Below are 111,627 nucleotides of genomic sequence, written 5' to 3'. Positions count from 1 at the left end.
GCGCACGATCACCGGCAATGCCGGCTCCAGTTCCTGCACGTGGTGCAGCACTTTGAGCGCCGAGGGCGTGTTGGCATAGGTGACGACGATGGCCGCCGCGCGGTGGATGCCCGCGGCAATCAGCGCCTCGCGCCGCCCGGCGTCACCGTACACCACGGTATCGCCGGCGCCGGCGGCCTCGCGCACGCGGTCGGGGTCGAGATCGAGCGCCACGTAGGTAATGCCCTCGCGCTCCAGCATATGCGCCAGGTTCTGGCCGCTGCGGCCAAAGCCGCAGATGATGGCGTGCTTCTCGGTCTGCAGGCTCTGCGCGGCAATGCGCGTCATATTGAGCGACTGCATCAGCCATTCGTTGGCGGCGAAGCGCAGCACGATGGCATCGCTGTACTGGATCAGGAACGGGGCCGCCAGCATCGACAGCAGCATGGATGCCAGGATCACCTGGATCAGCACCGGATCGACCAGGTTCAGCCCGTCGATCTGGTTGAGCAGCACGAAGCCGAACTCGCCGGCCTGCGCCAGCCCCAGCCCGGTGCGGATCGCCACCCCCTGGCGCGAGCCGAAGGCGCGTGCCAGGCCGGCGATCAGCACCAGCTTGAACACGATCGGCACGATCAGCAGCGCCAGCACCAGCCACAGGTGGTCGAGCACCACATGGATATTGAGCAGCATGCCGATGGTGACGAAGAACAGCCCGAGCAGCACATCGCGGAAGGGCTTGATGTCTTCCTCCACCTGGTGCCGGTAGGGCGTCTCGGAGATCAGCATGCCGGCCATGAAGGCGCCCAGCGCCATCGACAGGCCAAGCCGCTCGGTCAGGGCCGCCATGCCCAGCGTGACCAGCAGCAGGTTGAGCATGAACAGCTCCTGCGAGCGGCGCGCCGCCACCACGTGGAACCAGCGGCTCATCACCTTCTGCCCGACAAAGAAGATCAGGCTCAGCGCCACCACGATCTTGACCGTGGCCAGGCCCAGCGCCATCGCCATGTCGGAGGGATCGCGCGACAGGGCCGGGATCACGATCAGCAGCGGCACCACCGCCAGGTCCTGGAACAGCAGGATGCTGATGATGTTGCGCCCGTGCTCGCTTTCCAGTTCCAGCCGCTCGGAGAGCATCTTGGACACGATCGCCGTGGACGACATCGCCAGCGCGCCGCCGAGGGCTATCGAAGCCTGCCAGGACAGCGGGAACAGCCAGTTGAAGGCCCAGCTGGCCGGCACCACGGCCAGCATCGACAGCGCCACCTGCGAGCCGCCCATGCCGAACACCAGCCGTTTCATCGCCTTGAGCTTGCCCAGGCTGAATTCCAGTCCGATCGAGAACATCAGGAAGACCACCCCGAACTCGGCCAGGTACTTGGTCTGCGCGGTATCGCTGGCAAGGCCCAGCGCATGCGGCCCGATCAGGGTACCGACGGCCAGGTACCCCAGCATCGGCGGCAATTGCAGCATGCGGAAAGCGACCACGCCGAATACGGCGGCGGCCAGCAGGACGAGGGTCAGGTCCAGCGGAGAGTGCATCGGATGGGGTCAGGGTACGCCGGCCCGGGGCCGCGGCAGCCCGGCGCGGGCGGCCCTGCCGGCGGATAACGGCAAGCGCGGCAGCCACCTTGACCGCCCGATCGTCGGAACAGCCCAAGCGCCATCGCATTCGTTGGTATACTTCGTCGCCATGATAGCTAATTTCAATGCGGATCGAGCACTTCGGCTCGCTCGCGAAACCCTCCAGATCGAAGCCGACGCGGTCGCGGCCCTTGGCAGCCGCCTGGACGGCGCGTTCGCACAGGCCGTGCAACTGATTCTCCATTGCAGCGGACGCGTGGTGGTGTCGGGCATCGGCAAATCGGGGCACATAGGCCGCAAAGTGGCAGCCACCCTGGCGTCGACCGGCACGCCCGCCTTTTTCGTGCATCCCGCCGAGGCAAGCCATGGCGACCTGGGCATGGTGACGCGCGACGACGTGCTGATCGCCTTTTCCAATTCCGGGGAGACCTCCGAGCTGCTGTCGATCGTGCCGATCGTCAAGCGCATCGGCGCCAAACTGATCTCGGTGACCGGCAACGCCGCCTCCACCTTGGCCAAGCTGGCCGACGCCCACCTTGACGCGGGCGTGGAAAAAGAAGCCTGCCCGCTGAACCTGGCCCCCACCGCCAGCACCACCGCGGCGCTGGCACTGGGCGACGCGCTGGCGGTGGCGGTGCTGGACGCGCGCGGCTTCGGCGAGGAGGACTTTGCCCGCTCGCACCCGGGCGGGGCGCTCGGGCGCAAACTCCTGACCCACGTGCGCGACGTCATGCGCAGCGGCAACGCGGTGCCCAAGGTGCGCGAAAGCACGCCCCTGGCGCAGGCTTTGATGGAAATCACCCGCAAGGGCATGGCCATGACCGCCGTGGTGGACCCGGACGACCGCCTGATCGGCGTGTTCACCGACGGCGACCTGCGCCGCCTGCTGGAAACCCCGCGCGACTGGAAGACCGTGCCCATCAGCGAGGTGATGCACCGCTCGCCGCACACGGTGGGCCCGGACCAGCTCGCGGTCGAGGCCGTTCAGGTCATGGAGGCGAACCGTATCAACCAGATGCTGGTGGTCGATGCGGACCAGCGCCTGGTCGGCGCCCTGCACATCCACGACCTGACCCGCGCCAAGGTCATCTGATATCCGAGGCTAGCCACGACCTATGCGGGATTTCCTGTCCTCCCTGAGCCGGCTTGCGATGCGCATCCTGCCCCTGCTGCTGATGGCGCTGGTGGCCGGCAGCACTTTCTGGCTGGTGCAGGTCAATTCGCCGCGCGAAAGCACCGCGGGGCCGGTGGGCAAGAAGCACGAGCCCGATTACTACATGATCCGCTTCTCCGCCACCGAGCTTGCCGAGGACGGGAACACCAAGATGCGGTTCACCGGCGACAAGATGATCCACTTCGAGGACGACCAGACCTACGCGGTGACGCGCCCGGCCATGCGCGCCTACGAGATCGGCCGCCCGCCCGTCACCGGCCACTCCGACCGCGGCACGATGAACGCGGAAGGCTCGGTGATAGACCTGTTCGGCAACGCCTTCATCGTGCGCGCGCAGGGTCCCGAAGCCGCCAAGGATCCTCAGATGACCGCCGCCTCGGAATATTTCCAGGTGCTGATCAACGATGACATCGTCAAGACCGACAAGGCTGTCAGACTGACCCGCGGTCCGTCGGTGATGACCGCCAACGGCCTGATCTTCAACAATGTCACCCGGGAAGTACAATTGCTGGGTAATGTACGCGGCACCATCATTACGGTGCCACCGCCGGCGAGCCCAGCGAAGAACCCCTGACAAGACCAAGATCCGAGAGGCTGTTGCCAGATGAAGCAAAGCATGGCCAGGCGTGCGGGCGCAGACAATACCGATTCCGGTACCGTCTGCGCAGCCCCGCCGGCTTCATCAGGGAACGGTCGCCAGGAAACAAAGCCGCCCGCGGGCCAGAGCCGTCCGCGCAAACCGCCATCACGCCAACATGAATCCATTCCTGACGACATCGTCCTGTCGCCGCCGCAGCACTGCTGCATTGCTGACGCTGGCAGCCGTCCTCGGCCTCACGCTGGCCACACCCGCCAGCGCCGAAAAAGCCGACCGCGATAAGCCGCTGGTGCTGGAGGCCGACAACGCCAGCTACGACGACGTCAAGCAGGTCTATGTACTGACCGGCAACGTGGTGCTGACCAAGGGCACCATGGTGCTGAAATCCGACGCGGCCGAAGTCCGCACCGACCCCGAGGGCTACCAGTACGCGGTGGCGACCTCCAAGGGCGCCAAGCAGGCCTATATCCGCCAGAAACGCGACAATGTCGACGAATACATCGACGGCTGGGGCGACCGCATCGAATACGACGGCAAGCAGGAACTGTCCAAGCTGATCGGCCGCGCCCGCATGGCGCGCCTGGCCGGCGCCAAACTGGTGGATGAAATCCGCGGCGCGTTGATCACCTACGACAGCCGCAACGAGTTCTACACCGCCACCGGCGGCGCCGAGAATGCAACGGCGGGCAGCCCGTCCGGACGCGTGCGCGCGGTGTTGTCGCCACGCCAGGAACAGCCCGCCAGCGGCGCCGCCGGCAGCCCGGTGCAACTCAAGCCAGCACCCGCTCCCGTCAATCCCTGACCCCGACGCCGAAGCGTCGCCCCGATCCACGGATTCCGCCTTCATGACCGCTACCCAAACCGCACCGTCCCAGCCCGCCACCCTGAAGGACAGCAGCACGCTGGTCGTGCGCCACCTGAAGAAGCGCTACGGCTCGCGCACGGTGGTCAAGGACGTGTCCCTCGACGTGAAGAGCGGCGAGGTGGTGGGCCTGCTCGGCCCCAACGGCGCGGGCAAGACCACTTCGTTCTACATGATCGTTGGACTGGTGGCGCTGGACGAGGGCGACATCGTGCTCGACGACAAGCACATCAGCGGCCTCGCCATCCACGAGCGGGCACGCATGGGCCTGTCCTACCTGCCGCAGGAAGCGTCGGTGTTCCGCAAGCTCAACGTGCAGGAAAACATCCGCGCGGTGCTGGAACTGCAGCTCGACAACGGCAAGCCGCTTGGCAAGGCCGAGATCGAGCGCCGGCTGGACACCCTGCTGGACGACCTGCAGATTGCCCACCTGCGCGACAACCCGGCGCTGTCGCTGTCCGGCGGCGAGCGCCGCCGCGTGGAGATCGCCCGCGCCCTTGCCTCTGCCCCGCGTTTCATCCTGCTCGACGAACCCTTCGCCGGCGTCGACCCGATCGCGGTTGGCGAAATCCAGCGCATCGTCAGCTTCCTCAAGGCGCGCAATATCGGCGTGCTGATCACCGACCACAATGTGCGCGAAACGCTGGGCATCTGCGACCACGCCTACATCATCAGCGAAGGCGCGGTGCTGGCCGCTGGCCAGCCCGAGGACATCATTGCCAACGAATCGGTGCGCAAGGTCTACCTGGGCGAGAATTTCCGCATGTAGGGATGCCGCGCGGCACCGGCCGCGCACCTGTGCATGCGTGGCTCCACTGTCGCCTTTTAGCGTGCAATCGATCACGGCGACACCAGCGATAGCAATTTCCGTTCCACCAGTCCGGGAGTTGGGCATAAAATAGGCCGCATGAAACCGTCGCTACAGCTCCGCCTCTCGCAGCATCTCGCTCTCACGCCGCAACTCCAGCAGTCGATCCGGCTGCTGCAACTGTCCACGCTCGAGCTGCAGCAGGAAGTGGAACAGGCACTGACCGAGAATCCGCTGCTCGAACGCGAAAACGACTGGATCGAAAGCCCGTTGCGCGTGTCCTCGGATGGCTCCGTCAACCTGCAAAGCGCGCCGGCGCCGGCGCCGGCCGACGGCCAGGGCACCAGCGAGAACCGCCCCGACGGCGCCCCCGAAGCAGAAGACGGCTACAGCGACAGCGGCGAGGACTATGGCAACGACTGGAGCCTCGACGACTTCGCCCGCCGCCCGCAGGGCGACGACGATGAAAAAACGCCGATGCAGCTGCGCGACGCCGAGCCCACGCTGCGCGAACACCTGATGGAACAGCTCGCGCCGCTCAAGATTTCGCTGCGCGACAAGGGGCTGGCCATCTTCCTGATTGAATCGCTGGACGACGACGGCTACCTGAGCACCACGCTGGAAGAAATATGCAGCGAGCTGCCGGAAGAGCTCGAGTTCGAGGTCGATGAGATCCAGGCAATCCTGACCCTGCTGCAGAGCTTCGACCCGCCTGGCGTCGGCGCGCGCAACGCGGCCGAATGCCTGGCGCTGCAACTGCGCCGTCTGAAGCATCCGCAGCGCGACCTCGCGCTGACCATTGTCGGCAGCCACCTGGAACTGCTCGCGGTGCGCGACTACACGCGCCTGAAGAAAGCGTTGCAGGTGGACGAGCCCGAACTCAAGGCCGCGCATGAACTGATCCGCTCCCTGGCGCCCTATCCGGGCCACGCATACAGCCGGCCGGAGGCCGATTTCGTCGTGCCGGATGTTTTCGTAAGAAAAATCAGCGGCGGCTGGATCGCCCAGCTCAACCCGGATGTGATGCCGCGGCTACGTATCAACGACATGTACGCGCAGATTTTGCGCGGTGCAAAAGGCGACGCGGGCGCGGCCGGATTGCAGCAGAAGCTGCAGGAAGCGCGCTGGTTGATCAAGAACATCCAGCAAAGGTTCGATACGATATTGCGCGTCGCACAAGCTATTGTCGAACGTCAAAAGAACTTCTTCACCCATGGTGAAATTGCGATGCGCCCCTTGGTTTTGCGGGAGATTGCCGATACACTGGGTTTACACGAGTCCACCATCTCTCGGGTGACTACCAATAAATACATGGCAACGCCGATGGGGACTTTCGAGCTGAAGTATTTTTTCGGCAGTCACGTATCCACAGAAACCGGCGGCGCGGCCTCTTCAACGGCAATTCGTGCGTTGATCAAGCAATTAATAGGAGCCGAAGACCCCAGGAATCCCCTGTCCGACAGCCGGATTGCCGAATTGCTCGGCGAGCAAGGCTTCGTGGTGGCACGGCGTACCGTTGCCAAGTACCGCGAGGCGCTCAAGATTCCTGCCGTCAATCTCCGCAAGACTTTGTAGCCGAGCTGCGTCGCCTGCCTGATGCAGCTCTTTCAGAAGGAGAAACGCTATGAACTTCAAGATCAGTGGACACCACTTGGACATCACGCCTCCCCTGCGTGAGTACGTGGAAACGAAACTGGAGCGTATCGTCAGGCATTTCGATCAAGTCATTGGCGTAAGTGTGCTGCTCTCTGTCGACAATACAAAAGAAAAGGACCGGCGGCAGTACGCGGAAATCAATCTACATCTCAAGGGCAAGGACATCTTTGTCGAGGCGCATCACGAAGACCTGTATGCCGCTATCGACGCGCTAGTCGACAAGCTCGACCGGCAGGTGATTCGCCACAAGGATCGCGTGCAAAGCCATGACCGCGAAGCGGTCAAGTACCAGATGGCCGCATCGCAGATGCAGCAATGACCGTGCCTGGCGGCCCACGGACCGGGCCGCCGGTGTCAGTCCCTTGAAACCGGAATAAAGCCGCGCCGTTGCGCGGCTTTTTTGCGTCCGCCGCTTCCCTGCTTGCCAGCAGGCCCGCGGGGGATTCCGCAAGGCATCCCTCCCGGTGTATGCTGCGCAATACATAGATCCTTGGTCCGGTCATTTTTCCGCGCGCGCGGCACCGCTACCGCGCATCGGCTATTGCAATGCACAAGGCGGGGGCAGGCCTGCTCTATAATGGCCAGACGCCCGGCACCGGCATGGGGACCACCGGTGGCACCACGGGCCTTGGTGTCTATATTCATTTAGCCCGTCGGGACGCCGCCTGCCCCGGGGCCCGCTTACCAGAAAACCCTGCGCATTCCACATGAATCGTTTGGCTAAATTGCTGCCACCCGGCAACATCAACCTCGACGTCACCGTCACCAGCAAGAAGCGCGTGTTCGAACAGGCCGGGCTCCTCTTCGAGAACAACCATGGCGTAGCGCGCGCGACAGTGACCGACAACCTGTTCGCCCGCGAGTCGCTGGGATCCACCGGCCTGGGTGCCGGGGTTGCGATCCCGCACGGCCGTATCAAGGGGCTGAAGCAGCCGCTGGCCGCATTCATGCGCCTGGCCGAGCCCATCCCCTTTGAATCTCCCGACGGCAAGCCGGTGGCGCTGCTGATCTTCCTGCTGGTGCCTGAACAGGCTACCCAGCAGCATCTGGAGATCCTCTCCGAGATCGCCCAGCTGCTATCCGACCGCGAGATGCGCGACGGACTGGCCACCCTGCCCACGCCGGATGCCGTGCACCAGTTGCTGACGCAATGGCATCCTTGAACCGGCCTGACGGCTATTATCCAGGCGAGCCGGGCTCTGACCCGGCAACCTGAAAGCTCGCCCCTGAAAGCACCCGCATGGAACTCACTGGCGTCACCTCGCAGTCGATCTTCGACGACAACGCAGCCGATATCAAACTCTCCTGGGTAGCAGGACTGGAGGGCGCGGACCGGGCCTTCGACGTCGAGTTTGCGCGTGAAGCCACCTCCGCGGCCGATCTCGTCGGCCACTTGAACCTGATCCACCCGAACCGGATCCAGGTGCTGGGCAAGCCGGAAATCACGTATTACCAGCGTCTCGACGACGAGATGCGCAAGCGCCAGATGGGCGAGCTGATCCTGCTGGAACCGCCCTTCCTGGTGATCGCCGACGGCATGGAGCCGCCGCCCGACCTGGAACTGCGCTGCACGCGCTCGTCGACCCCGCTGTTCACCACGCCGGTCTCGTCGGCGGCGGTGATCGATCACCTGCGGCTCTACCTGTCCCGCATTTCCGCGCCGCGCGTCACCATGCACGGCGTGTTTCTCGACATTCTCGGCATGGGCGTGCTGATCATGGGCGAATCCGGCCTGGGCAAGAGCGAACTCGGCCTCGAACTGATCTCGCGCGGCCACGGGCTGGTGGCGGACGATGCCGTGGATTTCGTGCGGCTGGGGCCGGATTTCATCGAAGGCCGCTGCCCGCCGCTGCTGCAGAACCTGCTGGAGGTACGCGGCCTGGGGCTGCTGGACATCAAGACCATCTTCGGCGAAACCGCGGTACGCCGGAAAATGAAGATGAAACTGGTGGTCCAGCTGGTACGCCGCAACGACGGCGAATTCGAGCGCCTGCCTCTGGACTCGCAGTATCTCGACGTACTCGGCCTGCCTATCCATATGGTCAAGATCCAGGTGGCGGCCGGCCGAAATCTCGCCGTGCTGGTCGAAGCCGCCGTACGCAACACCATCCTGCGCCTGCGCGGCATCGACACCCTGCGTGACTTCATGGATCGCCAGCGCGCCGCCATGCAGGCCGACGTCGCGTCGCGAGGCCAGGGACGCCTGCTTTAGCCGGACCGGCCGCTCCGTTTTCAATTGCTTACATCCTGCCGCATACCGATCGTCAACGCGTTTGGGGCAAAGGCCGTTTTGTGCTGTAATGGGCATGAGCCCAGCCCCGGAGTTGCCGCGCCGACAGGCCAGCAGCCATGAAGTTTTCCACAGCCAGGAGAGCAAGCATGAAAAAATTGATCGCGATGTGCGCGCTGGTAGCCCCGCTTTTCGCCAGCGGCGCCTTCGCCCAGAATGCACCGGCCGCCGCGCCGGCTGCTCCGGCAGCGGCCGCAGCACCTGCGGCGGCAGGCACGCAGCAGGACAAGATGAAGGTCTGCAATACGCAGGCCGCCGGCAAGAAGGGCGACGAACGCAAGTCCTTCATGAAGGACTGCCTGTCCAACAAGCCCGCAGCCGCTCCCGTCAAGAACAGCCAGCAGGAGAAAATGAAGGCGTGCAACAAGGAAGCCACTGGCAAGAAGGGCGATGAACGCAAGGCCTTCATGAAAGACTGCCTGTCCAAATCGGCGTAAGCGCCCTGGCCTCGCCGATGGCGCGGCATGTGCAAGAAGGCGAACCTGGCGGTTCGCCTTTTTTACTGGGGACGCCGTCATGACGGCGTCATCCTCCTGATGCTATGCTTGCGTTGCTATGCGCATCATACTCATCACCGGAATCTCCGGCTCCGGCAAATCCGTTGCCCTGAACGTACTGGAAGACGCAGGCTATTATTGCGTGGACAACCTTCCAGCCCAGTTCATCCCGGAATTGGCCCGCTACCTTGCCGCCCAGGGCTATACGCATCTAGGTGTCGCTACCGATATCCGCAGCCGCGAATCGCTGGACCAGCTACCCGGCACCCTGCGCGACCTCGCCTCCGAACACGAGGTCCGGGTGGTCTTCCTGACCGCCAGTACCGATGCACTGGTGCAGCGCTACTCCGAGACCAGGCGGCGCCACCCGCTGTCGATGCGCACCGACCGGACGGGCGCGCCCGTCGGCACGCCGGGTGCGGAAAACGCGAGCATGGCAGACAGCACCGGCAGCACGCCCTTCAACGACACCTCGCTGATCGAGGCCATCGAGATGGAGCGCGAACTGCTGAGCCCCCTCGCCGAGGCGGCTCACCGCATCGATACCAGCAATGTGCGCACCAATACGCTGCGCGCCTGGATCAAGGAATTCGTACGCGGCGACGACCTGCGGCTCACCCTGCTGTTCGAGTCGTTCGGCTTCAAGCATGGGGTACCTAGCGACGCCGACATGGTGTTCGACGTACGCTCCCTGCCCAATCCCTATTACGATCTGGCCCTGCGCCCGCTGACCGGCCGCGACGCGCCGGTGATCGATTTCCTGCAAAGCCAGCCCATGGTGCTGGCCATGGCCGAGGACATCCGCGCCTACGTCGAAAAGTGGCTGCCGAGTTTCATCGCCGACAACCGCAGCTACCTGACAGTCGCCATTGGCTGCACCGGCGGCCAGCACCGCTCGGTATACATCGCCGAAAGACTTGCCAACTATTTCCGCGCCCATGGTAATGTGCTGGTGAGACACCGCGAGCTAGCGCCCGGAGGTTAAGCTGGCCGGGCCGGAATTCGCGGCCACGCTCGGCGAGGGTTGACTACTCCCCTCACCTGCCCGAAACCCTTGCTGGTCAAGCATGTCCTCACCCGCCACGACCGCCGCTCCCGGCCCATCGGCCTCGCCCGCCGCACCGCATGCCACAGCAGCGGCGCCCAGGCTGGATAGCCTGCCGCTGTTTCCGCTGCACACCGTGCTGTTTCCCGATGGCCTGCTGCCGCTGCGCGTGTTCGAAGCGCGCTACGTGGACATGGTGCGCGCCTGCATGCGCGACCGCACGCCTTTTGGCGTCTGCCTGATCGCCAGCGGCAACGAGGTCGCACACCCCGGGGAACCCACCGTACCGGAGACCATCGGCTGCCTGGCCGACATCGTCGACTGCAATATGGAGCAGCTCGGCGTCCTCCTGATCAGCGCACGCGGCCGCCAGCGCTTTCGCCTGCTGGGCCACAGCGTACGGCAGGACAGCCTGCTGGTGGGCCAGGCGGAATTGCTGCCGCCCGACATCATCGACTGCAAACTGGAACTGCTGGGCGAATGCCTGGCGGTGCTGCGGCGCATCGTCGCTTCGCTGCACGCCGAACATCCCGGCAAGCTCCCGTTCGCCGAGCCCTTCCTGTGGGACGACCCCAGCTGGGTGGCGAATCGCCTGTGCGAGCTGCTGCCGGTGCCGCTCAAGGCCAAGCAGATGCTGATGGCGCTGCCCGATGCAGGGATGCGGATCGAGATCGTGCACAAATACATGCACCAGCATCACATCCTGTAGGGACCTGAGGCGCCGGGCGAAGCAGACCGGATGCGCCAAGACCATCTGCAATGACGACGGGGTTTACACCCTCTCCCCTCATGGCCTCATGGGGAGAGGGGAGAAAACCTGTGTCAGCAAAATCGCCCGCCCTGAAATCCGGCGAACCTTTAAAACAGCCCCCGCCGGGCCTGCGCCTCCAGCAGTTTCCGCACCGGCGCCGGAGTGCCCACTGCATCCAGATCGTCCAGCGAGAGCCAGCGTAGCGCGGCGCCGCCATCTGCATCGCGCACAGTCAGGCCGGTGACGTCCACGCGAATGGCGCGGATCAGCAGGCGGAAGTGGGTAAAGACGTGGGTGAGTTCGCCGACCATGCTGGCGCTGCTCGGCGTGCCGAATTCACGGGCGCGTTCCAGCGCGGCGTCTTCGGCCAGCTCGGCGTCGAAGGGCACGGTGTCGACCGCCATCTCCGGCAGGCTCCACAGGCCGCCCCAGATGCCGCTGTCGGGACGCAGCGAGAGCAGCACTTCGCGGTCACGGCGCACCAGCAGCATCACGGTGCTGCGCTCGGGAATGGCAGCACGCGGCTTGGGCGTGGGCAGCACGGCCGTCAGGCCGTCGCGGCGCGCCACGCAGTCGGTCGCCAGGGGGCACGCCACGGCGTCGGCCAGACAGGCCGGCTTGCCGCGCGAGCAGACCGTTGCGCCGAGGTCCATCAGGCCCTGCGTGTAGGAGACCATGTCTTCGGCCTGCCGCGGCCCCATGGCAGGCAGGACCTCGCCGGCAAGCTGCCACATGCGGGTTTCGACCGCCTTGACGCCCGGGTGGCCATGGATGCCGAAGAACCTCGCGAACACACGCTTGACGTTGCCGTCCAGGATGGGCGAGCGCACGCCGGCGCTGAACGCGGCCACCGCTGCCGCGGTCGAGCGGCCGATGCCGGGCAGTGTCACCAGCACGTCAGGATCGGTCGGGAACACGCCGCCGTGTTCGCTCATGACCGTCTTCGCGCAGCGGTGCAGGTTGCGGGCGCGCGAGTAGTAGCCAAGCCCCGCCCAGAGCGCCATCACTTCGTCGGCACTGGCCTGCGCCAGCGCCGCCACGGTAGGCAGGCGGCTGACGAAGCGCTGGAAATATTCGATGACCGCGCTGACCTGGGTCTGCTGCAGCATGATCTCCGAGAGCCAGATGCGATAAGCGTCGCGGGTGTTCTGCCATGGCAGGTCATGACGCCCGTGCTGGCGCTGCCACGCCACCACGCGCATGGCGAAATCGGCGGGCACGGCACTGGGAGGGAGATTGGCAGGAGAGGCGGCAGGCTTGCGGGGCATTGAGAACGTGACGGGAAAGGCGACAGCGCCGGAGCGGCGGCGCGTCATGATACCGCCTCACCGCCTCCGGCACTGCCGTTCGGCCGCTTTCAGGCGGCGACGGCCTTGAGCTGCCCCGCGTCGCCGTGCGGCTGCATGACCTGCCTGGAGAAGGACTCGATACGCCCGCTGCGCTCGTCCAGCCCGTTCAGGACTTCCTCGAGCTGCGCGATGCGGCTCTCGAGCGTGTCGGTAGCCTCATGGATGCGCTCGATCGAATCGACCCGGCGGCGCAGCTGCTTCTGGTGCTCGCGCACCTGTGCCTCGAGCGGCGTCATCACGGACTTGAGCCAGATCTCGATATCGCGGTTGAGATCGCGGAAGGTCTCCAGCACGCGGCTGGCGATCGTAGCGAACGCGCTTTGTACCAGTTGGGGACGCGAGCGCGTCAGTATGTTCATGGTGCCGAAGTGCGCATGGGCAAGCGCCAGCGTCTGCTGCAGTTCGCTGAGGTAGCGCGCGGTGACGAACTGGATCGGCGCGGGCAGCGTAAAGCCGTGCTCGGCATTGAAGCGCCGGTACATGCTGTCGGTGAGCTGGTGGAGCTGGACGATTTTCTGATCGGCCTCGCTGACCAGCTGGCCCAGACGCGCGAACAGCTCGTCCATATCCTCGCGCATGCCGCGCGAGAAAAAACGCTCCTTCATCTGCTCGCGCCGCTCGCGCATGGCCTGGCGCACGTCGCGCAGCTGCAGGCTCTTGATGATGTCGGCGCTGTGGCGCCCGAACACCAGCCGCAGCGCCTGGAACTTGGCGATACTCTGCTCGAACTCTTCCTTCTCCGACTGTACGCGCATCAGCATGTGCTTGACCATGGCGTGGTTCTTGCCGCGCAGTCCGCGCAACTCGAACAGTTGCTCGACGATGCTGCGGCGGCGGCTCTGCAGCAGTTGCTGCGCACCACGCGCCATTTCCGCCACCGAGCGCTGCACCTGGTCGGCGACGATCTCGCGCCGCTGCGGGATCAGTTGGTCCGACAGCACGTGCTCGAACTGCGGCAGGCCACTGCGCACCAGCAGGTCGTCGTCGTGCGTGACCTTGGCAACCAGGCCCTTCTGCGCCGACACCGGATAGACGCGCGACTCGTCGATGCCCAGCACCTGGGCGCTGGTGGTGACCTGGTGCGTGATCTCGGCCGCGGTCTCCGCCGGCGACTTGAGCGGATCCCACAAGCCGTCGATCTTGTTCAGCACCGCCAGGCAGCCCTTGCGATGGCCGGCGCTGACATGGCTGCGCCAGAGCGCCAGGTCGCTCTTGGTGACGCCGGCGTCGGCCGCCAGCATGAACACCACCACGTGCGCATCCGGAATCAGGCGCAAGGTCAGCTCGGGCTCGGTGCCGATCGCGTTGAGCCCCGGCGTGTCCAGAATCACCAAGCCCTGCCGCAGCAGCGGATGCGGGAAGTTGATGACCGCATGGCGCCAGCGCGAAATCTCCACCATGCCGTCGGCATCGAGCGCGTAGGCGGCATCGGGATCGTTCTCGTTGTACAAGCCGAGCGACTCGGCCATCGTACGCGTCACGCGGCTGGTCTCGATCACATGCCTGAATGCATCGAGCATGCCGTCGGGCGAAGACGGATCGAGCGGCACGGTATGCCAATGCGAGTCGACATCGAGGAAATCGGCAGTGGATGCTTCCTGCAGGCGCGTCTCGATCGGCAGCAGGCGGATGGACGGCGCCTCGGCCTCGTCGTAGCGCAGCTCCGTGGGGCACATGGTGGTACGGCCGGCGGAGGACGGCAGGATACGCCGGCCGTAGTCCGCGAAGAAGATCGCGTTGATCAGCTCGCTCTTGCCCCGCGAGAACTCCGCGATAAAGGCCACCTTGAGCCGGTCGCTTTTGAGCACGGCCTGGATGCGCTGGACCCGTTCGTCGGCCTGGGCGTCGTAGAGATCGTGCTGCTGCAGCCAGGAGCGGAATTCGGCCAGGGAATGGAGCACCCCGGTTCTCCAGGCGCCATATTGTTCGAATTGAAGGGCGAGGGTTGTCATTGGCACTGGGGTCGGCTTGGCGATCAGCCCCCGCTGCGGCACCGCAGGCACGGCGTCTTGATGTCCGATGGCCTGCATCCGGGCGGTGACCGGGTGTTTCTGTAACACTTTTTTACCTTATTGAAGATACAGGTTTACGGAGGACTTTTGTGAAATTCAAGCCGCGCCGCCGGCGCCGCTGTTGCGCCGGCCCATCGGCCTGCCGCGCAGGCGCCGGAGGCTCGCCGGGCGCCCACGCCGCCCGCACCTGGAAGATAGCCGGAAATCACTTTGGCGCAGCATTCGCCAGCTTCGGACAAGGAAGGCGGCGCGCGCTATCGCTATTTCTGGCAGGTGGGGCAATAGAAAGTCGAGCGTTGGCCCTGGACGATCTGCCGGATGGTGGTACCGCAGACACGGCAGGGATGGCCGGCGCGATCGTAGACGGCGCAATCGAGCTGGAAGTAGCCACTGCTGCCGTCGCTGCCGACGAAGTCTCGCAGCGTGCTGCCGCCGCGCTCGATGGCGCGCGCCAGCGTGTCCCGCACCGCCGCCGCCAGGCGTTCGCAACGCGCCAGGGACAAGCGCCCGGCCGGCGTGGTGGGACGGATGCCGGCCGCGAACAGGCTCTCCGACGCGTAGATATTGCCCACGCCCACCACGATATCGCCGGCCAGCAGCACCGTCTTGATGGCTGCGCTGCGGCCGCGGCCGCGGCGGTATAGCCAGCTCCCGTCGAAGCGCGGGTCGAATGGCTCGATCCCGAGCCCGCGCAGCAGCGGATGCGTAGGCAGCTGCGACTCTTCGAGGCTGCTCCACAGCACCGCGCCGAAACGGCGCGGGTCGCGAAACCGCAGCACCAGGCTGGTGCCGGGGGGACCAGCGATATCAATATCATCCAGGACCAGGTCGAGGTGGTCGTGCGCCCCGGGTGGCGGCGCCTGCGGCAGCACCCGCAGGGTTCCGGTCATGCCGAGGTGGATCAGCAGCCAGCCATGGTCGCCGGCGCCGGGCAGCGTCGCATTGCCGTCGTGCCCTGGTCCGGCCGGGCGCACGCACTCCAGCAGCAGGTACTTGCCGCGCCGCTCGATGCGCGCGATCACCCGGCCGGCCAGTTGCGCCTCGAGATCCGGCGCGACGGGCCAGCGCAGCCCGCGATGACGCACCACCACGTCGGCAATGCGCCGCCCCACCACATGCGGCAGCAAGCCGCGCCGGGTCACTTCGACCTCCGGCAACTCAGGCATCGAACCTCTCCCTTTTGTGCCACTCAAACCGCCAGAGACCCCAGCCATACTGGCGCCATGCGGATAAGCAAGGCATTGTAGCGGCAGGCTACAATGCCTTTACCTTTCCCATCGCCTTGCGTGCTGGAGCACCCACCCACATGTCGGACCGCCTGGACCGTACCTCGATGACCACCGCTCAATTATTCTCTTTCCGGCGGCCTCTGCGTCACAGGCTTGCAGCAACGGCTGCAGCCGCGCTCGCGGCCTGCGCCCTGGCGCCGCTCGCCGGTCACGCCGCCCCCAGCGAGGGCAAGCCGGCGAGCAGGCCAGCGGCGGAAGCCACGCCAGGCCGCTCGAATCTGCTGCCGCCGAAAATGCCGCTGCCGTCGGTGCCGCTGACGGCAGACATCCTGTACCGGGTCATGGCGGCGGAGATCTCCGCCCAGCGCGGCCTGGCGGGCCCAGCCTACCAGACGTTCCTCGAGCTGGCCCGCGACACGCGCGATCCGCGCTTCGCGCAGCGCGCTACCGAGATCGCCTTCAATGCGCGCAGCGCGCTGCAAGCGCTCGACGCGGCGCGGTTGTGGAACGAACTCGCCCCCACCTCGGCCGGCGCGCGCCAGGTGCTTTCGACCTTGCTGGTCCTGAGCGGCCGCTGGGATGAGGCCGAGCCGCTGCTGGCGCTGCAGCTCAATGGCGTGCCGCCCAGCCACCGCCCGGAAGCCATCCTCCAGATGCAGCAGCAACTCTCGCGCACCAGTGATCCCGCCGGCGCGGCTGCCCTGCTGCAGCGCCTGGTGGCGAACGACATGGGCTCGGCCGAGACCCGCCTTGCACTGGCCCGCGCCAGGGAAACCGCGAGCGATATCCCCGGCGCCCTGACCGAGCTCGACCAGGCCCTGCGTATCCGCCCCGACTACGAAGCCGCCGCCCTGATGGCCGCCGAACTGCGCGCCGACGGTGCCCCGGACCAGGCCATCGCGGGGCTGAAGGCGTTCGTCAGCAGGGCCCCTGCCTCGGTCAACGGACACATCACGCTGGCGCGCCTCTACCTGCAGCAGAACGAACTCCCGGCCGCGCGCACCGAATTCGAAACCCTGCGCAAGATTGCCCCCAAGGACCCGCGCGTACCGCTCGCCCTCGGCCTCACCAGCCTGCAGTCCAAGCGCTATGACGAAGCCGAGCAGTACCTGAAGGAATACCTGCAGCTGGCCGAGCAGGTCCCGGCCGCCAGCCCGGATATCGCCTACCAATACCTGGCGCAGATCGCCGAGGAAAAGAAGGACTATCCGGCCGCCATCGCCTGGCTCGACCGTATCGACGATAGCCGCCTGGCGCCCGCCGCCGCCGTCAAGCGCGCGCAGCTGCTGGGCCGGCTGGGCAAGCTCGACGATGCCCAGTCCGTGTTCAACGACATGCTGGCGGATGCCGAGGATATTGCCGAGCCCGACCAGCGCGCGCAGCGCATGATCGCGATCCGCCAGGCCGAGGTTGGCATGCTGATCGACGCCAAGTCCTACGACCGTGCCCGCAAGGTCCTGGAAGAGCGCACCGCGGCCGAGCCCGACAACTCCGACTGGCTCTATGAGCTGGCCATGCTCGACGAACGCGAGAAGCGTTACGACAGCATGGAAAAACGCCTGCGCCGCGTGATCGCCATGCAGCCGGATCAAAAGCAGGGCTATAACGCGCTCGGCTACTCGCTGGCGGACCGCAACGTGCGCTTGCCGGAAGCCCTCCAGCTGCTGGAGAAGGCCTCCGCGCTGGGCCCGGACGATCCTTACATCATGGATAGCCTGGCCTGGGTCAAATTCCGCCTGGGTCAGCTGCAGCCCGCGGCCGACCTGCTCAGGAACGCCTACGCCAAGGCCCCCGAAGCGGAAATCGGCGCCCACCTGGGCGAGGTGCTCTGGCAGCTCGGCCAGCAGGACGAGGCGCGCAAGACCTGGACGGAAGCCGCCAAGATCGAGCCGGACAACGTCACCCTGATCGATACCCTGCGCCGCTATAACGTGCCGCTCTCCGCGCTCACCAAGTGAGCCGCCGCCCTTCCAGATAGCCCGCAATCCTCTGCCGGCCGGGCCTCGCCCGGACCGGCACACCGGCGCCGCCGTGCGCCGGTGCGCAAGCCGAACGCCATGCCCACATCCCGACGCCTAGCCCTGCTCTGCCTGACCGCCCCACTCTGGCTTGCCGCCTGTGCCTCCATTACACCCACGCGCCAGTTCGACGCGGGCGAGGCCGCCGCGGTGCGCGACCTTAGCGGCCGCTTCGCCGCAAACTATGTGCGCTACGGCCGCGAGGAAGGCGTGCAAGGCAGCTTTCGCTGGCATGAGCAGGGCCGCAATGTGCGCCTGGACCTGATCTCGCCGCTGGGCCAGACCCTGGCGGTGGTCACCTCGACGCCCTCGGGCGCGACGCTCGACCTGCCTAACCAGGCACCGCGCAACGCGCCCGAGGTCGATACCCTGCTGGAAGAGGCGCTTGGCTTCTCGCTACCCGTGGCCGGCATGCGCGACTGGCTGCATGCCCGGCCCGCGCCCGGCAGCCCGGCCCGCACCACGCGCGACGATAGCGGGCGCCTGGCCACGCTGGCGCAAAACGGCTGGACCGTGCGCTATATGGCATGGCAGGAACCGTCCGCTGCCGCGCCGGCAACATCGGCCGCTGCAAGTCCGCGCCGCATCGACCTGGCGCGCGACGGCGACGCCAGCCCGCTCTCGGTACGCCTTGTGATCGATCCGGAGCAAGCGCAATGAACACGGCCCGCCCCCTGCCCCCGCCGGATCTGCGCGACTGCCCGGCACCCGCCAAGCTCAACCTCTTCCTGCACGTCACCGGACGGCGCGCGGATGGCTATCACACGCTGCAGACGGTATTCCAGCTGGTCGACTGGTGCGATACGCTGGACTTCCACCGCCGTAAAGATGGCCGCATAGAACGGACTACCGAGGTGCCAGGTGTGCCGGCCGAAAGCGACCTGATCGTGCGCGCTGCGCGCGCCTTGCAGCAGGCCAGCGGCACCACGTTCGGCGCGGATATCGCCATCGCCAAGCGGCTGCCGATGGGCGGCGGTATCGGAGGGGGCTCTTCGGACGCCGCCACCACGCTGCTGGCCCTCAATCATCTGTGGGGCCTGGGGCTGGAACGGGAAGCGCTCAAGCGCATCGGCCTTGCCCTGGGTGCGGACGTGCCCTTTTTCCTGCACGGCGAAAACGCCTTTGCGGAGGGCATCGGCGAGGAACTGGCCACGGTGACATTGCCCGAAAGCTGGTTCGTGATCGTCCATCCGCGCCAGCATGTTCCGACCGCTGCAATTTTTTCAGACCAACGCTTGACAAGGGATACTCCGGTCAGCATAATAGCGGACTTCACTGGATGCAAAAACAAATTCGCTTTCGGTTGCAACGATCTGGAAACGATAGCAACAGTGAAGTTCGGCGAAGTTGCCCGAGCCCTTGAATGGCTGAGACGATACAGTCCCCATGCAAGGATGACCGGTTCCGGAGCCTGCGTGTTTGCACGGTTTGATAACGAGCAGACGGCGCAGCAGGTACTAGACCGGTTGCCTCCCGAATGGGATGGCAGGTGTGCGAGGAGTTTATCGCATCACCCGCTCGCAGCGCTCGCATAGAAAAGTTTTTCGTTTGGCGTCGCAGTTGTTTGTGACGATGAACGTGCCCGGTTGTGTAGGGGAGTCGCCAAGTTGGTCAAGGCACCGGATTTTGATTCCGGCATTCGAAGGTTCGAATCCTTCTTCCCCTGCCATTACATTCCTATAGTGTCCTAACGGACATGCATGACAAGCTGCCGGCAATAGCCGGCAGCAGTCTTTCCCCCAGCAGCAAGACAGGTGCCCCGAATGAGCAGCGAAGGCTTGATGGTATTTACCGGCAACGCCAACCCCAAACTCGCGGAGGCTGTCGTACAGCACCTCGGCATCCCACTCGGCAAGGCGCAGGTAGGCCGCTTCTCCGACGGCGAAGTTCAAGTCGAAATCCAGGAAAACGTTCGCGGCAAGCACGTCATCGTGCTGCAGTCCACCTGCGCGCCGACCAACGATAACCTGATGGAACTGATGGTGATGGTCGATGCGCTCAAGCGCGCCTCGGCACGCAGCATCACCGCCGCCATGCCCTACTTCGGCTATGCCCGCCAGGATCGCCGCCCGCGCTCGGCGCGCGTCGCGATCTCGGCCAAGGTGGTTGCCAATATGCTGGAAGTCGCCGGTGTCGAGCGCGTCCTGACCATGGACCTCCACGCCGACCAGATCCAGGGCTTCTTCGATATCCCGGTTGACAACATCTACGCCTCCCCGGTTCTGCTGGGCGACCTGCGCGAGAAGAACTACGGCAATCTGCTGGTGGTCTCTCCCGACGTCGGCGGCGTGGTGCGCGCCCGTGCGCTGGCCAAGCAGCTGAACTGCGACCTGGCCATCATCGACAAGCGTCGCCCCAAGGCCAACGTGGCCGAGGTGATGAACATCATCGGTGAAGTCGACGGCCGCAACTGCGTGATCATGGACGATATGATCGACACCGGCGGCACGCTGTGCAAGGCAGCTCAGGTGCTCAAGGAGCGTGGCGCGCTGAAGGTCTTCGCCTACTGCACCCATCCGGTGCTGTCCGGCGGCGCGGCTGCCCGTATCGCCGACTCCGAGCTGGATGAAGTGGTGGTGTGCGACACCATTCCGCTGCGCGACGATGCCATCCAGTCCGGCAAGATTCGCCAGCTCTCGACCGCCTCGCTGCTGGCCGAAACATTTACCCGGATCGTCAAGGGCGACTCGATCATGTCGCTGTTTGCGGATTCCTGATAGAATTCAAGGCTTTACCGCGTTTTCGTCGCTTTTTTGGGGAAAATCCCCGGATTGCAGTACATGGCGCGGTTCTCATCGGGCTGTCTGGTCGCGGACAGCCCTCTTACATTTGGAGTCATCATGAAAGTAGTAGCCTTCGAGCGTAGCGTACAGGGAACGGGTGCGAGCCGCCGCCTGCGCAACGCCGGCAAGACCCCCGGCATCATCTATGGCGGCGCTGCCGAACCCAAGATGATCGAACTCGATCACAACGCACTGTTCCACGCGCTGAAGAAAGAAGCGTTCCACTCGTCGATCCTCGACATCGAAGTGGAAGGCAAGGCTGAAAAGGCCCTGCTGCGCGCTTTCCAGATGCACCCGTTCAAGCCGCTGGTCCTGCACGTCGACTTCCAGCGCGTGTCGGCCACCGACAAGATCCACGTCAAGGTGCCGCTGCACTTCATGAACCAGGAAAACGCCCCGGGCGTGAAGCTGGGCCATGGCATCGTCAACCACATCCTGAACGAACTGGAAGTGTCGTGCCTGCCGGCCGACCTGCCTGAGTTCCTCGAAGTGGATCTGGGCAATGCGGAACTGGGCCAGACCCTGCACCTGTCGGACATCAAGCTGCCGAAGGGCGTCAGCGCCATCACCCACGGCGACGAAAACCCCGCTATCGCCAGCATCTCGCTGCCGGCTGGTGGCGTGTCGGAAGCTGCCGAAGGCGAAACGCCCGCTGCCTGAGTGCCCTGAACGCAGCCTTCAGGCTGCGTACCGGGACGGCTCCCGCAGCCGCAAGAAAAAACCGCCGGCGCGTCCGGCGGTTTTTTTTCGTGCGTCGTTTCGCGTATGCTTGGCCCCTGACGGCCCACGGCGATGCGAAGCGAGCCGTGAAGGTTCGACTCCCCGAGGGGAGGTGAAACGGCCTTTGACTGTGAAGTTACGCCGTTAAGCAGTCGCAGTTAGTCCCCCAACCAAGTAGCGCAACGCATGATCAAACTCATCGTCGGCCTCGGCAACCCCGGGGCGGAATACGAAGCCACACGCCACAATGCCGGCTTCTGGCTGGTAGACCAGCTGGCCCGCATGGCCAGCGTCACCCTGCGCGTGGAAGGCCGTTTCCACGGCCTGGCCGCGCGCGCCCGGCTGTGGGACCAGGAAATCTGGCTGCTCAAGCCGTCCACTTTCATGAACCGTTCCGGTCTCTCCGTGGTATCGCTGGCGCGCTTCTACAAGATCCTGCCGGACGAGATCCTGGTGGCCCACGACGAGATGGACCTGCCTGCCGGTACCGTCAAGCTCAAGCGTGGCGGCGGCGCGGGTGGCCACAACGGCCTCAAGGATATTTCGGCTCACCTGACGACGCAGGATTACTGGCGCCTGCGGCTTGGCGTCGGTCACCCGCGCAATTCGGCGGGCGGTGGCGGCGACCGCGAGGATGTGGTCAACTTTGTGCTGAAACCGCCGCGCCGCGAGGAACAGCAAGCCATCGACGAAGCCATCGACCACAGCATGGCGCCGCTGGCGCTGCTGGCCAAGGGCGAGTCCGAGCGCGCCATGATGGCATTGCATACGGCACGCTGAACCGCCGTTCGCGCGCGCTTGCCACCCCGGGGTCAAGATCCGAAAGGGGTGCCATTATCTGGGCTTGCGCGCAAGAGCATTCGCTGCTGCCGGTCACGCGTAATACCAAAGACTTCCCTACCGGCGAGCCAGGTGTGCGGATACCCTATCAACTTGCATAGGGGCCGCCATCCCGGACCCAGCCGGCGGCCTCAGGCCACTCGCTTGGCTGCGGTCAGCAGCCGGTAGCGGTCCATCAGGACCTCGCGCGTCTCGATCCGCTTGGGATCATGCGGGATGCAAGCCACAGGGCAGACCTGCTGACATTGCGGTTCATCGAAGTGTCCGACGCATTCCGTGCATTTGTTGGGGTCGATCTCGTAGATCTCGGGCCCCATCGAAATCGCTTCGTTCGGGCACTCGGGCTCACAAACGTCGCAATTGATGCAGTCGTCGGTGATCATCAGTGCCATGGTGTTTCCTTTAAACCAAAGACATGCCCCGCGCCCGACTGGCCGCGGCAGGCATGTTGCAAAGCTCTATTTTATTCCGCTTTGCCGATCTTCTCCTGCAGCCAGCGCTCGACCGAGGGGAATACGAACTTGCTGACATCGCCGCCCAGCACCGCAATCTCGCGCACGAAGGTGCCCGAGATAAACTGATATTGGTCGGACGGCGTCAGGAACATGGTTTCCACGTCCGGCAGCAGGTAGCGGTTCATGCCCGCCATCTGGAACTCGTACTCGAAATCGGATACGGCGCGCAGGCCCCGCACGATCACACGTGCATTGTTCTTGCGCACAAAATCCTTGAGCAGGCCGGAAAAACCCTCCACCCGCACATTGGGATAGTGGCCCAGCACTTCACGGGCGATGCCTATGCGCTCTTCCAGCGAAAAGAACGGGCGCTTGTTGGGGCTATGCGCCACGCCAACCACGAGTTCATCGAAGATGTTGGACGCTCTGCGCACCAGATCCTCGTGGCCCCGGGTCATGGGATCGAAAGTGCCGGGATAGACCGCGACGACCATGCTTCCTCCTTATTCTGCCCGCCGCCGGCCCTGGATGGGCCGATCGGCCCCGCCCCGCTATGGTGGGGGCTGGAGCCAAGGCTGCGTGACGAGCGTTGGCGACAGCGGCGTAGTGTAACGCTAAAAGCGGCACTTGCAAGCCGTCGCATCACGGTTTCGCGGCACTGCCGCATCTTGCGTGCGATGGCCGCCCATTCGGCCTGCGACCGCCGGCGGCTCAGCTGTTCTTGTGCTGCAGCAAATGGAAATGCACCGCACCCGCGCGCGCATGCCGCACGATTTCCAGCGCAGCCGGCACCGGCGCATCCGGGCCGGTCAGCGCGCGGTCGGTTTCCACGTAGACCGCGCCGCCCGGCCGGGACAGCCGCGCCGCGTGTTCCAACGCCGGCCCGAGCCAGTCCTCCGCGAATGGGGGGTCGAGAAACACCACGTCGAAACTGGCTGCGGGCATTTGCGCGGCCATGGCGAAAGCATCGCCCTGCACCACCCGGATCTGCTGTGCATCAAGCCGGTACTGGTTATCGCGCAACTGCTTCGCCACGCGCGGATTGGCTTCCACCATGGTCACCTGGTGCGCGCCGCGCGAAGCGGCCTCGAAGCCAAGTGCGCCCGAGCCGGCAAACAGATCGAGGCAGGCCAGCCCGGACATGTCCTGGCCCAGCCAGTTGAACAGGGTTTCCCGCACGCGGTCTGGGGTGGGCCGCAGCCCTTCGGCGTCAAGCACGGGCAGCGGCGTGCGCTTCCACTTGCCGCCGATGATGCGGACCTGGGCCGGCGACTGCCGGGGCGAGGGGGAAGGGGTTCGCCCGCGGACAGCGGGCGAGGGAGATCGGGTACGGGAATTCATGCCGTGATTGTAGAGCCTGCGGGCAGGATAGCGTGAGTGCCGGGACGCCGGCCCGCGGCGCCCACGCCGGTCGTTGCCTTATTCCGGTCCGCCCACGATCACGGTCGCCAGTGCATCGGGATGCACATGGCGCTGGAAGGCAGCCTTGACCTGGGCCCGCGTGACCTTGCCGATCTGCGCGGTCCAGGTATCGAGGTAATCCAGCGGCAGCCCATACCAGCCGATATTGGCCACATTGGTCAGCAGCTTGCGGTTGCTGTCGATGCGCAGCGGGAAGCCGTTGACGAGATTGTCCCTGGCCGCCTGCAGCTCGGCGTCGGTGGGACCTTCCGCCACATATTGCGCGAGCACCTTGCGCACCAGCGCCAGCGCCTCGTTGGTCTGCGCCTTCTTGGTTTGCAGGCCGATGCCGAAGGGCCCGGCCTGCTTGGCCGGCGCGAAATAGCTGTCGACGCCATAGGTCAGGCCGCGCTTTTCCCGCACCTCGTCGGTCAGCCGCGAACTGAAGCCACCGCCGCCGAGGACATAGTTGCCCACCAGCAGGGCGAAGTAGTCGGGGTCGCCGCGCGCAATGGACGGCTGGCCGAGCACCACCGTGGCCTGCTGGGCCGGATGGGGCACGCGCTGCTCGCTGGCGGGGATCGTCGGTTGCACGGGCGGCATTGCCGGCGGCGCGGTGCCCGCGGGCAAGCCGCGCGTCAGTTCCTCGGCGATGGCCTCGGCCTGTTTGCGGTCGATGGCGCCGATCAGCGTCAGCACGGCGCGCGAAGGCGCGTAGTTGTCCCGCCAGAAGCGTTCGATATCGGCCCGCGTGATCGACTCGACCGAGGCCACGGTAGGCGAGACGCCGTACGGGTGGGCCGGATAGATCGCGCGCGACATCATCTTGTCGGCGATCACGCCGGGCTTGGTGTCGGCCTCGCGGATGGCGGTGATCAGGCGTTGCTTCTCGCGCGCCACCACGGCATCCGGATAAGCCGGTGCCTTGATCAGTTGCGCGGTCAGGGCAAGCGACTGGCTGAGCTCCGGCTCGGAGGTCAGCGTGCGCAGGCCAATGCCGCCGCGATCGCTGCTGGCGGCACCGCCGAAGTCGGCGCCGGTGTCGGCGAAGGCATCGGCCACCTGCGCCTCGTTGCGCGCGGGCTGGCCGTCCAGCGCGGCCGAGCCCTTGTCGAGCAGGGCCGAGGCAAGCGTGGCAAGGCCAGCCTTGCCGGGAGGGTCATAGCGGCTGCCGGCGTCGAAATCCAGGTTGACGTCGAGCATCGGAATGGACGGGCTGCGCACGAAGTACACGCGGGCGCCGCTGGAGGTGGTCCATTGCTCGATCGGGATGGCGGCCAGTACAGCCTGCGAGGCGATCAGGGCAAGCGCGCCGCAGGCCGCGACCGCGAGGCGGCGCAGCTGGCGTGGCGACGGGATCGTCGGGACAAAGAGAGACATCATCGGTCCTCTGAAAGGCTTTAGCGAAGCGAGCCGGCGTTGGCCGGCGCCTGCGGCTTGTTCGGGTCGATCGGCTGCGGCAGCAGGGTCGCCACCGTCAGGTTATCGTCGTTGAAGTACTTGGCCGCCACGGCCTGCACCTGCTCGGGCGTCACGGTCTTGATCTTCTCGAGCATGCGGTCGAGCTGGTGCCAGGAAAGCCCGGAGATCTCGGCCACGCCGATCTCCATGCCCTGGCCGAACACCGAGTCGCGCTTGTAGATCTGCGACGCCACCACCTGCGCCTTGACGCGCTTGAGCTCCTCGGGCGAAACGCCGTCGCGGGCGACGCGGGCGATCTCGTCGCGCAGGGCGCGCTCGATCTCTTCGGCCGTATGGCCGTCCGCCGGGGTGCCGTCGACAACAAAGACCGACTCGCCGCGATTGATGCTGTCGTAGCCGACGTTGACATCGTCGGCCAGGCGCCGCTCGCGCACCAGGCCGCGCGTCAGGCGGGCGTTGTCATAGCCGTTGAGCACGGCCGCGAGGACCTCCAGCGCATAGGGGTCGACGTCCTTTTCGACGTCATGCAGGCGTGGCACCTTATAGGCCATCACCAGATACGGATTTTCCGCGGGGGCCTTGACCCAGATCCGCTTGATACCCTTCTGCGCCGGCTCGAGCTGGTTCTTGCGCAAGGGCAGCGGGCGCGCCTTGAGCCTGCCGTAGGTACGCTCGGCGAGCGCCTTGACCTCGGCCGCCTTGACATCGCCGGTGACGATCAGCAGCGCGTTGTTGGGCGCGTACCAGTCGCGGTACCAGGCCTGCACATCCTCGACGCGCATATTGTCCAGGTCGGACGGCCAGCCGATCACGGGATGGCGATAGGGCGCCGCGGTGAACACGGTGGCCAGCAACTGCTCGTAGACGGTGCCGCGGGCGGAATCGTCCGTGCGCAGGCGCCGCTCTTCCATCACCACCTTCATTTCCCGCTCGAACTCGTCCTTCTTGATGATGAGGTTGGCCATGCGGTCGGCCTCCAGTTCCATCATCTTGGGCAGGTACTGCTTGCTGATCTGCTGGTAGTACAGGGTGAAATCGCGGTTGGTCATGGCGTTTTCACGCCCGCCCAGGGCAGCGATCTGCTTGGAAAACTCCCCTGGGCCAACCTTTGGTGTACCCTTGAACATCATGTGCTCGAGCATGTGCGCCACGCCCGTGGTGCCGCTGACCTCGTCCATGCCGCCGGCGCGATACCAGATCTGGTGCGCAACGGTGGGCGCGCGATGGTCTTCCTTGACAATCACCCGCATGCCGTTGGACAGCTTGAATTCGGTGGTGCTGGCCTCCGCCGCGGCGCTTTGCGCGGCAGTGGCCTGGCCGGAGGGCACGGGCGGGGCCACCAGGCCGGTCTCGGCATGGGCTGCGCCGAACCATGGCAGGGCGATCAACAGCAGGGTGGGAAGAAGGCGCCGGGAAAAAACGGCCGGGCGAGAAGCGCCGGCTCCGGCAAGTGGCGATGCGGTACGGGCGTTACCCGACCTGGACCTGACAGCACAATGGTTCATGCGACCCCGTCTGCTAGAATTTTGGCGATTGATTCTACCGGGGTATTGACCCCTTTCCCAATGTTTAGTTTCTGGAAGAAGCGCAAGGCCGAGCCGGCCAGTGCGCCGCCCGAGGCGCAGGTCTGCGCGCCCGAGGTCATACCCGCCCCGGCGCCAGCCAGCGCGCCAGCGCAGATTCCCGGCGTCCGGGCTGCCCCGGCGGCTGTCCCGGCCGCTTCGCCGGTGACGAACGCACCGGTCCAGGCTGCGGCTTTCGCTCCGGTCGCGACTGCCGACGACCTGGTGCTGACACCGCCCCCCGCCGCCACGGCCGAAGCCAGACGTGGCTGGATGCAGCGCCTGCGCACCGGCCTGTCCAAGACCAGCCGCAATCTCGGTACGCTGTTCGTCGGGGTCAAGGTCGACGAAGACCTGTTCGAAGAGCTGGAAACCGCCCTGATCATGGCGGACGCCGGCGTCGAGGCGACCGGGCACCTGCTGGGCGCGCTGCGCCGCCGCGTCAAGAACGAACGCATCGAGACCTCCGAAGGCGTCAAGATCGCGCTGCGCGAGCTGCTGACCGACCTGCTGCGCCCGCTCGAGAAGACCATGGCGCTGGGCCGGGAGCAGCCGCTGGTGATGATGATCGCGGGCGTCAACGGCGCCGGCAAGACCACCAGCATCGGCAAGCTGTGCAAGCACTTCCAGAGCTACCACCAGTCCGTGCTGCTGGCCGCCGGCGACACCTTCCGCGCCGCCGCGCGCGAGCAGCTGACGATCTGGGGCGAGCGCAACAACGTCACCGTGGTCTCGCAGGAGAGCGGCGATCCCGCCGCGGTGATCTTCGACGCCGTCAACGCGGCGCGCGCGCGCGGCATCGATATCGTGATGGCCGATACCGCGGGACGCCTGCCGACCCAGCTGCACCTGATGGAGGAGCTGAAGAAGGTCAAGCGCGTCATCGGCAAGGCCATGCCGACCGCCCCCCACGAATGCCTGCTGGTGATCGATGCCAATACCGGCCAGAACGCGCTGTCCCAGGTCAAGGCCTTCGACGATGCGCTGGGACTGACCGGACTGGTGGTGACCAAGCTCGACGGCACCGCCAAGGGCGGCATCCTGGCCGCGATCGCGCGCCAGCGGCCGGTACCGGTCTACTTCATCGGCGTGGGCGAGAAGGTCGAAGACCTGCAGCCCTTCAAGGCCGACGAATTCGCCGAGGCGTTGCTGGGCTGATCGTCACGCTCCACGAAAAAGCCCCGCGCATCTGGCGGGGCTTTTTCGTGCCACGGACCGCGGCGTGCCGCAGTCCCACAAGCGGATCGTCACTCGGCGTCCGGTTGCGCCTTGGGCTCGGCCTGCTGGAACGCGGGCAGCGCCATGCAGGAATCGAACACCTTGGCGATGGCCGGATAGCGGCTGACGTCGATATTGAAGCGCTGCGCGTTGAAGACCTGGGGCACCAGGCAGATGTCGGCCAGGGTCGGCGTATCGCCGAAGCAGAAACGCCCCGCCTTGCCCGCGCGCACGAGGTTGGCGTTGACCGACTCGAAGCCGGTTTCGACCCAGTGGCGGTACCATGCGTCCTTGGCCTCTTCCGCCACGCCCAGCGTGTGCTTGAGGTACTTCAGCACGCGCAGGTTGTTGAGCGGATGGATCTCGCACGCGACTTCAAGCGCCACGGCACGGATATAGGCGCGGTCGAGCGCGCTGCCCGGCAGCAACGGCGGCTCGGGATGGGTTTCGTCGAGGTACTCGACCATCGCCACCGATTGCATCAGGACCTGGTCGTCGTCGACCAGGGTGGGCACCAGCGCGTCTGGATTCATCGCGCGATAGGCCGGCAGGAGCTGCTGGCCGCCGTCGCGCAACAAATGGACCGGCAGGTACTCGTACGGCAGTCCCTTCAGGCTCAGCGCGATGCGCACCCGGTACGAGGCCGAGCTGCGGAAGTAGCTGTATAGCTTGAGCATTGCGTCACACCACCTTGACGGCGAGCTCGCCCACGCCGTCGATCTTGCACAGCATGACATCGCCCTTCACTACCGGGCCCACGCCTTCGGGCGTGCCGCTGTAGATCAGGTCGCCGGGTTGCAGCTCGAACAGCTTCGACAGATAGGACACCATCTCCGGCACCGACCAGATCAGGTCGGACAGATCGCCGCGCTGCTTCTCCGCGCCATTGACCGACAGCGTCACCGCGCCCTTGCCGGGATGGCCGATGGCGGACACCGGCACGATCGGGCCGATCGGGGCGGACTTGTCGAAGGCCTTGCCGGTTTCCCAGGGACGGCCGGTCTTCTTCGATTCGTTCTGCAGATCGCGGCGCGTCATGTCCAGGCCGACGGCGTAGCCGAATACGTGGCTGGCGGCGTCGGCCTCGGCGATGTCCTTGCCGCCCTTGCCGATGGCCACCACCAGCTCCACTTCATAGTGGCAGTTGCCGGTGCCTTGCGGATAGGGGAAGCTGCCTTCGCTGCCGTCGGCCACATAGCTCACCGCGTCGGCCGGCTTGCAGAAGAAAAACGGCGGTTCGCGATCGGGATCCGAACCCATTTCACGGGCATGGGCGGCATAGTTGCGGCCCACGCAGTAGACCCGGCGCACCGGAAACTGGGCGCTGCTGCCACGCACCGGCACGCCATTGGGCGCCGGCGGGGCAAATACGAATTCGGTCATCCAATCTCTCCAGACTTGTGCAGTGTTGTCGGCCACGCACCGGCACGCGGCGTCGCCAACAGACGCCCCGCCGCGCGGCAGGGCAATAGCATACACCGGCGATTCCGGCCGCGTACGCCCGCATACATTGAATACGGGAATCCCCGCAATACAATGGAAAGCAGCCCGGCTCGAATCTTGCATGGCAAACCCTATCCCAAGTGACGCCATGAACCGACGCCCACCCGCCGCCCCCAGTTCGAAGAATCCCGCGCCTGCTTCCGCGGCGGGTTCGCGCGGTCTGCGCATCCTGTTGGTCCGCGACCCGCACGACGCCGACCCGCTCAATGTCGAAACCATCCACGCCGGCCTGGTGTCGGCGGGATTCACCGACATCGAGACGGTCGATGCCGACCTGCGCCTGCCCGACGCCATCGCCGCGCGGCAACCCGACCTGATCATCATCGCGTCCGAGTCCGCCGCCCGCGACACCGTCGAGCATGTCTGTGTCTCGACCCAGCACGCGCCGCGCCCCATCGTGCTCTTTACCGACAACGACGACGCCCAGCGCATCAAGGCCGCGCTGTCTGCCGGCATCACTGCCTACATCGTCGACGGGCTGCGCGCGGAGCGCGTCAAGACCGTGCTGGACGTGGCCTATGCGCGCTTCGAACTGGACCAGGAACTGCGCGCCGAGCTGGATGCCACGCGCCTGCAGCTGGCTGAGCGCAAGGAGGTCGAGCGCGCCAAGGGCCTGCTGATGAAGGAGCGCGGCATGAGCGAGGATGAGGCTTACAAGCGGCTGCGCAGCATGGCGATGGAACGAGGCATCAAGCTGGTCGAGGCCGCGCGGCGCGTAATCGATGTGATGAGTTGAGCGTGCGGCGCCGGCTGGCGGCCGCCCGCACGGGCTTGGTGCAATGCACAAACATGGAGCCGCCGCGGCACCGGCCGCGCACCGGCACCGCTCCAGCGGGCCGGCCTGCCGCCCCGCTCCCGGACAAACCTGCCCCGCGCCGCCGGGAACATAGTGACGGCGACCATTGGCACGCGGCTTGCGTAATAGGCACGCAATCGGCCAACGACGACCGATTGCAAACCGATGTGCGCGGCCAACGACGGCCGCGCCGCATCACGGGACAACGGCGTCCTGACCTGCCCCCGCATTTCTGGCGAAAGCGGCGCAGTTCAGGACGCTTTTTATCTGGAGCCGTGGAATGCCCCCTCGCCTGAAGATTGCCAAGCCGCTGCACGCCGCTGTCGCCACCGATGCCAGCATTGCCGGCGCCGATGCGGTACCCGCCAGCGGCGGCCGCCGCCGTGCGCTGGCGACCATCGCCGGCGCCAGTGTGATCACGCTGATCGATCCCCTGGTGCGCGCAGGCGCATGGGCGGCCGGCTCCGACGCGCCGGAGAAGCCGGAGGTGAGGATCGGCTTTATCCCGCTGACGGACTGCGCCTCGGTCGTGATGGCCGCCGCGCTCGGCTTCGACAAGAAGCACGGCATCAAGATCACGCCCACCAAGGAAGCCTCCTGGGCCGGCGTGCGCGACAAGCTGGTCAACGGCGAGCTGGATGCGGCCCATGTGCTGTACGGCCTGATCTACGGCGTGCAGCTGGGCATCGGCGGCCCCAGGAAGGACATGGCCGTGCTGATGAACCTGAACCACAATGGCCAGGCCATCACGCTGTCGTCCAAGCTGGCCGAGAAAGGCGTCAAGGATCGGGCTAGCCTGAAGGCGCTGATGATGAAGGAAAAGCGCGAGTACACCTTCGCCCAGACCTTCCCCACCGGCACCCACGCGATGTGGCTGTACTACTGGCTGGCGGCCAACGGCATCAACCCGATGCAGGACGCCAAGGCCATCACGGTGCCGCCGCCGCAGATGGTGGCCAATATGCGGGTGGGCAATATGGACGGCTTCTGCGTGGGCGAACCGTGGGGCGCGCGCGCCATCGCCGACAAGATCGGCTTTACCGCGGAAACCACGCAAGCGATCTGGAAGGACCATCCGGAGAAGACGTTGGGCACCACGGCCGAGTTCGTGCAGAAATACCCCAACACCGCGCGCGCGATGGTCGCCGCCGTGCTGGAGGCATCGAAGTACATCGACGCCTCGGCCTCCAATCGCCGCAAGACCGCCGAGACCATTGCCGCCAAGTCCTACGTCAACACCGACATGGACATCATCCTGGACCGCATGCTGGGCCGCTACAGCAACGGCCTGGGCAAAACCTGGGACGACCCGGACTCGATGAAGTTCTACCAGGACGGCAACACCAACTATCCCTTCCTTTCGGACGGCATGTGGTTCCTCACGCAGCACAAGCGCTGGGGCCTGCTCAAGGATCACCCCGACTACCTGGCCGTGGCGAAGAAGGTCAACCGCATCGACATCTACAAGCAGGGCGCCGCCGCTGCGCAGGTGCCGGTGCCCAAGAGCGACTTGCGCACGGCGCGCCTGGTGGACGGCGTGGTGTGGGACGCCAGCAAGGACCCGAAGGCCTATGCCGACGGTTTCAGGATCAAGGCCTGAAACGCACGCCCTCTCGCAGTCTTTCGTTTTCCGGGTGATATCCATTTGATTGCCGCTTGAACGCCGGCGTGCCAGCACGCCGGCCCTTGAAGGAGCCTGACGTGAATGCACTTGCCCAGCCGGCCACCCACGCCGGCAACCAGGCCGCGCCCGCCGGCGACGGCACCGCCGCCGAACCCGCCCTGCCAGGCCACAAGCCAGCCCTCGAACATGCCGACGCCCGCCGCGCGGCATGGCTCGACGCCCTGAGCGCGGCGGTGCTGAAGGCGATACCGCCTCTCGCCGGCTTTGCGCTGTTCCTGCTGGTATGGCAGGGCATCGCCGCCATGATCCCGGCCATTCCGACGCCGGCCGCCACCTGGCAAGCCGCCGTGCCCCTGTTCTCCGACCCGTTCTACCGCAATGGCCCCAACGACCAGGGCATCGGCTGGAACGTGCTGGCATCGCTGGCGCGCGTGGGCGCTGGCTTCGGCCTGGCGGCGCTGATCGGCATCCCGGCCGGCTTCGCGCTGGGCCGCTTCGCCTTTCTCAACGCCATGATGGCGCCCATCATCAGCCTGCTGCGCCCGGTCTCGCCGCTGGCCTGGCTGCCGATCGGCCTGCTGCTGTTCAAGTCGGCAAACCCGGCGGCGATCTGGGCCATCTTCATCTGCTCGATCTGGCCGATGGTGATCAACACCGCCGTGGGCGTGACGCGCGTGCCGCAGGACTACCTGAATGTCGCGCGCGTGCTCGACCTGTCCGAGTGGAAGGTGTTCACCCGCGTGCTGCTGCCGGCCGTGCTGCCCTACATGCTGACCGGCGTACGGCTGTCGATCGGCACCGCATGGCTGGTCATCGTGGCTGCGGAGATGCTGACCGGCGGCACCGGGATCGGCTTCTGGCTGTGGGACGAGTGGAACAACCTGAAGGTGGAGCACATCGTCATCGCGATCTTCATCATCGGCGTGGTCGGGCTGCTGCTCGAATACGCCTTGCTGACGCTCGCCAGGCGCTTCAGCTACGGCAACTGAAGACGGCAACCGAGGCACCAATCGCGCTCAGCGCCAAGGAGAAGCTCATGGAAAAGTTCGTCCGTATCGAAGGCGTCGGGCAGACCTTCAAGACCAGGAAGGGGCCCTTCGTGGCCCTGCGCGATATCAACCTGAACATCGCCAGCGGCGAGTTCATCACGCTGATCGGCCACTCGGGCTGCGGCAAGTCCACCCTGCTCAACCTGCTGGCCGGCCTGGACCGCCCCAGCGCCGGCGCGCTGATCTGCGCCGAACGCGAGATCGCGGGACCCGGCCCGGACCGGGCGGTGGTATTCCAGAACCACTCGCTGCTGCCCTGGCTGACGTGCTTCGAGAACGTCTACCTGGGCGTGGAACGCGTGTTCGGCGGCAGTGAAAGCAAGGCCGGACTCAAGGCGCGCACCCGCGGCACGCTGGCCATGGTCGGCCTCACGCACGCCGAAAACAAGTATCCGCAGGAAATCTCGGGCGGCATGAAACAGCGCGTGGGCATTGCGCGGGCGTTGGCGATGGAGCCCAAGGTGCTGCTGATGGACGAGCCCTTCGGCGCGCTGGATGCGCTCACGCGGGCTCACCTCCAGGACGAGCTGATCAAGATCGTGGCCAAGACGCGCAGCACGGTGGTGATGGTGACCCACGACGTGGATGAAGCCGTGCTGCTGGCCGACCGCATCGTCATGATGACCAATGGCCCGGCGGCCACCATCGGCGAGGTGCTGACGGTGGACCTGCCCCGCCCGCGCGAACGCATGGCGCTGGCCGAGGACAAGACCTACCACGCCTGCCGGAGCGCGGTGCTGGACTTCCTGTATCGCAAGCAGCGCAATCCGGCGCTGAAAGAAGCCGCCTGAAGGGATGCCGAAGGCCAGTGTGCAGCAGCAGGAGCGGGACTGACAGCGCCGGCATTGGCCAATACCATGGGCACGGCCTGCCCTGCTCCGCTATCATGAACCTCAAACAACACTGTCCCAGCCCGCCATGACTACCACGCCAGCCGCACCCGCGACACCCGCCCAGCCTCCGTTCGCCGCGGCGAAGTACATCAAGGAAATCGGCCGGGGCGTCAATGGCGCCCGCGCGCTGCCGCGCGAGGATGCGCAGGCCCTGTTCGACGCCATGCTGGCCGGCCGCGTGGCCGATATCGAACTGGGCGCGGTGCTGATGGCCTATCGCATCAAGGGCGAGGCCCCGCACGAACTGGCCGGCATGCTGGATGCCGCGCACGCGCATTGCCTGCCGCTGGCGGGGCCGCCGGACCGCATCGTGGTGTCCATCCCGAGCTACAACGGCGCGCGCAAGCAGCCCAACCTGGTGCCGCTGCTGGCCCTGCTGCTGGCGCGCGAAGGCATTCCCGTGCTGGTGCACGGCACGCGCCAGTTCAACGGGCGCGTCACCAGCATCTCGCTATTCGAGGCGCTGGGCATCGCGCCATGCGCCTCCGTGGCACAGGCCGAAGGCCAGCTTCGCAGCAAGGACAGGCCGCTGGCGGTGCTGCCGATCGACGTGCTGTCGCCCGCACTGTCGCGCCTGCTCGACAAGCGCACGCAGATCGGCCTGCGCAACTCCTCGCATACGGTGGTCAAGATGCTGCAGCCGGTCGGCGCGCATTCCCCGGCCGAAGCGCTGCGCCTGTACAGCTACACCCATCCCGAGTATCGCGAAACGCTCACCGATTACTTCTCGCGCGAACCGGCCAATGTCCTGCTGGCACGGGGCACCGAAGGCGAAGTGGTGGCCGATGCCCGCCGTGGCGGCCGCATCGACTGGCTGCATGACGGGCACCAGCGCACCCTGGTCGACCCCACCGCCGGCTCGATCGCCGAAGTGCCGGAGCTGCCGCCCGGCAGCGACGTGGACCAGACCGCGGCCTGGATCCGCCTGGTACTGGACGGCAAGCTGCCCCTGCCGGCACCGATCGCCACCCAGATCGAGGCGATCCGCGAGTGCCTGCAACAGGGCACGCGGGTGGCCTGGGCCAACCCCGTCTGACGCGTTAAGCCGGGCAGCACAGCTGCCCGCCGCACTCAGATCTTGCGCTGCGGCAACGGAATCCGGTCATCCTCCCCCGGCACGCGCGGGAACTGATCGGCCTCCCAGCGCTGGGAGGCCGCCGCGATTGCTTCCTTGGTGCTGGCGACGAAATTCCAGAAGATAAAGCGATGCCCGTCGGTCGGGTCGCCCCCCAGCAGCATCGCGCGGGCTGCCGTCTGCGCCGTCAGCGTGACGGGCTGGCCCTCCACCAGCACGGCCAGGTGCCGCTCCGGCAGCGTTTCGCCATCCAGCGCGATGGTGCCATCCACCGGATAAATGCCGCGCTGGATGTGCTCCGGGGGAATTTCCAGGCTGGCGCCCGCATCCAGCTCGATCGCCACATACAGCGTGCGGCTGAACACCTTCACCGGCGACTGCGCGCCAAAGGCATCCCCCGCAATCACCGTCATCCGCACGCCGGGGCGCTCGAGCTTGGGCAGCGTGGCGGCGGGATGGTGATGAAAGGACGGCGCGACGTTCTCGTGCTCCCTGGGCAAGGCCACCCAGGTCTGGATGCCGTGCAGGCGCGGCCCGGCCTCGCGGGCGGACTGGGGCGAGCGCTCCGAGTGCGCGATGCCGCTGCCGGCCGTCATCCAGTTCACGTCGCCCGGCCTGATCACCTGCTTGCTGCCCAGGCTGTCGTGATGCAGGATCTCACCCTCGAACAGATAGGTGACGGTCGCCAGGCCAATATGCGGATGCGGACGCACATCCGCACCTTCGCCGGGCGGCAGCGCTACGGGCCCCATATGATCGAAAAAGATAAAGGGCCCGACAGTCTGGGCCGCCGCAGCGGGTAGCAGCCGGCTTACGGCGAAATCGCCGAGGTCGCGCGTATGCGGCTTGAGCAAGTGTTCGATAGCAGACATGATTTTCCCCGGTTCGGTCGATACTGACGGCTGTGCAAATGAAAAGAGTGTAGCCGTTAGCGCAACACAACATCTCATCCGGCGATCGAACCGGATGGGGGATGCACGCTCTAACCATTGTCCGAACGTGCGCGGATCGCTGGAGTCACTTGCCGGATAGCGGCTCCGCCACATCCGCACCGCGATCACGCATCATACTATGTAAAAATTAGAGTTGATTGTCAGGAACTATCAACCCTATTATTACTCCAACTTAGCAGTCCCCCGGCTTGAGTGCTAATATGTGTTGCATTGCAGTGCACGCCCCCTGAGGCTTGCGCACGCGGGCAACCCACCCGCCGGATGCGAAAGGAGCAACTGAGTGAACGCAGTCCTATCTGCTGACCAAACCCAAATGACCAACCGCCTGCCTGCGGTGCCGCAAGGCGCCGGCACGTTTGCACTGGCATTCCCGGGCAACCTGGGAAATCTCGATAGCTATATCCAGGCTGTACATCGCATTCCCCTGCTCACCGCCGAGGAAGAGCAGCGGCTTGCACGCGAGTTGCGCGAGCACGACTCCGTCGACGCGGCGCGCCGCATGGTGCTGTCGCACCTGCGCCTGGTGGTATCGATTGCCCGCCAGTACCTTGGCTACGGCCTGCCCCACGCGGACCTGATCCAGGAAGGCAATATCGGCCTGATGAAGGCTGTGAAGCGTTTCGACCCGGACCAGGGCGTGCGGCTGGTGTCGTATGCGATGCACTGGATCAAGGCCGAGATCCACGAATACGTGCTGAAGAACTGGCGCATGGTCAAGGTGGCGACCACCAAGGCCCAGCGCAAGCTGTTCTTCAACCTGCGCAGCCACAAGCAGGGTGCCCACACCTTCACGCCGGAACAGATCGACGCGGTTGCGCGCGAGCTCAACGTCAAGCCGGAAGAAGTGATGGAGATGGAAACCCGGCTGTCGGGCGGCGACCTGGCGCTCGAAGGACAAGTCGACGATGGCGAGGAAGAATTCGCGCCGATCGCCTACCTGGCCGACAACCACAACGAGCCAACCCGCGTGATCGAGGCCCAGCGCCACGACCGCATGCAGGTCCAGGGCCTGGAAGAAGCACTGACCAAGCTCGACGACCGCAGCCGCCGCATCATCGAGGCGCGCTGGCTGAAGGTCAACGACGACGGCTCCGGCGGCTCCACGCTGCACGAGCTGGCTGACGAATTCGGCGTCTCCGCCGAACGCATCCGCCAGATCGAGACCGCGGCGATGAAGAAGATGAAGGGAGCGCTGCAGGCCTTTGCCTGAGGCGTGCCGGACCGGTGGCGGGCCAAGGCCCTGCCGCCGGACCTCCGGAAATGAAACAGGGCCGGTCGCAAGACCGGCCCTGTTTCATTTTGTCCGCCGCTGCAGCGGCGGCGCGCGCATCAGGAAAGCAGCTGCTTGAGATCGTGCACGATCGGCTCCGGTCCCTGGCCGTGGCGTATGAACAGCCGCAGCTTCCCGCTGGGGTCGAATACATAGCTGCCCGCCGAGTGGTCCATGGTGTAGTTGGACGGCGACGTACCCGGCACCTTGGCGTAGAACACCTTGAAATCCTTGGCGATCTTCTGCAGCGCGGCATCGTCAGCCGGGCGCATGCCCAGGAAACGCGGGTCGAAAGCCGGCACGTATTGCGCCAGCAAGGCCTGCGTATCGCGCTCGGGGTCGACGGTCACAAACAGCACCTGCACCTTGCCGGCATCCGGCCCCAGCTGCTCCATCACCGCCTTGAGTTCGGCCAGCGTGGTCGGGCAGACATCCGGGCAATGCGTGTAGCCGAAGAACATCACCACCGCCTTGCCCTTGAAGTCGGCCAGCGTCCGCACCTTGCCGTTGTGATCGGTCAGGACAAAGTCCTTGCCGAATTCGCTGCCGCCGGTGATATCGACGTTCTTGAAGGATGCCCGCGGCTGGCCGCAAGCAGCAAGCAGCAGGGAGCACAGCGCCAGCAGGAAGAACCTGCGGAAGCTCGCGAAGGTGGGCAGGAGGCTTGGAGGAAGGCGGTTTGGCATGCGGATTCAAGGAGTTCTGACGGCCCGGAACAGCCCGGAGAGAGTCCGGGCACGGCAAGGTCACATTGACGGATTACAGCAGTATCGCCGATCGGGGCCGCCACGCGCTCACGCCGCGACAAGATGTCGCAAGCCGTGGCGCGGATTCCGCTGCGGGCCGCTCAGGCCTGCGGCAGGAACTTGAAATAGTGATCGATCAGCAGCGCGGCGAACAGCAGCGAGAGATAAAGGATCGAAAAACGGAAAGTGCGCTGCGCCAGCGCATCCGAATAGTTGCGGAACAGCTTCAGCGCGTACGCCAGGAAAATGCCCCCCAGGACCAGCGCGGCCACCAGGTAGATATAGCCGCACATGCCGTACACAAAGGGCAGCAGCGTGGCCGCGATCATGATCAGGGTGTACAGCAGGATGTTCAGCAGCGTGAAGCGCTCGCCGTGCGTCACCGGCAGCATGGGCAGGCCCGATTTGGCGTAGTCGGCGCGGCGGTACAGCGCGAGGGCCCAGAAGTGCGGCGGCGTCCAGGTGAAGATGATCAGCACCAGGAACCAGGCCTCGGCCGGCACGTCGCCGGCCACGGCCGCCCAGCCCAGCGCCGGCGGCATGGCCCCGGACAAGCCTCCGATCACGATATTCTGCGGTGTGGCCGGCTTCAGCAGAATGGTGTACACCACCGCGTAGCCAACGAAGGTGGCGACCGTCAGCCACATCGTCAGGTCGTTGGTATACACATGCAGCAGCCACATCCCCGCGCCACCCAGCACGGCGGAAAACACCAGGGTCTGCGCCGTGGTGATTTCGCCGGTGGCCGAAGGGCGCCAGGCGGTGCGGCGCATCAGCGCATCGATTTTTTGTTCGACCAGGCAGTTAATGGCGAAAGCCGCGCCCGCCAGCAGCCAGATGCCGGCGGCCCCACCGATCAGCACTGGCCACGGCACCATGCCGGGCGTGGCCAGGAACATGCCGATGATGGCGCAGAAGACGGCCAACTGCGTCACGCGTGGCTTGGTCAGGGCGGCGTATTGGCGGACCAGGTGACGAACCCGTCCGAAGGGATGAGTGTGGGTAGCTGTAACCACTGGGGAGTTCTTGTCTTTCATGTGGCGCGCGCGGCGGCCGGCACGTCCGTGGCAATGTCTGCGGACCGGGCCGCGAGCCCTACATTGTAGTTGAGGCGGACCAGCAGCAGCAGCAAGACCGCCGCGCCGCCGTTATGCGCCACCGCGGCCACCAGCGGCCAGTCGAACACGATGTTGGAAAGCCCGGTGGCCAGCTGCAGCACCAACATGCCAAGCAGCCAGCCGGCGCTGCGCGCCAGCCCGGCAAAACGGCGCGCCTGCAGGCCGAACCAGGCCAGGAAGGCCAGCACCATGAAGGCAAAGCCGCGATGCACCCAATGGATCGCCACCAGCGCGGCGTGGGGAATGTAATCGCCGTCCGCGGTCATGCCGAGCTGGCGCCACAGGGTGAAGCCGTGGCGGAAGTCCATCTCGGGCACCATCTGGCCGTTGCACAGCGGGAAATCGGTACAGGCCAGCACCGCGTAGTTGGTGCTCACCCAGCCGCCGAGGAATATCTGCAGTACCAGCAGGGCCAGCGCAATGCGCGCCGGCCAGCGCAGCGCCCCGGCCGCGGGCGCGATCGTCCCCCGCGGATCGTTGCGCGAGCCGAGCCAGATCAGCGCCGCCAGCAGGCTCATGCCCAGCATCAGGTGCGTGACCACGATGATGGGCTGCAGCTTGAGCGTCACGGTGAAGGCGCCGAAGGCGCCCTGCACGCACACCAGCAGCAGCACGCCGGTGGCAAACCAGGGCGACTGCCTGAGTTCGCGGCGCTTGACCCAGGCCAGCACCGTCAGCGTGATGATCAGTACGCCCACCGCCATGGCGAAGTAGCGGTGGATCATCTCGATCCACGCCTTGGTGATGGTGACGGGCCCGCTGGGCAAGGCAGTCTCGGCGGCACGGATCGGCTCCATGGCCGAATGCGGATTGGAGTGGCCATAGCATCCCGGCCAGTCCGGGCAGCCCAGGCCCGAGTCGGTCAGCCGCGTGAAGCTGCCGAACATGATCAGGTCCAGCGTCAGGAAGGCGGTGATCCACACCAGCTTGCGGTATTTGTTGCGGTCTCCCTTGACCAGTACGTAGCTGAGAGGGAACAGCGCAATCAGGACGCCGATGATGGCGAGTTGGAGCAGCATGCGCGTCTCACCCGATATGAGAGTACTTGAGCAGCTTCTTCAGATCCGAACTCATTTTCTTGGGGTCTGGATCCTTGGGGAAGCGCATCATCAGGTTTCCCAGCGGGTCTACCAGGAACAGGGTGTCCTCGATCCGGGCGCCAGGCTCCGCGGGCAGCCATTTCTGCAGCGCGGCGCGGTCGGCGCGCAGGAAGCGCACCCCGGCGTAGGGCTCATTGTAGGCGGCCGACAGGCGGGCATCGATCGGGCCGTCGTCGCTGACCAGCCACACCGGCACGATGCGCTCGCGGTCCTGGCCCTGGCCCGCGCGGATCTGGCGGATGGTGAACAGTTTCCTGGCGCAGGCTTCGTCGCAGGCCGCACCGTCGGCCGATACCAGCAGCCACTTGCCCTTGAAACTGTCGAGAGGCACCGACTCCGCACGCTCGTTGCCGACCTGCGCCGCCGGCATGGGGCGCTGCGGCTCGATCAGCGTGCCGTAATTGGTCTGCCCGCCCGCCGGCCGGAACACGTAGTAGGTCAGGTAGGAGGCGATCACCGGCGAGGCGCACACCAGCAACAGCAGCAGCATCTGCATGCGGCCGCGGCGGGTGCGGGCATCGATGCGCGGATCTTGCGGCGCGGCGCGGGCGGCCTGGGCCGAAGCGGGATCTGGTTGTTGCATGGCGTTTCGTCGGTCTGTCGGTCTGTCTGTCGTTATCAGCGGCGGCGGTCATCTGACCGCCACGTTCCATAGGGGTTCGCTGCCGGGTGCGTGCCGTATCGCGGGCTAGCCCGCCGGCGGCCTCAGGCCGCCATGCGCGCCGCGCGCCGCCAGCTCAGCGTCACCAGCAGCACCAGGGTCAGCGCGGCCAGCCCGAACCACTGGAAGGCATAGCCATAGTTGCGGTCCGCACCGCTATCTGCCGGCGCCCAGTCGCGTTCGAGCCCGTCGCCGCTGTCGTTGCGCTGCTCCAGCACAAAGGGCTGCAAAGGCACGCCGAGCTCCCTGGAGAAAGCGGCAAGATCCACATTCTGGCGGATTTTCCGGCCCGCCTCCGCGCTAGCGCCCTGGCCCAGGCTGAAGACCCTGGGCACCGTGGAGAGCGCGGTACCGTCCAGCACCACCTCCCCCCTGGGCGTCGGGAACGGTGCGATGCGCGTACGATCCTGAGCATCGCGGGGCAGCCAGCCACGCAGCACCAGCACCGCCGGCGCGCCAGCATCTTCCGTCGCGACGCGCAGCGGCGTCAGCACCATGAAACCGGCACGGCTGTCGGTTCCGTTGCCGTGGGGGCGATTGTCCAGCAAAACGGTGTGGTCTGCATCGAAGCGGCCGCGCACGCGGACCCGCCGCTCCGCCACCTGGCCCTCGACCAGGGTACGTCCGACCTCCAGCGGCGGCTGCGCCGCCAGCGCCTGCAGGCGGGCGGCGCGCGCCAGCTTCTCATGGGCACGGTTGAGCTGCCAGTTGCCGAGTGCGCAGGTGGCGGCGATCACCACCAGCGCAGCGGCAATGGGTACCGGGCTGAGCCCGCGCCATATCTTCACTGACGGCTCCGGTGTGCTGTTGCGCACGCACGGGTGCGATAATGGCGCCTCACCTCCAGCTGACCCCGCGCTTGCGGGCCCCCCATGCGCATCATCATCATCATCGCGTTCATCCTCATCGTCGGCAGCCTGGCCTCCGCCCTGTTCTTCATGATGCGCGACCGCGGCAAGACGCCAAACATGATGCGCTCGCTGATGTTCCGGGTCGGTTTTTCCGTGGCACTGTTCATCTTCATCCTGTTCTCGCACTGGATGGGCTGGATACAGAGCACGGGCATCCGCATGGGACCTTGAGCCTGGCGCGGCTCTCGGCCCACCCTGGCTACCTGGTTTGAACCACAAAAAACAAGCGCCGCAGGCTGGCAAAACTCCTGCGGCGCTTGTTTTTTGTTGTTCTTCGCCGAAAAGCCAGGCCTTCAGGCGATTCCGCCGGCGTCGCCGGCGGCCACTGCAGTCGGGTGCCTTACAGCCAGTACACCACGATGTAGAGGAACAGCCACACCACGTCGACGAAGTGCCAGTACCAGGCGGCACCCTCGAAGGCGAAGTGGTGATCGGGCGTGAAGTGGCCCTTGAGCACGCGCACCAGCACCACCGTCAGCATGATCGCGCCCATGGTCACGTGAAAGCCGTGGAAGCCGGTCAGCAGGAAGAAGGTGGAACCGTAGATGCCCGAGGTCAGCTTGAGGTTCAGTTCCGTGTAGGCATGATGGTACTCGTACACCTGGAAGCACATGAAGACCGCGCCCAGCAGGATGGTCAGCACCAGGCCCTGGATCAGCTGGCTGCGCTTGTTGGCCAGCAAGGCATGGTGCGCCCAGGTCAGCGTCACGCCGGACATCAGCAGCAAGGCGGTATTGATGGTCGGGATCGGCCACGGACCCATGGTCTGGAAGCTTTCCACCACACCGGCCGGTCCGGAGTTCGGCCACACTGCGGCGAAGTCGGGCCACAGGATCTTGTTGTTCAGGTCGCCCAGCCACGGCATGGCGATGTTGCGGGCATAGAACAGCGCGCCGAAGAACGCTGCGAAGAACATCACTTCGGAGAAGATGAACCAGCCCATCGACCAGCGGAAGGACAGGTCGATGTTCTTGCCATACTTGCCGGTCTCGGATTCACTGATGGCGTCGCCAAACCAGCTCTTGAGCACGAACAGGAACCACAGCAGGCCCAGGCCGCAAAGGTACGGCCCCCAGGACTGCCCGTTTACCCAACCAGCGGCACCCCCGGCCGTCATCAGCAAGCCAAAGCTTGCCGTGATCGGATGGCGCGAGGGGCCCGGTACGAAGTAGTACGGAGCGTTTGCGCGATTCGCACTCATTCTTTTTTCTCCAGCTCAGAGTCTCTGATTCAGTAATCGTTATCCGCACATCCAGCCCTGACGGGACCGGCGGCTGCTTTTGCCCTGCTTTTTTACTTTTTTCCTGCCCTGCCCCGTGCTGCGTGGCCTCACCCTACCACGACGCGCACGACGGTAATCAGCACCGCGATCAGGATGGCTACCCCGATCAGGCCGGCGACAATCACATGGACCGGGTTGAGCTGGGCCATGTCGCGCTCATGCTCGCTTCCCTTGCGCAGGCCGATAAACGACCAGAACACCGCGCGCAGGGTCTGCGCAAACGACAGCTTGCGCTTGACCGCGTCCTTCATTTCTTCCACGGCTACACCCCCCACAACCACTTCAGCTGCGACGGCAGCTGCAACTCAAATGCCCTTGCCCGCTCCGGCCTGCTGCGCATCGAGCGGCCCATGCGGCACTTGCGCCACCGGCGCCCCGACCTCGAAGAAGGTGTAGGACAGCGTAATGTTCTTTACGTCTTTCGGCAGGTCCGGATCGATCACGAACACCACCGGCATCTCGCGTGCTTCCTTTGCCTTCAGCGTCTGCTGCTTGAAGCAGAAGCATTCGATCTTCTTGAAATACTGCGTGGCCAGCTTGGGCAGGTAGCTCGGAATGGCCTGGGCCGAGATATCGCGCTCCTGCCCGTTCGCCACTTCGTAGACGATGGTGGTCATTTCGCCCGGGTGCACTTCCATGCTGCTCTTGACCGGACGGAAGGCAAAGGGCCCACGCGCGTTGGAATCGAACTCGACCGTGATGGTGCGGGTCTTGTCCACCTGCGTGTTCTTTGCCTGGCCGCCATACAGGTCGCGCGTGGTCAGCACGTTCAGGCCGGTGATCTCGCAGATCTTCTTGTACAGCGGCACCAGCGCATAGCCAAACGAAAACATCAGCGCCACCACCACCAGCAACCGCAGCAACATCCCGCGGTTAAAGCCCTTGTCGGTGGCATCGTTCGACTGCTGGTCCATGCTCATCTCGATTCCCTGCAGCGTCAGCCAAGAAGGATCATCTTGGCGAAGAAACCCAAAAAGAAAACCATCACGATCGAGAAAAGAATCAGGCCGAGACGACGATTGGAGGCCTTGCGGTCTGCCTGCGATGGACTTTTGTTTGGATCCTGCATAACACCTTGCTTCGTGCTTGGGTGACGCGGAAGAACGGGCTTTGCCCATCCTTCCGCGCATTGATACGGCTTACTTGACCTGCGGCGGCACTTCAAAGGTATGGAACGGAGCCGGCGACGGCACGGTCCACTCCAGGCCCTCTGCGCCTTCCCAGGGCTTGTCCCCGGCTGCCTTGCCACCACGGTAGGACGGCAGCACCACGAAGAAGAAGAAATACACCTGCATCAGCCCGAAGCCCAGCGCGCCGATCGAGGCGATGGCGTTGAAGTCGGCGAACTGGGTCGGGTAGTCGGCATAGCGGCGGGGCATGCCTGCCAGACCCAGGAAGTGCATCGGGAAGAAGGTGACGTTGAAGAAAATCATCGAGCCCCAGAAGTGGATCTGGCCGCGGGTTTCGTTGTACATGAAACCACTCCACTTCGGACCCCAGTAGTAGAAGCCCGAGAACATCGCGAACAGCGAGCCCGCCACCAGCACGTAGTGGAAGTGCGCCACGATGAAGTAGGTGTCCTGCAACTGGATGTCGATCGGCGCAACCGCCGGCATCAGGCCCGTGAAACCGCCGATGGTGAACACGAAGATAAAGCCGATCGCGAACAGCATCGGGGTCTCGAAGGTCATCGAGCCGCGCCACATGGTGGCGATCCAGTTGAAGATCTTCACGGCCGTCGGCACCGCGATCAGCATGGTGGCGTACATGAAGAACAGCTGGCCGGTCACCGGCATGCCAGTGGTGAACATGTGGTGGGCCCACACGATGAACGACAGGATGGCGATCGAGGCGGTCGCGTACACCATCGAGCTATAGCCGAACAGGCGCTTGCGGGCGAAGGTCGGCACGACGTGCGAGATGATCCCGAACGCCGGCAAGATCATGATGTAGACCTCGGGGTGGCCGAAGAACCAGAAGATGTGCTGGTACATCACCGGGTCGCCGCCGCCGGCTGCCGAGAAGAAGCTGGTGCCGAAGTGACGGTCGGTCAGCACCATGGTGATGGCGCCGGCCAGCACCGGCATCACGGCGATCAGCAGGTAGGCGGTGATCAGCCAGGTCCAGCAGAACATCGGCATCTTCATCAGCGTCATGCCGGGTGCGCGCATATTGAGCACCGTGACGATGATATTGATCGAACCCATGATCGACGACGCGCCCATGATGTGCATGGCGAAGATGGCCATGTCCATGCCGGGGCCCATCTGCACCGACAGCGGCGCGTAGAGGGTCCAGCCGGCGGCAGTGGCGCCGCCCGGGGCGAAGAACGACAGCGCCAGCAGCAGCGCTGCCGGCGGCATCAGCCAGAAGCTGAAGTTGTTCATGCGCGCGAACGCCATGTCGGATGCGCCGATCTGCAGCGGGATCATCCAGTTGGCGAAGCCGACGAAGGCCGGCATGATCGCGCCGAACACCATGATCAGGCCGTGCATGGTGGTGAACTGGTTGAACAGTTCGGGACGGAAGAACTGCAGGCCCGGCTCGAACAGCTCGAGACGGATCAGCAATGCCAGCACGCCGCCAGACAGCAGCATGGTGAAGGAGAACAGCAGGTACAGCGTACCGATGTCCTTGTGGTTGGTGGCGAACAGCCAGCGGCGCCAGCCATGCGGATGATCGTGGTGCTCATCGTGGGCGTGGTCGTGCGGGTGGGCGAGCGCGTCCGGGGTAGCAGTACTCATCGCGAAAACTCCTGAAATCCTGTTCAGCCTGCCGCGCGGTCACCCGCGGCGCTTGCCTGCTTTTCAGCGGGCTTGTCTTCCGTCTTGGGCGCGGCATCGCCGCCGGAGGCGCCAGGTGCGCCGCCGCCTTCCCGGAACTTGCCGGCGCGGGCGTTCACGAAATCGCTCGGTTGAATCACTTCACCGGTCTTGTTACCCCAGCTGTTGCGGGTGTAGGTCATGACAGCGGCGAGCTCGGTATCGGAGAGATGCTTCCACACCGGCATGGCACCCTTGCCCTCGAGCAGGATATGCATCTGGCCGGCGTCCGGACCATTGACGATCTTGGAGCCGTCCAGCGCCGGGAAGGCACCGCCGCCCTTGCCGTTCGGCTGGTGGCAGACCGCGCAATTGGCCGTATAGACCTTCTCGCCACGGGCCTTGAGCTCGTCCAGGGTCCAGGTCTTGTTGGGGTCGTCGGCCTTGGCCGCGAGTTCCTTTTTCTTGCCGTCGACCCACTTGGCGTAGTCGGCGTCGGACACCACGCGCACGACGATGGGCATGAAGGCATGCTCCTTGCCGCACAGCTCGGCGCACTGGCCGCGATACACGCCGACCTTCTCGGCCTTGAACCAGGTATCGCGCACAAAGCCGGGAATCGCATCCTGCTTGACGCCGAAGGCCGGGATCATCCAGGCATGGATGACGTCGTTGGCCGTCAGCACCACGCGGACCTTCTTGTTCACGGGCACCACCATCTCGTTGTCCACCTCCATCAGGTAGGTGTTCGACTTGGGCGCCTCGTTGTTGATCTGGTCGCGCGGGGTGGTCAGGGTCGACACGAAGGAGATGCCTTCGCCGTCACCCTTCAGGTAGTCGTAGCCCCACTTCCACTGGTAGCCAGTGGCCTTGATGGTGAGGTCGGCGTTGGTGGTGTCCTTCATCGCCACGACCGTCTTGGTGGCAGGCAGGGCCATGCCGATCACGATTAGGAAGGGGATGATGGTCCAGATCACCTCGACGGTGATGCTTTCGTGGAAGGAGGCGGACTTGGCGCCCTTGGACTTGCGGTGCGTAAACACGGAATAGAACATCACCGCGAAAACGCCGATGAAGATCACCGTACAGATGATCAGCATCATCCAGTTCAGCCAGTGAATCTGCTCGGCAATCTTGGTGACCGGCTCGGTCAGATTGAGCTGACGCACTGCGGGGCCGCCTGGCATGTCCTCCACTGCCAAGGCTGCCTGACCGGTGAGCAGGGACAAGCCCACCAGACATGCTGCGGATGCCTTCTTCCACATTTTCATTTTGTTATCTACCCAATTTACAGATTCAAATCTGTCACTCGTCGGGCTTCAAACCGCCTCCTCAGAGGCAACGCAAAGCCGATACGAGTTCCTGCGCGAACTTTCGCCGCTTGTACGGGTCAACGAAACACCCCACCTGTACAGCGCACTTACCCGAGCGCAGCAACACCAGCGCCCGTAATGATTCACCCAGTTCAACCCGCACCCACAGCGGATTGAATTCATGCCGCGTAAGCTGCCCCGCGCTGACCGATTCAACCACCAACATGCCATCGGCCAGGCTGACACGTTCGTAATCTGTCGCGTGCCGCGCATAGACCAGCAGGGCAATGCCCAGGCCCAGCACATCCAGCCCGGCAAAGGGCAGCACGAGCCATGACCCTCGCCACGCGAAAAACGAGGCGATGGCAAGCGAGACAACGACGATGGATAGGTAAAACCAGCCGACCTGGCGTGGAGACAGCGAGCAATTCCGCTTCATCAGCCAGTCTTTACCCGGCGCGCCAGATCCTCCGGCACCGCCGTCGGATTTGTCCTGCGCCGTCTGGAATGCGATACCCAAGTCTTGCATCGCCAACCGCTCTGCTTCGGATGCCCGCCCGGGATGACTGCGCCCAGGCTGCACCATGAGCGTGCGATTCCGGGGCAAATTCTGCCAGGGGACTACTGCGACAAACTGGCGCATTATAGGGCGCTTCGTCTACTCGGACAAGGCCGCTACTTGACCAGGGGGCTAGCGCGCGGGAAGTTTTTGTGCATCAGGAAGGTGCGCGCGGCCACTGCGCGCATGCCGGCAACGTTACCGCCGCTGCCGGGCGCGGCCTATTTTTTCGAGCGGCACCACGGCATGCCCGAGTTCGTCGACCGCCTGCCTGCCGCGCGGCGCCAGCTTCCAGGCGTGGCCATAAACGATCTCGAAGGTCAGCGGAATCAGCCCGTCCGCGCCGCGGCGGCGCTCGAGCGCCGCCAGCACCGCCTCCAGCCATTTGCGGCCGCGCAGGCCCTGGCCCGCCCCGGCCGGCACGCGCAGCCCGCCGAAGGCCTGTACTTCGCGCAGCAGCGTGCGCGGCGATTCGTAGGTGACGGTCAGGGTTTCCATGTCCATCACGGGCGTGGACCAGCCGCTGTGCACCAGCATGTCGCCGATGTCGTGCATATCGACAAAACGCAGCGAATGGACGTCGCCGTCGACTTCGGCAAAGGCGGCGCGCAGTTCCGCCAGCGTATCCGGCCCGAACAGGGAAAACAGGACCAGGCCTTCGTCGCGGGTGACGCGGTGCCACTCGGGGAATACCCTGTGTGGCTCGGGGTGCCAGTGCAGGGCGAGATTGGACCACAGCAGGTCGAAGCTGGCCGGAGCGAAGGGTAATGTGGCAAGATCGCCCTGCACCAGGTCGAAGGTCGGGCGCTTGCCGAGCAGGCGGCCGAGCCATCCGGCCTGGCCGGGGCGGCGCTGGGGATCGCGCTGGGCCGCCTCGCGCAGCATGGCCGCGGAGATGTCCAGGCCGGCGATCTGCGCGTCCGGGTATTGGGCGCGCAGCGCCGCCAGGCCGCGGCCATGGCCGCAGCCGATGTCGAGGGCACGCGCCGGCGCCAGGCGGATCATCTGCATGCGCTCCTGCATGCGCTGGCCGATCTCGCCCAACAGGAAATCAAGCTGGCCGAATCCGGCGCTGCGCCGGTCGAAAGCCAGGCGGGTCAGCCGCGCAGGCGGCAAATAAGCATCAGGGGAGTCGGCGTCATGCAGGGACACGGGCAAACCAGGCAGCAAGAGGATGGAGACGACGGCCGGACGGAAGCGTCCGGCCGGGAGAGGGCGCGCGCACCAGCAAACGCCGCGGCCGGACCGCAAGTATACGCGCGCCCCGCCACGCCTGCCGCCGGCGCTCCAGGCACGGGCCGGCGGGCCACGCCGGCGCCGCATGCCACGCACGCGCCGGGAGCGCGCCGCGCGGCGCACCCGGGCGAAAGCATGTTGCGCCGGCACGCGGGCCGCCTGCTGCGCATGCTGCTGCCAGCGAGCTGCGCGCTGTGCGGTACCGTGCAGGACGAGACCGTATGCAATGGCTGCGCGGATGCGCTGCTGACACCGCTGCCGCGTTGCCATTGCTGCGCCCGTCCCATCGGCGGTGCCGTCCGGCGTCTTGCCGGGCCGGGCGATGCCGGCCTCTGCAACCACTGCCGCTATGAGCCGCCGTCCTTCGACGCCACCGTGGCGCTGGGCGACTACGCCAGCCCCCAGGACGGCCTGGCGCTGGCCCTGAAGTTCGGTGGCGTGCTGCCGCTGGCAGACTGGCTCGCGAACGAACTGGCGCGCCGCTGGGAAGCCGGCCGGGCGCTGCCCGATATGCTGGCGCCAGTCCCGCTGTCGCCGCAGCGGCTGGCGGCACGCGGCTTCAACCAGTCCTGGGAGATTGCGCGGCCGCTGGCACGCCGTCTCGGCGTGCGCGCCGCGCCAACGTTGCTGGCGCGCCTGCGCGACACACCCGCCCAGACCACGCTGGACCTGGCCGAGCGGCAGGCCAACCTGCAAGGCGCCTTCGGCCTTGGGCGGGGCAGCGATGTCGCGGGCCGGCACATTGGCCTGGTGGACGACGTGATGACCAGCGGCGCCACGCTGGGCGAAGCGGCGCGGGTCCTGAAAGCCCAAGGCGCGGCACGCGTGACACTGTTTGTCGCGCTGCGCACGCCATAGGCAGCGCCGCCGGATGATGTGACGCGCACGCGGGCCACCTCCCCCACCCTGGCGTGACAGCCCGCCCCCGGCAGGGTAAGCTGCGCAGCGTTTCACGGTTGCGGCGCCTCCGGCCCGCCCCTACCCCATGTTCAATGTCGTCCTTGTCGAACCCGAGATCCCTCCCAACACGGGCAATGTGATCCGTCTCTGCGCCAACACCGGGGCACGCCTGCACCTGGTCAAGCCCCTCGGCTTCCCGCTCGAGGATGCGCGCATGCGCCGTGCCGGCCTGGACTATCACGAATACGCGAGCATGCGCGTGCACGAGAACTGGGACGCGCTGATGGCAAGCGAACAACCGGACCCCACGCGCATGTTCGCCCTGACCACACACGGCTCGACGCCCTTCGGCCAGGTCGCCTTCCAGCCCGGAGACTGGTTCGTGTTCGGATCGGAAACACGCGGACTGGCGCCGGAACGGCGCGAATGGTTTCCCGCCGCGCAACGCATCCGGCTGCCGATGCGGCCGGACAACCGCAGCCTGAACCTCTCCAATACGGTGGCCGTGGTGGTATTCGAAGCCTGGCGCCAGAACGGCTTCGCCGGCGGCGCCTGAAATAGCCTGAAGCAAATCCGTGGCCCGCGAAGCGGACCACCGGTCACGCGATGCGAAGCGAGCCGTGAAGGTTCGGCTCCCCGCGGGGGAGGTGAAACTGCCTTTGACTTCAAGCAGTCAAGCCCCACGCCAAACCCAACCTACTCCGCCTGCACCCCCGCCACCCGGATCACCTTATCCCACCGCAACTTCTCACTGGCCATGGTCTGCCGCAACGACGCCGGCGCCGTGCCCGCCGGCACGAAATACTGCGCCCGCATCCTGGCCCGCACGTCCTCGCTGCCGATGATGGCCACCAATTCGCGATAGAGCCTGTCGATCACCGGCGCGGACGTGCCCGCCGGCGCCAGCACGGCCTGCCAGGAGATCGCCTCGAAACCGGGGTAGCCGGACTCGGCCACGGTCGGGACGGCGGGCAGCAGGCTGGTGCGCCCGCTGGTGGTGACGGCAATGATGCGCAGCTTGCCGGCGGTCACCAGCGGCATGGCGATCGCCGGCACCATGAAACCGGCCTGTACCTGGCCGCCGACCATGGCGGTGGTGATCTGCGCGAAGCCCGGGTAGGGAACGTGCTGCAGGTCGATCCCGGCGGCCGCCTTGAGCTGCTCCATGGCGAGGTGGGCAGCGCTGCCGTTGCCGACCGAACCGTAGTTCAGCTCGCCCGGGCGGGACTTGGCCAGCGCCACAAACTCGCGCACGTTGTGCACCGGCAGGCGGGCATCCACCACCAGCACATTGGGCGAGGTCGCCACCAGCGACACGGGCGCGAGCTGGCGCACGGGATCGTAGCCGAGATGGCGCGACAGCGTCGGCGCGGTCACCAGCGGACCGTTGATGGTGAGCACAAGGGTATAGCCGTCGGGGGCCGCCCTTGCCACCACGCCGGTGCCGATGTTGCCGCCCGCGCCCGGGCGGTTTTCCACCACCACCGGCTGCCCCAGGGCCACGGCCAGCTTTTCCGTCAGCAGGCGTGCGATCAGGTCGGGCGAAGACCCTGCCGGGAACGGCACCACCATGCGGATCGGCCGCGTGGGCCAGGACCGGTCCGATGCGGGGCCTGCCAGCGCCGTACCGGGCAGAACACAGGCGGCAAGAGTGATCAGGGCGCGGCGGCGGGCCGCCAGTGAGTCTTGGGACATGGTGGGGGACGAAGGCTGGCGCGCAAGCGCCTCGCCTTCGGAATCATCAAGATGGGATCAGGAAAGATCGCGCGTATCGGAGAACATACGGCCTGCGGCAAATTGCCACAGGCCGCTACGGAATGAATACGCATGGAGGCGGCGCAAAGCCAGCCGCATCGGCACGTACTCACTCATCGCGTGCGTCACGCTGCAGCAATTGCGCTACCGCGTCGGCGGCGGGCAGCCCCTCGAACAGCACCGCGCAGACCGCACGCGTGATCGGCATGTCGACGCCCTTGGTCGCGGCCAGTGCCGCCACCGCCTGCGCGCAGCGCACGCCTTCGGCAACATGGCCCAGCTCCGCCAGGATCTGCGCCAGCGTCATGCCGCCGGCCAGTTGCTGACCAACCTTGCGATTGCGCGAAAGATCGCCGGTGGCGGTCAGGATCAGGTCGCCCATGCCCGCCAGGCCCATGAAGGTCTCGACCCGCCCGCCCAGCGCCAGCCCGAGCCGGGTCATCTCGGCCAGGCCGCGCGTCACCAGCGCGGCGCGCGCATTCAGGCCGAGGCCCAGGCCATCGCTGGCGCCGGTGGCGATCGCCAGCACGTTCTTGACCGCGCCGCCCACCTCGGCACCGACCAGGTCGTCGCTGCCGTAGATGCGCATGGCGTGGTGGTGGAAAGCATGTTGCGCCAGCTCGGAAAGCGCGGGCGAAGTGCCCGCCACGGTCAGCGCGCACGGCAGCCCGAGCGCCACCTCGCGGGCGAAGCTGGGGCCGGTCAGCACGCCATAGCTGGTGTCGGCGAGACGGCCGGCGGCATCCAGCTCGTCCCTGACCATCTGGTGCGGCAAGGCATTGGTGCCAGCCTCGAAGCCCTTGCACAGCCAGAGCATGCGCAATCCCGCAGTCTGGCTTGCCGCCAGCCTGCGGGTCATTTCGCGCAGGCCCGAGACTGGCGTGGCGATGATCACAAGGCCGCCTTCGACGTCCGCATGCGCCGCGGCACGCTCGAAGCCGGGCTCGACCGCGAGCCGTCCCGACAATGTGACGCCGGGCAGGTAGGCTGCGTTGACGCGATCGGCGCCAATATCTGCCAGTTGGGCGGCGTCACGCCCCCACAGCACCACATCGTGGGCCGCTGCGGCATGGCTGGCAAGCGCGGTGCCCCAGGCACCTGCACCGAAAAAAGTGATCTTCATGGCGGTTTGCCTCGCTGGTTAAGCCCGCAGGCCACATACGGCAAGACTACGCTGGCCGGAAACACAAAACGGGGCCGAGGCCCCGTCTTTGCGACATGCCGCGCCAGGATCAGTGGCGGGCCTGGCTGCCGTCGGGCATCACGATGCCGCTGCTGCCGCCCTGTGCCGCCTCGGCTTCTTCCATCGCAGCCTGCAGGCGTTGCTCGTACAGCGCCTGGAAGTTGATTTCCGACAGGTGGATGGCCTGGAAGCCGGCACGCGTGATCACGTCGGCGATATTGCCGCGCAGGTACGGATACAGGATGGTCGGGCAGGCGATGCCCAGCAGCGGATCGAGCTGCTCCACCGGCACGTTGCGGATATCGAAGATGCCAGCCTGGTGGGCTTCTACCAGGAAAGCCACCTTGTCCTGCACCTTGGTGGTCACGGTACCGGTCACCACCACCTCGAAGATGCCTTCCTGCAACTGCGAGGCACCCACGTTCACCTGCACTTCGACAGCCGGCGCTTCGCTCTCAAGGAAGATGCCGGGCGAATTCGGCTGTTCGAGCGACATGTCCTTCAGGTACACGCGCTGGATATTGAAGAACGGCTGGTCTTCCTGTTGATTGTTCTGCTGGTCGCTCATGAAAGGCTTCCGGAAAAAGGGCATTGGACGCCGGGCATACGGACCGGTCTGCGCGGGCACGCCCCGGCTGACGGGCCGGGTCGGCACCCGGTTGGAAAACGCATATGGTACATGACGCGGGTGGCGAATTCACCCGCGGCCGGACTGGCGACGTATCAGGCTCCCAGCAGCGGCACCAGGCCACCCTGGCGATCGAGCGCCGAGAGGTCGTCGAAACCACCCACATGGGTCTCGTCGATGTAGATCTGCGGCACGGTGCGGCGCCCGGTGCGGGTCATCATTTCCTCGCGCTTGCCAGGCTCGCGGTCGATCAGGATCTTTTCGATCGTCGCGACGCCCTTGGCCTTCAGCAGGCGCTCGGCCATCTGGCAATACGGGCAAACTACCGTGCTGTACATCACAACGCGGGCCATGCGGTTCTCCTTGAAAACGGGACTCTGGACGTAGCTCGGGCACCGGCAGGGCAAGGCCGCCGGGGGACCTGCCCCCGGCACCCCGGACGGGCGCCGCCCGCCTGCTTACTTGACTACGGGCAGACCTGCCTGCTGCCAGGCGGCCAGGCCGCCTTCGAGCGAATAGATCTCACTGTAACCGGCTTCTTTCAGGGCCGCTTGGCCCTTGCCCGAACGCTGGCCGGTCTGGCACACGACGATGATGGGGACGGACTTGTCCTTTGCAAGGCCGGAGGCACGCGCGGCCAGATCGGAAAGCGGCGCACTCTTGGCTTGCGGCAGGTGGCCCTTGGCAAACTCGGTGGCGTCCCGGATATCCACGACCACCGCATTGCGCTTGTTGATCAGCTGGGTCGCGGCGGCCGGGTTGACGGTCTTGCCGGAGGTTCCGCGCGAGATGGCGGGCCAGGCCAGCAGGCCGCCCGACACGATGGCGAGGGCGATCAAGGCAAGGTTGTTGTAGTCGGCGAAGAAATTCACGTTGGCATTCCGGTGGGTTGAGTCGGCGGCATTATAAAATAGACGGTTTCGCGCCTGCGACCCGCCATTGTCTCCTAGTTGACACACGAGTGGCGGTATGTGGCAGGGCGCACACAGGTTTCTCACGCTTTGGAAGCAGCATGTACAAACTCGTTCTCATCCGCCACGGCGAATCCACGTGGAATCTCGAAAACCGCTTCACCGGCTGGGTCGACGTCGACCTCACCGATACCGGTGTAGCCCAGGCCAAGCTGGGCGGCAAGCTGCTGCGCGAAGCCGGAATGGGCTTCGACGTAGCCTATACCTCGGTGCTCAAGCGTGCTATCCGCACGCTGTGGCACGTGCAGGACGAAATGGACCTGATGTGGATTCCGGTGCGCAACGAATGGCGCCTGAACGAACGCCACTACGGTGCGCTGTCCGGCCTGAACAAGGCCGAGACCGCCGCCAAGTTCGGCGACGAGCAGGTGCTGGTATGGCGCCGCAGCTACGACACCCCGCCGCCGGCGCTGGAAGTGGACGATCCGCGCGCCGCTTACGAGGATCCGCGCTACGCCCAAGTGCCGCGCGAGCAGATTCCGCTGACCGAATGCCTGAAGGACACGGTCGCCCGCGTATTGCCGCTATGGAACGAATCCATTGCGCCCGACATCAAATCGGGGAAGCGCGTGGTGATCGCAGCCCATGGCAACAGCATTCGCGCGCTGGTGAAATACCTGGACCAGGTCTCGGATGACGATATCGTTGGCATCAATATCCCCAATGGCACCCCGCTCGTGTACGAGCTGGACGCCGACCTGCGCCCGCTGCGTCATTACTACCTGGGCGACCAGGAAGCGATCGCCGCCTCCCTGGCCGCCGTGGCGAACCAGGGCAAGGCACGCTGAGGCCAAGGCCGGGCGGGCGCCTCCCCTGGCGCCGCTCCGGCTACCTCATGCAGTGGCCCAGGCCTTTTTTGCCACTCCCTCTTATACTGTCGGACAAAGCCGGCTGGCGTGATGCGCCAGGCCGGTTCCGACACAGCATAATCCTCACACGTTCAGGCAGCCCTCATGCGTAAGACGCTCAAGAACATCAGTCTTGTTTCTGCCGGACTCGTTGCCGGCGTGCTGGCCACGCTGCAGATCTCGGCCACCGCGCAGAATTCATCGGGGCCCCTGCCATTGGAGCAGTTGCGCTTGATGGCCGACATCTTCGGCCAGATCAAGCGCGAATATGTCGAGCCGGTGGACGACAAGAAGCTGCTGACCGAAGCCATCAAGGGCATGGTCGCCAGCCTCGATCCGCACTCGGCCTACCTGGACGAGAAGGATTTCAAGGAACTGCAGGAAGGCACGCGCGGCCGCTTCGCCGGCCTGGGGATCGAGATCTCCCAGGAAGAAGGGCTGGTCAAGGTCATCAACCCGATCGAAGACACCCCCGCCTTCCGCGCCGGCATCCAGCCCGGCGACCTGATTACCCGGATCGACGACAAGCCCGTGCGCGGCCTGCCGCTGGAACAGGCGGTCAAGCGCATGCGCGGCGAACCCGGCACCAAGGTCACGCTGACCATCTACCGCAAGAGCGATGAGCGCACTTTCCCGGTGTCCATCACCCGCGCCGAAATCCGCGTGCAGTCGGTCAAGGCCAAGCTGATCGACAACGACAAGCTCGCCTGGGTGCGCCTGACCAGCTTCCAGGAACGCACGGTCGCCGACCTCGGCAAGAAGCTTGACGAACTGGCGCAGAAGAACCCGAACCTGAAGGGCGTGATCCTGGACCTGCGCAACAACGGCGGCGGCGTGCTGCAAGGCGCGGTCGGCGTGGCGGCGGCCTTCCTGCCCGACGACGTGACCGTGGTCTCGACCAACGGCCAGGTGCCGGATGCCAAGCGCGTCTACAAGACCACGTTCAACAACTATCGGCTGTCGTCGCTCGAGGACGATCCGCTCAAGGGGCTGCCTGCGCTGTACAAGAAGATCCCGATGGTGGTGCTGACCAACGCGTACTCGGCGTCGGCCTCCGAAATCGTGGCCGGCGCGCTGCAGGACCACAAGCGCGCGCTGATCATGGGCAAGACCACCTTCGGCAAGGGCTCGGTGCAGACCGTGCGCCCGCTCACCAACGACACCGGCATCAAGCTGACCATCGCGTACTACTACACGCCGACGGGCAAGTCGATCCAGGCCAAGGGCATCCGCCCGGACATCCCGGTCGACCAGAACCCGGAAGGCGATCCTGACGATGCGCTGATCACCCGCGAGATCGATACCGAGCGCCACCTGCACAACAAGCAGGAATCGGAAGAGCCCGAGATGAACGAGCGCGAGCAGCGCCGCGTCGAGGAGCTGCGCCGGCTCGAAGAGGAAAACGCCAAGAAGACGCCGGAAGAACGCGAAAAGGAGCGCAAGAAGAAGCCGATCGAATTCGGCTCGGCCGAGGACTTCATGCTGCAGCAGGCTGTCGCGCAGCTCGAAGGCCAGCCGGTCAAGCGCTCCAAGTCGAAGCTCGAGGCACTGGCGTCGTCCGACAAGCCCGCCAAGGCTGTCAAGAGCACCAGCCCGGCCAAGCCCGCCGCCGCACCCGGCAAGCCGCCGGCAGGCGCCGCGCCGGCGAGCGCCCCGCTGGGGACGCCGCTGGGCACGCCGACCGGCAAGGCTCCCTGAAGACCTGACGGACAAGAGCGGCCCTGCGGGGCCGCTCTTGCATTGCACGCCATGAACGACGATCAACTGCTGCGCTACTCGCGGCACATCCTGCTCGACGAACTCGGCATCGAGGGACAGAGCCGGCTGCTCGCCAGCCATGCGCTGGTGATCGGCGCGGGCGGGCTGGGCGCTGCCGCCCTGCCCTATCTGGCCTCCGCCGGCGTCGGCACCGTCACCGTGGTCGACGACGATGTCGTCGACCTGACCAACCTGCAGCGGCAGGTAATCCACACCACCGCGAATATCGGACGGCCCAAGGTGGAGTCGGCGCGCGAAGGCATGCTGCGCATCAACCCGGGCATCGAAGTGCGCCTGGTGCAGGCGCGCGTCGGCGCCAGCGAGCTTGCTCGACTGGTGGCCGATGCCGATGTGGTGCTCGATTGCTGCGACAACTTCGATACGCGCCAGGCCGTCAATCGGGCCTGCGTGGCGCACAGTGTGCCGCTGGTGTCCGGCGCGGCACTGCGTTTCGACGGGCAGATCAGCGTATTCGACCGCCGCCAGCCGGGCGCGCCCTGCTATGCCTGCCTGTTCCCGCCCTCCCAGCCGGCGCAGGAAGTCGCCTGCGCCACCATGGGCGTGTTCGCGCCGCTGGTGGGGATGGTCGGCACGGTGCAGGCGGCGGAGGCCCTCAAGCTGCTGATGGGCGTCGGCAACAGCCTGGCCGGCCGCCTGCTGATGGTCGACGCGCTCGGCATGGAATGGACCACCATGCGCCTGGGCCGCGTGCCGGATTGCGAGGTGTGCGGTGGCGGCCATGACGTCAATGACGGCCGGCCGGCTCGCTGAGCGTCATCGGGCCACGACGGCAGCGGCCGCCGGCCCGCCGCATGCGTGCCGCCCTGTTCAGGCGCGCGTGCGCTCGCGCAGGTAGTCCAGCACGGCGGCACGCCCGCCGCGGAACACGATCCTGGCCTCGCGCTGTTCGCGCTGGTAGGCATACATCGGATCGTAGTACTGGCTCAGCAGCACGGCGATCCATCCCTGGTGCAGGCCGGTATCGCCGCTCTCCGCCTGGCGCGCCAGCGCCTGTTCCAGCAGATCCGCGAGGCGCGCGTAGCGCTCGCCGCCGAGACGCGCGGCAATCGCCGCCATGGCCTCGCGCAGGCGCCCCGCGTAAGCGGCGAATCCCGCCTGCTCGCCGAGCGCCGCCATGAACTCGCCCGACAGGCCGAGCACATAGTCTTCCAGCACGCGGTTCACGCGCGCCTCGAAGGGCTCCTCCAGCCAGACCAGCGGCGCTGCCTGCATGGCGAGATAGAAGGGGCGCGGCAGGTTGCGCCCGCCAATGTAGCGGCCCTCATCCTCCACCGCCAGGGCCGGATGGCCCGCCGCGCGGCGGCGCAGCAGGTCGATCGCCATGCCGTTCTCGAAGTCGATCTGCGCAGGCTGCGCCACCGCCCGCTTGCCAAAGCTCGAACCACGATGGCGCGCGTGGCCTTCCAGGTCGACGGCAGCGCCCGGCCCGGCGATCAGTTCGGTGATGAGTTCGGTCTTGCCGCTTCCCGTGAGCCCCCCGAGCACCAGCAGATTGCACTCCGCCGCGGCTGCATCGAGGGTCTCGATCAGGAAACTGCGCATCGCCTTGTAGCCGCCCGTCACACGCGGGTAGGCGACGCCGGCATCGTCACGCAGCCACTGCTGCACGATCTGCGAGCGCAACCCGCCGCGAAAGCAGTACAGGTAGCCATCGGGATGGGCCCGCGCGAAGCTGGCCCAGGCAGCCACCCGTGCGGCGCGCAGTTCGCCCGACACCAGGCGGTGCCCCAGCGCGATCGCGGCGGGCTGCCCCTGCTCCTGATAGCACAACCCCACCTGATGCCGCTCGTCATCGTCCATCAGCGGCAGGTTGACCGCACCCGGAAAGGCCCCACGGGCGAATTCCGCCGGCGCGCGCGCGTCCAGCAACGGCGCGCCGGAGAGAAAGAGCTGGCGGAAGTCCGCCGTATCCTCGCGCATTGGCATCAGGTCAGTTCGACCGCATGGCTGCCCTGCGGCACGAGTTGGCCAATGGGTGCCAGCGCCAGGCCGAATTCGGCGCAAGCGGAATGGAATTCGGCCTCGCCGGCGGGCTCGACCGCCACCAGCAGGCCGCCGCTGGTCTGCGGATCGCACAGCACGGCGCGCTGCACCTCGCTCAGCGGGCCGCCCTGCGAACCGATCCGGGCGCCGTAGCTATCGAAGTTGCGCTGGGTACCGCCCGGCACGCAGCCGGCTTCGACATAGCGCAGCACTTCCGGCAACAGCGGTACCGCGGCGTGATCGAGGCAAGCGGTCAGGCGGCTGCCATCGGCCATCTCGACCAGGTGCCCGAGCAGCCCGAAACCGGTCACATCCGTCATGGCGCGCACGCCCGGCAGTTTGCCGAAGCGGCTGCCGGGCCGGTTGAGCACGCACATCCAGTCGCGCGCCAGGTTGATGTCCTCGGGGCGCAGCCGGCCCTGCTTCTCGGCCGTAGTCAGTATGCCGATGCCCAGCGGCTTGGTCAGGTAGAGACGGCAGCCAGCGGTAGCAGTGTCGTTGCGCTTCAGGTGGGCTCGTTCGACCACGCCCGTCACCGCGAGCCCGAAGATGGGCTCAGGCGCATCGATGGAGTGGCCGCCGGCGAGCGGGATGCCGGCATCCTCGCAAGCGCGCCGTCCGCCGGCCACGACCTCGCGCGCCACTTCGGGCGGCAACAGCTTGACCGGCCAGCCGAGGATGGCGATGGCCAGCAGCGGGTCGCCACCCATTGCGTAGATGTCGCTGATGGCATTGGTGGCGGCGATGCGCCCGAAGTCGAAGGGGTCGTCGACGATGGGCATGAAGAAGTCGGTGGTGGAAACCACGCCGCGGCCGCTCTCCAGCCCGTCCAGCGCATACACCGCCGCGTCGTCGCGCGAGGCGTTGCCGACCCACAGGCGCGGATCCAGGTGCTGGTCGCCGCTGCCGGCGAGGATCACATCGAGTACCTGCGGGGATATCTTGCACCCGCAGCCGGCACCGTGGCTGTACTGCGTCAGGCGAACGGACGGTCCCATGAAGATGTCTCCTTCTCTGTGTGGAATGCGGCTGCGGAATCTGCCGCTGCGCACGCACCCCGGCAACGCGCGGGCGGGCGGGCCGGCTGCATCCATGCCGGAACAACGCTCGAATGGGAATCTGAATGATAAGGGTTACTGCCTGAACGCGGGCGGCGGCAGCACCGGGAGGCGCCGCGCGGGCGCGGCCACTGCGCTCGTGCGAGCTGGCGGCCGACGGGATGAAACGCGGGGCGGCTTATTGCTCGCCCGGCTCCATCTGCGATTGCAGATAGTTCGGCAGGCCAACCTTGTCGATCAGGTCGAGCTGCGTTTCCAGGTATTCGATATGTTCTTCGGTGTCGGTCAGGATATCGACCAGGATCTCGCGGCTGACGTAGTCGCCGACCGATTCGCAGTAGGCAATGCCTTCCTTGACGGTGGCATGCGCGCCCTGCTCGAGCTTGAGATCGCACTTGAGCATTTCCGGGGTGTCTTCGCCCAGCAGCAGCTTGTTGAGGTCCTGCAGGTTCGGCAGTCCGTCAAGCATCAGGATACGCTCGATCAGGCGATCGGCGTGCTTCATCTCGCCGATGGACTCCTTGTACTCCACGTCGCCGAGCTTTTTCAGGCCCCAGTGGCGATACATGCGGGCGTGCAGGAAATACTGGTTGATCGCGGTCAGCTCGTTCTTCAGCTGTGCGTTCAGATGCTGGATGACCTTCTTGTCACCTTTCATTGGAGGCTCCTGTTGCATCGGGCCCCCGCAAAAACGCGAAGCGGCGCAAGACACGCCGCATGCAGTCGGAAAATGCGAATACGCGCCGCAACCTGATAGTTGCGGGCGAGTTCAAGCAACCAGCTCGGTGCGCTGGTCGTTCGCGACTGCCGGGTCCCGAGTGTCCATTATGGCACGTGGCCCGGACGAGGAACAGGAGGAAATGTCCACGACCTGGATGGTGGCGACTTTTACGTTGCGCACCGCCGCCACGCCTTCGCAAAGCACCTGCTGGGCGCATTCGCGGCAGCGGCCACAGCAGGTGCCCACGCCCAGCGTTTCAGCCAGCTCGTCGAGCGTGGCCACGCCAAGATGCGCAGCGCCATGGATTTCTCGGTCGGTTACCTGATTGCAGATGCAAACGTACACAAATCCCTCCTTGGGAGAGGGGTGACACCGGCATGTCACCCGCGATGTACGTCAGAATATCAGAGATCGAAAATGATAACAATTCCCATTAAGCCACAAAGGGAACATATCAAGGATGCAGCACTTATGCCCGGCGAAACGCATAAAGACTACGTCACACCCGGCAAGGAAAGTGATGGAAAACGCGCCCTCGCAGTGTTGGATTTTCGAAAAACCTTGCAGCGATCAGGGTTGTCAGAGCTGCTTGAGCGCGCTGGCCAGTTCCTCGGGCTCATAGGCGCTCAGGACCTGGTCCACCAGGCGCTCCAGCCGTTCGCAATCGGCATGCAGGATCTCCTGCTTGACCCGCAGCAGCTGCGACGGATGCATCGAGAACTCGCGCAGCCCCATGCCGAGCAGCAGCCGGGTCATGGCGGGGTCCCCGGCCATTTCGCCGCACACCGCCACCGGCACGCTGGCGCGATTGGCCTCGCGGATGGTGCGCGCGATCAGCTGCAGCACCGCCGGATGCAGGGGGTCGTAGAGGTGCGCCACGGCATTGTCGGCGCGATCGATCGCCAGCGTGTACTGGATCAGGTCGTTGGTGCCGATCGAGAGGAAATCCATGCGCCGCAGGAACAGCGGCAGCATCAGCACGGCGGCCGGGATCTCGATCATGGCGCCGACCTTGATATTCGGGTCGAAGGCCTGGCCACGCGCGTCGAGCTGGTGCTTGGCCTGCGCGATCAGGTCCAGGGTCTGGTCGATCTCGCGGGCATGGGCCAGCATCGGAATCAGCAGCCGCACCGGGCCGAAGGCGGAGGCCCGCAGCAGCGCCCGCAACTGCGTCAGGAACATGGCCGGCTCGGACAGGGACCAGCGGATCGCACGCAGGCCCAGGGCCGGGTTGAGCGCAGTCTCGAAGTCGTCGCCACGGCCATCGCGCCCGTCGCGGCCATCGAGCGGCTTGTCGGCGCCGATATCGATGGTGCGGATGGTAACGGGCAGCCCGTGCATGGCATCCACCGCGCCACGATAGGCCTCGAACTGCTCTTCTTCGTCGGGCAGCTCGCCGCGCCGGTTCATGAACAGGAATTCCGAACGGAACAGCCCCACGCCCACGGCACCGGCTGACAACGCCGCGGTGGCGTCCTCGGCCATCTCGATATTGGCCAGCAGGTCGATCTCCAGCCCGTCCAGCGTGACCGCCGGCGTATGGCGCAGCCGCTGCAGGCGCTTCTTCTCGAGGGCGCGCTCGCTCTGCCGGTGGCGGTATTCCTCGAGGATGATGGCGGACGGATCGACGATCACCAGGCCGGCGTCGCCATCGATGATGACCCAGTCGTCCTGGCGGATCAATTCGCTGGCGCTCTGCACGCCCACCGCTGCGGGGATGTCGAGACTGCGGGCCACGATGGCGGTATGGGAGGTGCGCCCGCCAAGGTCGGTGACAAAGCCGTGGAACACGGTATGGCGGAACTGCAGCATGTCGGCAGGCGAGATATCGTGGGCGACCACGATCACGCCTGGCGCCGGCTCGCCGTCCGGGGCCAGCACCGAAGGGGGCGCCGGCGCCGGGGCCAGCATGGCCGCGCCGGCCAGCACCTTGAGAATGCGCTCGACCACCTGGCGGATATCCGCCTTGCGCTCGCGCAGGTATTCGTCTTCGATTTCGTCGAACTGCCGCATCAGCTCTTCGAGCCGTGTGGTCAGCGCCCATTCGGCGTTGTAGCGCCGGGTGCGGATCAGCGCCTCGGGCTCGCGCGCCAGCGCCTCGTCGTCGAGGATCATGGCATGCACGTCGAGGAAGGCACCCATCTCTTCCGGCGCCTCGCGCGGCAGGTCCCGCTTGAGCGCGACCAGTTCGGCCTTGACCGCCGAGCGTGCCGAGCGCAGGCGCTCCACCTCGGCATCGAGCCGATCTTCGTCGACCAGATAATGGGAGACATCGAGCGCGGCAGGCGCCAGCAGATGCGCGCGCCCGATGGCGACGCCGCGCGAGACCGGGATGCCGTGCAGGGCAAATGGCATGTGCCGCTCCGTCAGGAACGTTTAAAAAGTCTGGCCTGGGCCAGCAACCTTGGCGGTCGATTCAGGATAAAGCGTACAGCCCCGGCCAGGCGCCCTGCGGCACCTGGTGCCGCCGTCGCCATCCCGAACCGCCGTCCTATTCTCCTTCGCCGAAGCGATTGGCGATCAGCGCCAGCAAGGCATCCATCGCCTCCTGCTCATCGGGCCCATCGGTCTCGATGGTCACGGTGGAGCCGATGCCGGCGGCCAGCATCATCACGCCCATGATGCTCTTGGCGTCGACCTGCCGACCATTGCGCGACATCTTGACCTGACTGACGAAGTTGCCCGCCAGTTGCGTCAGCTTGGCGGAAGCCCGGGCATGCAGCCCGAGCTTATTGATTATGTTGGTTTCCCTCTGCAGCATATTTGTCGGGATGATTTGCAATCTGGTTCTGGACGGTGGTGGAGCCTACCTGCAGCACACCCTGCGAGCCGCCCGCCAGCGCCTTGAGGGCGAGCTGGTCGAGTTTCTCGGCGCGGTAGCAAATGGCACGCACCAGCATGGGAAGGTTGACCCCGGCAAGCACCTTGACGCGGCCAGGCTCGGCCAGCCGCGCGGCGATATTGGCCGGAGTGGCGCCAAAGATATCGGTCAACACCAGCACGCCGTTGTCTTCGCCGAGTTCGGCAACGCGGCGCCGGGCTTCGGCCAGCACTGCCGCGGGTTCGGCGTCGGGTGTGACGTCGATAGCCTCGAGCCGCTGAGGCTGGCCGCAGTAGACGTGGGCGGCGCAATCGCGCAATGCCGAAGCCAGCGGGGCGTGCGCGATGATCAGAATGCCTGCCATGGTGGTGAATCCGTTGGATTGACGCGATTGTAGCAGGCACACCGGCCGGTGATTCAGTGCCGCGCCCCGGCTTGGCGCGGCGCCAGCGGATCAGGCAGCACGGGCCTGCACCGCGTGCTCCAGCGCGTCGATGAACATGGCGGCGACCTGGAAACCGGTCTGCTGCGTGATTTCCTGGAAACAGGTCGGACTCGTCACATTTACCTCGGTCAGGTAGTCGCCGATCACGTCCAGCCCGACCAGCAGCAAGCCGCGCTCCCACAAGCCCGGCGCCAGCGACTCGGCAATCTCGCGATCGCGCGCCGACAGCGCCTGGGCCCGCCCGGTGCCGCCCGCGGCCAGGTTGCCGCGCACTTCGCCATCCTTGGGGATGCGCGCCAGCGAGTACGGCACGGGCACGCCGCCGATCAGCAGGATGCGTTTGTCGCCGTCCTTGATGGCGGGGATATAGCGCTGCACCATCAGCGTGCGCGCGCCGTCCTCGCCCAGTGTCTCGATAATGGCGCCGAGATTCAGGCCATCGGCGCCGACGCGGAAGATGCCCATCCCGCCCATGCCGTCGAGCGGCTTGAGAATGACGTCGCGGTGCTCGGCATGGAAAGCGCGGATGCGCTCGGCGTCCCGCGTGACCAGGGTCGGCGTGATGAATTCAGGATACTGGGCAATGGCCAGCTTCTCGGAGTGGTCCCGGATCGCCTGCGGCTTGTTGAACACGTTGGCGCCCTGCGACTCGGCCAGCTCCAGCAGCCAGGTACTGGTCACGTATTCCATGTCGAAGGGCGGATCCTTGCGCATCAGCACGGCATCGAAGCCGCTCAGCGGCTGCAGGCTGGGTCCGCCGGTGCGGTACCAGTCGTGCGGGTCGCCGGTCAGTTCCAGCGGATGCACGACCGCCTCGACCTGATGCGCCGACAGCGACAGTTGCGACTGCAGGCAATGGAACAGCTCGTGCCCGCGCTCGACCGCCTCGACCATCATGGCGTAGGTCGAGTCCTTGTAGGTCTTGAAGGTGTGCAGCGGGTCGGTGATAAACAGAATGCGCATGGTGGCTCGTCCCGGTAGCAGGGTTGCCGCGCGGACCGCGCGGCACGTCAAGGCGCTGCCGCACGGGCAGCGCCGCCTCAGAGAATCGGATTGGGGTCGGTCTTCTCGAGTTCCAGCGACGCCGCCAGCAAGGCCAGCCGCGCCACCACGCCATACATATAGAAGCGATTCGGCACCGCCGCGCCAGGCTTGGCATGGCTGTCGGGGATGCCGTTGGGCGCAAACGCCAGCGGCACGAAATGCATGCCCGGCGCGTTCAGGTTCTCGTCATTGCCGCGGCCGGTGTGGACGCGGTAGAAGCCGCCGACCACATAGCGGTCGATCATGTACACCACCGGCTCGGCCACCGCCTCGTTGACCTTCTCGAAGGTGTGCACGCCCTCCTGGATGATGACGTCGTTGACCTCGAGGCCTTCCTTGACGACGCTCATCTTGTTGCGTTCCTTGCGGTTCAGGCCCTTGACTTCGGCCGGATCACGCACGGTCATGATGCCCATGCCGTAGGTGCCGGCATCGGCCTTGACCACCACATAGGGGGTTTCCTTGATGCCGTATTCGCGGTACTTCTTGGCGATCTTCTTGAGCACGGCCTCGACCGAGTCAGCCAGCGCCTCCTCGCCCACGCGCTCGTGGAAATCGATGCCGGAGCACTTGGCGAAGTACGGGTTGACCATCCACGGATCGACGTCGATCAGCTTGGCGAACTTCTTGGCCACTTCATCGTAGGCCGCGAAATGGCTGGACTTGCGCCGCGTCGACCAGCCCGCGTGCAGCGGCGGCAGCAGATACTGCTCATTGATGTTTTCCAGGATCGGCGGAATGCCGGCGGAAAGATCGTTGTTGAGCAGAATCGAGCAGGGATCGAAGTCCTTCAGCCCCAGGCGGCGGCCACGCACGCCGAGGCGGGCCAGCGGCTCCACCACCAGCGTCTGGCCGTCGGGCAGCTCGATCGGCGTGGGCTCGGTAATGTCTTCGGACAGCGAGCCCAGGCGGACATTGAGACCGGCCTGGCGCATGATCAGCGACAGCCGCGCCACGTTCTGCAGGTAGAACATATTGCGGGTGTGGCGTTCCGGGATCAGCAGCAGGTTCTTGGCGTCCGGGCAGATCTTCTCGATGGCCGCCATGGCAGCCTGTACCGCCAGCGGCAGCATTTCGGGCGCCAGGTTGTTGAAGCCCCCGGGGAACAGGTTGGTATCGACCGGGGCCAGCTTGAAGCCGGCATTGCGCAGATCGACCGAACAGTAGAACGGTGGCGTATGTTCCTGCCATTCCAGCCTGAACCAGCGCTCGATGGACGGCGTCGCATCCAGGATCTTTTTTTCCAGCTCGAGCAGCGGACCGTTCAGCGCGGTGATGAGATGCGGGACCATATACATCCTATTGATCGTCTTTATCGTTCGCCCAGATTGTAGAGGAACGGCCAATTGGCTGCAGGCGCTGCCTGAATAAGCATATGCGAGCGCCGGCATAAGGGATAAGGGAGATGGATATGGGGGTGCCCGCCGGGAATAAAAGAGGGCCTCGCGCGCACGGATCCGCGGCAAAGCCCGGGTGGCCCAGCGCCGGCGCCGGTGGCCTCTGATGGCGCCGGGCGCAAAAAAAAAGCGCGACCGGAGCCGCGCTTTCAAATGGCCTGACAGATACGGGGAGCGTTCTGCAGGTGGAGGAAACTGCCTCACTGGCACTGTATGTGCGCCACCCGCCAAAGACAATTGAAGCTTTTTAAGATCGGATTTAAGCAGTTAGCGAAAAAGCCGGCCACGGCCGGCTTCTGCCCGCGGCTGATGCCCCGATCGGGGCCGATGACGCCGGGATCGCTCCCGATGCCGTCACGATGCGGACACCGGAGTGAAAAAAGCCCGGCACAAGGCCGGGCGAAACTCCTGAGAGAAGATTCCCAATCAGCTCTCCAGCACAACACCTTTACGATCAGGCCTCATATGCGGTCTCGCCGTGCGAGGTGATGTCCAGGCCCTCGCGTTCTTCTTCTTCCGGCACCCGCAGGCCGATCAGCATATCCACCAGCTTGTAGGCCACGAAGGCGACCAGACCCGACCACACAATGGTAGTGAGCACGCCTTGCAGCTGGATCCACACCTGGCCGACGATCGAATAGTCGTCCGCAACCTTGTTGGCCACGTAGTCATAGACACCCGTGCCGCCCAGGCTCGGCGCGGCAAACACGCCGGTCAGCAGCGCCCCCAGGATGCCGCCGACGCCGTGCACGCCGAACACGTCGAGCGAGTCGTCCATGCCCAGCAGCTTCTTCAGGCCGGTCACGCCCCACAGGCACAGCAGGCCAGCGGCGATGCCGATCACGATCGAGCCCATCGGGCCGACGAAGCCGGCAGCCGGGGTGATGGCCACCAGGCCGGCCACCGCCCCCGAAGCACCGCCCAGCATCGAGGGCTTGCCCTTGCTGATCCACTCGCCGAAAGTCCAGGCCAGCACCGCGGCGCAGGTTGCCAGCAGGGTGTTGACGAAGGCCAGCGCGGCCGAACCGTTGGCTTCCAGCGCCGAGCCGGCGTTGAAGCCGAACCAGCCGAACCACAGCAGCGAGGCGCCAACCATGGTGAAGGTCAGGCTGTGCGGACGCAGTGCCTCGCGGCCGAAGCCGATGCGCTTGCCGAACATGAAGGCACCCACCAGGCCAGCCACGGCGGCGTTGATGTGCACCACCGTGCCGCCGGCGAAGTCGAGCGCTCCCTTCTGGAACAGCCAGCCGCCCTTGGCCGTGGCCGCCGCGCCCGCTGCGGCATCGGTGTACAGGTCAGGACCAGGCCAGAACCAGACCATATGGGCCATCGGGATATACGAGAAGGTGAACCAGATCACCACGAAGACCAGCACCGCCGAGAACTTGGCGCGCTCGGCGAAGGCGCCGATGATCAGGCCGCAGGTGATCGCCGCGAAGGCGCACTGGAAAGCGAAATAGGCCAGTTCCGGTACCACCACGCCCTTGCTGAAGGTGGCGGCCACCGCGTCAACGGTGAGCCCCTTCATGAAGAGCCGGTCGGTGCCGCCGAAGAAGGCATTACCCTCGGTGAAGGCGAAGCTGTAGCCGTAGATGGCCCACAGCAGCGACACCAGCGAGAAGATCACCAGGCACTGCATCAGCACCGACAGCATGTTCTTCGAACGGACCAGGCCGCCGTAGAACAGTGCCAGGCCCGGCAGCGTCATCAGAATCACGAAGGCCGTGGAAATCAGCAGCCAGGCGGTATCGCCCTTGTTGGGCACGGGTGCAGGCGCGGCGGCGGGTGCTGCGGCTGGCGCCGCCGGCGCTGCTGCCGCAGGAGCGGCGGCGGCGGGCGCGGGAGCGGGTGCGGCGGCGGATGCGGCCGGTGCCGAGGCCTCGGCCGCGGGCTTGTCCTGCGCCACGGCGTGGGTGGACAGGCCGATGCCGGCCGTGCCCAGGGCCAGCGCCACGGCGCCGGTTGTCAGGATGCGCTTGAACCAGGATTTCATTGTGATTAACCTCTTGTCGTTGGGCTATGCGTCACAGCGCATCGCCGCCGGTCTCGCCGGTGCGAATGCGGATGACCTGCTCGATGGGGGCGACAAAGATCTTGCCGTCGCCGATCTTGCCGGTACGCGCCGATTTCTCGATTGCCTCGATGGCCCGTTCGACCACATCGTCCGGAACCGCCACCTCGATCTTCACCTTGGGCAGGAAATCCACGATGTATTCCGCGCCCCGGTACAGCTCGGTGTGGCCCTTCTGGCGGCCGAAACCCTTGACTTCGGTCACGGTGATGCCGGACACGCCCACGTCCGAGAGCGCTTCGCGCACCTCGTCGAGCTTGAACGGCTTGATGACGGCGATGATCAGTTTCATCCGATTTCTCCTCAGAGCGGGACGGCCCGGTATCCGTCCGGCGCCCGCTCAACCTGATGCGTGTTTAGAAAGTCTTGGTGATCGCCGCCCAGGCCGTGGCCTTGCCGACATAGCGACCGGATGTATTGGTATAGACCGACTTGTGGGCATTGGTGTCGATATAGGCCACCGACAGCGAGAAGCCCTTGCCCAGGTCCTTGGTCAGGCCCAGCTTCCAGTCCGTGTAGGAGGCGCTGTTCACGTGTTTCACATTCTGGTAGCCCACGTGCGCATTCAGCGTCAGGTCCCAGAAGTTCAGCGGCACGTTGGCCGACAGGTCGGCGTAGTAGCTGTACTTGCTGTCGGCGAAGCCGAACAGGTTGGTCAGCGCCTGCGAGTACTTGAAGAACACGGGGCCGTAGCCGATGCCGGCGTAGGCTTCGGTGGTGTACGGACGCGTGAAGCCGTTCGGGTAGTCGCCAGGGTAGTAGTACTGCAGCACGCCGACGTCGTAGTTCCATTCCAGGCCGGCCAGCGTGAAGGTGTTCTTGAAGCCGCCGTAGAAGTCCATTTCGATCGGCGCGGACACCTTGGCGTTGCTGTCGCCCAGCCAGCTGATGCTCGAGTTCCAGTTACCCAGGTAGAAACCGCTCGAATGCGAATAGTCGAAGCCGCCCTGGATTGCCGGCCGGCGGTTGGTCTGCATCAGGCCGCGGTAGCGATATTCGCTGGCCAGGGTCACGTTGGCAGTGAAGGTGTGAGGCGAGGCTTGCGCCGCGGCGGCATCGGTGGATGCCCCCCCCTCCTGAGCGGTGCTCTGGGCAAAGGCGGCGGATGTGAGGCCGCAAAGTACAACTGCACTGGCGCTGACTGCAAAGGCCAACTTCTTCATGGATTTGTTCTCCTTTTCCTCTGGCTCGGTACTCGCGTGCTTAAAAGTGATTTGTGAATCCAGACTCCCGGAATCATTACTGCAACTGCCGTGCCAGGCCAGGCTGGGGTCTTCCATGGGTTTCAATATGACGCAAGGGCCGCCCGGATTTGTTGCTCTGGCGCACTAGCCGCATCCGCCCAGACGTTAAAAGGTGTTACCAGCCCGCGCTGGCGCTTTCCTGGGCGCGCCTGACGCGCGATAATCGGCCCATGCTGGCGGCAAGTGCCGGGCAAGCACCGCCTTAGACCGCGCCCCAGCCGGGTGCACCGCAATGCAGCATGCCGATGCCGCCCACCCAGACACCCGCACCAACACAGTGCAAAAGGAGAATCACCATGAAACCCAGCGACCTGTTCAACGATTTCCAGAGCAAGGTCAGCGAAGCCTTGCGCAACTCTCCCGCCAAGGACATCGAGAAAAACGTGCGCAGCATGATGACGCAGGGCTTCTCCAAGCTCGACCTCGTCACCCGCGAGGAATTCGATGTGCAGTCGCAAGTACTGGCGCGTACCCGCGCACGCCTGGAAGAACTGGAAGCCCGCGTGCTCGCGCTGGAAAGCCGCGCCTCCGGCGGCTCCGACACGCCTGTCACCGGCTGAAGCCCTTGGGCACAGCGCACGCCCGAGGGGGCCGATGACCCCGGGCTCGCATCCCGACCGCCAGGATGGCCGCCGTATTCCGGCGGCCATTTTCGTTAACACTTCCTTGACCCTTCCGGAGTGAGATGAGCCTCGCCCTCCTGCGCAGCCGGGCGCTGACCGGCCTCGAGGCGCCGCTGGTGTCGGTCGAGGTGCATCTGGCCAATGGCCTGCCCGCCTTCAATATCGTGGGCCTGGCCGATACCGAAGTGCGCGAGAGCCGCGAGCGGGTGCGCGCGGCCATCCTCAACAGCCGTTTCGAGTTTCCCAGCCGGCGCATCACCGTAAACCTGGCGCCCGCCGACCTGCCCAAGGAATCCGGCCGCTTCGACCTGCCGATCGCGCTCGGCATCCTTGCCGCCAGCGGGCAGGTCCCGCTGGATGGACTGGATGCCAGCGAGTTCGCCGGCGAGCTCTCGCTTTCCGGCGAGCTGCGCCCGGTGCGCGGGGCGCTGGCCATGGCGATGAGCCTGGGACGCGACAATACGGCGCGGCAGGCGGCGGGCGCGGGTCCGCCGCGCAGCTTCGTGGTGGCGGCGGAGAACGCGCCCGAGGCGGCCTTGATCGACGGTGTCACGGTATATGCCGCAAGCTCGCTGCTGGAAGTCTGCGCTCACCTTGGCCCCCTGCCCGAGGCCCGGCTGGTGCGCGCGGAGCCGCTGGTGCAACTCGGCGCGGACGACCCCGCCGGCCCCGACATGCGCGACGTCCGCGGACAGGCGCAGGCGCGCCGCGCCATGGAAATCGCGGCGGCGGGCCAGCACTCGGCCTTGCTGGTGGGGCCGCCCGGCACCGGCAAATCCATGCTGGCGCAGCGCTTTCCCGGCCTGCTGCCGCCCATGACGCTGGAGGAAGCGCTCGAATCCGCCGCGGTGCAGAGCCTCACCGCGGCGGGCTTTCATCCCGCCCGCTGGCGCGAGCGGCCCTACCGGTCGCCACATCACACGGCTTCCGCGGCCGCCCTGGTGGGTGGCGGCGGCAACCCCCGCCCCGGCGAGATCTCGCTTGCCCATCACGGCGTGCTGTTTCTCGATGAACTGCCGGAGTTCGACAGGCGCGTGCTGGAAGTCCTGCGCGAGCCGCTCGAATCGGGCCGCGTCACCATCTCGCGCGCCACGCGCCAGGCCGACTTTCCCGCCCGCTTCCAGTTTGTCGCCGCCATGAATCCCTGCCCGTGCGGCTACCTGGGGCACCCTTCCCGTCCCTGCCGCTGCACGCCGGACCAGGTGCTGCGCTACCAGTCCCGGCTATCCGGCCCGCTGCTCGACCGCATCGACCTCCAGGTGGAGGTGCCGGCCCAGGACCAGCAGGAAATGCTCGACGGCCCGCCCGGCGAGTCCAGCGCCGACGTCCGCCAGCGCGTGCTGGCCGCCCGCGGCCGCCAGCAGGCGCGGCAGGGCAAACCCAACGCCGCCCTGTCCGGCCGCGAAATCGACCTGCACTGCCCGCTGACGCCCGAGGCGCAGGCATTGCTGCGCGGCGCCATGACCAAGCTGGCCTGGTCGGCGCGCGCCTATTTCCGGGTACTCAAGATTGCCCGCACGGTGGCGGACCTGGAGGGGGCAGGGCCATTGCAGCCCGGCCATGTGGGCGAGGCAATCCAGTACCGCCGCGCCTTGCGCACGCCTTAGCGGTTATTTCAAGAAGATGCCGGCGTCGTTGCGCGGCCTTGCCGTACCACTTGTACCGCCTGCGGCCGAGCTGCCTCAGCCGCGCCGGCGCGGCGGCGGCACGGCGACCGGCGGCTCCGACGGCGGAGGGGGCTCCTCGATCGGCGGCAGGTCGGGCGGGATGCCAGGTGGCACCGGCTCCTCCATCGGCGGCACGGTATGGGCCGGCCGCGCATGCAACAGGGCCAGCCTGGTGGAAGCGCTTCGCATTGCTTATCTCCGCTTGGGTCGTCTTTCGGTGCGATCCGCTCCGCCTGGATGGCGGGTCTGCCGGCTCGCCTCTCCTATTGAAGCAAACGCGCCCGCGGGAAGCCAGCGATAGATCAGGCGGCCGGGTGGCGCCTGACGAAGAACAGTGCGGTGCCCACGGCCACCAGCACACCGCCGAACACGCGGTTCTGCCAGCGCACCGCGCGCGCATTGCGGAACAGGCCGCGCATGCGCGAGGCCAGCAGCGCGTAGCCGTGCATCACCACCAGGTCCACGCCGCACATGGTCGCTGCCAGGATGGCAAGCTGGGGCCCGAGCGGGTGGTGCGGATCGATGAACTGCGGCAGCACCGCCACCATGAAGATAATGCCCTTGGGATTGGTGACATTGGTCAGCAAGCCCGTGGCAAACCGGCGGCGCGGGCTCAGCACGGCAACGCGCGGCGCCTCGGGGGCGCCCCGCGATGCATCGTCCTGCCCGCCCTCCTCCACCCGCGCGCGCCATTGCTGCACGCCCAGGTAGACCAGGTAGAGCGCGCCGACCGTCTTGACCACGGCGAAGGCATGCTCGGACGCCAGCAGCAGCGCGCCAAGGCCGCCACCGGCCACCAGCAGAATGATCACCAGCCCGGTCTGCAGGCCGAAAATCGTGGTGGTGGTCTTGCGCAGCCCGTAAGACAGGCCATGGCTCATCGACAACACGGCGCCCGAACCCGGCGACACGGCAATCACCCAACAGGCAGCGAAATAGGCCAGCCATACATCCCAACGCATTACGTTACTCCCTCGAAAAAACCGGTGGCGCGCAGCGGCCACGAAAAAAATCAGAACGGATGGAAGCCAGTCAGGAACTGGTCGATCTGCTCAGCCTGGCGCTGGTCGCGGGCGGCCTCGCCGGCTTCCAGCACGACCGCCTGGTACACGTGCACGCCCGAAGCCACCAGCCGCGCCGTGAGCCGCCGCGGCGACTGGTCCTGCGGCGATACCGCGGCCACCTGCAACTCCACGCCGGCGAGCGCCACGGCAGGCGTTGCGGCCGACATCACCGTCACCTTGCGGGTCTTGACCGCATCGGCGGAATGGGGTCCCAGGTTGCCCAGCAATCCCGCCTGCATCGACGCGAGCGCCGCCTCGCGCAGCGCCGCATCGTCGGCCGGCAAGGTCACCACGCCGACCGCGAACAGGGTCTCGTCGACCCGGGCCGCGTCCATCGTCATCGGCAGCCGGCGCCCGGCAATCGCCACCTCGCGCGCGGCGCCGGTCGGCTTGCCCGGATAGAGTGCAGCATAGGCGCCTTCATTGGACTGGATGGTGCGCCAGTCATAGCGCGGCGAACAGGCGGCCAGCGCCGCGACGGCGATGACGGTGGCAAGCGCGGACGCCGACAGGCGGGAGAACCAGGGGTGGGACATCACGGCAACGGATAGGGCAGGCGTGCGGCGGACCTAGCCTGGGATTGTGCGATCCCGCACCCAGGGCCCGCCGGCGCGGCGCCACGAATACGGACGGAAGCCGCTATTATCGGGGAACCCGCGTGCCAGCGCTCGTCCACTTCGCCATTCCATGCAATCCTCGTCGATTCCGCAATCATCGCGCCGCATCCGCGCCCGGCGCGCCCTGGCCTCGGCATACCTTGCCGGCGCGGCGGCGCTGGGTGCCGCCCTGGCCACGGCGAGCGCCAGCGCCATGGCCGCCGCCCCCCTGCCCGCGGTGACCGACCTTGCCGCGCAAGGCGCGGCGGCATCCAGCCGGGGCGAGCCGCTGGTGGTGCTGGTAACGCTGCCCGGCTGCGTGTACTGCGAAACCGTGCGGCGCAACTACCTGGGCCCGCAGGCCGCGGCCGGCGAGATCGTGGCGCGGGAGCTCGACATGACGGCGAACACGCCGTTGCGCAACGCAGACGGCAGCATGACCACGGCACGCGAATGGGCCCGCAGCCGCAATGTGGCGGCGGCGCCCACGGTACTTTTCCTCGACGCGCGCGGCCGCTCGCTGGCTACGCCGCTGCGCGGCATGCAGCCCGATTTCTACGGCGCCTACCTGGAACAGGCGCTCGACCAGGCCCGCGCGGCGCTGGCCGGCGCGCCGCGCTGAAGCGGCGGCAGCCCCGCCCGGCCGCCGCCGCAATGCTGCGGCTAATCGTCGCAGCGGAACGGCCCGCCCGAACGCCTTCGGCAGCGCTGCGGCAGCGGCAGTAGAATGGCAGTCTGTCTGACCTGTCGGCGAGCATCATGACGACCTCCGTTTCCCCCAAGCCCCCCACCGCCGCCGTCGCGGCAAGCCCGGCCCCACGCAAGCTCTGGCCTGTGTTCGCGGCCGTGCTGCTGGTTGCCGTGCTGGGCTGGTTCGGCTATCGCGCCATCGCGCCGGCCAATGCGGCGCCGCCCGCCACCTTCACGCTGCTGTCGGGCGAAAAGATCAGCACCGCCGATCTCAAGGGCAAGGTCTACCTGGTCAACTTCTGGGCCACCAGCTGCGTCACCTGCGTCAAGGAGATGCCGGAAATGGTCCGCACCTATGACAAGTTCAAGGGTAAGGGCCTGGAGTTCGTGGCGGTGGCAATGAGCTACGACCCGCCCATGTACGTGATGAACTATGCGCAGACGCGCCAGCTGCCGTTCAAGGTGGCGATGGATTCGGACGGTACCGCCGCCAAGGCATTCGGCGAAGTGCAGCTCACCCCCACCACCTTCGTGATCGACAAGGACGGGCACATCCTCAAGCGCTACGTTGGCGAACCCGAATGGGACGCGCTGCACAAGCTGCTCGATGGCGCACTCGCCAAGGCCGCCTGATACGCGCGGCCCCCACCTGCCCCGCCAGAAAGGTGCCTTCCATGGCACCTTTTTTGTTGCCATGACGATGCCGCGGCGGCCACGGCTTGCGCGCGCCGCCTGTATGGATATACAGTTACCGGCAGCTTTCTCCGCCCATGCCTGGCACTGCACCCGCGCAACCCGGCACCCCCAAAGGCCTTTGCCGTGTTACTCGATCCCGATCCCGCCGCCGCGCCTTGCGACGCACCCGCCATCAGGCGGCCCGATGCCGACGCCGTGAACGTCGCGGCGCAGGCGCCCGCCACGCCCGCCTACCTTGCCACGCTCAATCCGGAACAGCGCGCGGCCGTAACGCACGAGCCTGCGGCGCCGCTGCTGATCATTGCCGGTGCCGGCTCGGGCAAGACCAACACACTGGCGCACCGCGTCGCGCACCTGGTGCTGGGCGGCGCCGATCCGCGCCGCATCCTGCTGCTGACGTTCTCGCGCCGCGCGGCGTCGGAGATGGGGCGGCGGGTCGAACGCATCGTCGACCAGGCGCTCGGCATGCAGGCCTGCGGCGCGGGACGCGCGGCGCTGACCTGGTCGGGCACCTTCCACGCCATCGGCGCGCGCCTGTTGCGTGAATATGCGGAGACGCTCGGCCTGTCGCCCAGCTTCACCATCAGCGACCGCGGCGACGCCGCCGACCTGATGAATGTGGTGCGGCACGATCTCGGGCTGTCCGCGCAGGCCTCGCGGTTTCCGCGCAAGGAAACCTGCCTGTCGATCTATTCGCGCGTGGTCAACACGCAGGCCCCGCTCGAGGACGTGCTGAAGCAGTGGTTTCCGCGCTACGCCATGTGGACGGACGCGCTGCGCGGCCTGTTTGCCGGCTACGTGCAAGCCAAGCAAAAGCAGCAGGTGCTCGACTACGACGACCTGCTGCTCTACTGGGCCCAGGCGCTGGCCGAACCCGCGCTGGCGCAGGATATGGGCGCGCGTTTCGACCACGTGCTGGTGGACGAATACCAGGACACCAACGCGCTGCAGGCCGCCATCCTGCTCGCGCTCAAACCCGACGGGCGCGGCCTGACCGTGGTGGGCGACGATGCCCAGTCGATCTACGCCTTCCGCGGCGCCACGGTACGCAATATCCTCGATTTCCCCGCGCAGTTCGCGCCGCCGGCCGACATGGTCACGCTGTCGCAGAACTACCGCTCGACCCAGCCCATCCTGGCCGCCGCCAATGCGGTGATCGGCCTGGCGGCCGAGCGCTATACCAAGGACCTGTGGTCGGAGCGCGGCTCGGCCGAGAAACCGGACATCGTCGTGGTCAACGACGAAGCCGACCAGGCCCGCTATGTGGTCGAACAGATCCTGGCGCGGCGCGAAGCCGGGCTGGCGCTGCTGTCGCAGGCGGTGCTGTTCCGCGCCGCCGACCACAGCGCCCAGCTCGAGATCGAGCTGGTCCGGCGCAACATCCCCTTCGTCAAGTTCGGCGGCCTGAAATTCCTGGAATCCACCCACGTCAAGGATGTGCTGGCAGTGGTGCGCTGGCTGGAGAACCCGCGCGACCGCATGGCGGGCTTCCGCAGCCTGCAGCTATTGCCCGGCGTGGGGCCCAAGACCGCGGCACGCGTGCTCGATGCGGTCGAGATCGCCACCGAGCCGCTGTTCGCGCTGGAATCGTTCGAGGCGCCGCCCGCGGCGGCCGAAGCCTGGCCCGACCTGCTGGCGCTGGCGCGCAGCCTGATGGCGCCCGCCGCACCGTGGCCATCCGCCTTCGAGCAGGTGGTGGCGTGGTACCAGCCGCATCTGGAGCGGCTGCACGACGACGCCCCGGCCCGCGCGGCCGACCTGCAGCAGCTGGAACGCATCGCCGCCACCTACGCCTCGCGCGAACGCTTCCTGACCGAGCTCACGCTCGACCCGCCGGATGCCTCGAGCGACGAATCCGGCGTGCCGCTGCGCGACGAGGATTACCTGATCCTGTCCACCATCCACTCGGCCAAGGGCCAGGAGTGGAAGGCGGTCTACGTGCTCAACGCGGTCGACGGCTGCATGCCTTCGGACCTGGCCACCGGCACCACCGAGGAAATCGAGGAAGAGCGCCGCCTGCTGTACGTGGCCATGACCCGCGCGCGCGACCACCTCGACATCGTGGTGCCGCAGCGCTTCTATGTGCACCAGCAGACCGGCTACGGCGACCGCCACGTCTATGCATCGCGCACGCGCTTCCTGCCCAACCGCGTGATGCCGCTGTTCCATAGCCGGGCCTGGCCGCCGCCTCCGCCGGTGGCGGACGCGCCTGCCAGGGCGCAGCTGCCCAAGCTGGATCTGGCCGGGCGCATGCGGGATATGTGGCGCTGAGCGGACGCGGCGCTACAGCCCGTAACGCTTGATCTTGTCGTACAGCGTGGCCTTGCCCACCTGCAACAGGTCCGCCGCCTGGCTGACCGCGCCGCCGGTGCGCGCCAGCGTATCGGCGATCACCGCGCGCTCGTAGTGCTCCATGCGCTCCTTGAGCGGAGTGGAGTCGTCGAGCGCATCGGCGCGCGTGCCGCCTTCGGGCACGCCCAGCACCAGGCGGTCGGCGGCGTTGCGCAGTTCGCGCACATTGCCGGGCCACGCGCGCTGCATCAGCGCCTGGCGCTGCAGCTCGGACAGGATGGGCGCCGGGCGCTGGTAGCGCACCGCCGCCACCAGCATGAAATGCTCGAACAGCGGCACGATGTCCTCGCGCCGCTCGCGCAGTGGCGGCAGCGGGATGGTCACCACGTTGAGCCGGTAGTAGAGATCCTGGCGGAACGTGCCTTGCGCCACCAGCGCTTCCATATCCCCCTTGGCCGCCGCCACGATGCGCACATCGATCGCGATCGAGGCATTGGACCCCAGCCGCTCCAGCGTGCCCTCCTGCAGCACGCGCAGCAGCTTGACCTGCAGCGCCAGCGGCATGCTTTCGATCTCGTCGAGGAACAGCGTGCCGCCCGAGGCATGCTCCAGCTTGCCTACGCGGCGCTTGCCGGCGCCGGTGAAGGCGCCCGCCTCGTGGCCGAACATCTCGCTCTCGAAGATAGCCTCGGGCACCGCGCCGCAATTCAGCGCGACAAAGGGCGCAAGATGCCGCGGCGACAAGGCATGCAGGCTGCGCGCCACCAGTTCCTTGCCGGTGCCGGTCTCGCCATTGATCATCACCGGCACGTCGGTGGCGGCGACATTGGCCACCAGCGTGCGCACCTGCCCGATGGCCGGCGAGCGCCCGATGATGCGGGTACCCGCCGCCGGGCCGGCCAGCTCGCGCCGCAAGGCGTGGTTTTCCAGCTCCAGCGCGCGCCGCTCCAGCGCGCGGCGCACGGTCTCGGTCAGGCGGTCGGCGCCGAAAGGCTTCTCGATAAAGTCGTAGGCGCCTTCGCGCATGGCCTGTACCGCCATGGTGATATCGCCGTGCCCGGTGACCAGGATCACCGGCACGCCCGGTGCCGCGTTGCGGCAGTGCTGCAGCAGGTCCAGGCCGCTGGCGCCGGTCAGGCGCACATCCGTCACCAGCACGCCGGGGAAGTCCGGCGACAGGTGCGGCATGGCGGCTTCGGCCGAGGGCAGCGCCAGCACGGTGAAGCCAGCCAGCTCCAGGCTCTGCGCGGTAGCCTGGCGTACCAGGGGTTCGTCTTCGACGAACAGGACACGCAATCCGTCTTGCATGGCGATGCTCACTCAGTGTCAGTGTGGGAAGGAGAGATGGAATTGACGGCGGCGCGAGGCGCCGCGCCGTCGGGCGAGGGTGCGCGCCGCAGCACCACCACGAATTCGGCGCCGCCGCCGGGCCGGTCGGCCGCGCTCAGCTGGCCGCCGAACTCGCGCACGATCGACGTGGAGATGGCCAAACCGAGGCCCAGCCCCTGGCCGATCTCCTTGGTGGTGAAGAAGGGCTCGAACAGCCTCGGCAGCGCATCGGCGGCGATGCCGGTGCCATTGTCCCGCACCGCGATGGCGACGGTCTCGCCCTGCCCGGTGACCGCCACTTCCACGCACGGCCCGTCCGGCGCGGCAGCGGCCAGCGCGTCGAGCGCGTTGCCGAGCAGGTTGAGCAGCACCTGCTCCAGCTTGAGCTCGTCGGCCCACACCGCGGGCCCGGGCGGCTGCGACAGGCCCTCCACCTTCAGCGTGACCAGGGCGAGCCGCGGCGCCATCAGCGCCAGCACGTGATCCAGCGCGGCGCGCACATAGACCGCGTGGCGGCGCTGGCGCGCCTTGCCGGCAAACAGCTTGAGCTGCCCGGTGATCTTGCCCATGCGCTCGGTCAGGTCGGCGATGGCGGCCAGGTTGTCGGTGGCGGCGTCGAGCTTGCCGCGCTCCAGCAGCACGCGGGTATTGTCGGAAAACGTGCGCAGCGCCGCCAGCGGCTGGTTCAGCTCGTGCGTGATGCCAGCAGCCATCTGGCCCAGGGCGGCCAGCTTGCTGGCCTGCACCAGCTCGTCCTGCGCCGCGCGCAGCTCGCTCTCGGCGCGGGTACGCTCCGCCACCTCGGCCTCCAGCTGCTCGTTGATGGCCATCAGGTCGGCGGTGCGCGCCTCGACGCGGCGCTCGAGTTCGTCATAGGCGGCTTCGAGCAGGCGCCTGCCATACTCGATGTCGCGCGCGCGCTGCCTGCGCTGGCGCCAGTTGAACAGCAGCAGGCACATGCAGGCATAAGCCAGTGCCGCCGCCACCGTGGCATTGCGCGCGCTGGCCAGCACCGGGTCGAGCGCCGCCATCACCTGCATGGTCCAGTCGGCCGGGCCCACCTTGCGGCTGACCTCCAGGTAACGCTCGGCACTGCCGCCGGCACCGATGCGCACCAGCCGCGCGCCCTCGCCCAGCACGGTCTTGCCGAGCCAGTGGGTGACCGGCGATTGCAATGCTTCCAGCGGTAGCGGCCGGACCTGCTGGTCGTGGTACTGGCGGGTCCGGTCGAGTTCGGATTGCAGCTCGGGCGGCAGCGGCTGCAAGGTGCGGTACTGCCAGCCGGGCACCGACGAGAGAAAGATCACGCCATGGTCGTCGCTCACCATCACCGGCTCGGTACCCCCGGCGCCCGCGCGCTGGAACCATTCCAGGTTGAGCTTGACGACCGTCACGCCCACCACGCGGCCGCCCACCTTCACGGGTTGCGCAATGTAGTAGCCGGGTTCGTCGCTGGTGACGCCGATGGCATAGAAGCGCCCGATCTCGCCGCGTGCGGCGCTCTGGAAATACGGGCGGAAGCGGTAGTCGGTGCCGACGAAGCTGCCCGGCTGGTCATGGTTGCTGGCGGCCAGCGCGAGGCCGTTCGCGGCGATCACATAGGTGGCCGAGGCGCGCGCGCGGCGGTTGACCTCGGCCAGGTAGCGGTTGGCCGCGGCCACGCGCGCGGGATCACCGGGCGCGGCCAGCAGGTCGTGTACGAAGGGATGGAGCGAGACCAGCGCGGGGAGGAACTCGTAGCGGTCGAGCGTGCTCTCCAGCGTGGCCGCGTAGCGGTCGGCGCGGGTGGCCGTGGTTTGCTGCAGGCCGTCGACGCCGCGCTGCACCGAAACCAGCCAGGTCAGCGAGCACAGCGCTACCAGGCCGGCGGCCAGCGCCGCGGCAAAGCCCCGCCAGGTACCGCCGCCGTCGCCGGGTGCATGCACCTGGCGGGCGGAAGCGGGATCATGCACGGCGAGGAAATCGTCGGAATGTGGCATCGGCGCAGGCGAAGGAACACGCGCCGATGATACCCGCTGGCGGGCCGCGCCGGCAGGCGCAGCCGCCCCGGAGGCCGGAACCTCAGCGGACGCCGGTGCCGGTGTCGGCAAGTTCGGCCGTTTCATCGCCGCCACGGCGCAGCATGCGGTCGAGCTGCGTGCGATCGAGCTCGCGCTCCCACGCCGACATCACCACCGTCGCCACGCCGTTGCCGATGATATTGGTCAGCGCGCGGCATTCGCTCATGAAGCGGTCGATGCCGAGGATCAGCACCATGCCCGCGACCGGGATATCCGGCACCACGGCCAGCGTGGCGGCCAGCGTGATAAAGCCGGAGCCGGTCACGCCGCTGGCGCCCTTGGAGGTGATCATCGCCACGCCCAGGATGGTGACCTGCTGCAGCAGCGTGAGTTCGATGCCGGTGGCCTGGGCGATGAAGATCACCGCCATGGTCATGTAGATATTGGTGCCGTCAAGGTTGAACGAGTAGCCCGTGGGCACCACCAGCCCCACCACCGATTTGGAGCAGCCCAGGTTTTCCAGCTTTTCCATCAGGTGCGGCAACGCCGCTTCCGACGAGCTGGTACCCAGCACGATCAGCAGCTCTTCCTTGATGTAGGCGACAAAGCGGAAGATGGAGAAACCTGTCAGGCGAGCCACCGTGCCCAGCACCACCACCACGAAGACGATCGCGGTGAAGTAGAAGGTGCCGATCAGCTTGAGCAGCGGCACCAGCGAACCCAGGCCGTACTTGCCGATGGTGAAGGCCATCGCGCCGAAGGCGCCGAGCGGCGCCACCTTGGTGATCACATGCACGATGTGGAAGAACACCTTGGAAACCTGCTCGACCAGATCGAACACGATCTTGGAGCGGTCGCCCATGGCCGCCAGCGCCGAGCCGAAGAACAGGGAAACCAGCAGGATCTGCAGGATGTCGCCGTTGGCGAAAGCACTGAAGATCGTGTCCGGGATGATATGCATGAAGAACTCGACCGTGCTCTGGCCGTGCGCCTTGGACACATATTGCGCGATCGACTTGGTATCGAGCGTGGCGGGATCGATATTGAACCCGACCCCCGGCTTGAGCGCATGCGCGGCCAGCAGGCCAATCAGCAGCGCAAAGGTGGAGATCACCTCGAAGTACAGCAGCGCCTTGCCGCCGACCCGGCCCACCTTCTTCATGTCGCGCATGCCGGCGATGCCGGACACCACGGTACAGAAGATGATCGGCCCGATGATCATCTTGATCAGCTTGATGAAACCGTCGCCCAACGGCTTCATCGCCACGCCCGTATCGGGCCAGTAATGCCCGAGCACGATACCGACCGCGATAGCGAACAGCACCTGCACGTACAGGATCTTGTAAAAGGGTTTCCTCATGATGTCGTCCTCGGTGTTTTGACCGTGCCTGCCGCCGCGGCGGCGGCAGGTCTGCACGCCCTTGCGGATGGAGCGCGTCTGCTAAAACGATCGCAACTGGCGTGCCAGCCGCAGGCACGGCGCCAAGTCACTGATTTCAAAAGAAAACGGTTGAAGCGACCGCGTCTTCACTCCAGTTTTCCGGAAATCCGGAAAACGCCGATCCGGAAATCCGGAAGATCCGGCTTGCATGGGTGCGCGCTACGCCACCCCTGGGACGGGCTAGTGTTGCGTGGCGTCGCGGCGGCAGTGCAAAGCGTCAAGCCGACTCGCATGACGCCGTATAATTCAGCCCTTCCACCCATTTCCTGGCGGCCGGCCGCGGCCCTGGCCCCATCTGGCGCCGGATTGCCGCCGATACGCGCACCACGCATGAGCAGCTACTACCAGCACCACGTTTTCTTCTGCCTCAACCAGCGCGAGGACGGCGGCGCCTGCTGCGCCGATCACAACGCCAAGGCCATGCAGGAGTACGCCAAGAAGCGCTGCAAGGCGCTCGGCATTGCCGGCGGCGAAGGCCGCGTGCGCATCAACAAGGCCGGCTGCCTGAACCGCTGTGAACTCGGCCCGGTGCTGGTGGTCTATCCCGAGGCCGTCTGGTACACCTTCGTCGACGAGCAGGACATCGACGAGATCATCGACAGCCATCTGGTGGGCGGCAAGCCGGTCGAACGCCTGATGATCGATCGCCGACCGGCCGCAACGACGAACCGCTGAACCCGGGCGCCACCGCGCCTGGTTCCAGTCACCCCGCTTCCTGCTTCCATGAACGCGCATACCCAGGTACTCACCGTTACCGGCCCCGCCGGCGCCATCGACATCTCGGTCGACCTGCCCCAGTCCGAAGCCCCGCGCGGCCTGGCGCTGGTGGCCCATCCGCACCCGCTGTTCGGCGGCACCAAGGACAACAAGGTGGCGCAGACGCTGGCGCGCTCTTTCGTGCAGCTGGGCTATGCCACCGTGCGCCCCAACTTCCGTGGCGTCGGCGGCAGCGCAGGCACCCATGACAACGGCGTGGGCGAGCAGGACGACCTGCTGGCCGTGATTGCCTGGATGCGCACCCAGACCGCGTGGTCGCCGGATGCCGCCACGCTGCCGCTGGCGCTGGGCGGATTTTCCTTCGGCAGCTTCGTGGCCAGCCACGTGGCCCGGCGCCTGGCCGAAGCCGGCACGCCGGTGCAGCGCCTGGCCATGGTCGGGACCGCCGCCAGCCGCTGGGAAGTGGCGCCGGTGCCGGCCGACACCATCGTCATCCATGGCGAGCAGGACGACACCGTGCCGCTGGCCAGCGTGTTCGACTGGGCCCGCCCGCAGGAGCTGCCGGTGATCGTGATCCCCGGCGCCGACCACTTCTTTCACCGCAAGCTGCACCTGATCAAGCAGCTCGTCGTCAATGCGTGGGACCAGTGACCGGGCCGGCGCGCCGCGCCGCCATGTCGCCGGAAGCACTCTCCGCCCCCTTTTCTTTGTTGGAAATTGAAACATGTTGAATAGAGCCACGCCGTTTTTCGCGTCCGCCAACACGTCCGCCCTGGTCGCCGCCGCCGTCATCGGCACCGCCACCGTACTTGCAGCAGCCCCCGTGCGCGCCCAGGGCGTGCCGATGCCGCAGGTGGCGGCCAAGTCCTGGATGCTGTTTGACGTCACCAGCGGCCAGGCCCTGGCTTCGCAGAACGCGGATGTGCGCATCGAGCCGGCTTCGCTGACCAAGCTGATGACCGCCTACCTGGCCTTCGCGGCACTCAAGGAAAAGCGCCTCACGCTGGACCAGACCGTGGTGCCGACCACGATCGTGCAGAAGGTCAAGAGCGACGAATCGCGCATGTTCCTGGAAGCCAACAAGCCGGTCAGCGTGCAGGACCTGCTGCTGGGCCTGATCGTGCAGTCTGGCAATGACGCGGCGCTGGCGCTGGCCGAAGCCGTGGGCGGCTCGGAAGAAGGCTTTGTGGCGATGATGAATCGCGAGGCCCAGCGCATGGGCATGATGAACACCCACTTCAGCAATACCGACGGCATTCCCGATCCGAACCACTACACCACGGCCATGGATCTGGCCACGCTGACCACGCGCATCGTCAAGGATTTCCCCGAGTACTACAGCATGTACTCGCAGAAGGAATTCACCTACAACAAGATCCGCCAGCCCAACCGCAACCGCCTGCTCTACATCGACCCCACCGTGGACGGCCTCAAGACCGGCCACACCAAGTCGGCCGGCTACTGCCTGATCTCATCGGCCAAGCGTCCGCTGGCCAATGTGCCGAACGGTTCGCGCCGCCTGGTCTCGATCGTGATCGGCACCGCCACCGAGTCGTCCCGCACGCAGGAAAGCCTGAAGATCCTCAATTACGGCTTCCAGTTCTTCGACACCCTGCGCCTGTACGACCGCGGCCAGGTACTGGCCACGCCCGATGTCTACAAGGGCAAGGCGTCCACCATCAAGATCGGCGTCAAGGAAGAGACCTACATCACCGTGCCCAAGGGCACGGGCAGCCGTATCAAGCCGGTGCTGGAGCGCCAGGAACTGCTGGTGGCCCCGATCGCCGCCGGACAGCAGGTCGGCACGGTCAAGCTGATGGACGGCGCCACCAAGGTGGCCGAGTTCCCGGTGGTGGCGCTGGAAGAAGTGCCGGAGGCAGGCTTCTTCGGCCGCCTGTGGGATACCATCCGCCTGTGGTTCAAGCGCAAGTAAGGAGGGCTCCGACATGAGCGCCGACAATTCCGACAAGGGCACGCCGGGCAACATCCCGCCGCGCGAGTCGCTGATCGAATATCCCAGCCATTTCCCCATCAAGGTGATGGGGAGCATGCAGGACGGCTTCGCCGAAGCCATCGTGACGCTGGTGCAGGGCTTCGATCCCGGCTTCCACGCCGGCAAGATGGAAATGCGCCCCTCGAGCAAGGGCAACTACCTCGGCCTGACCGTCACGGTATGGGTCACCAGCCGCGAGCAGCTCGACGACCTGTACCGCGCGCTGACTTCGCACCCGATGGTCAAGGTGGTGCTGTAGGCGGATGAGCGAGGGCAGGCCGGGGCTGTACCGGGCTTGCCGGTGTCGTCCCGCTCCCGCTGCCGAGCTCCCCTCTCCCGCTTGCGCGAGGGATTGGGGCAGTGGGAGCCACAACCCTCGGGCACTTCAGGCGGCGTTGGTGCACCGCTCGGCCCCGTTTGGCGCTTCCATGCCTTTGCTGCCGAATCCCCGGCAGACCCAGAACAACAAACCATGAACACCATCACCCTCAAGCCCGGCAAGGAAAAATCCCTGCTGCGCCGCCATCCCTGGGTCTACGCCACCGGCGTGGCCGCCACCGAAGGCCGCTGCGAACCCGGCAGCACCGTGATCGTCCGTGCCGCGGATGGCCGCTTCCTGGCACGCGGCGCCTACAGCCCCTCCTCCCAGATCCGTGTGCGGGCGTGGACCTTCGACGAGAACGAGCCGGTCGACCACGCCATGTTCAAGCGGCGCGTGTCCGCCGCGCTGGCCCATCGCAAGCAGTGGGTGAAGGACAGCGACGCCGTGCGGCTGATCTTCGGCGAAGCCGACCGCCTGCCCGGGCTGATCGTCGATCACTACGGCAGCGGTGCCAACGGCCAGCTGGTATGCCAGTTCAACTCGGCCGGCGTGGAAGCCTGGAAAGACGCGCTAGTGCAGGCGCTCGTCAAGGAAACCGGCTGCCCCAACGTGTACGAACGCTCGGATGCCGCCGTGCGCGAGCGCGAAGGCCTGGCGCTGGTGACCGGCGTGCTGGCCGGCGCCGAGCCGGACCCGGAACTCAGCGTCACCGAGCACGGCGTGCGCTACTACGTGGACGTGAGGAGCGGCCACAAGACCGGCTTCTACGTCGACCAGCGCGACAACCGCAAGCTGGTGGGCGACCTCGCCAATGGCCGCGAAGTGCTCAACTGCTTCTGCTACACCGGTGGCTTCTCGCTGGCGGCGCTGCGCGGCGGCGCCACTTCGGTGACCTCGATCGACTCTTCCGGCGAGGCGCTCAAGATCGCAGCGGGCAATGTCTCCCTGAACGGTTTCGACGCCGAACGCGCCACCTGGCTCGACGCCGATGTGTTCAAGTCGCTGCGCCAGTTCCGCGCCGAAGGCCGTCAGTTCGACCTGGTGGTGCTCGACCCGCCGAAGTTCGCCCCCTCGGCCCAGCACATCGACCGCGCCGCGCGTGCCTACAAGGAGATCAACCTGGTCGGCATGCAGTTGCTGCGCCCGGGCGGCCTGCTGTTCACCTACTCCTGCTCGGGCGCGATCAGCATGGAGCTGTTCCAGAAGATCGTGGCGGGCGCAGCCACCGACGCGCGCGTCGATGCGCGCATCCTGCGCCGCCTGTCCGCCGGCACCGACCACCCGATGCTGGCAGCCTTCCCGGAAGGCGAGTACCTGAAGGGCTTGCTGCTGGAAAAGATCTGAAGCACCTTGCCCCGATCGACGGCGCCCGCGGGCGCCGTTTTTCATGCGCCGCGCGCGGCCGCACGCCATCGATGCAACCGTCATCCCGCTTTCATGCGAGCGTCTTCAGCCCGTCACAGACGGGACCTATAGTCCGGTGTGCGGACGCGGCATTGGCAGGTGCCCTTCCGTCTCTTCCTATCAGTCTTCGTGGTAGTTGCCCCGCGGCGTAGCGGGGTTTTTTTTGCTCGCACGGATCGCCGGGAGGCAAGCGAAGCGCCCACGGCATGCCGCATCGCGCAGCCCGGTTTCTTCCTTGTTGACGCGCGCGCCGGACCACCCATGCCGGGGCGCACGGCTTCGCCCCCCGCGCCGTTGGACTATGGTGGAGAGAAGCGACCGTCCCGGCATAGATTGCCCCTTCTAACGCCCGCAAGCCGAAACTACCTATAATCGAACGATCGTTCACATCCAGGGCGCCGCCGGCGCCCGCACGTGGTTCAGGAGACACCATGCCCGCCGCCAAACAACTGCCCCAGGCCCTGCAAAACCTGGCGCTGCCCGTGATTTCCTCGCCGATGTTCATCGTCAGCTACCCGGAACTGGTGCTGGCGCAATGCAAGGCCGGCATCGTCGGCTCCTTCCCCGCGCTGAATGCGCGTCCGGCCGAGATGCTGGGCGAGTGGCTGACGCAAATGGAGGAGGAACTCGCCACCTTCCGCGCCGCCAACCCGGGCCAGCCGGTGGGGCCGATCGCCGTCAACCAGATCGTGCACGCGTCCAATGTGCGGCTGGAGCACGACGTCAAGGTGTGCGTGGACCACAAGGTGCCGATCTTCATTACCTCGCTGCGCGCCCCGCCCAAGGAGATGATCGACGCGGTGCACAGCTACGGCGGCATCGTGCTGCACGACGTCATCAGCATCCGCCACGCCGAGAAGGCCATCGAGGCCGGCGTGGACGGCCTGATCCTGGTGGCGGCCGGCGCCGGCGGCCATGCCGGCACGCTGTCGCCGTTCGCGCTGGTGGGCGAAGTGCGCAAGATCTTCGACGGCGTGATCGCGCTGTCGGGCTCCATCGCCACCGGTGAATCGGTGCTGGCCGCGCAGGCCATGGGCGCGGACTTCGCCTATGTGGGCACGCGCTTTATCGCCTCGCAGGAAGCGCACGCCAGCGAGGCCTACAAGCAGTCGATCACCACCTCGGCCGCTGCCGACATCATCTACACCAACCTGTTCACCGGCGTGCACGGCAATTACATCCGCGAGAGCATCGAGGCGTCCGGGCTGGACCCGCAAAACCTGCCCGAGGCAGACAAGACCAAGATGGACTTCTCCAGCGGCGCCTCCAAGGCCAAGGCGTGGAAGGACGTCTGGGGCGCCGGCCAGGGCGTGGGCCAGATCCACGACATCCCCACCGCCGGCGAAATCGTGGCGCGCATGCAGGCCGAGTACAACGAGGCCCGTGCCCGCCTGGGACTCGCGGTCTGAGCGCATTGCACTGTCCTGCGCGCCGGGCGGCGGCAACGCCGGCGCGATGCGCGGCGGCCGCGCTCAGTCGTAACGCCGCGCGTCCTCGATCACCTTGCCATCCTGCGGCAGCGAACCCGCCGCCACGAAGCGCACCTCGCCGCGCAGCCGCATCACTTCGCGCAGTGATTCGCCGATGGCCTGCGCCAGGCCGGCATCGTCGCGGGTGGCATCGCAATGCAGGGTCATGACGTCGGCGCCCACGCTGCCCGTCACCACCAGGCGCGCGGCGCGCACCTCCGGATGGCGCCGCACTACCTCGCCCACCTGCCCGGGATGCACGAACATGCCCTTGACCTTGGTGGTCTGGTCGGCGCGGCCCAGCCAGCCCTTCAGGCGTACGTTGGTGCGCCCGCACGGACTGGCGCGCTCGCCTGAGCCGGCCACGAACGCGGACAGGTCGCCCGTGCCGAAGCGGATCAGCGGATAGTCGCCATTGCCCAGCACCGTCACCACCACCTCGCCGGTCTCGCCCTCGGGCAGCGGCTGCGTGCCGCCCGGCTCGACGATCTCCACCAGCACGTTCTCGTCCACCACCCAGCCGTCGCCCCCCTGGGTCTCGTAGGCGATCAGGCCCACGTCGGCGCTGCCATACATCTGCTGCACCCGGATGCCGCGCTCGCCGAACCAGGCGCGCAGCGAGGGCGGCAGCGCCTCGCCGGATACCAGCGCCTTGCCCAGGCCAGGGCAAGGCAAGCCGAGTTCGTCACCCTTTTCCAGCAGCAGCTTGAGAAAGGACGGGGTGCCCGCATAAGCCGCCGGCTGCAGGCTGGCCAGCGCCTGCACCTGCGATTCGGTCTGCCCCACGCCAGCGGGAAACACGCAGCAACCCAGGCGATGGGCACCGCTTTCCATCATCATGCCGGCCGGCGTGAAATGGTAGGAGAAGGTGTTGTAGACGAGATCGCCCGCGCGGAAGCCCGCCGCGAACATGGCGCGGGCGATGCGCCACCAGTCGGCGCCATGCCCGTCCGGCTCGTGGATCGGACCCGGAGACTGGAAGATATGCCGCAGCCCGCCCAGCGGCGTCGCGTTGAGCCCGCCCAGCGGCGGCATCGCCTTCTGCCGCGCCGTCAGCTCGGACTTGCGCGTCACCGGCAACGCCGCCAGCGCCGCGCGTGAGTCCAGCCCGCGCGGATCCACCTCGCGCAGGACCTCGGCAAAATAAGGCGCATGCGCCTTGGCATGCGCAACCTGGCGCGACAGCGCCGCCAGCAAAGCCTGTGCGCGGACGTCGGGGGCACGTGTTTCCAGGGAATCGAAGTGTTCAGACATGGTGCGTGATTGGCATGGATGAGTCGCGTGAGGCGTCGCTCACGGTTCGGCGCTCGGTTTGCAATGGCATGCCCTGTTCAGGCCAGCCATCTCTTGCGGCGGCGATAGCTTTTTACGTCGCGGAAGGAAGTGCGGCCGCCGCCTTCCCCATCATTGGCCGCCACCCCCAGGTAGAACTCCTTCACGTCCTCATTCGTGCGCAGCGCCTCGGCCGCGCCGTCCATCACGACGCGGCCGTTCTCCAGGATGTAGCCGTAGTCGGCATAGCGCAGCGCCACCATGGTGTTCTGCTCGGCCAGCAGGAAGCTGACCTGCTCGCGCTGGTTGAGGTCGCGCACGATCTCGAAGATCTCCTCGACGATCTGCGGCGCCAGCCCCATCGAGGGCTCGTCGAGCAGGATCATGCTGGGCTTGGCCATCATGGCCCGCCCGATCGCGCACATCTGCTGCTCGCCGCCCGAGGTGTAGCCTGCCTGCGACTTGCGGCGCGTCTTCAGGCGCGGGAAATAGTCGTAGATGCGTTCCAGCGCGTCGCGCGTTTCGGTGCGCGACAAGCCGCGCGTGTAGGCGCCGGTCAGCAGGTTTTCCTCGATGGTCAGATGGGCAAAGCAATGGCGCCCTTCCATCACCTGGATCACGCCACGCTTGACCAGTTCGTTCGGCGTGAGCCGGTCGACGCGGTTGCCGCGATATTCGATCGAGCCCTTGGTGACGTCGCCGCGCTCGGCATGCAGCAGGTTGGAGATGGCCTTGAGCGTGGTGGTCTTGCCCGCGCCGTTGGCGCCGAGCAGCGCCACGATCCGGCCCTCCGGCACGTCGAGCGAAACGCCCTTGAGCACCAGGATCACATGGTCGTAGATGACTTCGATATTGTTGACGGACAACAGGCTCATGATGCGGCTCGGTTGGTGGTTCGTGGCTTGCGGAGGCGGTCGTCATGGCGTCGCCCGCAGCGCTTCCGGCTCTCCCGCTTGCGGGAGGATTGGGGGAGAGGGTGAGCGGTCGTGCCGGCGATCACGCCGGTGGATGCGCCCGCCCTCTCCCCTGGCCCCGCTCCCGTTCCACGGGAGAGGGGCGCAAGCAATCGGCATCGGCTACCGCGGTCGAACCTCGCGAACTCGCGGATGCTCGCCGATCGCTCTCGCAACGGATCAAGACTTCATGCACGCCGGCGTGATGCCCTTCTCTTTCGCGAACTGCGCGGCGGTCGCCTTGAACAGCGGGTGGATCAGGCTCTTGTTGCCTTCGATCCAGTCCGACACCACCACCCATTTGGTGCCATCCCACTGCTGGATCTTCACCTTGCCCGAGCCCTCGTGGTTGTCGCAGCTGGTCTTGATTTCCGGCAGCAGGCCGGTGGCGCCCAGCTGCGCAAGCCGTGCGTTGGTCAGGTTGAGGTTCTCGAAGGCCCAGCGCATGTCATCGCCGCTCATCACCTTGCCCTTGCCGTACTTCGCCTGCGCCACGCGGATCGCTTCCACCGTCACCACCGCCGCCGATACGCCGCGGTTATAGAGCACGGAGCCCAACTTGTTGCGGTCCTGCATATTGCCCTTGCCCGCACCGTAGACCACCTTCTCGATATCGGCGATCAGCGGCACGCCCTTGCCGGCCACGTTCCAGGTCGCGCTCATATAGCCCTTGGCGGCGTCGCCGGCGGGAATGGTGTCCTCCTCGGAGCCTGCCCACCACGAGCCGACCATCTTGTCGCGCGCGAAACCGACCTTCTGCGCGGCCTTGAGCGCGGTCTGGTTCATGACGCCCCAGCCCCAGAAAATCACATAGTCCGGATTCTCCTGGCGGATCTTCAGCCACTGCGCGCCCTGCTCGTTGCCGGGGTGCGCCACCGGGATCTCGACCAGGTTGAATTTGCCGAGCCTGGCTTCGGCCTCCAGCGCCACGATCGGCTCCTTGCCGTAGGCCGAGTCGTGATACAGGTAGACGATCTTCTTGCCGGCCAGCGAGCCGCCGTTCTTCGTGGCCAGGAACTTGACGATGGCCGAGACCTGCATCTGGTAGGTGGTGACCAGCGGGAAGGCATAGGGAAACACCGAGCCATCGACGGCATCGGTGCGGCCGTAGCCCATCATGACCAGCGGCACCTTGTCGGCGGCGGTCTTGTCCACCAGCGCGTAGGAAATGCCGGTCGACATGGTGTGATACGCCGTGCCCTTGCTGGCCGCGCTCTTGCCCTTGAGCCGTTCGTAGCACTCCACGCCCTTGGCGTTGTTGTACTCGGTCTCGCACTCTTCCCAGGAAAGCTTGACGCCGCTCACGCCGCCCTCCTTGAGGTTGACGTAGTTCAGGTAGTCGATAAAGCCGCCGTACCAGGACTGCCCGTTGGCACCGTACGGTCCGACGCGATAGCTGGGCAGCGCGACGAACTGCTCGCCGCTCTGGGCCTGCGCGGCCAGTGGCGCCAGCAGCGCTGCCGACGCACCCACCGCCAGGGCTATGCGCTGCAGATTGCGAATCAGGATGGTCATGACAGTCTCCTTCACCTTGGCAGGTGTGTTTGTTATGGAATACCCGTTTGCCTGGTCCGAACTGAAAATCCTCAAGAGGCGCAAGCGCGGCTCAATGCGGAAACGGCCACAGTCTCAGCTTCTCCTTGGCGATCTGCCACAGCCGCGCCAGGCCGTGCGGCTCGACCACCAGGAAAAAGATGATCAGCGCGCCGAACACCATCAGCTGGATATGCGACACGGCGGCGTTGGTGAACGGCAGGTGCAGCAGCGCGGCGAGCGGCGGCAGCACGTTGTCCAGGAAGATCGGCAGCAGCAGGATGAAGGCCGCGCCGAGGAAGGAACCGAGGATGCTGCCCACGCCACCGATGATGATCATGAACAGCACGCGGAAGGACAAGTCCAGCGAGAACCCGTCCGGCTCCACCGAGCCCAGGTAGCAGAACGCGTAGAGCGCGCCGGCCACACCGCAGTAGAACGAGCTGACGGCGAACGCCAGCAGCTTGGTGCGCATCAGCGGAATGCCGATCACCTCGGCCGCCACGTCCATGTCGCGCACCGACATCCACGCGCGCCCGGTGGACGAGCGCACCAGGTTCTTGGCCACCAGGGCCAGCACGGTCACCAGCATCAGCACGAACAGGTACTTCTTCACCGGCGTATCGATGGCGATGCCGAACAGGTCCAGCCGCTGCGCGGTGATCACGCCGGAGGAACTGTTGTTGGAAAACCAGGGAAACTTGGTCAGCGCCCACACCACGAAGAACTGCGCGGCAAGCGTTGCCACGGCAAGATAGAAGCCCTTGATGCGCAGCGACGGCAAGCCGAAGGCCACGCCCACCAGCGCCGACGACAATCCCGCCAGGATGAAGGTGAGCAGCACCGGCAGCCCTTCGATGCGCAGCTGGAAGTTGTAGGCGGCGTAGGCACCCACCGCCATGAAGGCGGCGGTGCCAAGCGAAAGCTGCCCCGCGTAGCCCGTCAGGATATTCAGGCCGAGGGCGGCCAGCGCGAAGATCAGGAACGGAATCAGGATGGCCGAGAACCAGTACTCCGAACCGGTGAACGGGATCACCACGAAGGCCACCGCCATCAGCACGGCAAAGCCGATGCGGTCCTGGCGGATGGGGAAGATCTGGCTGTCGGCCACATAGCTGGTCTTGAACTGGCCGGCTTCACGATAGAACATGGTTTGTCTCCTGGGACGAAGGCCGGTCAGACGCGATCGATATGTTTCTCGCCGAACAGCCCCTCGGGCCGCACCAGCAGGAACAACAGCGCAAAGACATAAGGGAACCAGCCTTCGATGCCGCCGAAGTTGCCGCCGAAGGCGGACTGGAACACAGGCGGGATATAGATCTCCGCCAGCTTCTCGGAAGCGCCGATGATCAGCCCGCCGGCGATGGCGCCAGGCACCGAGGTAAAACCGCCCAGGATCAGCACCGGCAGCGCCTTGAGGGCCGTCAGCGTCAGCGCGAACTGCACGCCGTTGCGCGAGCCCCACAGCATGCCGGCCACCAGCGCGACAAAGCCCGCCACGCCCCACACGATGGCCCAGATATGCTGCAGCGGAATGCCCAGCGACAGCGCCGCCTGGTGATCGTCCGCCACCGCGCGCAACGCGCGGCCCACCTTGGTGTACTGGAAGAACAGCGCCAGCGTGCCCACCAGGATGCCGGCGATGGCTGCCGCGGCCAGGTCGAACTTGGACACCACGATATCGAAGCGGGTCAGGATGGCTTCGATCGGCTCGTCGACGATGCCAAGGTTGATCGGGCGCACTTCATTGCCGAACAACAGGGGTCCCAGTCCTTCGAGGAAGAAGGACAGCCCGATGGTCGCCATGAACAGCGTGATGGGCGGCTGGTTGACCAGCTTGCGCAGCACCAGGCGTTCGGTGCCGATGCCCACCACCACCATCACGCCGAAGGCGCCGATAAACGCGGCCCACATGGGCAGGCCCTTGTCCATCAGCCCGACCACCGCCAGCGCGGCGAAGTAGACCATCGCACCCTGGGCGAAGTTGAAAACACCCGAGGCCTTGTAGATCAGCACGAAGCCGAGCGCCACCAGCGAGTACATCAACCCCGACAGCAGGCCGCCGATCAGGATTTCAAAGAAGAACGTCATGGTTGTCCTTGTCTGCTCTTGTTACTTTGCGAGTCTTGCATCCGCCTCAGTGGGAAGCGCCGAGGTAGGCCCGGATCACGTCCGGGTTGGCCTTCACCGCCTCGGGCGTGCCGTCGCCGATCTTCTTGCCGTAGTCGAGCACCACCACGCGGTCGGAGATATCCATCACCACGCCCATGTCGTGTTCGATCAGCACGATGGTGGTGCCGAACTGGTGGTTCACGTCGAGGATGAAGCGGCACATGTCCTGCTTTTCCTCCACGTTCATGCCCGCCATGGGTTCGTCGAGCAGCAGCATGGAAGGCTCGGCGGCCAGCGCGCGCGCCAGCTCCACGCGTTTTTGCAGGCCGTAGGGCAGACGCCCCACCGGTGTCTTGCGGATGGCCTGGATCTCGAGAAAGTCGATCACTTCCTCGACCTTGCGCCGGTGCTGCATTTCCTCGTTGCGCGCGGGGCCCCACCACAGCGCATTGGCCAGCAGGCCGCTGCGGAATCTGGTGTTGCGCCCGGTCATGATGTTGTCGAGCACGGTCATGCCCTTGAACAGCGCGATGTTCTGGAAGGTGCGCGCGATGCCCTGGCGCGCGGCGGCGGTCGGATGCATCCTGCGCCGCTCCTCGCCGCGGAACACGATGCGGCCCTGCTGCGGGTGGTAGACCCCGTTGATCACATTGAGCATCGAACTCTTGCCCGCGCCGTTGGGCCCGATGATGGCGCGGATCTCGTGCTCGCGCACATCGAAGGAAATATCGGTCAGCGCCTTCACGCCACCGAAGGACAGCGAGATATGCTGCAGGTCGAGGATCACCTCGCCAGCCTGCCGCACCTGCGCGTGCGCGGCCTGGTCCCCGCCCTGCGCCTCCGCCGGCGCCGCCAGCACGCCGGACGCCCCGCTCCACACCGGCTGGCCATCGCCGCCGCGCTCCACGCCTTGCCATGCCATTTGCGTCATCCCCTGCCCCTGCTCATGCCGCGCGCGCCGCGCCGGCCAAGGCCGGCGGGAAGCGCTTCACGTCAACCAGCTTCAACGTGGCCGATACGCTGCCTTCGCGTCCGTCCTCGAACTTCACGCGCGTCTCGATGAACTGCTCCGGCTTACCGGCATACAGCGCCTCGACCAGTGCCCCGTACTTCTCCGCGATAAAGCCGCGCCTCACCTTGCGGGTGCGCGTGAGTTCGTCGTCGTCCGGATCGAGTTCCTTGTGCAGGATCAGGAAGCGCGCGACCTGCGAGCCGGCCAGCATGGCGTCCGCCGCCAGGTCGGCATTCACCTGCTCGACGCACTCGCCGATCATGGCGATCACCTCCGGCAACGCGGCCAGATCGATGTAGCCCGCGTACGGCAGGTGGCGCCGTTCAGCCCAATTGCCGACCGCTTCGAAATCGATATTGATAAAGGCGCAGACGCGGTCCTGTCCGGTACCGAAGGCCACCGCCTCCTTGATGTAGGGAAAGAACTTGAGCTTGTTCTCGATGTACTTGGGCGCGAACATCGCCCCGTCGGACAGCTTGCCGACATCCTTGGCGCGGTCGATGATCTTGAGATGACCGTCGGCGTCGATCACGCCGGCGTCGCCGGTCATGAAATAGCCGTCGTCGTTGATCGCCTCGCGAGTGGCATCGTCGCGCTTGTAGTAGGCCTTCAGCAGCCCCACGCCACGCACCAGCACCTCGCCGTTGTCGGCGATGCGGATCTCCATGCCCGGCGCGGCGGGCCCCACCGAATCGAATTTGACCTTGCCGTCCGGCTGCAGGCAGACATAGGCGCAGGTTTCCGTCTGGCCATAGAACTGCTTCAGGTTGACGCCGATCGACCGATAGAAGCGGAACAGGTCCGGGCCGATCGCCTCGCCGGCGGTGTAGCCCACGCGGATGCGGCTCATGCCCAGCACATTGCGCAGCGGTCCGAAGATCAAGGCCTCGCCCGCGGCGTAGCGCAGGCGGTCCGCCAGCGCTACCGGGTTGCCGTCGAGAATATCGGTGCCGCAACGGCGCGCCACGCCCATGGCCCAGTGGAACAGGCGGCGCTTGATCCAGCCCGCGTCTTCCATGCGGATCATGACCTGGGTCAGCAGGCCCTCGTAGATGCGCGGCGGCGCGAAGTAATAGGTGGGACCGATCTCGCGCAGGTCCGTCATCACCGTCTCGCGCGATTCCGGGCAGTTCACCGTGAAGCCGGCCACCATGGCCTGCGCGTAGGAGAACAGGTTGTCGCCGACCCAGGCCATCGGCAGATAGGACAACACGTCGTCGCCCGCCACCAGGCCGTCGAAGGCGCAGCCGTTGCGCGCCGCGCCGATCAGCCCGCGATGGGAGTGGCACACGCCCTTGGGCTTGCCGGTGGTGCCCGAGGTGTAGAGGATGATGGCGGTGTCGTCGGGCGCGCCCTCGGCCACGGCCCTGTCGAAATAACCTGGATTGGCGCGATCGAACTCGCGGCCGATTTCCTGCAGGCGCTGGTAGGACATCAGCGCCGGGTGATCGTAGTCGCGCAGCCCGCGCGGGTCTTCATAGATGATGTGGCGAACCTTGCGGCCCTGCGCGGCAAGCTGCTCCTCCACCTCGAGCAGCTTGTCCACCTGCTCCTGGTCCTCGACGATGGCGAAGTCGATCTCGGCGTCGTTCAGCACATAGATCATCTCCCCCGCGATCGCGTCCTGGTACAGCGGCACCGGCACGCCGCCCAGCGCCTGCGCCGTGTTCATGGCCCAGTACAGGCGCGGCCGGTTGTCGCCGACCACCGCCAGGTTCATGCCGCGCGCAAAACCCAGCGCGGCCAGCCCGCACGCCAGCGCACGAACCTCCTGCGCGGTCTGCGCCCAGCTATAGGTTTGCCAGATCCCGAGATCCTTCTCGCGGTAGGCCGGGCTGTCCGGCCGCTGCTGCGCGTGCGCAAGCAGCAGGCGCGGAAAGGTCGTCGCCGACGGTTCCTGCATCGCTGTCTCCTGTCCCTCCGGCGCGGGGATCCGCCACCGGTGTCAAGCCTGCTTCCGCTGGTTATACTTGGGCTGTTTTGCCCGGCGAGGGTTCTGCCGCAGCGCAACAAGTCCGTCGCGCCTGCGTTGGCGCGCACTCGCGGTTCGTGGTGACCGTAAGATAGTCGATGCCACTTCCCCCGGTTGTCACGCCGATGACAATTCCGGGTTAATCCCTAGCACTAGCAGAGGACGCTCCAGGTCATGCTCAACGATTTCATCGACCGCTGCGTGTGGGCAGCCGACCTCAGTCCCGAACAACGCGATGTGGTCCGCCGCGCCATGTGCGTGCGCGAGTACAGCCAGGGGGACTACGTCTGCCACAAAGGCGATATGGCCGAACACTGGATGGGCGTGCTGGAGGGCATCGTCAAGATCACAACGGTATCGCCCTCCGGCAAGTCGGTCACCTTCACCGGCGTGCCCACCGGCGGCTGGTTCGGTGAAGGCGCGGTGCTCAAGCGCGAGATCCGCAAGTACGATGTGATGGCCCTGCGCCGGTCGCGCATCGCCTTCCTGCCGCGCGACACGTTTCAGTGGCTGCTGGATACGAGCCTGCCGTTCACGCGCTTCCTGCTGACCCAGTTCAATGAACGGCTCGGGCAGTTCATCGCCGCGGTGGAGTACGAGCGGCTGCTCGATATCGATTCGCGGGTGGCACGCGCGGTGTCGTCGCTGTTCAACGAGCATTTGTACCCGGGGCTGGGGACCACGCTGGAAATCTCGCAGGAAGAAATCGGGCTGCTGGCGGGGATATCGCGGCAGCGCGCCAACCAGGCCTTGAAGGTGCTGGAGCAGCAAGGCCTGGTGAAGGTGGACTATGGGGTAATCGAAGTGCTGGACCTGGAAGGGCTGAGGCAGTACGGCGAATAGCGTGTTCCGGCCAGCCGCACGGGGGCGGCAGGCTGGCAACGAGACTCAGGGCAGGCTGGCGGCAGGCAGCTGTTCGAAAGCGGGCCGCGCGAACAGGTGGCCCTGGAACAAGCCGACACCCGCGGCGCGGAGCCACCGGTATTCCTCCATCGTTTCCACGCACTCGGCAACAACGTCGGTACCCAGGCGCGCGCACACCTGCACCACGTTGCCGGCGAAACGCTGCAGGCTCTCGTTCCCGTCGATCCCGTGCACGGCGTTCCTGTCGAGCTTGACGATATCGGGCCGGAGCCTGTCGAGCAGGCGCCCCCCCGCCGGCCGTGCGGGAAAGTCGCTGATCGCCAGCTTGAATCCCATGTGCTGCAAGGCGGCCACGGTCTTGGCGAACTCCAGCGGATGATCCAGTATCTCGCTCCCCTTGACCTCCAGCACCACTTGCCCCGCACGAAAGCCGAGGCCGGATGCCAACGCCGCGCTGCGGCCCATCGCGCCTTCGAACGCCATGCGGCTGCGCGGCATGCAATTGAGATGCAGATGCCCTTGCAGCTTCATGCTCGCGGCCATGGTCATGGCCGCGGCACGGCTCTCGTCATCGAAGCGACGGAGCGAAGCCGCGCACACCGCGCCCAGCACATGCGACGCGGGCTCGCCATGGCGGCCACGCACCAGGGCCTCGTAGGACACCACCTTGCGCTGCCTGGCATCCACGATCGGCTGGAAGGCGAAGCTATAGCTGGGCAGCGCGGATTGCGAGCGGGCGCCGTAGTCCGTGCGGCCCGGAGGCTCGCGCTCGCGCAGCTTCTCCGGGGCCTGGCGAAGACGGGCGCGTGTTTGCGATGGCCTTGCGGACACGCCACCCGCCATCGAGCGGCCCGCGTCGGTCAGCACATAGTCCATATCGCCGCCGGTGTCACCGGGTTGCCGGCGCAGCAGGCCTGCGTCGAGCAGACGCCGTATCTGCCACGCGGGAATAAACCGGGTCTCCCCGGCGGCGGCATCCGCATGCAGGACGGCAGCGTCAAGCGCGGCGCCCCAGGGGTTGCGCGCGGTGCGCAAGCACGCCCCCGCCGCCACCCTGCGCAGTAGCTCGGTCCGGTTCATCTTGCGGTCAGCGGAAGACGCCAACCGCTTCCACCAGGCGGTTGGCCTGCTGCTTCAGGCTTTGCGCGGCCGCGGCACTCTGCTCGACCAGCGCGGCGTTCTGCTGGGTGATGTGGTCGAGATCGCCGATGGCGTCACCAACCTGGCCGATGCCCGCGCTCTGCTCGGCCGTGGCCAGGCTGATCTCGGCGATCAGGTCGGAGACGCGCCTGACCTGGGCGACGATGTTGTCCATGGTTTTGCCGGCGTCGTCGACCAGCCGCGCACCCGAGTCGACTTTCTCCACGCTGGCGCCGATCAGTTCCTTGATCTCCTTGGCAGCACTGGCGCTGCGCTGCGCGAGACCGCGCACCTCGCCGGCGACCACCGCGAAACCACGGCCCTGCTCGCCCGCCCGGGCCGCTTCCACCGCCGCGTTCAGCGCCAGGATATTGGTCTGGAAGGCAATACCGTCGATGACGCCGATGATGTCGGCAATCCGCTTCGAACTGGTGCTGATGTCTTCCATCGTCGCCACCACCTGCGTCATGGCCTGGCCACCCTTGGCCGCTGCGGCACTGGCGGAGCCCGACAGTTCGTTCGCCTGGGCGGCGGTCTCGGCATTGCTCTTTACCGTGGCGGTCATCTGCGTCATGGACGACGCCGTATCCTGCACGTTGGACGCGGCCTGCTCGGTACGCGTGCTCAGGTCGGTGTTGCCCTGCGCGATCTCGCTGCTGGCGCTTTGCACATTCAGCACCTGCTCGCTCACGTCATCGATCAGCCAGCGGAACATCAGGCCCAGCTGGCTGATGGTGCGCAGGGTCATGCCAATCTCGTCGACCCGGTTCATATGCTCGACCTTCTGGCTCTCGCCGGACGCCACGCGCAGGGCCTGCGCCATCATCTGTTCGAGCGGACGCGAGATCTGCGCCTCCAGCCATGCGCAGACCAGCACCAGCATGCCGGCAACGATGGCACCGAGGCCGGCCAGCGCCATCCCGCCCATGCCAAGCGCGGCCGCGCCGACAAGGCAAACCGGCAACAGGGCGGCCAGGGCGCTGCGGATGCGCAAGCGCACCGGCATGGTCTGGAACAACGACGCCCAGCGCTTCCAGCCTGCGTGGAGGATCAGGCCTTTGTGGAAGCGCCGGCCATTGGCATTGCCGTCGCGGAAATCGCGGTAGAGATTCTCGGCAGCGCCGATTTCCTCACGCGTGGGCTTGGTGCGCACCGACATATAACCCACTGGCTTGCCATTGCGGATCAGCGGCATGGCGTTGGCGCGTACCCAGTAGTGATCGCCGTCCTTGCGCCGGTTCTTCACCAGCGCGGTCCAGGGCTCGCCGCCCTTGAGCGTCGCCCACATGTCGGCGAAGGCCTCGGCCGGCATGTCGGGGTGCCGCACGATATTGTGGGGCTGGCCCTGGATTTCCTCGCGCGTGAAGCCGCTGACGTCGATGAAAGCCGCGTTGGCATAGGCGATATGGCTCTGGGTGTCGGTGGTCGACATCAGCGTCGCATCCTCCGGCAGTTCATATTCGCGTTGCGAGACGGGCTGGTTATTGCGCATGGGGGTCCTTATTGGTTTTTTTAGTGTGTCTGCAAATGCATCGGCCGTAAAAGATGGAGATGCGTATTGCATAACCGCGTTTACGGGATAGTCTTTGCAAACCTTTAGCCATAAGGGTTCGGCGGCCTCGATTCCCGGAGGGATTTCGGACCGATTTTGATTCCACACAGAATTTATTGCCTTTTTTCCACCATGGTCTTGACATGCGATTTTAATACGGTCGTTCTAAATTCCGCATTAATTGATATCGATTCTTATTTAATGTGTTAATAAGCAGGCTTATCAATGTATCTAATGAAGCACATTGAGGGCGGCGCCGCATTGAAAACAAAAAAAGCTGGCAACGGATTTCCCGTTGCCAGCTTTTTCGCCCCTCCCTGGAGGGAATCGTTCAATGCCTCAAGCCCGAAGGCTTGAATGCCTGAATGCCCTCAGGCTTTCACGGCATCACTTGCTGTAGACGTACACGCCACGTCCCGTCTTGCGGCCCAGATAGCCTGCCGCCACCATTTCGCGCATCAGCATGGCCGGCCGGTACTTCGGGTCGGCAAACTCGGTGTACAGCACTTCCATCACGGCCAGCATCGTGTCCAGCCCGATCATGTCCGCCAGCGCCAGCGGCCCGATCGGGTGGTTGCAACCCAGTTTCATCCCTTCGTCGATCTCTTCGGGCGAAGCCAGGCCTTCACCCAGCACGCAGAAGGCTTCATTGATCATCGGGCAGAGAATGCGGTTGACCACGAAGCCCGGGTTGTTCTTCACGGTGATCGGGTACTTGCCGAGCTCCCTGGAGAGCGCTTCCACCAGCGCATGCGTGGCATCGCTGGTCTGCAGGCCGCGAATCAGTTCAACCAGGGCCATCATCGGCACCGGGTTGAAGAAGTGCATGCCGATGAAATTGCCAGGACGGCTGGTGACGGCGGCCAGCTTGGTGATGGAGATCGACGAGGTGTTCGACGCCACGATCACGTCGTCGCCGACGATGCTGTCGATCTGCTTGAGGATCTTGACCTTGAGGTCGAAATTCTCGGTGGCGGCTTCGATGACGATGTCGGTCGCCTTGAGCGCGTCGTAGTCGGTCGAGCCCTTGATGCGCGCGAGTGCGGCAGCCTTGTCGGCTTCGCTGATCTTGTCCTTCTTGATCAGGCGATCAAGGCTGCCCGCGACGGTGGCGATGCCCTTGTTCACCGCTGCGTCGCTGATGTCCACCATCACCACGTCCAGGCCCACCACGGCGCATGCCTGCGCAATGCCGTTGCCCATGGTGCCGGCGCCTACGATGCCAACTGTCCTGATTCCCATCTTGTCTTCCTTGTTGCTGTTGCTGTTGCTTGATTCCGGTGCGGCCCGCGGCGCGTGCCTCGGACCGCCGTTTTCTGTCAGGCGTCGCGCAGCGCGGCGATGATGCGTTCGGCGTGCTGGCTGAGGATTTCCGGGTCCTGCATGTCGGTGCCGTGGCCGCGCAGGGTGCGGTCGGCATAGCGCGGCACGATATGGAAATGCACGTGCGGCACGGTCTGGCCGGCGGCGCGGCCGTTGAACTGGCCGATCGAAATGCCATCCGGCGAGAAGGCGGCGCGCACCGCGCGGGCGACCCGCTTGGTGGTGCGGATGGCAGCCTCGGCGGCGGCATCGGAGAGGTCGAAGAGCTCGGCGGCGGCTTCCTTGGTCACCACCAGCACGTGCCCGTCGGACTGCGGCATGATGTCCATGAAAGCGACGGTATCGGCGTCTTCATAGACCTTGTTGCAAGGCAGCTCGCCACGCAGGATGCGAGCGAAGATATTGTTGGGATCGTACACGGTACTCCTACTGGTCGCGGTATGGGTCCTGGCGTCATCGCGCAGACGCCCCTGGCCCGGAAAATGCCGGCTCAAGAGACGCGGCTGATGCAGGCTTCGAGTTTAACGCAGGGGCCAGGCGCAATACACCCCTGGCCGACAGATCACATGTTTCGGCGGTACTGGCCTCCCACCTCGAACAGGGCGTGCGTCACCTGCCCCAGGGAGCACACGCGCACCGCGTCCATCAGCACCGCGAACACATTGTCGTTGTCGATCACGGCCTGGCGCAGCCGTTGCAGCATGGCAGGCGCGGCATCGGCATGACGCGCCTGGAAATCCGCCAGCCGGGCGAGCTGCCCCTGCTTCTCCTGCTCGCTGGAGCGTGCCAGTTCCAGCGTGTGCGGGGTCGGATCCCCATTGGGATTGCGGAAGGTATTGACGCCGATGATGGGCAGCGTGCCGTCGTGCTTGCGCTGCTCGTAATACAGCGATTCCTCCTGGATCTTGCCGCGCTGGTAACCGGTCTCCATCGCGCCGAGCACGCCGCCGCGCTCGGCGATACGCACGAACTCCTGCATCACGGCTTCCTCCACCAGATCGGTCAGCTCCTCTATCAGGAAGCTGCCCTGGTTGGGGTTCTCGCACCTGGCCACGCCCCACTCGCGGTTGATGATGAGCTGGATCGCCAGCGCGCGCCGCACCGATTCGCCGGTGGGCGTGGTGATGGCTTCGTCGTAGGCGTTGGTGTGCAGCGAATTGCAATTGTCGTAGATGGCGATCAGCGCCTGCAGCGTGGTGCGGATGTCGTTGAAGTCGATCTCCTGCGCATGCAGCGAGCGGCCGGAAGTCTGGATGTGGTACTTGAGCTTCTGGCTGCGCTCGTTGGCGCCGTACTTGTCGCGCATGGCCACGGCCCACATGCGGCGCGCCACGCGGCCCAGCACGCTGTACTCCGGGTCCATGCCGTTGGAGAAGAAGAACGACAGGTTGGGCGCGAAGTCGTCGACATGCATGCCGCGCGCCAGGTAGGCCTCCACATAGGTGAAGCCGTTCGACAGCGTGAACGCCAGCTGCGAGATCGGGTTGGCACCGGCCTCGGCGATGTGGTATCCGGAGATCGACACCGAGTAGAAGTTGCGCACCTGGTGGTGGACGAAGTACTCCTGGATATCGCCCATCACCTTGAGCGAGAACTCGGTGGAAAAGATGCAGGTGTTCTGGCCCTGGTCTTCCTTGAGGATATCGGCCTGCACCGTGCCGCGCACGTTCTGCAGCACCCAGGCGCGGATCTTGGCCTCCTCGCCGGCGCCAGGGTCGCGGCCGTTGTCGGCGCGGAACCTGTCGAGCTGCTGGTCGATGGCGGTGTTCATGAACATCGCCAGGATGGTCGGTGCGGGTCCGTTGATGGTCATCGACACCGAGGTGGAGGGGCTGGTCAGGTCGAAGCCGTCGTACAGCACCTTCATGTCGTCGAGCGTGGCGATCGATACGCCCGCGTTGCCGACCTTGCCATAGATATCGGGGCGGGTATGCGGGTCCTCGCCGTACAGCGTGACCGAGTCGAAGGCGGTGGACAGGCGCTTGGCGTCCATGCCCTCCGAGACCAGCTTGAAGCGGCGGTTGGTGCGAAAGGCGTCCCCCTCGCCGGCGAACATGCGGGTGGGGTCCTCGTTCTCGCGTTTGAAGGCAAACACGCCTGCGGTGTAGGGGAAGCTGCCGGGCACGTTCTCGCGCATCAGCCACCTAAGCACTTCGCCGTCGTCCTCGAAACGCGGCAGCACCACCTTGCGGATGGCCGTGCCGGACAAGGTGGTGCCGGTGAGCGCGGTGCGGATCTCCTTGTCGCGGATCCTCACCACGTATTCGTCGCCGCCATAGGCCTTGCGCATCTCCGGCCACATCGCCAGCAGCTTGCGCTCCTGCGCGCCAAGCGCGGCATCGCGCTCGGCTGCGAGCGTTTGCAGGGCATCGCCCGCGCCGTTCGAAGCCGGCTGCGGCGCCGCCAGCAGCATGCGGCGCGCCTCGCGCAGCTGCTGGCGCTCGCGCGCCAGCCGGCTTTGCGCATCCACGCGGCGGTGATAGGCACGCACGGTATCGGCCAGCTCGGCCAGGTAGCGCGTGCGCGCCGGCGGCACGATCGCGTTCTGGCCGGTGGAGACGCGTCCGCTCAACTGCGGCAGGACGCCGGGCGGCGCATGCAGGCCGCGCGCGGCCAGGGCTTCGCGCAGGCCCTGGTAGAGCATGGTGACGCCGTCGTCGTTGAAGCGCGACGCCTGCGTGCCATAGACGGGCGCCTCCTCGAGGTTCGCATGCCACTGCCCGCGGTTGCGCTGCACCTGCTTGGCGACATCGCGCCAGGCATCCTGCGCGCCCTTGCGGTCGAACTTGTTGATGGCGACGAAATCGGCGAAGTCCAGCATGTCGATCTTCTCGAGCTGGCTGGCGGCGCCGAACTCGGGCGTCATCACATAGAGCGACAGGTCCACGTGCGGCACGATGGCCGCATCGCCCTGGCCGATGCCCGAAGTCTCGACCACGATCAGGTCGAAGCCGCCCACCTTGCACGCCGCCAGCACGTCTGGCAGCGCCTGCGAGATCTCGGAGCCTGCCTCGCGCGTGGCCATCGAACGCATGAAGATGTTCGGATGGCCGATCGCGTTCATGCGGATGCGGTCGCCCAGCAGCGCGCCGCCGGACTTGCGGCGCGAGGGGTCGATCGAGATCACCGCGATGGACAATGCGTCCCGCTGGTCCAGCCGGATGCGGCGGATCAGCTCATCGGACAGCGAGGATTTGCCGGCGCCGCCGGTGCCCGTGATGCCGAGCACGGGCGTCTTCACCTGAGCGGCATCGGCGCGCAGCGCATCCGCCAGCGACGCATCGGCCTTGCCGTTTTCCAGCGCCGTGATCAGTTGCGCCAGCGCGCGGCGGTCGCCGCCCCTGACCGCGTCGAGCGTGGTGGGCGCATAGCGCGCCAGGTCGATATCGCAGCGCTGCACCATGTCGGCGATCATGCCCGCCAGGCCCATGCGCTGGCCATCCTCCGGGCTGTAGATGCGCGCCACGCCGTAGGCCTGCAACTCGCGGATCTCGTCCGCCACGATCACGCCGCCGCCGCCGCCGAACACCTGGATATGCTCGCCGCCGCGCCGGCGCAGCAGGTCGACCATGTACTTGAAGTACTCGACGTGGCCGCCCTGGTAACTGGAGATGGCAATGCCCTGCACGTCTTCCTGCAGTGCCGCGTCGACCACCTCCTCCACCGAGCGGTTGTGCCCGAGATGGATCACCTCGCAGCCCGAGGCCTGCAGGATGCGCCGCATGATGTTGATGGAAGCGTCGTGGCCGTCGAACAGCGAGGCCGCGGTGACGAAGCGCACCTTGTTGACTGCGCCCGCCGGTCCCGGCGCCACGTGGGGAGCGCCTGGCTCGGCACCCTTCTGCACATCGGAAAGATCGGTCATTGTCTCCACCATGTTCGGTGTTCCGGCTGGTCGCAAGACGTCCGCGGCGGCCGCTCTGGAGGCGGCTCGGCTCGCGTGGGCGAACGGTCCGCCCGGCACTGTCGCAGCGGCTTGATTATATGACGTTTACGTTAACGGAAATCAAGCGGCGGACGCACTGCCTGCCGCGCGGCGCGGACAGCCATGGCGGACATCCTCGCACAGTTGGCGGGATGAGGGGGCGGGACTTGCGGTGGCGTTCAGGAGAAATCGATGCCGTGGACGGGCCGGCGCGGCGCGAACGGCGAGGTGTGGCCGGACACTTGGCCATGCTCCGGCCAGCACGGATGGCGCGGAATGGGCGAAGACCAGCGCGACACCAGCCTGCCCGGATGCCGCCGGCGCCGGGCATCCCCGCGCGCCGGCCTGCCTTGCATCAGAGACCCGGCTCCGGGCATTGACCGGCACCGCTGGTCCGCCGCTCGCCGAGCCGGCGCTTCAGCGCGTGCGCCAGGCCACCCAGCCAGCGCCACGAGAGCGGCACCGGCGTCTCGGCCAGCGTAAAGCGGGCGCCCTCGCTCTCGCCGGACAGCCACACCCGGGCGCCGCCCGGCAGCGCGAATACCGCGCCCGGCAACAGCCAGATATCGGCGTGATGACCTTCCACCGTCAGCCACAGGCGTCCTTCGATCGCCTTCAGGCTCTGTCCTTCGCGGGCGCGCCAGCTCACCGGCCGGCCGGGTTCATCGAGTTCGAAGATCCGTAGTTCGCGCATTTCACTGCTCCAGTCTGCATCGCGGCCATGTCGCGTGCCACCCGGCTCCGCCGGTGCCGGCACCTTCCTCCGCATACCTTCCATTATTCACAGCGCAAACTACAATCCCATGAACAGTTGCGAACAGTTTTCGATGTACTGTTCAGTAGTTTTTCCTGACACTTCAATTTCGATTTCGATTCCGATTCCGGCACCGCCCCTCCGATGAAACTGACTCTCGTTCCCGCTACCGGCATCCCGCTGACCGACCAGATCGTCAGCGAGGTCAAGACCTGGATCAGTTCGCGCGAGGTGCGTCCCGGCGCTCGCCTGCCATCGATCCGCCAGCTCGCGGCGGAACATGGCATCAGCCGTTTCCCGGTCATCGAAGCTTATGACCGGCTGGTGTCGCAGGGCCTGCTCGATTCGCGCCACGGCTCGGGCTTCTTCGTCGCCGACAGCCCGCTGCTGGCGCGCGCCGCCAATGGCTGGTCCGACCCGAGCCTGGCCGAGGACCTGTCCGGCCATATCCTCGAGCAGTTCAACCATCCCAGCGCCACGCTCAAGCTGGCGGGCGGTTTCGTGCCCGAGAGCTGGCGCGACATCGAGGGACTGACCCAGGCCATCCGCCAGGTCTCGCGCACCAACATCGAAAGCGTGATCCATTACGCCACGCCGATGGGCCTGCCGGAACTCCGCCAGCATGTGCTCACCCGCGTGCGGCAACTGGGCATCGCCGCCGAACTGCCGCAGGTGCTGATCACCTCGGGTGCCAGCCAGGCGCTGGACCTGGTGGTGCGCAGGCTGCTCAAGCCGGGCGATACGGTGTTCGTCGAGGACCCCGGCTACTACAACCTGTTCGGCCTGCTGCGCCTGCACGGCGTGCGCCTGGTGGGCGTGCCGCACACCCGCAACGGCCCCGATCCCGACGCCGCCGAGGCGCTGCTGCGCGAGCACAAGCCCAAGCTGTTCTTCACCAACAGCGTGCTGCAGAACCCCACCGGATCGACGCTGGCGCCGCCGGTGGCGTTCCGGCTGCTGGAGCTGGCGCGGCGCCATGGCTTCCGCTTTGTCGAGGACGATATCTTCTCGGATTTCCAGACCAGTTTCACCGACCGCCTGGCCACGCTGGACCAGCTGGAGCATGTGATCTACATCGGCGGCTTCTCCAAGACGGTCTCGGCCTCGCTGCGGATCGGCTACCTGGTCGCGGACAAGGCGCTGGTGAAGGACCTGGTGGATGTGAAGGTGCTGACCAGCGTGGCGGGTTCGCATTTTGCGGAAAGCGTGACGACGGCGCTGCTGGAGCGCGGCGCCTACCGCAAATACATGGAGCGCTTGCGCCTGCGCGTGCGGCAGGCAACCGCGGGCGCGATACGGCACCTGGCCGATGCGGGCTGGGAGGTGTATTGCGAGCCGGCAGGCGGCAATTTCCTGTGGGCGCGCACGCGCGGCATCGAGGATTCCCGCGAACTGGTGACGCTGGCCGCGCAGCACGGCGTGACGCTGGCGCCCGGCAATTACTTTCGGCCGGCTGGCGAGACCACGGCCTGGATCCGCATCAACTCCGCCTTCATCGAGGAGCCGCGCGCACTGGCCTTCCTGCAGGAGGCCGGCGCGCGCGGACGATGACAGGCGCAGTGACGGCTGGCGGCGTCAGTTACCGCCGTGCAGCACCGCGTTGCGGCGCGCGTAGAGGAAGTAGATCGCCAGGCCGAGCGCCAGCCAGGCCAGGAAGGCAACCCAGGTCAACGGCTGCAGGTGGGCCATCAGGAACAGGCAGAAACCCACCGACAGCAGCGGCACCACCGGCACGCCCGGGCAGCGGAAGGCACGCGGCAGGTCCGGCCGCGTCTTGCGCAGCACCAGCACCGCCACCGAGATCAGCGTGAAAGCCGACAGCGTGCCGATATTGATCAGCTCGGCCAGCACATTGAGCGGCACCACGGCGGCGATCAGCGCGAACACGATGCCCACGGTCCAGGTGGCGAAGAACGGCGTGGCATGCACCGGGTGTACCTTGGACAGCCGCGCCGGCAGCAGGCCGTCGCGCGACATGGCGAAGATGATGCGGGTCTGGCCGAAGGTCATCACCAGGATCACCGTGGTCATGCCCAGGATGGCGCCGAGATCGACGAAGCCCGCCACCCAGTCCTGGCCGGCGTATTGCAGCGCGAGCGAGACCGGATGGTCGATGCCGGCGAACTTGGCGAAGGGCACGATGCCCGTCATGATGGCCGCCACCGTCACGTACAGCACCGTGCAGACCAGCAGCGAACCGATGATGCCGACCGGCAGGTCGCGGCGCGGGTTGCGCACTTCCTCGGCGGCCGAGGTCACCGCGTCGAAACCGATAAAGGCGAAGAACACCAGCGCCGCCGCATTGAACACGCCGGTCATGCCGTACGGCGCGAACGGATGCCAGTTGGCCGGCTTGACGTGCCACACGCCCACCGCGATAAACAGCAGTACCACCGAGATCTTGATGGCCACCATCACGTTGTTGAGGCGCGCCGACTCGCGCACGCCGTAGGACACCACCCAGGTGATGCCCAGCATGATCAGCGCCGCCGGCAGGTTGAACAGCGTATGCACGCCTGGCACCGCTCCCGGCGCCGCCGTGAGCACGGCCGGCAAGTGCCAGCCGAAGCCCGCCATCAGCGACTGGAAGTAGCCCGACCAGCCCACCGACACCGCCGAAGTGGCCAGCCCGTACTCGAGCAGCAGGTCCCAGCCGATCATCCACGCCACGATCTCGCCCAGCGTGGCGTAGCTGTAGGTGTAGATCGAACCCGAGACCGGAATCGCGGAAGCGAACTCCGCGTAGCACAGGGCGGCAAACCCGCACGCCATCGCCGCGATCACGAAGGACACGGTCAGCGCCGGGCCGGCGGTCAGGGCGCCGGTGCCGGTCAGCACGAAGATGCCGGTGCCGATGATGGCGCCAATGCCCATGAAGATCAGGTCCACCGGACCCAGCACCTTCTTCAGGCCATCGTCGCGGGCGGCTGCCAGCATGGATTCAATGTTCTTGGTACGAAACAAACTCATGAGAAGGTCTCCTGCTTTGGCTACCTTGCGGCCGGGCAGGCTGGTGCCGCCGGTGTCCGGCGACGCGCAGTGGCGACGGCTTGGCGCGGCGGCTCACGGGTTGCACGCCGCCGGGATTGACGGCGCGTCTCGCCGGCACGCGGATCGCACGCCGGCCCCGTTGTGTTTTTAGATTAGCCGGCCATGCGGAGCACGCCGGCTGCCCGACCCCGCCCGCCCGCATACCGGCCGGATCGCGGCGGTGATGCGGGCTGACGGGATTTCGCCACTGGTCCGGACGGCAACCTCGCAGCAAAAAAGCGCGTAGTTTACTCCTCCCGCGCAGCGGCCGGTTTCATTCCTTGGCGGGGAAGGCTTACCCGGCGGCGGACAGGTGCAGGCGATTCCTGTCCAAGACAGGCCAGGCCGGATGGCGCGGCGCCCGCGCAAAGCAAAAAAGGCACGGGAGCAAACCCGTGCCTTCTCAAGCCTGTTCGTCATGCGGCGCCTGGCGGCGCCTGGCTTACTTCGCCACCGGCATGGTGAACTCCGCGCCCTTGCCGATGCTGTCCGGCCAGCGCTGCATGATGCTCTTGTAGCGCGTGTAGAAGCGGATGCCCTCCTCGCCGTAGGCGTGGTGATCGCCGAACAGCGAGCGCTTCCAGCCGCCGAACGAATGCCACGCCATCGGCACCGGGATCGGCACGTTGATGCCGACCATCCCCACCTGGATCTGCCGCGAGAACGCGCGCGCCACGCCGCCGTCGCTGGTGTAGCACGATACGCCGTTGCCGTACTCGTGCGCGTTGATCAGGTCCACCGCCTCGGCAACATCGTGCACGCGCACCACCGACAGCACCGGGCCGAAGATCTCTTCCTTGTAGATCGTCATGTCCGGCGTGACGTGGTCGAACAGCGTGCCGCCGACGTAGAAGCCGCCTTCATGCCCATCCACCTTGTGGCCCCGGCCATCCGTCACCAGCTGCGCGCCCTCTTCCACCCCCTTGGCGATATAGCCTTCCACCTTGGCCTTGTGCGCGGCGGTCACCAGCGGGCCCATCTCGGCATCGGCCTCCATGCCGTTGCGGATCTTCAGCGCCTGCGCCCGTGCGGCCAGGCGCGGCACCAGCCGGTCGGCCACCTCGCCCACCGCCACCGCCACCGAGATCGCCATGCAGCGCTCGCCCGCCGAGCCGTAGGCCGCGCCGATCAGCGCGTCCACCGCCTGGTCGAGATCCGCGTCGGGCATCACCACCAGGTGGTTCTTGGCGCCGCCCAGCGCCTGCACGCGCTTGCCGTGCCGGGTGCCCTCGGCATAGATGTACTCGGCGATCGGCGTGGAGCCGACGAAGGACAGCGCCTGCACGTCCCGGTGCGCCAGCAGCGCGTCCACGGCTTCCTTGCCGCCCTGCACCACGTTGAACACGCCGTCGGGCAGGCCGGCCTGCTTGAGCAGGTCGGCGATCAGCAGCGAGGGCGAAGGATCGCGCTCGGACGGCTTGAGCACGAAGGTGTTGCCGCAGGCCAGCGCCACCGGGAACATCCACATCGGCACCATCACCGGAAAGTTGAACGGCGTGATGCCGGCCACCACGCCCAGCGGCTGGCGCAGGTTCCAGTTGTCGATGCCGCCGCCGATGTTGTCGGTGAAATCGGTCTTGAGCAGGTTGGGAATGCCGCAGGCGAATTCCGCCACCTCGATGCCGCGCGTGACCTCACCCTTGGCGTCCGAGAACACCTTGCCGTGCTCGCGCGTGATCAGCGCGGCGAGGTCGTCGTGGTGGCGGTCGAGCAGTTCCTTGAACTTGAACAGGATGCGCGCGCGCTTGAGCGGCGCGGTCTCGGACCAGGCCGGGAAGGCCGCGTGCGCGGCGGCCACCGCGGCGTCCACGTCCTGCGCCGAGCCCAGCGCCACACGCCCGGCCACGGCGCCGGTGGCCGGGTTGAAGACGTCGGCAAAGCGGTCCGACGAAGCGGCGCGCACGGTGCCGCCGATGTAGTGCGCGATTTC

106 protein-coding genes, 1 tRNA gene and 1 pseudogene (1 of these 108 only partly in view) are annotated in these 111,627 nt (G+C 66.2%); 45 read left to right on the top strand and 63 right to left on the bottom strand.

Translation table 11 applies throughout. The features are described from left to right. Positions 1 to 1,521 carry the 5' portion of a monovalent cation:proton antiporter family protein gene (locus tag AC3FOF_RS21075; protein WP_276265704.1) on the bottom strand. Its footprint begins 459 nt before the window's first position, so 1,521 of the gene's 1,980 nt are visible here — the first part of the coding sequence; the start codon lies at positions 1,519 to 1,521; its stop codon lies beyond the left edge, outside the window. A gap of 151 nt (positions 1,522 to 1,672) precedes the next feature. Here AC3FOF_RS21075 and AC3FOF_RS21070 point away from each other — a divergent pair, with 151 nt between their 5' ends. The 11 genes from AC3FOF_RS21070 to AC3FOF_RS21020 all read left to right on the top strand — a co-directional run bounded on the left by AC3FOF_RS21070 (position 1,673) and on the right by AC3FOF_RS21020 (position 11,202). Then, a complete protein-coding gene (locus tag AC3FOF_RS21070; protein WP_276265705.1) occupies positions 1,673 to 2,656 on the top strand; it encodes a KpsF/GutQ family sugar-phosphate isomerase in 984 nt (327 codons plus the stop codon). A 22-nt stretch (positions 2,657 to 2,678) separates the two neighbouring features. Next, complete coding sequence (gene lptC / locus AC3FOF_RS21065; protein WP_488727669.1) at positions 2,679 to 3,311, top strand: LPS export ABC transporter periplasmic protein LptC; 633 nt, start codon at positions 2,679 to 2,681, stop codon at positions 3,309 to 3,311. Positions 3,312 to 3,492: 181 nt separating this feature from the next. Next, on the top strand, positions 3,493 to 4,137 hold the full coding sequence (lptA, locus tag AC3FOF_RS21060) for a lipopolysaccharide transport periplasmic protein LptA (RefSeq protein WP_035817072.1): 645 nt from the start codon (positions 3,493 to 3,495) through the stop codon (positions 4,135 to 4,137). Positions 4,138 to 4,180: 43 nt separating this feature from the next. Further along, entirely contained in the window at positions 4,181 to 4,966 is a 786-nt protein-coding gene (lptB, locus tag AC3FOF_RS21055; RefSeq protein WP_276265706.1) for an LPS export ABC transporter ATP-binding protein, read from the top strand. Positions 4,967 to 5,104: 138 nt separating this feature from the next. After that, positions 5,105 to 6,580: an RNA polymerase factor sigma-54 gene (locus AC3FOF_RS21050; protein WP_017230418.1), complete on the top strand. Its 1,476-nt coding sequence runs from the start codon at positions 5,105 to 5,107 to the stop codon at positions 6,578 to 6,580. Between the two features lie 49 nt (positions 6,581 to 6,629). Then, positions 6,630 to 6,980, top strand: coding sequence for a ribosome hibernation-promoting factor, HPF/YfiA family (gene hpf / locus AC3FOF_RS21045; RefSeq protein ID WP_006159435.1), 351 nt, complete (start codon positions 6,630 to 6,632; stop codon positions 6,978 to 6,980). A gap of 388 nt (positions 6,981 to 7,368) precedes the next feature. Beyond that, a complete protein-coding gene (gene ptsN / locus AC3FOF_RS21040) occupies positions 7,369 to 7,824 on the top strand; it encodes a PTS IIA-like nitrogen regulatory protein PtsN (RefSeq protein WP_035817077.1) in 456 nt (151 codons plus the stop codon). Positions 7,825 to 7,901: 77 nt separating this feature from the next. Continuing rightward, positions 7,902 to 8,873, top strand: coding sequence for an HPr(Ser) kinase/phosphatase (gene hprK, locus AC3FOF_RS21035; RefSeq protein ID WP_017230420.1), 972 nt, complete (start codon positions 7,902 to 7,904; stop codon positions 8,871 to 8,873). A gap of 167 nt (positions 8,874 to 9,040) precedes the next feature. Then, positions 9,041 to 9,388 carry a PsiF family protein gene (locus AC3FOF_RS21030; RefSeq protein ID WP_488727668.1) on the top strand — a complete coding sequence of 116 codons (348 nt, stop codon included), beginning with the start codon at positions 9,041 to 9,043 and terminating at the stop codon, positions 9,386 to 9,388. A 118-nt stretch (positions 9,389 to 9,506) separates the two neighbouring features. Further along, positions 9,507 to 10,433 (top strand): RNase adapter RapZ, encoded by a 927-nt coding sequence (gene rapZ, locus AC3FOF_RS21025; protein ID WP_488727667.1) that lies wholly within the window; start codon positions 9,507 to 9,509, stop codon positions 10,431 to 10,433. 82 nt (positions 10,434 to 10,515) lie between these two features. Next, positions 10,516 to 11,202 carry an LON peptidase substrate-binding domain-containing protein gene (locus AC3FOF_RS21020; protein ID WP_488727666.1) on the top strand — a complete coding sequence of 229 codons (687 nt, stop codon included), beginning with the start codon at positions 10,516 to 10,518 and terminating at the stop codon, positions 11,200 to 11,202. Positions 11,203 to 11,351: 149 nt separating this feature from the next. Here AC3FOF_RS21020 and mutY read toward each other — a convergent pair whose 3' ends face one another. The 3 genes from mutY to mutM form a co-directional block, all read right to left on the bottom strand. Next, positions 11,352 to 12,512, bottom strand: coding sequence for an A/G-specific adenine glycosylase (mutY, locus tag AC3FOF_RS21015; RefSeq protein WP_488727688.1), 1,161 nt, complete (start codon positions 12,510 to 12,512; stop codon positions 11,352 to 11,354). 89 nt (positions 12,513 to 12,601) lie between these two features. Then, a complete protein-coding gene (locus AC3FOF_RS21010) occupies positions 12,602 to 14,545 on the bottom strand; it encodes a dynamin family protein (RefSeq protein ID WP_488727665.1) in 1,944 nt (647 codons plus the stop codon). Positions 14,546 to 14,865: 320 nt separating this feature from the next. Then, positions 14,866 to 15,771, bottom strand: coding sequence for a bifunctional DNA-formamidopyrimidine glycosylase/DNA-(apurinic or apyrimidinic site) lyase (mutM, locus tag AC3FOF_RS21005; protein WP_488727664.1), 906 nt, complete (start codon positions 15,769 to 15,771; stop codon positions 14,866 to 14,868). A gap of 140 nt (positions 15,772 to 15,911) precedes the next feature. Between mutM and AC3FOF_RS21000 the strand changes: the two genes are divergently transcribed. The 8 genes and pseudogenes from AC3FOF_RS21000 to AC3FOF_RS20965 form a co-directional block, all read left to right on the top strand. After that, a complete protein-coding gene (locus AC3FOF_RS21000; RefSeq protein WP_276265502.1) occupies positions 15,912 to 17,792 on the top strand; it encodes a tetratricopeptide repeat protein in 1,881 nt (626 codons plus the stop codon). Between the two features lie 99 nt (positions 17,793 to 17,891). Beyond that, entirely contained in the window at positions 17,892 to 18,512 is a 621-nt protein-coding gene (lolB, locus tag AC3FOF_RS20995; protein WP_488727663.1) for a lipoprotein insertase outer membrane protein LolB, read from the top strand. Next, positions 18,509 to 19,387, top strand: coding sequence for a 4-(cytidine 5'-diphospho)-2-C-methyl-D-erythritol kinase (gene ispE / locus AC3FOF_RS20990; protein WP_488727662.1), 879 nt, complete (start codon positions 18,509 to 18,511; stop codon positions 19,385 to 19,387). The genes lolB and ispE overlap by 4 nt, the downstream gene beginning before the upstream one ends. Positions 19,388 to 19,444: 57 nt before the next feature. Beyond that, positions 19,445 to 19,521: transfer RNA gene (locus AC3FOF_RS20985), tRNA-Gln, on the top strand. A gap of 94 nt (positions 19,522 to 19,615) precedes the next feature. Continuing rightward, complete coding sequence (locus tag AC3FOF_RS20980; RefSeq protein WP_017229695.1) at positions 19,616 to 20,569, top strand: ribose-phosphate pyrophosphokinase; 954 nt, start codon at positions 19,616 to 19,618, stop codon at positions 20,567 to 20,569. A 123-nt stretch (positions 20,570 to 20,692) separates the two neighbouring features. Then, entirely contained in the window at positions 20,693 to 21,295 is a 603-nt protein-coding gene (locus tag AC3FOF_RS20975) for a 50S ribosomal protein L25/general stress protein Ctc (RefSeq protein WP_017229696.1), read from the top strand. A 246-nt stretch (positions 21,296 to 21,541) separates the two neighbouring features. Beyond that, positions 21,542 to 22,135: an aminoacyl-tRNA hydrolase gene (gene pth / locus AC3FOF_RS20970; protein WP_276265499.1), complete on the top strand. Its 594-nt coding sequence runs from the start codon at positions 21,542 to 21,544 to the stop codon at positions 22,133 to 22,135. A 50-nt stretch (positions 22,136 to 22,185) separates the two neighbouring features. After that, positions 22,186 to 22,296, top strand: a pseudogene (locus AC3FOF_RS20965) (VapC toxin family PIN domain ribonuclease); the annotation flags it as partial. A 30-nt stretch (positions 22,297 to 22,326) separates the two neighbouring features. Here AC3FOF_RS20965 and AC3FOF_RS20960 read toward each other — a convergent pair. The 5 genes from AC3FOF_RS20960 to AC3FOF_RS20940 all read right to left on the bottom strand — a co-directional run bounded on the left by AC3FOF_RS20960 (position 22,327) and on the right by AC3FOF_RS20940 (position 26,978). Continuing rightward, on the bottom strand, positions 22,327 to 22,587 hold the full coding sequence (locus AC3FOF_RS20960) for a YfhL family 4Fe-4S dicluster ferredoxin (protein WP_017229698.1): 261 nt from the start codon (positions 22,585 to 22,587) through the stop codon (positions 22,327 to 22,329). A 71-nt stretch (positions 22,588 to 22,658) separates the two neighbouring features. Further along, positions 22,659 to 23,144, bottom strand: a complete 486-nt coding sequence (gene coaD, locus AC3FOF_RS20955) for a pantetheine-phosphate adenylyltransferase (RefSeq protein ID WP_011515175.1) — start codon at positions 23,142 to 23,144, stop codon at positions 22,659 to 22,661. Between the two features lie 217 nt (positions 23,145 to 23,361). Further along, the gene (rsmD, locus tag AC3FOF_RS20950; protein WP_276265498.1) at positions 23,362 to 23,991 is read right to left on the bottom strand and encodes a 16S rRNA (guanine(966)-N(2))-methyltransferase RsmD; all 630 of its coding nucleotides are present in this window, start codon (positions 23,989 to 23,991) and stop codon (positions 23,362 to 23,364) included. Positions 23,992 to 24,069: 78 nt separating this feature from the next. Next, a complete protein-coding gene (locus AC3FOF_RS20945) occupies positions 24,070 to 25,431 on the bottom strand; it encodes a M16 family metallopeptidase (RefSeq protein ID WP_276265504.1) in 1,362 nt (453 codons plus the stop codon). 20 nt (positions 25,432 to 25,451) lie between these two features. Next, a complete protein-coding gene (locus AC3FOF_RS20940; protein WP_035815765.1) occupies positions 25,452 to 26,978 on the bottom strand; it encodes a M16 family metallopeptidase in 1,527 nt (508 codons plus the stop codon). A gap of 60 nt (positions 26,979 to 27,038) precedes the next feature. Between AC3FOF_RS20940 and ftsY the strand changes: the two genes are divergently transcribed. Then, positions 27,039 to 28,193 (top strand): signal recognition particle-docking protein FtsY, encoded by a 1,155-nt coding sequence (ftsY, locus tag AC3FOF_RS20935; RefSeq protein ID WP_488727661.1) that lies wholly within the window; start codon positions 27,039 to 27,041, stop codon positions 28,191 to 28,193. A gap of 89 nt (positions 28,194 to 28,282) precedes the next feature. On the opposite strand, the gene maiA is transcribed toward ftsY, so the two are convergent. Further along, entirely contained in the window at positions 28,283 to 28,930 is a 648-nt protein-coding gene (maiA, locus tag AC3FOF_RS20930) for a maleylacetoacetate isomerase (RefSeq protein WP_017229702.1), read from the bottom strand. A 4-nt stretch (positions 28,931 to 28,934) separates the two neighbouring features. Next, on the bottom strand, positions 28,935 to 29,636 hold the full coding sequence (locus AC3FOF_RS20925; RefSeq protein ID WP_488727660.1) for a fumarylacetoacetate hydrolase family protein: 702 nt from the start codon (positions 29,634 to 29,636) through the stop codon (positions 28,935 to 28,937). Positions 29,637 to 29,844: 208 nt separating this feature from the next. Between AC3FOF_RS20925 and AC3FOF_RS20920 the strand changes: the two genes are divergently transcribed. From AC3FOF_RS20920 to ybiB, 5 genes are all read left to right on the top strand, one after another. Then, the gene (locus tag AC3FOF_RS20920) at positions 29,845 to 30,492 is read left to right on the top strand and encodes an ANTAR domain-containing protein (protein ID WP_017229704.1); all 648 of its coding nucleotides are present in this window, start codon (positions 29,845 to 29,847) and stop codon (positions 30,490 to 30,492) included. A 340-nt stretch (positions 30,493 to 30,832) separates the two neighbouring features. Continuing rightward, positions 30,833 to 32,152, top strand: coding sequence for a CmpA/NrtA family ABC transporter substrate-binding protein (locus tag AC3FOF_RS20915; protein ID WP_488727659.1), 1,320 nt, complete (start codon positions 30,833 to 30,835; stop codon positions 32,150 to 32,152). 182 nt (positions 32,153 to 32,334) lie between these two features. After that, positions 32,335 to 33,165 (top strand): nitrate ABC transporter permease, encoded by an 831-nt coding sequence (gene ntrB, locus AC3FOF_RS20910; RefSeq protein WP_276265503.1) that lies wholly within the window; start codon positions 32,335 to 32,337, stop codon positions 33,163 to 33,165. A 47-nt stretch (positions 33,166 to 33,212) separates the two neighbouring features. Next, on the top strand, positions 33,213 to 34,016 hold the full coding sequence (locus AC3FOF_RS20905) for an ABC transporter ATP-binding protein (protein ID WP_017228171.1): 804 nt from the start codon (positions 33,213 to 33,215) through the stop codon (positions 34,014 to 34,016). Positions 34,017 to 34,143: 127 nt separating this feature from the next. Then, positions 34,144 to 35,154 carry a DNA-binding protein YbiB gene (ybiB, locus tag AC3FOF_RS20900; RefSeq protein WP_017228170.1) on the top strand — a complete coding sequence of 337 codons (1,011 nt, stop codon included), beginning with the start codon at positions 34,144 to 34,146 and terminating at the stop codon, positions 35,152 to 35,154. A gap of 35 nt (positions 35,155 to 35,189) precedes the next feature. On the opposite strand, the gene AC3FOF_RS20895 is transcribed toward ybiB, so the two are convergent. Continuing rightward, positions 35,190 to 36,065, bottom strand: a complete 876-nt coding sequence (locus AC3FOF_RS20895) for a pirin family protein (protein WP_017228169.1) — start codon at positions 36,063 to 36,065, stop codon at positions 35,190 to 35,192. Between the two features lie 394 nt (positions 36,066 to 36,459). On the opposite strand from AC3FOF_RS20895, the gene rpoH reads away from it, so the two are divergent. Next, positions 36,460 to 37,356: an RNA polymerase sigma factor RpoH gene (rpoH, locus tag AC3FOF_RS20890; RefSeq protein ID WP_017228168.1), complete on the top strand. Its 897-nt coding sequence runs from the start codon at positions 36,460 to 36,462 to the stop codon at positions 37,354 to 37,356. 119 nt (positions 37,357 to 37,475) lie between these two features. Here the strand turns inward: rpoH and AC3FOF_RS20885 are convergent, their stop codons facing one another. From AC3FOF_RS20885 to AC3FOF_RS20865, 5 genes are all read right to left on the bottom strand, one after another. Then, on the bottom strand, positions 37,476 to 38,102 hold the full coding sequence (locus AC3FOF_RS20885) for an SCO family protein (RefSeq protein WP_488727658.1): 627 nt from the start codon (positions 38,100 to 38,102) through the stop codon (positions 37,476 to 37,478). Positions 38,103 to 38,263: 161 nt separating this feature from the next. Next, entirely contained in the window at positions 38,264 to 39,199 is a 936-nt protein-coding gene (locus AC3FOF_RS20880; RefSeq protein ID WP_035813375.1) for a heme o synthase, read from the bottom strand. Continuing rightward, positions 39,196 to 40,299, bottom strand: a complete 1,104-nt coding sequence (locus AC3FOF_RS20875; RefSeq protein WP_488727657.1) for a COX15/CtaA family protein — start codon at positions 40,297 to 40,299, stop codon at positions 39,196 to 39,198. The genes AC3FOF_RS20880 and AC3FOF_RS20875 overlap by 4 nt, the downstream gene beginning before the upstream one ends. 7 nt (positions 40,300 to 40,306) lie before the next feature. Beyond that, the gene (locus AC3FOF_RS20870) at positions 40,307 to 40,963 is read right to left on the bottom strand and encodes an SCO family protein (protein ID WP_276263636.1); all 657 of its coding nucleotides are present in this window, start codon (positions 40,961 to 40,963) and stop codon (positions 40,307 to 40,309) included. 122 nt (positions 40,964 to 41,085) lie between these two features. Further along, positions 41,086 to 41,829 carry an SURF1 family protein gene (locus AC3FOF_RS20865; protein WP_488727656.1) on the bottom strand — a complete coding sequence of 248 codons (744 nt, stop codon included), beginning with the start codon at positions 41,827 to 41,829 and terminating at the stop codon, positions 41,086 to 41,088. An 84-nt stretch (positions 41,830 to 41,913) separates the two neighbouring features. Here AC3FOF_RS20865 and AC3FOF_RS20860 point away from each other — a divergent pair, with 84 nt between their 5' ends. Beyond that, positions 41,914 to 42,123 carry a twin transmembrane helix small protein gene (locus tag AC3FOF_RS20860; RefSeq protein WP_017228163.1) on the top strand — a complete coding sequence of 70 codons (210 nt, stop codon included), beginning with the start codon at positions 41,914 to 41,916 and terminating at the stop codon, positions 42,121 to 42,123. A gap of 169 nt (positions 42,124 to 42,292) precedes the next feature. On the opposite strand, the gene AC3FOF_RS20855 is transcribed toward AC3FOF_RS20860, so the two are convergent. The 8 genes from AC3FOF_RS20855 to AC3FOF_RS20820 form a co-directional block, all read right to left on the bottom strand. After that, positions 42,293 to 43,153 carry a cytochrome c oxidase subunit 3 gene (locus tag AC3FOF_RS20855; RefSeq protein ID WP_017228162.1) on the bottom strand — a complete coding sequence of 287 codons (861 nt, stop codon included), beginning with the start codon at positions 43,151 to 43,153 and terminating at the stop codon, positions 42,293 to 42,295. A gap of 128 nt (positions 43,154 to 43,281) precedes the next feature. After that, complete coding sequence (locus AC3FOF_RS20850) at positions 43,282 to 43,494, bottom strand: DUF2970 domain-containing protein (RefSeq protein WP_035813371.1); 213 nt, start codon at positions 43,492 to 43,494, stop codon at positions 43,282 to 43,284. Positions 43,495 to 43,539: 45 nt separating this feature from the next. Then, positions 43,540 to 44,154, bottom strand: a complete 615-nt coding sequence (locus tag AC3FOF_RS20845; RefSeq protein WP_276265927.1) for a cytochrome c oxidase assembly protein — start codon at positions 44,152 to 44,154, stop codon at positions 43,540 to 43,542. A 17-nt stretch (positions 44,155 to 44,171) separates the two neighbouring features. Continuing rightward, positions 44,172 to 44,303: a cytochrome oxidase small assembly protein gene (locus AC3FOF_RS20840; RefSeq protein WP_276265928.1), complete on the bottom strand. Its 132-nt coding sequence runs from the start codon at positions 44,301 to 44,303 to the stop codon at positions 44,172 to 44,174. A gap of 70 nt (positions 44,304 to 44,373) precedes the next feature. Further along, on the bottom strand, positions 44,374 to 45,978 hold the full coding sequence (gene ctaD, locus AC3FOF_RS20835; protein ID WP_017228158.1) for a cytochrome c oxidase subunit I: 1,605 nt from the start codon (positions 45,976 to 45,978) through the stop codon (positions 44,374 to 44,376). A 23-nt stretch (positions 45,979 to 46,001) separates the two neighbouring features. Beyond that, positions 46,002 to 47,267: a cytochrome c oxidase subunit II gene (coxB, locus tag AC3FOF_RS20830; RefSeq protein WP_035813368.1), complete on the bottom strand. Its 1,266-nt coding sequence runs from the start codon at positions 47,265 to 47,267 to the stop codon at positions 46,002 to 46,004. 61 nt (positions 47,268 to 47,328) lie between these two features. Continuing rightward, positions 47,329 to 47,838: a DUF2244 domain-containing protein gene (locus AC3FOF_RS20825; RefSeq protein ID WP_017228156.1), complete on the bottom strand. Its 510-nt coding sequence runs from the start codon at positions 47,836 to 47,838 to the stop codon at positions 47,329 to 47,331. Between the two features lie 228 nt (positions 47,839 to 48,066). Then, positions 48,067 to 49,020 carry a methyltransferase domain-containing protein gene (locus tag AC3FOF_RS20820; RefSeq protein WP_488727655.1) on the bottom strand — a complete coding sequence of 318 codons (954 nt, stop codon included), beginning with the start codon at positions 49,018 to 49,020 and terminating at the stop codon, positions 48,067 to 48,069. Between the two features lie 219 nt (positions 49,021 to 49,239). On the opposite strand from AC3FOF_RS20820, the gene AC3FOF_RS20815 reads away from it, so the two are divergent. Beyond that, positions 49,240 to 49,962 carry a ComF family protein gene (locus tag AC3FOF_RS20815; protein WP_488727654.1) on the top strand — a complete coding sequence of 241 codons (723 nt, stop codon included), beginning with the start codon at positions 49,240 to 49,242 and terminating at the stop codon, positions 49,960 to 49,962. 127 nt (positions 49,963 to 50,089) lie between these two features. Beyond that, positions 50,090 to 50,560 (top strand): tRNA (uridine(34)/cytosine(34)/5-carboxymethylaminomethyluridine(34)-2'-O)-methyltransferase TrmL, encoded by a 471-nt coding sequence (gene trmL, locus AC3FOF_RS20810; protein ID WP_276269165.1) that lies wholly within the window; start codon positions 50,090 to 50,092, stop codon positions 50,558 to 50,560. Positions 50,561 to 50,700: 140 nt separating this feature from the next. Here trmL and AC3FOF_RS20805 read toward each other — a convergent pair whose 3' ends face one another. From AC3FOF_RS20805 to AC3FOF_RS20785, 5 genes are all read right to left on the bottom strand, one after another. Then, positions 50,701 to 51,699 (bottom strand): Bug family tripartite tricarboxylate transporter substrate binding protein, encoded by a 999-nt coding sequence (locus AC3FOF_RS20805; protein WP_488727653.1) that lies wholly within the window; start codon positions 51,697 to 51,699, stop codon positions 50,701 to 50,703. A gap of 169 nt (positions 51,700 to 51,868) precedes the next feature. Beyond that, positions 51,869 to 52,882, bottom strand: a complete 1,014-nt coding sequence (locus tag AC3FOF_RS20800; protein ID WP_488727652.1) for an NAD(P)H-dependent glycerol-3-phosphate dehydrogenase — start codon at positions 52,880 to 52,882, stop codon at positions 51,869 to 51,871. A gap of 109 nt (positions 52,883 to 52,991) precedes the next feature. Next, positions 52,992 to 53,510 (bottom strand): protein-export chaperone SecB, encoded by a 519-nt coding sequence (secB, locus tag AC3FOF_RS20795; protein ID WP_035809348.1) that lies wholly within the window; start codon positions 53,508 to 53,510, stop codon positions 52,992 to 52,994. Positions 53,511 to 53,665: 155 nt separating this feature from the next. Then, positions 53,666 to 53,923: a glutaredoxin 3 gene (grxC, locus tag AC3FOF_RS20790; RefSeq protein WP_488727651.1), complete on the bottom strand. Its 258-nt coding sequence runs from the start codon at positions 53,921 to 53,923 to the stop codon at positions 53,666 to 53,668. A gap of 105 nt (positions 53,924 to 54,028) precedes the next feature. Next, positions 54,029 to 54,442 (bottom strand): rhodanese-like domain-containing protein, encoded by a 414-nt coding sequence (locus AC3FOF_RS20785; protein WP_017225824.1) that lies wholly within the window; start codon positions 54,440 to 54,442, stop codon positions 54,029 to 54,031. 140 nt (positions 54,443 to 54,582) lie between these two features. On the opposite strand from AC3FOF_RS20785, the gene gpmA reads away from it, so the two are divergent. The 3 genes from gpmA to AC3FOF_RS20770 all read left to right on the top strand — a co-directional run bounded on the left by gpmA (position 54,583) and on the right by AC3FOF_RS20770 (position 57,918). Then, the gene (gpmA, locus tag AC3FOF_RS20780) at positions 54,583 to 55,329 is read left to right on the top strand and encodes a 2,3-diphosphoglycerate-dependent phosphoglycerate mutase (protein ID WP_276269161.1); all 747 of its coding nucleotides are present in this window, start codon (positions 54,583 to 54,585) and stop codon (positions 55,327 to 55,329) included. Positions 55,330 to 55,494: 165 nt separating this feature from the next. Continuing rightward, positions 55,495 to 57,087, top strand: coding sequence for a S41 family peptidase (locus AC3FOF_RS20775; RefSeq protein WP_488727650.1), 1,593 nt, complete (start codon positions 55,495 to 55,497; stop codon positions 57,085 to 57,087). Between the two features lie 51 nt (positions 57,088 to 57,138). Next, positions 57,139 to 57,918 carry a HesA/MoeB/ThiF family protein gene (locus AC3FOF_RS20770; RefSeq protein ID WP_276269163.1) on the top strand — a complete coding sequence of 260 codons (780 nt, stop codon included), beginning with the start codon at positions 57,139 to 57,141 and terminating at the stop codon, positions 57,916 to 57,918. A 57-nt stretch (positions 57,919 to 57,975) separates the two neighbouring features. Here AC3FOF_RS20770 and mnmH read toward each other — a convergent pair whose 3' ends face one another. The 12 genes from mnmH to AC3FOF_RS20710 form a co-directional block, all read right to left on the bottom strand. Then, a complete protein-coding gene (mnmH, locus tag AC3FOF_RS20765; RefSeq protein WP_276269167.1) occupies positions 57,976 to 59,088 on the bottom strand; it encodes a tRNA 2-selenouridine(34) synthase MnmH in 1,113 nt (370 codons plus the stop codon). A gap of 5 nt (positions 59,089 to 59,093) precedes the next feature. Further along, on the bottom strand, positions 59,094 to 60,149 hold the full coding sequence (gene selD / locus AC3FOF_RS20760) for a selenide, water dikinase SelD (RefSeq protein ID WP_017231033.1): 1,056 nt from the start codon (positions 60,147 to 60,149) through the stop codon (positions 59,094 to 59,096). Positions 60,150 to 60,387: 238 nt separating this feature from the next. Continuing rightward, positions 60,388 to 60,867 (bottom strand): bacterioferritin, encoded by a 480-nt coding sequence (gene bfr / locus AC3FOF_RS20755; protein ID WP_017231032.1) that lies wholly within the window; start codon positions 60,865 to 60,867, stop codon positions 60,388 to 60,390. 111 nt (positions 60,868 to 60,978) lie between these two features. Further along, a complete protein-coding gene (locus AC3FOF_RS20750) occupies positions 60,979 to 61,275 on the bottom strand; it encodes a (2Fe-2S)-binding protein (protein ID WP_017231031.1) in 297 nt (98 codons plus the stop codon). Positions 61,276 to 61,509: 234 nt separating this feature from the next. After that, a complete protein-coding gene (ptsP, locus tag AC3FOF_RS20745) occupies positions 61,510 to 63,285 on the bottom strand; it encodes a phosphoenolpyruvate--protein phosphotransferase (RefSeq protein ID WP_017231030.1) in 1,776 nt (591 codons plus the stop codon). 136 nt (positions 63,286 to 63,421) lie between these two features. Continuing rightward, on the bottom strand, positions 63,422 to 63,691 hold the full coding sequence (locus tag AC3FOF_RS20740; RefSeq protein WP_035818624.1) for an HPr family phosphocarrier protein: 270 nt from the start codon (positions 63,689 to 63,691) through the stop codon (positions 63,422 to 63,424). Next, entirely contained in the window at positions 63,660 to 64,115 is a 456-nt protein-coding gene (locus AC3FOF_RS20735) for a PTS sugar transporter subunit IIA (RefSeq protein WP_017231028.1), read from the bottom strand. The genes AC3FOF_RS20740 and AC3FOF_RS20735 overlap by 32 nt, the downstream gene beginning before the upstream one ends. Positions 64,116 to 64,205: 90 nt before the next feature. Beyond that, complete coding sequence (gene gshB / locus AC3FOF_RS20730) at positions 64,206 to 65,159, bottom strand: glutathione synthase (RefSeq protein WP_017231027.1); 954 nt, start codon at positions 65,157 to 65,159, stop codon at positions 64,206 to 64,208. A gap of 77 nt (positions 65,160 to 65,236) precedes the next feature. Then, positions 65,237 to 66,532 (bottom strand): glutamate--cysteine ligase, encoded by a 1,296-nt coding sequence (gene gshA, locus AC3FOF_RS20725; protein ID WP_035818626.1) that lies wholly within the window; start codon positions 66,530 to 66,532, stop codon positions 65,237 to 65,239. A 559-nt stretch (positions 66,533 to 67,091) separates the two neighbouring features. Then, a complete protein-coding gene (locus AC3FOF_RS20720; RefSeq protein WP_276266628.1) occupies positions 67,092 to 68,630 on the bottom strand; it encodes an ammonium transporter in 1,539 nt (512 codons plus the stop codon). Between the two features lie 31 nt (positions 68,631 to 68,661). Continuing rightward, positions 68,662 to 69,000: a P-II family nitrogen regulator gene (locus AC3FOF_RS20715; protein ID WP_017225134.1), complete on the bottom strand. Its 339-nt coding sequence runs from the start codon at positions 68,998 to 69,000 to the stop codon at positions 68,662 to 68,664. Between the two features lie 64 nt (positions 69,001 to 69,064). Next, positions 69,065 to 69,871 carry a TorF family putative porin gene (locus AC3FOF_RS20710; RefSeq protein ID WP_488727649.1) on the bottom strand — a complete coding sequence of 269 codons (807 nt, stop codon included), beginning with the start codon at positions 69,869 to 69,871 and terminating at the stop codon, positions 69,065 to 69,067. A 377-nt stretch (positions 69,872 to 70,248) separates the two neighbouring features. Here AC3FOF_RS20710 and AC3FOF_RS20705 point away from each other — a divergent pair, with 377 nt between their 5' ends. Both AC3FOF_RS20705 and AC3FOF_RS20700 read left to right on the top strand, forming a co-directional pair. Beyond that, a complete protein-coding gene (locus tag AC3FOF_RS20705) occupies positions 70,249 to 70,512 on the top strand; it encodes an accessory factor UbiK family protein (protein WP_017225132.1) in 264 nt (87 codons plus the stop codon). A gap of 125 nt (positions 70,513 to 70,637) precedes the next feature. Beyond that, the gene (locus AC3FOF_RS20700) at positions 70,638 to 72,182 is read left to right on the top strand and encodes a YifB family Mg chelatase-like AAA ATPase (RefSeq protein WP_488727648.1); all 1,545 of its coding nucleotides are present in this window, start codon (positions 70,638 to 70,640) and stop codon (positions 72,180 to 72,182) included. Positions 72,183 to 72,257: 75 nt separating this feature from the next. On the opposite strand, the gene AC3FOF_RS20695 is transcribed toward AC3FOF_RS20700, so the two are convergent. From AC3FOF_RS20695 to AC3FOF_RS20685, 3 genes are all read right to left on the bottom strand, one after another. Next, complete coding sequence (locus tag AC3FOF_RS20695; RefSeq protein ID WP_276266630.1) at positions 72,258 to 72,431, bottom strand: hypothetical protein; 174 nt, start codon at positions 72,429 to 72,431, stop codon at positions 72,258 to 72,260. 113 nt (positions 72,432 to 72,544) lie between these two features. Next, positions 72,545 to 73,204 (bottom strand): LysE family transporter, encoded by a 660-nt coding sequence (locus tag AC3FOF_RS20690; protein WP_488727647.1) that lies wholly within the window; start codon positions 73,202 to 73,204, stop codon positions 72,545 to 72,547. A gap of 50 nt (positions 73,205 to 73,254) precedes the next feature. Next, positions 73,255 to 73,842: a hypothetical protein gene (locus tag AC3FOF_RS20685; RefSeq protein WP_488727646.1), complete on the bottom strand. Its 588-nt coding sequence runs from the start codon at positions 73,840 to 73,842 to the stop codon at positions 73,255 to 73,257. Between the two features lie 274 nt (positions 73,843 to 74,116). Between AC3FOF_RS20685 and AC3FOF_RS20680 the strand changes: the two genes are divergently transcribed. From AC3FOF_RS20680 to AC3FOF_RS20670, 3 genes are all read left to right on the top strand, one after another. After that, positions 74,117 to 74,524 carry a thioredoxin fold domain-containing protein gene (locus AC3FOF_RS20680; RefSeq protein WP_488727687.1) on the top strand — a complete coding sequence of 136 codons (408 nt, stop codon included), beginning with the start codon at positions 74,117 to 74,119 and terminating at the stop codon, positions 74,522 to 74,524. 137 nt (positions 74,525 to 74,661) lie between these two features. After that, positions 74,662 to 75,225, top strand: coding sequence for a TlpA disulfide reductase family protein (locus tag AC3FOF_RS20675; RefSeq protein ID WP_017224850.1), 564 nt, complete (start codon positions 74,662 to 74,664; stop codon positions 75,223 to 75,225). A gap of 234 nt (positions 75,226 to 75,459) precedes the next feature. Continuing rightward, a complete protein-coding gene (locus AC3FOF_RS20670; protein WP_488727686.1) occupies positions 75,460 to 77,559 on the top strand; it encodes an ATP-dependent helicase in 2,100 nt (699 codons plus the stop codon). A 12-nt stretch (positions 77,560 to 77,571) separates the two neighbouring features. Here AC3FOF_RS20670 and AC3FOF_RS20665 read toward each other — a convergent pair whose 3' ends face one another. The 3 genes from AC3FOF_RS20665 to AC3FOF_RS20655 all read right to left on the bottom strand — a co-directional run bounded on the left by AC3FOF_RS20665 (position 77,572) and on the right by AC3FOF_RS20655 (position 82,269). Then, a complete protein-coding gene (locus AC3FOF_RS20665; protein ID WP_276263483.1) occupies positions 77,572 to 78,888 on the bottom strand; it encodes a sigma-54-dependent transcriptional regulator in 1,317 nt (438 codons plus the stop codon). Positions 78,889 to 78,896: 8 nt separating this feature from the next. After that, positions 78,897 to 80,888: a sensor histidine kinase gene (locus tag AC3FOF_RS20660; RefSeq protein WP_276263482.1), complete on the bottom strand. Its 1,992-nt coding sequence runs from the start codon at positions 80,886 to 80,888 to the stop codon at positions 78,897 to 78,899. An 82-nt stretch (positions 80,889 to 80,970) separates the two neighbouring features. Further along, positions 80,971 to 82,269 carry a dicarboxylate/amino acid:cation symporter gene (locus tag AC3FOF_RS20655; RefSeq protein WP_035806708.1) on the bottom strand — a complete coding sequence of 433 codons (1,299 nt, stop codon included), beginning with the start codon at positions 82,267 to 82,269 and terminating at the stop codon, positions 80,971 to 80,973. Between the two features lie 411 nt (positions 82,270 to 82,680). On the opposite strand from AC3FOF_RS20655, the gene AC3FOF_RS20650 reads away from it, so the two are divergent. The 6 genes from AC3FOF_RS20650 (at position 82,681) to AC3FOF_RS20625 (ending at position 88,195) form a co-directional block, all read left to right on the top strand. Beyond that, positions 82,681 to 83,025 carry a (2Fe-2S) ferredoxin domain-containing protein gene (locus tag AC3FOF_RS20650; protein WP_017224669.1) on the top strand — a complete coding sequence of 115 codons (345 nt, stop codon included), beginning with the start codon at positions 82,681 to 82,683 and terminating at the stop codon, positions 83,023 to 83,025. Positions 83,026 to 83,073: 48 nt separating this feature from the next. Continuing rightward, positions 83,074 to 83,718 carry an alpha/beta hydrolase gene (locus AC3FOF_RS20645; RefSeq protein ID WP_017224670.1) on the top strand — a complete coding sequence of 215 codons (645 nt, stop codon included), beginning with the start codon at positions 83,074 to 83,076 and terminating at the stop codon, positions 83,716 to 83,718. A 73-nt stretch (positions 83,719 to 83,791) separates the two neighbouring features. Beyond that, a complete protein-coding gene (locus AC3FOF_RS20640; RefSeq protein ID WP_488727645.1) occupies positions 83,792 to 85,000 on the top strand; it encodes a D-alanyl-D-alanine carboxypeptidase family protein in 1,209 nt (402 codons plus the stop codon). Positions 85,001 to 85,013: 13 nt separating this feature from the next. Then, complete coding sequence (locus AC3FOF_RS20635) at positions 85,014 to 85,319, top strand: YbeD family protein (protein ID WP_017224672.1); 306 nt, start codon at positions 85,014 to 85,016, stop codon at positions 85,317 to 85,319. A gap of 213 nt (positions 85,320 to 85,532) precedes the next feature. Continuing rightward, the gene (locus AC3FOF_RS20630) at positions 85,533 to 86,726 is read left to right on the top strand and encodes a class I SAM-dependent rRNA methyltransferase (RefSeq protein WP_488727644.1); all 1,194 of its coding nucleotides are present in this window, start codon (positions 85,533 to 85,535) and stop codon (positions 86,724 to 86,726) included. Positions 86,727 to 87,217: 491 nt separating this feature from the next. Then, entirely contained in the window at positions 87,218 to 88,195 is a 978-nt protein-coding gene (locus AC3FOF_RS20625) for an NAD(P)H-dependent flavin oxidoreductase (RefSeq protein WP_017224674.1), read from the top strand. A gap of 63 nt (positions 88,196 to 88,258) precedes the next feature. On the opposite strand, the gene AC3FOF_RS20620 is transcribed toward AC3FOF_RS20625, so the two are convergent. The 7 genes from AC3FOF_RS20620 to AC3FOF_RS20590 all read right to left on the bottom strand — a co-directional run bounded on the left by AC3FOF_RS20620 (position 88,259) and on the right by AC3FOF_RS20590 (position 97,040). Then, positions 88,259 to 89,509: a phenylacetate--CoA ligase family protein gene (locus AC3FOF_RS20620; protein WP_035806705.1), complete on the bottom strand. Its 1,251-nt coding sequence runs from the start codon at positions 89,507 to 89,509 to the stop codon at positions 88,259 to 88,261. A 77-nt stretch (positions 89,510 to 89,586) separates the two neighbouring features. After that, complete coding sequence (locus AC3FOF_RS20615) at positions 89,587 to 90,402, bottom strand: ABC transporter ATP-binding protein (RefSeq protein WP_017224676.1); 816 nt, start codon at positions 90,400 to 90,402, stop codon at positions 89,587 to 89,589. A 258-nt stretch (positions 90,403 to 90,660) separates the two neighbouring features. Beyond that, positions 90,661 to 91,995, bottom strand: coding sequence for an ABC transporter substrate-binding protein (locus AC3FOF_RS20610; RefSeq protein ID WP_017224677.1), 1,335 nt, complete (start codon positions 91,993 to 91,995; stop codon positions 90,661 to 90,663). A gap of 91 nt (positions 91,996 to 92,086) precedes the next feature. Continuing rightward, positions 92,087 to 93,163 (bottom strand): branched-chain amino acid ABC transporter permease, encoded by a 1,077-nt coding sequence (locus AC3FOF_RS20605; RefSeq protein ID WP_488727643.1) that lies wholly within the window; start codon positions 93,161 to 93,163, stop codon positions 92,087 to 92,089. A gap of 26 nt (positions 93,164 to 93,189) precedes the next feature. Next, the gene (locus AC3FOF_RS20600; protein ID WP_017224679.1) at positions 93,190 to 94,104 is read right to left on the bottom strand and encodes a branched-chain amino acid ABC transporter permease; all 915 of its coding nucleotides are present in this window, start codon (positions 94,102 to 94,104) and stop codon (positions 93,190 to 93,192) included. A gap of 46 nt (positions 94,105 to 94,150) precedes the next feature. After that, on the bottom strand, positions 94,151 to 95,056 hold the full coding sequence (locus tag AC3FOF_RS20595; RefSeq protein WP_488727642.1) for an ABC transporter ATP-binding protein: 906 nt from the start codon (positions 95,054 to 95,056) through the stop codon (positions 94,151 to 94,153). Between the two features lie 13 nt (positions 95,057 to 95,069). Next, positions 95,070 to 97,040 carry an AMP-dependent synthetase/ligase gene (locus tag AC3FOF_RS20590; RefSeq protein WP_488727641.1) on the bottom strand — a complete coding sequence of 657 codons (1,971 nt, stop codon included), beginning with the start codon at positions 97,038 to 97,040 and terminating at the stop codon, positions 95,070 to 95,072. 243 nt (positions 97,041 to 97,283) lie between these two features. Here AC3FOF_RS20590 and AC3FOF_RS20585 point away from each other — a divergent pair, with 243 nt between their 5' ends. After that, a complete protein-coding gene (locus AC3FOF_RS20585) occupies positions 97,284 to 97,952 on the top strand; it encodes a Crp/Fnr family transcriptional regulator (protein WP_488727640.1) in 669 nt (222 codons plus the stop codon). A 45-nt stretch (positions 97,953 to 97,997) separates the two neighbouring features. On the opposite strand, the gene AC3FOF_RS20580 is transcribed toward AC3FOF_RS20585, so the two are convergent. The 6 genes from AC3FOF_RS20580 to AC3FOF_RS20555 form a co-directional block, all read right to left on the bottom strand. Beyond that, entirely contained in the window at positions 97,998 to 99,053 is a 1,056-nt protein-coding gene (locus AC3FOF_RS20580; protein ID WP_488727639.1) for an EAL domain-containing protein, read from the bottom strand. Positions 99,054 to 99,060: 7 nt separating this feature from the next. Continuing rightward, complete coding sequence (locus AC3FOF_RS20575) at positions 99,061 to 100,605, bottom strand: methyl-accepting chemotaxis protein (RefSeq protein ID WP_276268694.1); 1,545 nt, start codon at positions 100,603 to 100,605, stop codon at positions 99,061 to 99,063. Between the two features lie 447 nt (positions 100,606 to 101,052). Beyond that, positions 101,053 to 101,907 (bottom strand): 3-hydroxybutyryl-CoA dehydrogenase, encoded by an 855-nt coding sequence (locus AC3FOF_RS20570; protein ID WP_488727638.1) that lies wholly within the window; start codon positions 101,905 to 101,907, stop codon positions 101,053 to 101,055. 77 nt (positions 101,908 to 101,984) lie between these two features. Then, a complete protein-coding gene (locus AC3FOF_RS20565; protein ID WP_017226961.1) occupies positions 101,985 to 102,407 on the bottom strand; it encodes an HIT family protein in 423 nt (140 codons plus the stop codon). A 143-nt stretch (positions 102,408 to 102,550) separates the two neighbouring features. Beyond that, positions 102,551 to 105,853, bottom strand: coding sequence for a fused isobutyryl-CoA mutase/GTPase IcmF (gene icmF / locus AC3FOF_RS20560; RefSeq protein ID WP_488727637.1), 3,303 nt, complete (start codon positions 105,851 to 105,853; stop codon positions 102,551 to 102,553). Positions 105,854 to 106,268: 415 nt separating this feature from the next. Then, positions 106,269 to 106,607 carry a DUF2917 domain-containing protein gene (locus tag AC3FOF_RS20555; RefSeq protein WP_276268843.1) on the bottom strand — a complete coding sequence of 113 codons (339 nt, stop codon included), beginning with the start codon at positions 106,605 to 106,607 and terminating at the stop codon, positions 106,269 to 106,271. 204 nt (positions 106,608 to 106,811) lie between these two features. On the opposite strand from AC3FOF_RS20555, the gene AC3FOF_RS20550 reads away from it, so the two are divergent. Continuing rightward, complete coding sequence (locus AC3FOF_RS20550; protein WP_488727636.1) at positions 106,812 to 108,218, top strand: aminotransferase-like domain-containing protein; 1,407 nt, start codon at positions 106,812 to 106,814, stop codon at positions 108,216 to 108,218. A 24-nt stretch (positions 108,219 to 108,242) separates the two neighbouring features. Here the strand turns inward: AC3FOF_RS20550 and bcaP are convergent, their stop codons facing one another. Both bcaP and AC3FOF_RS20540 read right to left on the bottom strand, forming a co-directional pair. After that, positions 108,243 to 109,637 carry a branched-chain amino acid transporter BcaP gene (gene bcaP / locus AC3FOF_RS20545; RefSeq protein WP_017224844.1) on the bottom strand — a complete coding sequence of 465 codons (1,395 nt, stop codon included), beginning with the start codon at positions 109,635 to 109,637 and terminating at the stop codon, positions 108,243 to 108,245. 502 nt (positions 109,638 to 110,139) lie between these two features. After that, positions 110,140 to 111,624: a CoA-acylating methylmalonate-semialdehyde dehydrogenase gene (locus AC3FOF_RS20540; RefSeq protein WP_488726884.1), complete on the bottom strand. Its 1,485-nt coding sequence runs from the start codon at positions 111,622 to 111,624 to the stop codon at positions 110,140 to 110,142. Between the last annotated feature and the right edge of the window lie 3 nt (positions 111,625 to 111,627).

This window comes from Cupriavidus sp. 96C5-1 (assembly GCF_057798855.1).
The sequence above is the reverse complement of the archived record's forward strand: the minus strand, read 5'-3'. Positions and strand labels throughout refer to the sequence as shown.

Excerpts from the sequence above, each read along its gene's own strand:
- AC3FOF_RS21070 (WP_276265705.1), top strand. The coding sequence starts at position 1,673 with ATGATAGCTAATTTCAATGCGGATCGAGCACTTCGGCTCGCTCGCGAA.
- lptC (WP_488727669.1), top strand. The coding sequence starts at position 2,679 with ATGCGGGATTTCCTGTCCTCCCTGAGCCGGCTTGCGATGCGCATCCTG.
- lptA (WP_035817072.1), top strand. The coding sequence starts at position 3,493 with ATGAATCCATTCCTGACGACATCGTCCTGTCGCCGCCGCAGCACTGCT.
- lptB (WP_276265706.1), top strand. The coding sequence starts at position 4,181 with ATGACCGCTACCCAAACCGCACCGTCCCAGCCCGCCACCCTGAAGGAC.
- AC3FOF_RS21050 (WP_017230418.1), top strand. The coding sequence starts at position 5,105 with ATGAAACCGTCGCTACAGCTCCGCCTCTCGCAGCATCTCGCTCTCACG.
- hpf (WP_006159435.1), top strand. The coding sequence starts at position 6,630 with ATGAACTTCAAGATCAGTGGACACCACTTGGACATCACGCCTCCCCTG.
- ptsN (WP_035817077.1), top strand. The coding sequence starts at position 7,369 with ATGAATCGTTTGGCTAAATTGCTGCCACCCGGCAACATCAACCTCGAC.
- hprK (WP_017230420.1), top strand. The coding sequence starts at position 7,902 with ATGGAACTCACTGGCGTCACCTCGCAGTCGATCTTCGACGACAACGCA.
- AC3FOF_RS21030 (WP_488727668.1), top strand. The coding sequence starts at position 9,041 with ATGAAAAAATTGATCGCGATGTGCGCGCTGGTAGCCCCGCTTTTCGCC.
- rapZ (WP_488727667.1), top strand. The coding sequence starts at position 9,507 with ATGCGCATCATACTCATCACCGGAATCTCCGGCTCCGGCAAATCCGTT.
- AC3FOF_RS21020 (WP_488727666.1), top strand. The coding sequence starts at position 10,516 with ATGTCCTCACCCGCCACGACCGCCGCTCCCGGCCCATCGGCCTCGCCC.
- mutY (WP_488727688.1), bottom strand. The coding sequence starts at position 12,512 with ATGCCCCGCAAGCCTGCCGCCTCTCCTGCCAATCTCCCTCCCAGTGCC.
- AC3FOF_RS21010 (WP_488727665.1), bottom strand. The coding sequence starts at position 14,545 with ATGACAACCCTCGCCCTTCAATTCGAACAATATGGCGCCTGGAGAACC.
- mutM (WP_488727664.1), bottom strand. The coding sequence starts at position 15,771 with ATGCCTGAGTTGCCGGAGGTCGAAGTGACCCGGCGCGGCTTGCTGCCG.
- AC3FOF_RS21000 (WP_276265502.1), top strand. The coding sequence starts at position 15,912 with ATGTCGGACCGCCTGGACCGTACCTCGATGACCACCGCTCAATTATTC.
- lolB (WP_488727663.1), top strand. The coding sequence starts at position 17,892 with ATGCCCACATCCCGACGCCTAGCCCTGCTCTGCCTGACCGCCCCACTC.
- ispE (WP_488727662.1), top strand. The coding sequence starts at position 18,509 with ATGAACACGGCCCGCCCCCTGCCCCCGCCGGATCTGCGCGACTGCCCG.
- AC3FOF_RS20980 (WP_017229695.1), top strand. The coding sequence starts at position 19,616 with ATGAGCAGCGAAGGCTTGATGGTATTTACCGGCAACGCCAACCCCAAA.
- AC3FOF_RS20975 (WP_017229696.1), top strand. The coding sequence starts at position 20,693 with ATGAAAGTAGTAGCCTTCGAGCGTAGCGTACAGGGAACGGGTGCGAGC.
- pth (WP_276265499.1), top strand. The coding sequence starts at position 21,542 with ATGATCAAACTCATCGTCGGCCTCGGCAACCCCGGGGCGGAATACGAA.
- AC3FOF_RS20960 (WP_017229698.1), bottom strand. The coding sequence starts at position 22,587 with ATGGCACTGATGATCACCGACGACTGCATCAATTGCGACGTTTGTGAG.
- coaD (WP_011515175.1), bottom strand. The coding sequence starts at position 23,144 with ATGGTCGTCGCGGTCTATCCCGGCACTTTCGATCCCATGACCCGGGGC.
- rsmD (WP_276265498.1), bottom strand. The coding sequence starts at position 23,991 with ATGAATTCCCGTACCCGATCTCCCTCGCCCGCTGTCCGCGGGCGAACC.
- AC3FOF_RS20945 (WP_276265504.1), bottom strand. The coding sequence starts at position 25,431 with ATGTCTCTCTTTGTCCCGACGATCCCGTCGCCACGCCAGCTGCGCCGC.
- AC3FOF_RS20940 (WP_035815765.1), bottom strand. The coding sequence starts at position 26,978 with ATGAACCATTGTGCTGTCAGGTCCAGGTCGGGTAACGCCCGTACCGCA.
- ftsY (WP_488727661.1), top strand. The coding sequence starts at position 27,039 with ATGTTTAGTTTCTGGAAGAAGCGCAAGGCCGAGCCGGCCAGTGCGCCG.
- maiA (WP_017229702.1), bottom strand. The coding sequence starts at position 28,930 with ATGCTCAAGCTATACAGCTACTTCCGCAGCTCGGCCTCGTACCGGGTG.
- AC3FOF_RS20925 (WP_488727660.1), bottom strand. The coding sequence starts at position 29,636 with ATGACCGAATTCGTATTTGCCCCGCCGGCGCCCAATGGCGTGCCGGTG.
- AC3FOF_RS20920 (WP_017229704.1), top strand. The coding sequence starts at position 29,845 with ATGAACCGACGCCCACCCGCCGCCCCCAGTTCGAAGAATCCCGCGCCT.
- AC3FOF_RS20915 (WP_488727659.1), top strand. The coding sequence starts at position 30,833 with ATGCCCCCTCGCCTGAAGATTGCCAAGCCGCTGCACGCCGCTGTCGCC.
- AC3FOF_RS20905 (WP_017228171.1), top strand. The coding sequence starts at position 33,213 with ATGGAAAAGTTCGTCCGTATCGAAGGCGTCGGGCAGACCTTCAAGACC.
- ybiB (WP_017228170.1), top strand. The coding sequence starts at position 34,144 with ATGACTACCACGCCAGCCGCACCCGCGACACCCGCCCAGCCTCCGTTC.
- AC3FOF_RS20895 (WP_017228169.1), bottom strand. The coding sequence starts at position 36,065 with ATGTCTGCTATCGAACACTTGCTCAAGCCGCATACGCGCGACCTCGGC.
- rpoH (WP_017228168.1), top strand. The coding sequence starts at position 36,460 with ATGACCAACCGCCTGCCTGCGGTGCCGCAAGGCGCCGGCACGTTTGCA.
- AC3FOF_RS20885 (WP_488727658.1), bottom strand. The coding sequence starts at position 38,102 with ATGCCAAACCGCCTTCCTCCAAGCCTCCTGCCCACCTTCGCGAGCTTC.
- AC3FOF_RS20880 (WP_035813375.1), bottom strand. The coding sequence starts at position 39,199 with ATGAAAGACAAGAACTCCCCAGTGGTTACAGCTACCCACACTCATCCC.
- AC3FOF_RS20875 (WP_488727657.1), bottom strand. The coding sequence starts at position 40,299 with ATGCTGCTCCAACTCGCCATCATCGGCGTCCTGATTGCGCTGTTCCCT.
- AC3FOF_RS20870 (WP_276263636.1), bottom strand. The coding sequence starts at position 40,963 with ATGCAACAACCAGATCCCGCTTCGGCCCAGGCCGCCCGCGCCGCGCCG.
- AC3FOF_RS20860 (WP_017228163.1), top strand. The coding sequence starts at position 41,914 with ATGCGCATCATCATCATCATCGCGTTCATCCTCATCGTCGGCAGCCTG.
- AC3FOF_RS20855 (WP_017228162.1), bottom strand. The coding sequence starts at position 43,153 with ATGAGTGCGAATCGCGCAAACGCTCCGTACTACTTCGTACCGGGCCCC.
- AC3FOF_RS20845 (WP_276265927.1), bottom strand. The coding sequence starts at position 44,154 with ATGAGCATGGACCAGCAGTCGAACGATGCCACCGACAAGGGCTTTAAC.
- AC3FOF_RS20840 (WP_276265928.1), bottom strand. The coding sequence starts at position 44,303 with ATGCAGGATCCAAACAAAAGTCCATCGCAGGCAGACCGCAAGGCCTCC.
- ctaD (WP_017228158.1), bottom strand. The coding sequence starts at position 45,978 with ATGAGTACTGCTACCCCGGACGCGCTCGCCCACCCGCACGACCACGCC.
- coxB (WP_035813368.1), bottom strand. The coding sequence starts at position 47,267 with ATGAAAATGTGGAAGAAGGCATCCGCAGCATGTCTGGTGGGCTTGTCC.
- AC3FOF_RS20825 (WP_017228156.1), bottom strand. The coding sequence starts at position 47,838 with ATGCAAGACTTGGGTATCGCATTCCAGACGGCGCAGGACAAATCCGAC.
- AC3FOF_RS20815 (WP_488727654.1), top strand. The coding sequence starts at position 49,240 with ATGTTGCGCCGGCACGCGGGCCGCCTGCTGCGCATGCTGCTGCCAGCG.
- trmL (WP_276269165.1), top strand. The coding sequence starts at position 50,090 with ATGTTCAATGTCGTCCTTGTCGAACCCGAGATCCCTCCCAACACGGGC.
- AC3FOF_RS20805 (WP_488727653.1), bottom strand. The coding sequence starts at position 51,699 with ATGTCCCAAGACTCACTGGCGGCCCGCCGCCGCGCCCTGATCACTCTT.
- AC3FOF_RS20800 (WP_488727652.1), bottom strand. The coding sequence starts at position 52,882 with ATGAAGATCACTTTTTTCGGTGCAGGTGCCTGGGGCACCGCGCTTGCC.
- secB (WP_035809348.1), bottom strand. The coding sequence starts at position 53,510 with ATGAGCGACCAGCAGAACAATCAACAGGAAGACCAGCCGTTCTTCAAT.
- grxC (WP_488727651.1), bottom strand. The coding sequence starts at position 53,923 with ATGGCCCGCGTTGTGATGTACAGCACGGTAGTTTGCCCGTATTGCCAG.
- gpmA (WP_276269161.1), top strand. The coding sequence starts at position 54,583 with ATGTACAAACTCGTTCTCATCCGCCACGGCGAATCCACGTGGAATCTC.
- AC3FOF_RS20775 (WP_488727650.1), top strand. The coding sequence starts at position 55,495 with ATGCGTAAGACGCTCAAGAACATCAGTCTTGTTTCTGCCGGACTCGTT.
- AC3FOF_RS20770 (WP_276269163.1), top strand. The coding sequence starts at position 57,139 with ATGAACGACGATCAACTGCTGCGCTACTCGCGGCACATCCTGCTCGAC.
- mnmH (WP_276269167.1), bottom strand. The coding sequence starts at position 59,088 with ATGCGCGAGGATACGGCGGACTTCCGCCAGCTCTTTCTCTCCGGCGCG.
- selD (WP_017231033.1), bottom strand. The coding sequence starts at position 60,149 with ATGGGACCGTCCGTTCGCCTGACGCAGTACAGCCACGGTGCCGGCTGC.
- bfr (WP_017231032.1), bottom strand. The coding sequence starts at position 60,867 with ATGAAAGGTGACAAGAAGGTCATCCAGCATCTGAACGCACAGCTGAAG.
- ptsP (WP_017231030.1), bottom strand. The coding sequence starts at position 63,285 with ATGCCATTTGCCCTGCACGGCATCCCGGTCTCGCGCGGCGTCGCCATC.
- AC3FOF_RS20740 (WP_035818624.1), bottom strand. The coding sequence starts at position 63,691 with ATGCTGCAGAGGGAAACCAACATAATCAATAAGCTCGGGCTGCATGCC.
- AC3FOF_RS20735 (WP_017231028.1), bottom strand. The coding sequence starts at position 64,115 with ATGGCAGGCATTCTGATCATCGCGCACGCCCCGCTGGCTTCGGCATTG.
- gshB (WP_017231027.1), bottom strand. The coding sequence starts at position 65,159 with ATGCGCATTCTGTTTATCACCGACCCGCTGCACACCTTCAAGACCTAC.
- gshA (WP_035818626.1), bottom strand. The coding sequence starts at position 66,532 with ATGGTCCCGCATCTCATCACCGCGCTGAACGGTCCGCTGCTCGAGCTG.
- AC3FOF_RS20720 (WP_276266628.1), bottom strand. The coding sequence starts at position 68,630 with ATGAAATCCTGGTTCAAGCGCATCCTGACAACCGGCGCCGTGGCGCTG.
- AC3FOF_RS20715 (WP_017225134.1), bottom strand. The coding sequence starts at position 69,000 with ATGAAACTGATCATCGCCGTCATCAAGCCGTTCAAGCTCGACGAGGTG.
- AC3FOF_RS20710 (WP_488727649.1), bottom strand. The coding sequence starts at position 69,871 with ATGAAGAAGTTGGCCTTTGCAGTCAGCGCCAGTGCAGTTGTACTTTGC.
- AC3FOF_RS20705 (WP_017225132.1), top strand. The coding sequence starts at position 70,249 with ATGAAACCCAGCGACCTGTTCAACGATTTCCAGAGCAAGGTCAGCGAA.
- AC3FOF_RS20700 (WP_488727648.1), top strand. The coding sequence starts at position 70,638 with ATGAGCCTCGCCCTCCTGCGCAGCCGGGCGCTGACCGGCCTCGAGGCG.
- AC3FOF_RS20695 (WP_276266630.1), bottom strand. The coding sequence starts at position 72,431 with ATGCGAAGCGCTTCCACCAGGCTGGCCCTGTTGCATGCGCGGCCGGCC.
- AC3FOF_RS20690 (WP_488727647.1), bottom strand. The coding sequence starts at position 73,204 with ATGCGTTGGGATGTATGGCTGGCCTATTTCGCTGCCTGTTGGGTGATT.
- AC3FOF_RS20685 (WP_488727646.1), bottom strand. The coding sequence starts at position 73,842 with ATGTCCCACCCCTGGTTCTCCCGCCTGTCGGCGTCCGCGCTTGCCACC.
- AC3FOF_RS20680 (WP_488727687.1), top strand. The coding sequence starts at position 74,117 with ATGGCCGCCGCCCCCCTGCCCGCGGTGACCGACCTTGCCGCGCAAGGC.
- AC3FOF_RS20675 (WP_017224850.1), top strand. The coding sequence starts at position 74,662 with ATGACGACCTCCGTTTCCCCCAAGCCCCCCACCGCCGCCGTCGCGGCA.
- AC3FOF_RS20665 (WP_276263483.1), bottom strand. The coding sequence starts at position 78,888 with ATGCAAGACGGATTGCGTGTCCTGTTCGTCGAAGACGAACCCCTGGTA.
- AC3FOF_RS20660 (WP_276263482.1), bottom strand. The coding sequence starts at position 80,888 with ATGCCACATTCCGACGATTTCCTCGCCGTGCATGATCCCGCTTCCGCC.
- AC3FOF_RS20655 (WP_035806708.1), bottom strand. The coding sequence starts at position 82,269 with ATGAGGAAACCCTTTTACAAGATCCTGTACGTGCAGGTGCTGTTCGCT.
- AC3FOF_RS20650 (WP_017224669.1), top strand. The coding sequence starts at position 82,681 with ATGAGCAGCTACTACCAGCACCACGTTTTCTTCTGCCTCAACCAGCGC.
- AC3FOF_RS20645 (WP_017224670.1), top strand. The coding sequence starts at position 83,074 with ATGAACGCGCATACCCAGGTACTCACCGTTACCGGCCCCGCCGGCGCC.
- AC3FOF_RS20640 (WP_488727645.1), top strand. The coding sequence starts at position 83,792 with ATGTTGAATAGAGCCACGCCGTTTTTCGCGTCCGCCAACACGTCCGCC.
- AC3FOF_RS20635 (WP_017224672.1), top strand. The coding sequence starts at position 85,014 with ATGAGCGCCGACAATTCCGACAAGGGCACGCCGGGCAACATCCCGCCG.
- AC3FOF_RS20630 (WP_488727644.1), top strand. The coding sequence starts at position 85,533 with ATGAACACCATCACCCTCAAGCCCGGCAAGGAAAAATCCCTGCTGCGC.
- AC3FOF_RS20625 (WP_017224674.1), top strand. The coding sequence starts at position 87,218 with ATGCCCGCCGCCAAACAACTGCCCCAGGCCCTGCAAAACCTGGCGCTG.
- AC3FOF_RS20620 (WP_035806705.1), bottom strand. The coding sequence starts at position 89,509 with ATGTCTGAACACTTCGATTCCCTGGAAACACGTGCCCCCGACGTCCGC.
- AC3FOF_RS20615 (WP_017224676.1), bottom strand. The coding sequence starts at position 90,402 with ATGAGCCTGTTGTCCGTCAACAATATCGAAGTCATCTACGACCATGTG.
- AC3FOF_RS20610 (WP_017224677.1), bottom strand. The coding sequence starts at position 91,995 with ATGACCATCCTGATTCGCAATCTGCAGCGCATAGCCCTGGCGGTGGGT.
- AC3FOF_RS20605 (WP_488727643.1), bottom strand. The coding sequence starts at position 93,163 with ATGTTCTATCGTGAAGCCGGCCAGTTCAAGACCAGCTATGTGGCCGAC.
- AC3FOF_RS20600 (WP_017224679.1), bottom strand. The coding sequence starts at position 94,104 with ATGACGTTCTTCTTTGAAATCCTGATCGGCGGCCTGCTGTCGGGGTTG.
- AC3FOF_RS20595 (WP_488727642.1), bottom strand. The coding sequence starts at position 95,056 with ATGACGCAAATGGCATGGCAAGGCGTGGAGCGCGGCGGCGATGGCCAG.
- AC3FOF_RS20590 (WP_488727641.1), bottom strand. The coding sequence starts at position 97,040 with ATGCAGGAACCGTCGGCGACGACCTTTCCGCGCCTGCTGCTTGCGCAC.
- AC3FOF_RS20585 (WP_488727640.1), top strand. The coding sequence starts at position 97,284 with ATGCTCAACGATTTCATCGACCGCTGCGTGTGGGCAGCCGACCTCAGT.
- AC3FOF_RS20580 (WP_488727639.1), bottom strand. The coding sequence starts at position 99,053 with ATGAACCGGACCGAGCTACTGCGCAGGGTGGCGGCGGGGGCGTGCTTG.
- AC3FOF_RS20575 (WP_276268694.1), bottom strand. The coding sequence starts at position 100,605 with ATGCGCAATAACCAGCCCGTCTCGCAACGCGAATATGAACTGCCGGAG.
- AC3FOF_RS20570 (WP_488727638.1), bottom strand. The coding sequence starts at position 101,907 with ATGGGAATCAGGACAGTTGGCATCGTAGGCGCCGGCACCATGGGCAAC.
- icmF (WP_488727637.1), bottom strand. The coding sequence starts at position 105,853 with ATGACCGATCTTTCCGATGTGCAGAAGGGTGCCGAGCCAGGCGCTCCC.
- AC3FOF_RS20555 (WP_276268843.1), bottom strand. The coding sequence starts at position 106,607 with ATGCGCGAACTACGGATCTTCGAACTCGATGAACCCGGCCGGCCGGTG.
- AC3FOF_RS20550 (WP_488727636.1), top strand. The coding sequence starts at position 106,812 with ATGAAACTGACTCTCGTTCCCGCTACCGGCATCCCGCTGACCGACCAG.
- bcaP (WP_017224844.1), bottom strand. The coding sequence starts at position 109,637 with ATGAGTTTGTTTCGTACCAAGAACATTGAATCCATGCTGGCAGCCGCC.